Genomic DNA, 94,998 nt, shown 5'->3' with positions numbered 1-94,998 from the left:
GTGAAACGCCTTTGCGCCGATGATAGTGGACGGACGTCTGTGAAAGTAGGTCATCGTCAGGCTTTTATTCCGCAAAACCCCATAGGCTCTCGCCTGTGGGGTTTTGTCTTTGGTGCGCGCGGAAAACCCCAAAAAGAAACCCCCGCGCGGCTGGCGCCGCACGGGGGTTTTTGCTTGTTGGGCTGACCATCTATTGGTGTATTTGCAGCCGTCTGCAAGGTGGCCCGCTAACCAAAACACATGACAGCCCCAATGTGGATGCATTGGGAGGCCGGCTTCAGCTCAGCGATGCCGCCCCGGTGTAGTCCTGGCGGTCAATGCCGTGGCGCTGCAACTTGTCGTAGAAGGTCTTGCGTGGGATGCCCAGCGCTTCCAGTGTCGCGCGGACGTCGCCCTGGTGGGCGGCGAGCGCTTCGCGAATGAGCTGGGCCTCGAAACGCTCCATCTTTTCCGGCAGCGTACCCGGTGTGGATTCCTGCTCCGGCAAGGCCGCGGCGGGCGTGTTGAGCACGCCCAGGACGAAGCGTTCGGCGAAGTGTGCGAGTTCCCGCACATTGCCCGGCCAGTCGTGCGTCAGCAGGTGGCGCTTGATGTCGGCGGGCATGTCGGGAATGTCGCGCTGGAAGCGACGAGAGGCGTGTCCCAGGTAGTGGGCCAGCAGCAGCGGGATGTCTTCGCGACGTTCGCGCAGCGGCGGAATGCGGATGGTGACCACATTCAGGCGGTAGAACAGGTCTTCGCGGAATTTGGCGCGGATGGCCGGGCTGCCCAGGTCTTCCTTGGTGGCGGCGACGACGCGCAGGTCCAGACTGCGGACTTCGTTGCTGCCCAGGGGGGTAATCTGGCGCGATTCGAGCACGCGCAGCAGCTTGACCTGTACCGCCAGCGGCATGCTTTCGATTTCGTCCAGGAACAGGGTGCCGCCGCTGGCGTGCTCGATGCGGCCGATGCGCCGCTTCTGCGCGCCGGTGAAGGCGCCGGCCTCGTGGCCGAACAGCTCGCTTTCGATCACGCTTTCCGGCAGCGCGCCGCAATTGATCGCGACCAGTGCGTGATGGCGCCGGCGGCTCAGGCGATGCAGGGCGGTGGCGACCACTTCCTTGCCGGTGCCTGTTTCGCCTTCCACCAGCACGTCGACGTCGGCATCGGCGATGTGGCGCAGCGTCTGCTTGATGCGCTGCATCGCCGGCGCGGTGCCGATGAAGGGCACTTCGTCGGCTTCGACCGCGAACGCGGCTTCGCGCAGGCGGCGGTTCTCCAGCACCAGGTGACGTTTCTCGGCGGCGTGGGTGATCGCGGTGACCAGGCGATCGGGCGGATAGGGCTTGGCCAGGAAATCATAGGCGCCATCGCGCATGCATTGCACCGCCATGGCGATGTCGCCGTGGCCGGTGATGAGGATGACGGGAATTTCCGGGTCGATAGCCCGCAGGCGCTGGAACAGCTGCAGCCCGTCGATGTCGGGCATGCGGATATCGGTGACCACCACGCCGTCGAAATCACGATTGATCGTGGCCAGCGCGCCGCGCGCGCTGGCATGGGCGTCGACCGCGATGCCGTGCAGCTTGAGCGTCTGCACGTTGGCGCGGCGCAGTTCCTCGTCGTCGTCGATGAAGGCGACGCGGGGCACGGCCGGCTTGGCGCGGGGATCTTCCAGCAGGGAGGCCCCGGGCATGGCGCCTGGCGGCGCCGGTTGGGAATGGTCGGTGTCAGGGACGCGGGTCATGGATCGAAGGCGGCGACTTGCGCAGCGTCAGGGTGAACATTGCGCCGCGGCCGGGGCCGTGGGGCGCGGGAAAGATGGCGTCGCCGGGATGGGCGGCGCGGAGGTCGCCGCCGAATTCGGCGACGATGTCGCGTGAGATCACCAGGCCCAACCCCAGGCCTTCGGCCTTGGTGGTGTGGAATGGCGTGAAGAGGCGGGCGCTGGCTTCGGGCGACAGGCCCGGGCCGTTATCGTTGACGAACAATTGCACCGAGGCGCCCATGTCCTGCAGCGCGATGATGATGCGGCCGTCGGCCTGGCCCTCGAGCGCATCCATGCCGTTCTGCAGCAGGTTCACCAGTACCTGTTCGAGGCGTATGCGGTTGGCCTGCACTAGGTAGTCCTGTTCCACCGGCGGGCGTTGCAGCACCACGCGCTGGCGCCTGGCGCGCGGGCCGACCAGCAGCAGCGCGCCGTCCAAGGCTTCCTTCAGGCTGGTCGGGCCGACCGAAGCGCCAGCCTTGCGCGAGAAGGCCCGCAACTCGCCAGTGATATGGCCGATGCGGTCGGTGAGCGAGGCAATGGTGCCCAGGTTTTCCTCGACGGAGGCCGGGTCCTGGCGGCGCAGGAATTCGGCGGCGTTGTCGGCATAGGCGCGGATCGCGGCCACCGGCTGGTTGATCTCGTGCGCGACGCCGGCGGCGACCTGGCCCAGCAGCGCGAGCTTGCTGGCTTGCACCAGCTCGTCCTGCATGGTGTGCAGGCGCGCCTCGGTGCGCTGGCGTTCATCCATCTGCGCCAGCAGTTGCTGGTTGACCTCGCGCAGTTGCGCGGTGCGTTCTTCTACCTGGGCGGCCAGCTGCTGTCGCACGGCCATCTGCTGGGCGGCGCCTTCACGGCTGCGATGGCGACGGTAAAGCAGGATGCCGATGATGGCGGACAGCACGCCCTGGGCCAGCAGGGCGCCCAATTGCGCATTGGCGGTGGCGCGGTTCAGCGCGGATTGCACCGGCGACAGCAGGTGCAGCGTCCAGCCTGGCGATTCCACGATGGGCAGGGTGGTGTGCAGCAGCGGCGCGCCCGCAGGGATCTGCGGCAGGGCTTCGTCGGATCGCAACAGCTGGCCGCCGCTGACGGTTCTCGGGGTGGGCTGCAAGGGCAGCGGCTGGAACATGGCGTCGCCGAACTGCAGGCTGGTGCGCAGAGTCTGGGCCAGGTCGGGCGCCAGTGGCTTCAGCACGCGGAAACGCCAGTCGGGCACGCTGCCCAGCAGCACCACGCCATGTTCGTCGGTGACGAAGATGGGCGCGTTGGACTGGCGCCAGTCGGCTTCCAGGTCGCGGAAGTCGACCTTCAGCACCACGACGCCGAGCATCACGCCGTTAGTGTCATCGACCCGCCGCGACAGGTACAGGCCGGCTTCGTGGCTGATGGTGCCGAGCGCGAAATGCTCGGCCGAGCCATGCGCCACGGCGCCGCGGAAGTACGGCCGGAACTGGTAGTCGACGCCGACGAAGGTGGCGGGTTCGCGCCAGTTGCTGGCGGCGATGGCATAGCCGGTCTGGTCCAGTACGTAGATGGCCGAGGCGCCCACGCCGCGGCTCAGGGTGTCGAGTTTTTCGTCGAGCGATTCGATCTGCGCCGCCGTGGGATTCTGCAGCGTGGCGCGCAGATCGACATCGCGGGTCAGGACGAAGGGCAGCGCGCGGAATTTATCCAGGTTGTTGCGCAGCAGGGCGGCGTTGATCTGGCCCGCGCTGCGGGCCTGCAGATAGGCTTCCTTGAGGGCGCCGTCGCGCGCCCATTCGCTGGCGGCATGCAGGATGCCGAATACCACGGCCACGGCCGCCAGAATCAGCAGGGCCCAGGGCCACGCCGGACGGCGCCGGGGCGCGGCGCCATCCGCTTGGGCAGGCGCCGCCGCGGGCGCGGCCTGGGGGGAAGGGCGAGTGGACATGATGTTGTGCGGTTTTTCGCACATTCTAGCTGAGTTCTGTGTGATATTTCGCCATTCTTTTCTTCACCATCCTGGGCGCGTCTGAAAAATCGTAGCTGAATCAAGGGCTTGAATTCAGGGGACGATCTGTCCCGGGTTGGCACGGCATTTGCATATAGCTGGGCAAGCCCGGCGATATTGCTCATCGGGTGAAATCGGCCTGCGGAGATACGCACGGCTTTAAAAGAGATAACGCCCCGATACCCGCTGCGCATCGTCGCATGGAGCATGGGGCCCCTGGTGGGGACAAATCCCGATGATCGAAGTAGATCAAAGCGCGCCCGCGCGCAAGCTCAAGTTCTATCAAATCCTGTACGTGCAGGTGCTTTTCGCGATTGTGATCGGCATTCTGCTGGGCTATTTCAAGCCCGACCTCGGCCAGGCCATGCAACCCCTGGGTGATGGCTTCATCAAGCTGGTGAAGATGATCATCGCCCCGGTGATCTTCCTGACGGTGGCGACCGGTATCGCGGCCATGAGCGACCTGAAGAAGGTCGGGCGCGTGGCGGGCAAGGCCATGCTGTACTTCCTGGTGTTCTCGACCCTGGCCCTGATCGTGGGCATGGTGGTGAGCCACATCGTGCAGCCGGGCGCCGGCATGCACATCAATCCGGCCACGCTGGACCAGAAGGCGGTGTCGGGCTATGTCGCCAAGGCGCATGACTCGACCATCACCGGCTTCCTGCTGAACGTCATCCCCACCACGATCTTCAGTCCGTTCGTCGGCGGCGATATCCTGCAGGTGCTGTTCGTGGCCGTGCTGTTCGGCATCGCGCTGGCCCAGGTCGGCGAGCGCGGCAAGCCGGTGCTGGACTTCCTGACGGCGTTGGCCCAGCCCATCTTCAAGCTGGTTGCGATCCTGATGAAGGCCGCGCCCATCGGCGCCTTCGGCGCCATGGCGTTCACCATCGGCAAGTACGGCATCAAGTCGATCATCAACCTGGCGATGCTGGTGGGCACGTTCTACGCCACCTCGGTGCTGTTCGTGGTGGTCGTGCTGGGCCTGGTGGCGCGCTACAACGGCTTCTCGATCCTGAAGCTGGTGCGCTACATCCGAGAAGAACTGCTGCTGGTGCTGGGCACGAGCTCGTCGGAAGCCGCGCTGCCGACGTTGATGCAGAAGATGGAACGCGCCGGCTGCTCGAAGTCGGTGGTCGGCCTGGTGGTGCCCACCGGTTATTCGTTCAACCTGGATGGCACCAACATCTACATGACGATGGCGGCGCTGTTCATTGCCCAGGCCTGCGACATTCCGCTGTCGCTGGGCGACCAGATCCTGCTGCTGCTGGTGGCGATGCTGAGCTCCAAGGGCGCCGCGGGCGTGACGGGCGCCGGCTTCATCACGCTGGCCGCGACGCTGTCGGTGGTGCCGACGGTGCCGGTGGCCGGCATGGCGCTGATCCTGGGCGTGGACCGCTTCATGTCCGAATGCCGTGCGCTGACCAACCTGGTCGGCAACGCCACCGCCGCCGTCGTGGTGGCGCGTTGGGAAGGCGAACTGGACAAGGACCAGCTGCATGCCGCGCTGGAAGGCGAGGCGCCGGCCGCGCAGCCGCAGGCGATGGCGCGAGTGTCGACGTCGCAGAGCTGATCGCCACGGCTTGATCATGGCAAAAAGCCCCCGGACCTTGCGGCCCGGGGGCTTTTTAATGGGATCGCGCGCAATCAGGGAATCGCGATGCCGGCGGCCCGCAACAGGTTGGCGGTTTCGAACAGCGGCAGGCCCATGACGCCGGTGTAGCTGCCGTCGATGTTCGCGACGAAGGCGCCGGCCAGGCCCTGGATGCCGTAGGCGCCGGCCTTGCCGAACGGTTCGCCGCTGTCGCAATAGCGCGCGATTTCGTCGAGTTCGAGCGGACGCATCCGCACGTGGGTGATCGAGACCGCTTCCAGCAGGCGGTCGCCCGTCCACAGGGCGACAGCGGTATGCACCTGGTGCGTCTGGCCCGACAGCGCCCGCAGGATGCGGATGGCGTCGTCGCGGTCGGCGGGCTTGCCCAGCACCTGGCCGTCGAGGATGACGGTGGTGTCGGCGGCCAGCAGCGGCAGGACGGGCAGGGCTTGCGCGCGCAGCCAGTCGCGGCCGCGCTCGGCCTTGTCGCGCGCGGTGCGCTGGACATAGTCGGCGGCGCTTTCGCCGGGGTGCTGCGGTTCGTCTTCGCCGGGCGGCGCGGGGACGCGCAGCACCTCGTGCGCCAGGCCGATCTGCGTCAGCAGTTCGCGCCGGCGGGGGCTGGCGGAGGCGAGATAGAGGCGTGCGGGAGTGTTGGCGTCAGTCATGGGAGGCGGCGCGCGGCGGACGCGCCAGGCTGGCGCCAGGCGTCATGCCTCAGGCGCGGTGATAGGGATGGTTGGTCATGATGGCCCAGGCGCGATAGAGCTGTTCGGCCAGCACCACGCGCACCATGGGGTGCGGCAGCGTCAGCGACGACAACCGCAATTGGCCGCTGCACGAGGCCTTGAGGTCGGCATCCAGCCCGTCCGGGCCGCCGACCAGGAAGGCGACGTCCTGGCCGCCCGCGCGCCATTGCTCGAGCTTTTGCGACAGCGCCATGGTGGTGAGGTCGCGGCCGCGTTCGTCCAGCGCCAGGCGCAGCGCGCCGGCCGGCAGGGCGGCCTCGATGCGCTTGGCCTCGGCGGCCATCATCTGGGCCGGGGTCTTGCCGGTGGTGCGGGACTCGGGCTTGATCTCGCGAAGTTCGAGCGCGCAGTCGGGGGGCAGGCGCTTGGCGTAGTCGTCCCAGGCGGTCTGCACCCAGTCCGGCATGCGCGTGCCCACGGCGGCGACGATCAGCTTCACGACGTGCCTTAGTCGTCGGTGCTGTCGTAGGCGCTGTCGCTGGCGATCGGCGCGACCCGGGTGGATTCCGGCAGCAGCTTGACGCGCACCGGCTTGCCGCCCCAGATCTCTTCCAGGTTGTAGTACTGGCGGATGGCGGGTTGCATGATGTGGACCACGACGTCGCCCAGGTCGACGACGACCCATTCACCGGTGTCCTCGCCTTCGATGGTGATGCCGGAGAGGTCGAGCGCGCGCCCGCGGTCGGCCACGCTGGAGGCCAGCGCCCGCGTCTGGCGGTTGGAGGTGGCGCTTGCAATCACGACGCGATCGAACAGGCTGGTCAGATGCGTGGTGTTGAAGACCTTGATGTCTTGCGCCTTGACGTCTTCGAGGGCGTCGATGACGGCGCGTTGGAGTTTCTGAATATCCATAGCTGCAAATATAACCCGCTCACGGACGGCGGGTGCCGGTTCCGTGGCGCTGCGCGCCCGGGCGGGATGGGTTTATCGGTAAAGATGGTGCGCCGCAATATAGGCGGCGACGGAAGGGGCCAGCAGGCCGTCGGTGGATTCACCCCGGGCCAGGCGCTCGCGGATCTGCGAGGCCGACACCGGCATCGGGGCAAACGGCAATTCTTCCAGCTGGCGCCCCTGCTCGCGCAGGCAGTCGGCCAATTCGGCCGGCGGCGCCAGCGGCGTGCCGGGCCGCGTCGCGACGGCCAGGTCGACCAGGCCGACGATGTCGCGCCAGGACTGCCAGGTGCAGAAATTGGCCAGCTGGTCGGCGCCCAGCAGCCAGACGTAGCGGGCACCCGCGGGCAGGGCGCGCAGGGTGTCGATGGTGTAGGTGGCGCCGCCGCGCTCGAGTTCGATCGGGTTGACGACCAGGCCGTCGTGGCCGGCGATGGCCAGTTCCAGCATGGCGCGGCGCTGGTCTTCGGTGGCGTTCAGGGCCGCGCGCTGCCACGGGTTGGCCGCCGGGATCAACTGCACCTGGGCCAGGCCGAGCGCGCGCAGGGCGTTGTCGGCGAGCGCGACATGCGCGACGTGGACGGGGTCGAAGCTGCCGCCCAGGAGCCCGATACGCGTCACACCCAGTCCCGCGGCGTCAGGTAGGCGGCCAGCCCGGCTTCGGGCGTGCCGGCTTCCGGGTGCCAGTCGTAGCGCCATTGCGCCAGCGGCGGCATGGACAGCAGGATCGACTCGGTGCGGCCGCCGGATTGCAGGCCGAACAGCGTGCCGCGGTCGAACACCAGGTTGAATTCGACGTAGCGGCCGCGGCGATAGGCCTGGAAATCGCGCTCGCGCTCGCCGTAGGGCGTGCCGCGGCGGCGTTCGACGATCGGCAGGTAGCTGTCGAGGAAGGCGTCGCCGACCGAGCGCGTCAGGGCGAACGAGGCGTCGAAACCCGGGGCGTTCAGGTCGTCGAAGAAGATGCCGCCGATGCCGCGGGTTTCGTTGCGGTGCTTGAGGAAGAAGTATTCGTCGCACCAGCGCTTGTAGCGCGGGTAGTAGTCGGCGCCATGGCCGGCCAGCGCGTCGCGGCACACCGCGTGGAAGTGGCGCGCGTCTTCCTCGAAGGGGTAGTAGGGCGTGAGGTCGATGCCGCCGCCGAACCAGAACACGTCGGCTTCGTCATGGCCGGGGCGGGCCGCGGCGACGAACATGCGCACGTTCATGTGCGTGGTGGGCACGTACGGATTGCGCGGATGCAGCACCATCGACACGCCCATGGCTTCCCAGGAGCGGCCGGCCAGTTCGGGCCGGTGCGCGCTGGCCGACGGCGGCAGCTTCGAGCCGCGGACGTGGCTGAACAGCACGCCGGCGCGCTCGAACAGCTGGCCGCCCTCGAGCAGGCGCGAGACGCCGCCGCCGCCCTCGGGCCGGACCCATTCGTCGTTGCGGAAGGGGCCGCCCTCGGCGGCCTCCAGCGCGGCGACGATGCGGGACTGCAGGCCGGTGAGGTAGCCGCGGACGTCGGCGACGGGCAAGGCGTTCATCGGCGCTTCCGGTTACGCGTTGGACTTGGGCTTCTGCTGCGACGGCTTGAGCGCGCGCCAGCCGATATCGCTGCGGTACTGGCGGCCGTCGAAGTGGATGCCGTCGATCGCTTCGTACACGCGGTCGCGCGCCATCTTGACCGAGTCGCCCAGCGCCGTGACGCACAGCACGCGGCCGCCGGTGGTCTGGGTTTCCTCGCCTTCCAGGCGGGTGGCCGCGTGGAACACCATGCAGTCGTCGGCATCGGCCGGCAGGCCGCGGATGACGTCGCCGGTGCGCGGGGTGTTGGGGTAGTTGTGCGAAGCCAGCACCACGCCCAGGGCGGTGCGGCGGTCCCAGGTGATGTCGGCCTGGTCCAGCGTGCCTTCGACGGCGTGCTCGAGCGCGTCCAGCAGGTCGCTCTTGACGCGCATCATGATCGGCTGGGTTTCGGGGTCGCCCATGCGGCAGTTGAATTCCAGCGTCTTGATGTCGCGGTCGGGGTCGTCGCCGGGGGCGATCATCAGGCCGGCGTACAGAAAGCCGGTGTAGGGGATGCCGTCGCGCGTCATGCCCTGCACGGTCGGCAGGATGATTTCGCGCATGATGCGGTGGTGCAGCTCGGGCGTGACGATGGGGGCGGGCGAGTAGGCGCCCATGCCGCCCGTGTTCGGGCCCTGGTCGCCGTCCTGCAGGCGCTTGTGGTCCTGGCTGGTGGCCAGGGCCAGCACGTTGCGGCCGTCGCACATGACGATGAAGCTGGCTTCCTCGCCCACCAGGCATTCCTCGATGACGACGCGCGCGCCGGCTTCGCCCATGGAGCCGTCGCCCAGCATGGCGTCGACGGCGGCGTGGGCCTCTTCGAGCGTGGCGGCGACCACCACGCCCTTGCCCGCGGCCAGGCCGTCGGCCTTGATCACGATGGGGGCGCCTTCCTGGTCGATGTAGGCGTGGGCCTGGACCGGGTCGGTGAAGGTGGCGTAGCGCGCGGTCGGGATGTTGTGCCGGACCATGAAGGCCTTGGCGTAGTCCTTGGAGCTTTCCAGCTGCGCGGCGGCCTTGGTCGGCCCGAAGATCTTCAGGCCGCGGGCGCGGAAGACATCGACCACGCCGGCGGCCAGCGGCGCCTCGGGGCCGACGACCGTCAGGGCGATGCCTTCGCGCTGGACGAAGTCAGCCAGTTCCTCGGCATTGGTGAGCGGGATGTTTTCCATCTGCTCGGCCCGTTGCGTGCCGCCGTTGCCCGGCGCCACGTACACCTTGTGTACGCGCGGGGAGCGGGCCAGTCGCCAGGCGAGGGCATGTTCGCGGCCGCCCGAGCCAATTACCAGGAGTTTCATTGTTGCGTGATTCTTAAGGTTGCCAGTCGAGTGTCGCGAGACAACTTACTGCGCTTCGTCGAAAATGACGGTGGTATAGACTTCCTGCACGTCGTCCAGGCCTTCCAGGGCGTCGAGCAGTTTCTGCATCTTGATGGCGTCTTCGCCGGCCAGTTCGGTTTCGTTCAGGGCCTTCATGACGATGCCGTCGACTTCGGCCTTCAGGCCGGCGTCGTCGAACGCCTTGCGCACGGCGGCGTAGTCGGTCGGGGCGCAGATGACTTCGATCACGCCTTCCTCGTCGGTGGCGATGTCTTCGGCGCCAGCCTCGAGGGCGGCTTCCATGACCTTGTCTTCCGGCGTGCCGGGAGCGAACACGAATTGGCCGCAGTGCTTGAACATGAAGGCGACCGAGCCTTCCTGGCCCAGGTTGCCGCCGTTCTTGGCGAAGGCGTGGCGCACTTCGGCCACGGTGCGGGTGCGGTTGTCGGTCATGCAGTCGACGATGACCGCCGCGCCGCCGATGCCGTAGCCCTCGTAGCGCACTTCCTCGTACGCTTCGCCGTCCGCGCCGCCCGCGCCGCGCTGGATGGCGCGCTGGATGTTGTCCTTGGGCATGTTGGCGTCGGTGGCCTTGTCCCAGGCCATGCGCAAGCGCGGGTTGCTGTCCGGGTCGGGGCCGCCGGCGCGCGCCGCCACGGTGATTTCACGAATGATCTTGGTCCAGAGCTTTCCGCGTTTGGCGTCTTGGCGGCCTTTGCGGTGCTGAATATTGGCCCATTTGCTGTGTCCGGCCATGGCTTCCCAGGATAAATTGTCTGCAAAAACGGCATTTTACCGTGCCGGCGGCCTGCGCGCCCGGGAGTCGCCCGCCTGTGTCCATATTGCCACGCGCACAAGCGCCACCGCAGGCTCTACACTTGGGCATCTGAGTCATCCGGTCCGGAGAGTTGCCCATGCCCAACCCCATCGTCATCGCCAAGAATGCGCAGACCGAGTTGGCGCTGCTGCCAGCCCTGGCCAACCGCCACGGCTGCATCACCGGCGCCACCGGCACCGGCAAGACCGTCACCCTGCAGGTCCTGGCCGAATCCTTCTCGCGCCTGGGCACGCCGGTCTTCATGGCCGACGTCAAGGGCGACCTGACCGGCATTTCGCAGGCCGGGGTGGCCAGCCCCAAGCTGCAGGAGCGGCTCAAGAACCTCGGCCTGGACGAACCGGCCTGGGGCGCCAGCCCGGTGGCCCTGTGGGACGTGTTCGGCGAGCAGGGCACGCCGGTGCGCGCCACCATCACCGACATGGGGCCGCTGCTGCTGGCGCGCATCCTCGAACTCAACGACACCCAGGAAGGCGTGCTGACGCTGGTGTTCAAGGTGGCGGACGACGAGGGCCAGCTGCTGCTGGACCTGAAAGACCTGCGCGCCATGCTGCAGAACGTCGCCGACCGCGCCGCCGAGCTCAAGACGCGCTACGGCAATGTGTCCGCCGCCAGCGTCGGCGCGATCCAGCGCGGCCTGCTGGCGCTGGAGTCGCAGGGCGCGGAGAAATTCTTCGGCGAGCCGATGCTGGACGTGGCCGACCTGATGCGCACCGACGCCCAGGGCCGCGGCATCGTCAATGTGCTGGCCGCCGACAAGCTGATGCAGGCGCCGCGGCTGTATGCGATCTTCCTGCTCTGGCTGCTGGCCGACCTGTACGAGAAGCTGCCCGAAGTGGGCGACGTCGACCAGCCCAAGCTGGTGTTCTTCTTCGACGAGGCGCACCTGCTGTTCAACGACGCGCCGCCGGCCTTGCTGACCAAGATCGAACAGGTGGTGCGGCTGGTGCGTTCCAAGGGCGTGGGCGTGTATTTCGTGACGCAGAATCCGCTGGACATTCCCGACACCGTGCTGGGCCAGCTGGGCAACCGGGTGCAGCACGCGTTGCGTGCCTTCACGCCGCGCGACCAGAAGGCCGTCAAGACCGCGGCCCAGACCATGCGGCCCAATCCGGGGCTGGATATCGAGGCGGCCATCACCGAGCTGGGCGTGGGCGAGGCGCTGGTGTCGCTGCTGGACGCCAAGGGCCGGCCGATGCCGACCGAGCGCGCCTGGATCGTGCCGCCCGGCAGCCGCATCGGCCCGGCCACCGACGCCGAGCGCCAGGCCTTGCGCCAGGGCAGCCCGATGTCGGCCAAATATGACAAGGCCATCGACCGCGAGTCCGCCTACGAGGTGCTGGCTGGACGCGCGGCGGCGCCGGCCGATCAGGCGCCTGGCAAGGCCGCGCCGACGCCGACCGCGGGCGGCGCGCCCGCCGAGGCACAGGGCGGCGGCCTGATGGACAGCCTGAACGATGTGCTGTTCGGCTCCACCGGCCCGCGCGGCGGCAAGCGCGACGGTGTGGTGCAGACCTTCGCCAAGAGCACGGCGCGTTCGATCGCGACGCAACTGGCGCGCGGCATCCTGGGATCGCTGCTGGGGTCCAAGACGCGCCGTTGAATTCTGTATTCCATCTTCGGAACAAACCGAATCCGGCGCTGTAACGTCGGGTAGTACGTTGTTTGTAACTTGGGGTATTGCGTTACCGCCATTTATGCCTATGATTCTGGGCGATGTATTCCCGGAAGACAAAGGAAAAAGTGGTGGCAAAAAAACACAAGATTGCGGTGATCCCTGGGGACGGAATCGGCAAGGAAGTCGTTCCGGAAGGCCTGAAAGTGCTCGACGCCGTGGCGTCACGCTTCGGCATTGATTTCCAGTGGGACCACTTCGACTGGAGCTGCGATTATTACGCCAAGCACGGCAAAATGATGCCGGATGATTGGCAGCAGCAGATTGGCCAGCATGAGGCGATTTTCTTCGGCGCCATCGGCTGGCCGGCCACGGTGCCCGACCACGAGGCGTTGTGGGGCTCGCTGTTCAAGTTCCGCCGCGAATTCGACCAGTACATCAATCTGCGCCCGGTGCGCCTGATGCCCGGCGTGCCGTCGCCGCTGGCCGGCCGCCAGCCTGGCGAGATCGATTTCTTCATCGTGCGCGAAAACACCGAGGGTGAATATTCCAACAGCGGCGGCGTGCTGTTCGGCGGCACCCAGCGCGAAGTGGTCATCCAGGAAAGCGTATTTACCCGCATCGGCGCCGAGCGCGTGCTGAAATTCGCCTTCGAGCTGGCCCGCAAGCGCGGCAAGCACCTGACGGCGGCGACCAAGTCCAACGGCATTTCGATTTCGATGCCCTGGTGGGACCAGCGCGTGGCGGAAATGGCCGGGAACTATCCGGATGTCCGCTGGGACAAATATCACATCGATATTCTGTGCGCGCACTTCGTGCAACATCCTGATTGGTTCGACGTGGTCGTGGCTTCCAACCTTTTCGGCGATATCCTTTCCGATCTCGGCCCCGCCTGCACGGGGACGATCGGTATCGCGCCGTCGGCCAACCTGAACCCCGAACGCAAATTCCCGTCTCTGTTCGAACCCGTGCATGGTTCCGCACCCGATATTTATGGCAAAGGCATCGCCAACCCGATCGGCCAGATCTGGAGCGGCGCGCTGATGCTGGATTTCCTGGGGTATGACGACGCCTCGGCGGCCGTGGTTCGCGCTATCGAGACGGTGCTGGCCGACGGTCCGCGCACGCGCGACATGAAGGGCACCGCGTCCACCGCCGAAGTAGGCGACGCCATTGCGTCGCTGATCGCGGCGGTCTAGCGCGATGCGTTGCCAGGGGGCCCAGACCATGGTCGATTCCATCGCCTCCCCCTCCGCCCCCGTGGGCGGCAGTCGTGCCGACCGCTTTGCCCGCAAGCTGTTCCGGATGCTGCGGTCGCGCACGCAACGCCACAATCAGCACCTGTGGCCGTTCGTGCGCATCTGGCGCAATCCGGCCGGGGTGATCTGTGGCTTCCGCGCGTTTGGACGGTCTGTACCCATCACGCCGTTGGAGCAGGGGTACGACCCCGACGACGACGAGATGCACCTGATCCTGAGCGGGCCGTCGATCGCCGAGATTCCCTATGACCGCCTGGACATCCGGGTGGCCATGGGGGTGAACGGCTCCATCGCGCTGGCGCGCAAGTTCAATCTGCAGTTCAAGTACTACTGCATCATCGACCAGAATTTCGTGCGGGACCGCATTGATCTGGTGCGCGAGATCGTCGCTTGCGACCTGACGTTGTACGTGCTGCCCGACGTGCTGCGCTACATCATGCAGGGGATTCCGCAGGAAGATATCCGCTGCCGCATCTGCATCATCGAGTTCATTTCCGAGCGGGCCTACCAGCGCAGCGCCGCGCCCGCGGTGCTCAAGCGCATGGTGGCCGCGTCGCCCGACCTGCGGCTGCTGGACGCCAAGCAGGGCCTGGGCTACAGCTTCGACGCGTCGCTCGGCGTGTTCGACGCGGACACGGTGGCCTACGTGGCGCTGCAGGTGATGATCTCGGGCGGCGCGCGCAAGGTCTACCTGCACGGCCTGGACCTGACGCTGCAGCACGGCATGCGCTTCTACGACGAAGGCGAGACGCCGCAGACCAGTCGGCTGGCGCGCAACTTCGCCCGTCTCATCGAGCCGTCGTTCCGCTTCGCCGCGCAGCAGTGGCGCGGACGTGGCGTGTCGGTGATCAACCTGTCACCGGTGAGCGCGCTGCCGCCGGAAGTGATCGAAAGGCAGGACTGGCACACGCTGTTGAAACATTGAAAAAAGGCCCGGCATCCGCCGGGCCTTTTTTTGTGCGCGCCTTGCCAGAGACAAGGCGGGGCTGCTCTCAGTGGGCGCCGGCCGCGGCTTCCGCCGCGCCGCCGCCGCCGCCCGCCTTGGTCGAGCGTGGCCGGGCGAACCAGACCAGGCCGGTGAGCAGCAGGAAGATCACCGCCGAGGCGTAGAAGACATCCACCGCGGACATCGTGAATGCCTGCGCGTTGATCAGCCGGTCGACCGTGCTCAAGGCCTGTTGGTGCGACATGCCGACCGTATTCTGCAGGACGTCGAGCGTCTGATCGAACGCCTGCTGGCCGGGCCGCGCGGATTCGGTCAATTGCACATGGTGCAACGTGGCGCGGTTTTCCCACAGCGTGGTCGCGATCGAGGTGCCGAAGGCGCCCGCGGTCAGCCGCAGGAAGTTCGACAGGCCCGAGGCGGCCGGGATGCGCCAGGGTTCGATGCTCGACAGCGTGATCGAAGTCAGCGGCACGAAGAACGCCGCCATGGCCGCGCCCTGGATGATGGTCGGGATCATCAGCGTGCGCACGTCGGTCTGGGTGTTGAAACCCGAACGCATGAAGCACACCAGCGCGAAGATCAGGAACGCCACGGTCACGATCTGGCGCGGGTCGCGGGTGGCCAGCATCTTGCCCACCATCGGCGTGAGCAGGATGGCCAGCAGGCCCACCGGCGCCGTCACCAGGCCGGCGTAGGTGGCGGTGAAGCCCATGTAGCTCTGCAGCCAGAGCGGCAGCAGCACCACGTTGCCGAAGAACACGCCGTAGGCCACCGCCAGCGTCAGCGCGCCGACCGTGAAGTTGCGGATCTTGAACAGGCGCAAGTCGACCACCGGATGCGCGTCGGTCAGTTCCCAGATCAGGAAGAAGACGAAGGCAACGAAGGCAATGGCGGCCAGGGCGATGATGGTGGGGCTGGCGAACCAGTCCAGTTCCTTGCCCTTGTCGAGCATGATCTGCAGCGCGCCGACCCACACCACCAGCAGCACCAGGCCGAGCTTGTCGATCGGCAGCTTGCGCGTCAGCGATTCGCGGTTGCCGTAGATGCGCCAGCTGATCCACGCCGCCAGCAGGCCCACCGGCACGTTGATGTAGAAGATCCAGGGCCAGGTGTAGTTGTCGGAGATCCAGCCGCCGAGCAGCGGCCCGGCCACCGGCGCCACCAGTGTCGTCATCGACCAGACCGCCAGCGCCATGCCCGCCTTGGACTTGGGGAAGCTGGCCAGCATCAGGGTCTGCGACAGCGGGATCATCGGCCCGGCCACGGCGCCCTGCAGCACGCGGAACGCGATCAGGGCCTCGAGCGAGGGCGAGAAGCCGCACAGCCACGAGGCCAGCACGAACAGCAGGGTGGAGATCAGGAACAGCCGCACCTGGCCGAAGCGCTGCGTCAGCCAGCCGGTCAGCGGCACGGTGATGGCGTTGGCCACCGCGAACGAGGTGATGACCCAGGTGCCCTGGCTGGAGCTGACGCCCAGGTCGCCGGAGATGGTCGGGATGGACACGTTCGCGATCGAGGTGTCCAGCACGTTCATGAACACCGCCGTGGACAGCGCGATCGACCCGATGATGCGGGTGGCGCCTTCCAGCGGCGGGTAGGTCCCTGGCGGGAGTACGGTCGGCTCGGCGGGGGCGCCGCCGGCCGCGGGCTGAGCGGTCGTGCTCATGGGAAGGCCCCCTTACTTGGCGCCGCGCGCCAAGCCCTCTTTGGCCACGGGCGACTGCGCCGCCTGCGGGGTGAATTCGTCGGAGGCGAGGTTGGCCTGGATGATCTTGCCGATCAGGGCGTCGACCTCGTCATGGGCCGGTTCGAAGGCGCGCGTCGACCAGGCCGGTTCCTTGCGGGTGGTGGCGGTCAGCGCTTCGCCGTCCTGCTTGCCGACGTCGACTTCCACGTCCATCGACAGGCCCACGCGCAGCGGATGGGTCTTCAGGTCCGCGGGGTCGAGCGCGATGCGCACGGGCACGCGCTGCACCACCTTGATCCAGTTGCCGGTGGCGTTCTGGGCCGGCAGCAGGGCGAAGGCGCTGCCGGTGCCGGCGTCCAGCCCGGCGACGGTGCCGTGGTAGGTGATCGAGCTGCCATACAGGTCGGCGGTCATCTTGACCGGCTGGCCGATGCGCATCTTGCGCAGCTGGCCTTCCTTGAAGTTGGCTTCGACCCAGACCTGGTCCAGCGGCACCACCGTCATGAGCGCGGCGCCGGGGGCCACGCGCTGGCCGACCTGGACGGTGCGGCGGGCGATGACGCCGCCCACGGGGGCGGGCAGCACCGTGCGCGACTGGGCCAGCCAGGCATTGCGCAGGCCGGCGACGGCCTGGCGCACGTCAGGGTGGTCGGCCACGGTGGTGCCTTGGGTCAGCGCCTGGTTGGTCGCCAGCTTGGCGCGCGAGGCGGCCAGCGCGGCGCGGGCCTGCGCCAGGCCGGATTGCGCGGTCTTCAGCGCGGCCTCGGCGTGCAGGATCTCCTCGCCGCTGACGCCGCCCGACTTGGCCAGCTGCTGGCGGCGAGTGACGTCGCTCTGGGCGCGGGTCAGTTCGGCCTGGGCGCGCTGGATGTCGGCCTGGCGCAGGTCGACGTCAGCGGCCAGCGCGTCGTTCTGGACGTAGTAGGTGCGGACCTGGCGCACGGTCTGCGCCAGCTTGGCCTCGGCCTGCTGCAGGGCGACCTGCGTGTCGGCCGGGTCGATGCGCACCAGCGGCTGGCCGGCGGCGACGGTCTCGGTGTCGTCGGCCTCGATGGCCACCACGGTGCCGGGCACCTGCGGCGTGATCTGCACCAGGTTGCCGTGCACGTAGGCGTCGTCGGTGCTTTCGAAGTGGGCGCCGAACAGGGCCCACCAGATGCCGTAGGCGATCGCGATGAGGATGAAAACACCGGTCGCGGTCAGCAGCAGGCGTTTGCGGGCGGGGTTGGTCGTGGGAGTGGCTGCGTTCATGACGTCTGAATCCGGAGCGTTCAATGAGTGGAGTTCGTGGCGGGCGCGGGCTGCTGCGCCGGGGCGGGGACGTAGCCGCCGCCCAGCGCGTTGGCCAGGTTGGCGTCGAGCTGGTAGGCGCGAATGCGCAGGTCGGTGTCGAGCCGCGCCTGGGTCAGCACGCCGGTCTGCGCGATCAGCACGGTCAGGTAGTTGCCCATGCCAGCCTTGTAGCGGTTGACGGCCAGTTCATAGGCCGCCTCGATGGCTTCGCGCGCCTGGCGTTGCTGGGCCCGTTCCTGTTCCAGCAGGCGCAGGCCGTCGAGCGCGTCGGCGACCTGGTGCACGGCGTCGAGCACGGTCTGGTTGTAGTCGGACACGGCCAGGTCGGCGTCGGCGCGGCGGCCGGCCAGGTTGGCGTTCAACTCGCCGCCATGGAAGATCGGCAGGGTGATGGCCGGACCGAAACCGGCGGTGCGGGCGGCGGTGCCGAGCAGGTTGCCGGTGCCGATCGCCTGGAAGCCGGCAAAGGCCACGAGGTTGACGTTGGGGTAGAACTCGGCGCGGGCGCTGTCGATCTGGTGCCGGGCGGCCTCGGCGCGCCAGCGCGCGGCGACCACGTCGGGACGGTGGCCCAGCAGGTCCAGCGGCACGCTGGCGGGCACGCCGCCGGCGGGCGCGGTCAGGGAGGCTTCGACGAGCGACTGGCCGCGCTGCGGGCCGGCGCCGGCCAGCGCCGCGACCTGGTTGCGCAGTTGCGCCAGGGTGGTCTCGGTCTGGGTCAGCTCGACCTGGCCGGCGGCCAGCGACGATTCGGCCTGCTTCACCTCGACCTGGGTGTCCAGGCCGGCGGAATAGCGGCCGCGGGTCAGCGACAGCACTTCCTCGCGCTGGGTCAGCACGCGCTTGATGACGTCGCGCTGGGCGAAAGCGTCCTGCAGATTAAGGTAGGCGCGCACGGTGGCGCTGGCCAGCACGTTGCGCGCCGCCTGGGCGTCGGCCGCGGCGGCGGCCTGCTGCGAGACCGCGGCCTTCAGGTGCGAGCGGTTCTTGCCCCAGAAATCGAGCTCGTAGCTGAAGTCCAGCGCCAGGCGGTTGTCGCTGACGACGGATCCGCCCAGCGGCGCGGGGTAGATGTAGTCGCCGGACAGGTGCTCGCGGTTCAGCGTGTAGTTGGCGTCCACGCGCGGCATCAGGGGCGCGCGGGCGCTGCTGACGGCGGCGTTGGCCTTGGCCAGGCGCGCCTGGGCGGCGGTCATGGACGGGCTGTTGGCCAGCGCTTCGTCCATCAGCGCGTTGAGCTGGCTGTCGCCGTAGCGATGCCACCATTGCGTGTCGGGCCAGGCGACGTCCTGGGCGGTCAGGCCCAGCTTGGTTTCATTCAGGGCGGCCACCGGCTCGGGGCCGGGTTCCATCAGGGCGCAACCGCTCAAGGCCAGCACTAATGCGGTAGAAAGAAGGCGTTTCATCCTGACAATCTGCTGAAAGTAATTGATTAATCTGTATTTGCCTAGGCAAATATTACGTCAAATAAAGCCCCTTCTGCAGGGGCGGGTCGGCTTGGGCGGGCGCCGTCAGCGCTCGGGCGCGGAGGCGGAACCGTTGGCGATCATGCGGCGCAGGAAATGCATCAGCTGCGTCACTTCGTCGGTGGAGAAACCCCGCAGGTGGTGGTTCAGCACGCGGGCGATGTTGGGCGGGATTTCGCGCGCCTTGGTTTCGCCCAGCTCCGTCAGTTCGATCTTCACGACGCGCCGGTCCAACTGGTTGCGGGCCCGCCGCAGCAGGCCCTTGGCCTCGAGCCGGTCGAGCGTGCGGGTCATGGCGCCGGTGTCGACGCCGTTGAGCCGGGCCAGTTCGGCGGGCGTGTCGGCCCGTCCCAGGGCGACCATGGCGATCGGGCGCCACTGCATGGCGGTGAGGTCCAGCGGCGCCATTTCCTGGTCCAGCATGCGGTTCAGGGAGTTGGCGACCAGCTTGATCAGGTAGCCGGCGTTTTCTTCCATCATGCAGCGGGTGTCACCGCGATAATGAACCGGATTTTCGGGGGATTCAGGGCGTGACGAGGCATTCATGCAGCGAATTTTACTGCCTAGTCAGTAATTGTCAAGGCTGCTTTTGGGGGGCGCTTTCGGGGGCGACGGGAGCCTTGCGCAGCCCGGACCAGACGATGGCGGCCACGATCAGGGCCGCGCCGGCCATCATGCGCACGGTGGGCTGCTGGCTGAACAGCATCCAGGCAAAGGCGATGGCATAGACCGGTTCCAGCGCGATCACCAGGCCGGCGCTGCGGGCGTTCAGGCGGGTCAGGCTGGAGACGAACAGGAAGTGCGACAGGCCGGTGCAGAACACGCCCAGCAGCGCCAGCCAGAACCAGTCCATGGCGGGCAGGGCGGGCAACTGGCCGGCGGCGAATGGCAGCATCACCAGCGCCACCACCAGGTTCTGCCAGCAGGCCACCTGCATCGGGTCCATGCCCGAGGCCGAGCGGCGGTTGCTCAGGGCCAGCAGGGCGAAGGTCAGGCCCGACAGCAGGCCCCAGGCCAGGCCGATGGTGCCCTGGTCGGCCAGGTCGAACGAGGGCGTGACCAGCACCAGGCCGGCCGTGACCAGGCCCAGCAGCAGCCATTCGGCCAGCCGCACGCGTTCGCGGAAGATCAGGCCCTCGAACAGCGTGATGAAGGCCGGGAAGCTGGCGAAGCCCAGCGTGGCGATGGCGATGCCGCCGACCTTGACCGAGATGAAGAAGGTGACCCAGTGGGCCGCCAGCAGCGCGCCCGCGATCACCAGCACGAACAACTGGGCCGGGGTCAGGGCGCCGAGCAGCGGGCGGCGGCGCATGCGGGCGAACAGGCCGAGCGAGATCACCGCGAAGACCGCCCGCCCCAGCGTGATGACCGCCGCGCTGGCCTGGATCAGTTCGCCGAAGACGCCGGTCAGGCCGAACAGGACGGCGGCGATATGGATATAAGTCAGGGCGCGGTGTCGGGTCATTCGCAAGGGATGGCAGGGAACGGAAGGGGGCGGGGCCGGTTCGTGGCCGGGCCGCTGTAGGCTGAAAATGCGCGCCGGGCGTGCAAATCCCGCGGCGCTGAATCTAAAATCATCGCATGAATCGCATTGCCAAGCTTTTGCCGGTCTCTCGTCCCTCCAGCCGCGCGGCCGGTTTTTTCATTTCACACTGACTTCAGTACCGTAATTCGCTGGACTACGCCGAAGCCAGATACAGCAGGTTTATCAATAACTTAGGCGCGTTCATCATATGCCGGTGCTTTCTGAAACCTGATCCGGCTTCCTGCCTCGTGGCTCCCATGTGGCCCCTGGAAACCGGGTCTTTCCGAGGAGTCATCGTGGCAAAAATCAAGCTCACCAAGTCCGCAGTGGATGCGGCACAACCCCAGGCGCAGGCCGTCGAACTGCGGGACACGCTGGTGCCCGGCTTCCTGTGCAAGATTACACCAGCGGGCCGCAAGGTGTTCATGCTCCAGTACCGCACGAACGCCGGCGAGCGCCGCAAACCCGCTTTGGGCCTGTATGGCGAACTGACCGTCGAGCAGGCCCGCTCGCTGGCCCAGGAATGGCTGGCCCAGGTACGCCGGGGCGGCGACCCGGCCGCCGACAAGGCGGCGGCGCGCAAGGCGCCCACGGTCACGGAACTGTGCGTGAAGTTCATGGAGGATCACTCCAAGCAACGCAACAAGCCCAGCACCCGCCGGGGCTACCAGGGCGTCATCGACCGCTGCATCGTCCCCTTCCTGGGCCGCATCAAGGTTCAGGACGTGAAGCGCCCGGACGTGGCCGGGGCGATGAAGAAGATGGCGCACAAGCCCGCCGAGGCGAACCGCGCTTTCAGCGTCATGCGCAAGATGTTCAACCTGGCCGAGGTCTGGGGTTATCGGCCGGACGGCACCAACCCATGCCGCCACGTCCCGGTGTACCCCGACGGCAAGGCCACCCACCTCATCAGCGACGAGGACATGGGCAAGCTGTTCCGGCACCTTGACGGTATCGAGGCCGAAGGGCTGGAGAACTACGTCATCCCGCTGGCGATCCGCCTGCAATTCGAGTTTGCCGGGCGGCGCTCCGAGATCATCTCGCTGGAATGGGCATGGGTGGATCTGGACAACCGCCGCGTGGTCTGGCCCGATAGCAAGACAGGTGGCATGTCCAAGCCCTTGAGCGAGGAAGCCTACCGGCTGCTGTCCACCGCGCCGCGCCGGGACGGCTGCCCCTACGTGCTGCCGTCGCCGAACGACCCGGCCAAGCATCTCACCGAGGGCGAGTATTACGGTGCCTGGTGCCGCATCCTGAAGGCGGCGGGCGCTACGCACGTGGGCACGCATGGCATCCGCCACCGTTCGGCCACTGACATCGCCAACTCGGGGATTCCGGTGAAGGTGGGCATGGCGCTGACGGCGCACAAGACCGTGGCGATGTTCATGCGGTACGTCCACACGGAGGACGATCCGGTGCGGCAGGCCGCCGAGCTGGTGGCGAACCGGCGCAAGACGATCACCGGGGCGCAACGCACCGAGCAGGCGTCCGCATGAACGGCAAGATGCCGTCGGCTGCGGCAGGCGCGGCGTTGCCAGCCTTTCGTGTCGGAAATCAGGCCCGCCGAATTGTCGCGACGCTGTCGCGACAATTCGAGCGTGGGTCACCAAGCCTTGCAGCAAGGTTGTCACTTGACAACCTTGCGCATCATCCCCATACTGGAGGTCGCTGATGGCCCGTTCCTCTCACCCGAAGAAAGAGGTCGAGGATGCGCTGCGACACGCCGAAGGGCAAGGCTGGCGTGTCGAAGTCGGCGGTAGCCATGCCTGGGGGCGGATGTACTGCCCGTACAACGATGAGGAATGCCGTTGCGGCGAGTTCTGCATTACCAGTGTATGGAGCACGCCGAAGAACCCCGGCAACCATGCCCGCGCCTTACGGCGCGCCGTGGACAACTGCACCATGGACCGCCAGCAGCGCGAGGCGGATGACGATGGCACCCAGGAATAGCGCGATGGAATACACCTTTACCCTCAAATACCAGCTCACCGATGACGACCGCGATTCGCAGACACTGGTCGAGCGCCTGGGTGAAGCCGGCTGCGACGATGCCCTGGTCGGCATCGGGCAGCCGGGGCGGCTGGCGCTGGAATTTACCCGCGAGGCGGTGGATGCAGATGAGGCAGTGCGCAGCGCGCTGGCCGATGTGCGCCGTGCCGCACCCTCGGCCCGGCTGATCGAAGTGGCGCCTGATCTGGTTGGGCTGACCGATGTGGCCGACATCGTGGGCGTGTCGCGGCAGAATATGCGCAAGCTGATGCTGGCCCATCCGGGTAGCTTCCCGGCGCCGGTGCATGAGGGCAGCGCGTCGATCTGGCATCTGGCGGATGTGCTGGGCTGGATGCAGGCCAAGGGCGGTTATGCCCTGGCGCGGGAGGTGCTGGACGTGGCGCGGGCCGCCCTGCAGGTCAACGTGGCCAAGGAAGGCCGGCGCTTGCCGCGCCTGGCGTTCGAGGAACTGGAAGCGCTGGTGGGCTGATGAAAAGCAGACCCCATGACGAAGCGATGGCCGAGCTGTACCGCAGCGACCCGGCGCTCGCGCTCGAAGTCATCAACGGTGTTCTGGAGGACGGCGACCAGGCCGAACTGCCGACTGTGCTGCGCCAGATGGCGCGGACGTTCGGTGCTGACGCTCGATCTTCCGCAGCCGATGAATTCTCGTATCGCTGATACGAGAATTTCGGCTCGGAGGTGCCACCAGCTTCCCATCAGAAAAGGTCGTCCTCGCACGCTTGCGGCGCTGTCGGACGATCCATTGATGGCTTCTTGACCATGGCCTCCAGTGCGTCAAGGGCCGCTTCGCGGAGCTTTCGGACGCGGGGCAGCAAATCGAACAGGGACAGCCCGAGCTGTGGCGACAGCAGTTCGACGATCAGCCGGTAATGCTCGTCCTCCCGCAAAACTTTCGTCTGGAACAACAGCCAAAAGCAGGACTCGCCCAGTTCCTGCCTGGAGGGCAAGTCCTCTATGGACCGCGACTCAGCGGCCTCGATGTAGGTGTCCACGATGGCTTCTGCCTCAAGCCACAATTCCGAAGCCGTCTCGTCATCGACGGGTTCCTTTTCTGCGAGCTCCCTGATATGCGCAAACGCAGCGGCCTCATCGGCCTGCTTGTAGACCTTGCTGCTGGAAATTCCCATTCTGTTCTCCGATCCGTTTCTGTCGCTGCGATGGCGCATCAGATTAGCGTCACGACGGATTGGTGAGTGAAGTGCTTGTTTTTTAGGGGGAGTGTTCAGATAGCCGTCTGCTGGACGCGCCGGCTCAGTGCTTCCGCACTTTCCTTGCGCTCGCTGTAGCGGTCCACGAGGTACGGCGCCGCATCGCGCGTGAGCAGGGTGAACTTCATCAGCTCCTCCATCACGTCCGCGATGCGGTCATAGTAGGCCGAGGGCTTCATGCGCCCGGCCTCGTCGAACTCCTGGTACGCCTTGGCGACCGAGGACTGGTTGGGGATGGTCAGCATCCGCATCCAGCGGCCCAGCACGCGCATCTGGTTGACGGCGTTGAAGGACTGCGAGCCGCCCGAGACCTGCATCACCGCCAGCGTCTTGCCCTGCGTCGGGCGCACTGCGCCGGCCGACAGCGGAATCCAGTCGATCTGCGTCTTCATCAACCCCGTCATGGCCCCATGGCGCTCGGGCGAACTCCACACCATGCCTTCGGCCCACTGGGCCAGCTCGTGCAGTTCCTTGACCTTGGGATGGTCGGCGGGTGCATCGTCCACCAGTGGCAGGCCCGAGGGATTGAACATGCGCGTCTCACCGCCGAGCGCGCGCAGGATGCGAGCCGCTTCCTCAGCGGCCAAGCGACTGAACGAGCGCTCGCGTAGCGAGCCATAGAGCAATAGGAAGCGCGGCGCGTGCGTGGCGCGCTCGGGTGTCAGCAGCCGTTGGGTATCGGGCAGTTGGAATAGCGCGGTGTCGATATTGGGTAGGTCGATTCTGGATTCAGACACGGCGGCCTTCCGCGTCCACGACCGCTTCGCCGTCTTCCTTGTTGAACGCGCCGCGCTGTGATTGCGGCAGGATGTCCAGCACGGCCTCCGAAGGCCGGCACAGCCGCGTGCCCAGCGGCGTCACCACGATAGGGCGGTTGATCAGAATGGGATGCTGGAGCATGCAGTCGATCAACTGCGCATCGCTCCACTTCGGGTCATCGAGGCCGAGTTCCGCGTAGGGCGTGCCCTTCTCGCGCAATACCGCGCGCACCGGCACGCCCATGTCCGTGATCAGGCGTTGCAGGGTTTCGCGGTCGGGCGGTGTCTTCAGGTATTCGATGACCGTGGGTTCCTCGCCGCTGTTGCGGATCAGGGCCAGCACGTTGCGCGACGTGCCGCAGACGGGGTTGTGATATATCGTGATACTGCTCATGGGAAATGCCTTGCTTATCTGCGGGCAGGGTTCGGGCCGCACTCATACCAGCCCTTGCTTTGGTTGACGATCCGAACGACCAGCAGCATCACCGGCACCTCGATCAGCACGCCGACCACGGTGGCCAGCGCCGCGCCGGACTGGAAGCCGAACAGGCTGATGGCGGCCGCTACAGCCAGCTCGAAGAAGTTGGAGGCGCCGATCAACGCCGAGGGGCAAGCGATGCTGTGCTGCTCGCCGGCCTTGCGGCTGAGCCAATAGGCCAGGCCGGAGTTGAAGAACACCTGAATCAGGATCGGCACCGCCAGCATGGCGATGACCAGCGGCTGGCGGATGATGGCCTCGCCCTGGAAGGCGAACAGCAGCACCAGCGTGAGCAGCAGCGCCGCGATCGACAGCGGGCCGATGCGCTCCAGCGCCCGGTCGAAGGCGGCTTGGCCCTTGTTCAGCAGAGCACGGCGCCAGAGCTGGGCCAGGATGACCGGAATCACGATGTACAGGCCGACCGATACCAGCAGCGTGGCCCACGGCACCGTGATGGACGACAGGCCCAGCAGCAGGCCGACAATGGGCGCGAAGGCAAACACCATGATGGTGTCGTTCAGCGCCACCTGCGACAGCGTGAATACCGGATCGCCCCCGGTCAGCCGGCTCCAGACGAACACCATCGCCGTGCAGGGCGCGGCGGCCAGCAGGATGAGGCCGGCAACGTAGCTGTCGAGCTGGTCGGCCGGCAGCCACTGAGCGAAGACCTGGCGGACGAAGATCCAGGCCAGCAGCGCCATCGAGAACGGTTTGACCGCCCAGTTGACGAACAGCGTCACGCCGATGCCGCGCCAGTGCTGCTTGACCTGGCCCAGCGCACCGAAGTCCACCTTCAGCAGCATCGGCACGATCATGATCCAGATCAGCAGACCGACCGGCAGATTAACCTGGGCGATCTCCATGCGGCCAATGGCCTGAAATACGTTGGGTGCGAACTGGCCCAGCGCGATGCCGGCGACGATGCACAGCAGCACCCACACGCTCAGGTAGCGCTCGAAGACGCTCATGGTGGAGGTGGCCGGCACGCGGCCGGCCGTTTGGGTTCCAACACTCATCGCGCAGACCTCACTTCGTACCAATGCTGCGCAGCTCGTGCTGCAGCGACATGGCATCGAGCCGCTGCAATGGCAGCGACAGGAACAGCTCAATGCGCCGGCGCAAGGTCAGCGCCGCATCCGTGAACGCCTTGCGCTTCTGCTCGTCGGTGCCTTCAACGGCTGCAGGATCAGGCACACCCCAATGCGCTGACATCGGGCGCCCAGGCCATACGGGGCAGACCTCGCCGGCGGCGTTGTCGCACACCGTGAAGATGAAATCCAGCTCCGGTGCACCGGGCGCCGCGAACTCGTCCCAGTTCTTGCTGCGGTAGCCGACGATCGGCATATGCAGCCGTTCCAGCGTGGCAAGCGCCAGCGGGTGGACTTCGCCCTTGGGGTGGCTGCCCGCCGAGTAGGCGCGAAAGCGCCCCTGGCCCAATTCATTGAGGATGCCTTCGGCCAGGATGGAGCGGGCCGAGTTACCCGTGCAGATGAACAGGGCGTTGTAGGTCTTGTTGGTGGTCATGGATGTCTCACATCAGCAGCAGGACGAAGCCGGCTTCACCGCAACGCCCACCGGCTTGCCGCGCGCCGGGGCGCAGCAGGCTGCGGCAGAACCCGTTGCAGGCGCCGCTTCGTTGAAGACCGGGATGCTGCCCAGCGTATGAAAGTGTTCCCAGGCCACGCCCTGCGGATCGGTGATCCAGTGCTTCTCGCTGCGCGCGTAGCAGCAGGTGGTGGTGCCTTCGTCGAGCAGCGCCATGTCGGCCGCCTCGGCGCGTGCCTTCAGCACGGCCAATTCCTCCGCATCGTCGGTCTGGATGCCCAGATGGTCGATGCCTGGTTTGTTGCCCCGTGTGGAGATAGCGAAGTTGACCGGCGGGTCTTCGAGCATCCACTTGGCGTAGTCGCCCTCGACACGCGCGGGCTGCGCGGCGAACAGTTGGGAATAGAAGCCGATGCTGCGGTTCAGGTCATCGACGTGCAGGTGAACGTGAAAGCGCTTCATGGGGAGATCCTTTCAGCAGGAAGTACAGGCAGAGGAGGAATCACTGACCTCGCATGTGCTGCCTTGGCAGCAGTGCTCGGTCAGGTAGCCGAGCAGTCCGTTCATCTGGGTGAAGTCGGCGCGGTAGATCAGGTTGCGGCCCTGCTGCTCGATGGTGACCAGGCCGGCATGGGCCAGCTCCTTCAGGTGGAAGGACAGGGAATTGCGGGCCACGTCGAGCTGGTCGGCGAGGGCGCTGGGTGTCAGCCCTTCGGGGCCGGCGACCACCAGGGCGCGGAAAACCCGCAGGCGCTGGGTGTGGGCCAGGGCGCCGAGGGCGGAAACGGCTTGGGTCTCTTTCATATTTCGATAATACAACATTTATTGAATTAATGTGCAAAAGGGCACTATCGCGCCGAATTGTGGCCATCCGGTCTTGATCCCATCGCGCCTCCGGCTCAATACCTTAAATCTGGTTCGCGCGCCGCGCTTGCCTGTCCGCCCCTTCGCCGCGAGGTGAACGGCCGAACTTCTCCGCTCAACAGCAGTGCAATGCCGCGATCAGCGGGCAGGACACATTGCCATGGTGCGCGTCGCATTCACCCACCAATTTCGACAATGCCGCCTCAATCCGTGTGAGGTCCACCAGGCGGGCGCGCACATCGGCCAGCCGCAGCGAGGCCAGCTCCGCCGCCTCATTGCAATGGGTGCCGTCCTCAAGTTTCAGAAGCTGGCCGATTTCATCCAGGCTGAACCCCAGGCGCTGGGCTGACTTCACGAACTTCACCCGCGCCACATCTGCCGGCCCGTAGCGGCGGATGCGGCCGTAGGCCCGCTCCGGCTGGGGCAACAAGCCCTTGAGCTGATAGAACCGGATCGTCTCCACATTGACTGTGGCCGCCTTGGCAAAGGCGCCGATGGTCAGATTGTCCGAGGCGCTTTCCATGACGCTTGACTCCGTAGTTGACTACGGAAGTAACCTTACAGCATCAAGCGAAGTCCCGGAAGGAAAACCATATGTCGGAACCCAAGAGCGGGCGTGGCGCCCTGGCCGCTGGCGGCCTCGCCGCCATTCTTGCGTCGGCCTGTTGCCTCGGCCCCCTCATCTTGGTCTTGCTCGGTTTCTCGGGCGCCTGGATCGCCAACCTGGCCGTGTTGGAACCCTACCGGCCGATTTTCATCGGCGCGGCCCTGATGGCGCTGTTTTTCGCCTGGCGCAGCATCTTCCGGCCGGTTCACGCCTGCAAGCCGGATGAGGTCTGCGCCGTGCCCCGCGTGCGGACGGCCTACAAGATCATTTTCTGGATCGTGGTCGCGCTGGTCTTGATTGCCCTCGCTTTTCCGTACGTCCTGCCGTTGTTCTATTGAGAGGAATCCACCGTGAAGAAACTTGCCACCGCTATTGCCCTGGCCGTTACCCTGGGCGCTCCGGCGTGGGCCGCCACCAAGACCGTCACACTGTCGGTGCCCGATATGACCTGCGCGTCGTGTCCGATCACGGTCAAGATGGCCCTGTTCAAGGTGGCCGGGGTCCAGAAGACCGAGGTCAGCTATGAAAAGCGGGAAGCCGTCGTGACCTTCGACGATGCCAAGACCAACGCCGGGGCCTTGGCCAAGGCCACCGCAAACGCGGGCTACCCCGCCACCGTCAAGCAGTGAGGTTGCCCGCCATGGCCGAAGCGATCGCCTTGCACATCGACGGCATGACCTGCGCGTCGTGCGCCGAGCACGTCAGAGAGGCGCTGGAGAAGGTGCCCGGGGTGCGCTCGGCCTCGGTGTCCTATCCGCGGCGACGGGCCGAGGTCGAGGCGGATGCGGACATGAACCATGGTCCGCTGGTCGCGGCGATGGCCGCGCTCGGTTACCGCGCACGGGTGTCCGACACGCCGAACAAGGCTGCGGGCTTGTTGGGCAAGGCGCTGGGCTGGCTGGGCAGCGAACCGAGTCACGGTGGTGGCGAGCGGGCGCTGCATGTGGCCGTGATCGGCAGTGGCGGCGCGGCGATGGCGGCGGCACTCAAGGCGGTCGAGCGAGGCGCGCGCGTGACGCTAATCGAGCGGAGCACCATCGGCGGCACCTGCGTCAATGTCGGCTGCGTGCCGTCCAAAATCATGATCCGCGCCGCGCACATTGCGCATCTGCGCCGGGAAAGCCCGTTCGATGCCGGCCTGCCGCCCACGCCGCCGTCCATTCTGCGCGAGCGGCTGCTGGCCCAGCAACAAGGCCGCGTCGATGCGCTGCGCCATGCCAAGTACGAAGGCATCCTGCAGAGCACCCCGGCTATCACCGTGCTGCATGGCGAGGCCCGTTTCATGAATGAAAACTGCCTGACCGTGCAACTGGCGGAAGGCGGTGAGCGCACGGTGGCCTTCGACCGCTGTCTCATCGCCACTGGTGCGAGCCCCGCGCTCCCGCCGATTCCTGGCTTGAAGGGCACTCCCTACTGGACCTCCACCGAGGCGCTGGCGAGCGATGCCATTCCCTCGCGGCTGGCCGTGATCGGTTCGTCGGTGGTGGCAGTCGAATTGGCGCAAGCCTTTGCCCGGCTGGGCAGCCAGGTCACGATCCTCGCGCGCAGCACACTGCTCTTTCGCGAAGACCCCGCCGTCGCCGAAGCCGTCACGGCCGCGTTCCGTGCCGAGGGCATCGAGGTGCTGGAGCATGTCCAGGCCAGTCGAGTCGCCCATGCAGAGGAAGAGTTCATCTTGACGACGGATCGCGGCGAGCTGCGCGCCGACAAGCTGCTCATTGCCACGGGGCGCGCGCCGAACACCCGCACGCTGAACCTCGAAGCGGCGGGCATCGAGGTCAATCCCCAGGGGGCCATCCTCGTCAGCCACACCATGCGTACCAGCGCGCCGCACATCTACGCGGCCGGCGACTGCACCGACCAGCCGCAATTCGTCTACGTCGCGGCGGCGGCCGGCACGCGCGCCGCCATCAACATGACCGGCGGCGACGCGACGCTGGACCTGACGGCGATGCCGGCCGTGGTGTTCACCGATCCGCAGGTGGCGACGGTGGGCTACAGCGAGGCGCAAGCGCGCCACGACGGCGTCGAGACCGACAGCCGCACGCTCACGCTCGACAACGTGCCGAGGGCGCTGGCCAACTTCGACACGCGCGGCTTCATCAAGCTGGTTGCCGAGGCCGGCACCGGACGGCTGATCGGCGTGCAGGCGGTCGCGCCGGAAGCGGGCGAACTGATCCAGACGGCGGCGCTGGCGATCCGCAACCGGATGACCGTGCAGGAGCTGGCCGATCAGCTATTCCCCTACCTGACGATGGTCGAGGGCCTGAAGCTCGCGGCGCAGACCTTCAGCAAGGACGTGAAGCAGCTGTCCTGCTGTGCCGGATAGCGTCATCTCTTGCTGAGCGCGATTTTTTCCAGGAGTCACGCTCGGCAGTGACGCCGGCTTGTTTCACGCGGGCCGGGGATTTCGCGCCTTCACGGCGTTCATGGCAAAGCCTGCCAGAGCAACGGCAAGCACCACGGCTTGCGCAATGGCGGTTTCCGCTGACGGATAGATGCCAAGCACTTCGATGCGCGGCCAATGGATCGGGCTGGCGCTCAACCGGCCGGCCTCCTGGAGGCCGGCAACCCCCTTGCCGGCGAGCACGACCGCGAGCACCGCTACCAGGATCGAGCTGAGACTGAAGAATTTGCCGATCGGCATGCGGGCGCTGGTGCGCAGCATGAACCATGCGAGGACGGCCAGAACGGCCACTCCGCCCACCAATCCACCGAGCAGGGCTCCATTGTTGCCGTCGCCGGCCAGGGCCGAATAGAAAAGCACCGTCTCGAAAACTTCGCGGTAGACCGCAATGAACGACAAGGCGAACAATGCCCATGCCGAACGCCGCGTCATGGCTGCGGAGAGTTTTTCCTTCAGGTAGGCCTGCCACTTGCCCGCCGTGCTTTTCTGGTGCATCCAGAGCCCGACGCTCAGCAGCACAACGGCCGCAAACAGGGATGAAACCCCCTCGGTCACCTCACGGCTTGCGCCGCTGATGCTCACGAAGTAGGTGGCCACCGCCCAGGTCAGGCCACCGCAAGCCAGTGCGGCCATCCAGCCGCCATGCACATAGCCCAGCACATCGCGCCGTTCTGCCTTCTTCAGGAAGGCCAGCATGCCCACGACGATCAACAGCGCTTCAACCCCTTCGCGCAGCAGGATGGTGAGGGAGGCGATGAACGTGGTCAGCGGGTCTGCCTTGTCCGCGCCGAGTTCGGCGTCCACCTGGGCAAAGAGATAGTCCAGCTTCTGCGCCGTGGCATCGGCTTGTTCCAGTTTCCCGCCGGCGAGCGCGCCGCGATAGGCCAGCATGGCGTTTTCGACTTCCGTGAGAAGTGTCTGGTTGCGTGCGCGCAATGCCGGCTCCAGAGGCTCAAATCCATCCAGGTAGGCCGACAGGCCCAGGCGCGTTGCGCTGGCCCGGTCGCCCGCGCGCGCCGCGGCAAGGCTCTCCTGAAGGCGTGTGCGGGCCAAGGCCAGTCCGCCCGAGCCGCTCGCGGCAGCGGTGACTTCCGGGTGGCGGCGAACATAGGCGGTGAGGTCGCGGGCTGCGTCCGGGGGCATCCGCTCGGACAAGGCGGCTTCGGTCAAGGTGGCGGCAGCAGCCAGGTCGGGAAAGACAGCCTTGGCGCTGGCGTCTCGCCCCCAGGACTGTTCGCCGCGTGCGCGCATGGCATCGTCATGCGACAGTGTGCCGGCGAAAAATGCCAATGCCCACCGATCCTCGTCGGAGAGCGTGGCGAAGCTGGGCATCGACGTGCTGGTCACGCCTTGAGAAATGACCTGGTACAGCGCGAGCACGCTGCGCGAACGGGCACGATCACGATCGGTGAAGGCGATCGGCGGCGGTTCGAGCTTGGCGCCGAGCGGGCCGTCGCCTGCACCGGTTGCCCCGTGGCATGCCGCGCAGTTGGCTTCAAACAGCACCTTGGCGCGTGCGAGATCCGGCGGCTGGGTCGGCGAGAGCGGAAACGGATAGGCTTTGACCAGCGCTGCGGCCAGCGAATGGGCGCTGTCGGCCACGGCCTTGGCGTCCGCCTTTGCGGCGATGAGGTCTCCGAGCGCTTTGGCCTGCCGCTGCAACTCGGGCAGCGCCGCAGTGCTCGGCAGTGCGGCAAGCTGCTGTGCGGCGGTTGCCGCGAACTCCTTCATCTCCTCGTACTCGCTGGCACTTTGAATCTGGCCGTTGCTCACCGCGCCGCCGTAGTCAACCGCGAGGTAGTCCAGCAATTGCCAGGTCTGCTTGGCCTGGTCGCTGGCGGCAGGGGCGGCAGCCCAGGCGGGAGAAGCCGACCAGAGTGCGAACAACGCGGCTATTGCCAGGAATCGCCTGGCGCAAAGAGAAAGCATTTTCATGATGTATAAATGTTATTGATTCTCATTTTATCGATGACTCGGACCACTGGGCGTTGCACGATGCAGTGCGAGCGAAGGTTCTAAAACGAAGATTTGCCTGTTGCCGGCGAAAAATGATGGGGCTAACTACGCCGCGCACCTTTCGCTGCACGTATGGCCCTGCGCCACGGCCTGTTGTGCAGAAGGCCTTCAACAGCGTCCACATGGGTCGTCGTCATCGCCAGTGAAAGGTTACGTGGCGACCGCTACCAAGATTAGCGTTCCCAGTGCAATGCGATACCACGCAAAAACTCCAAATCCATGTCCGGTCAAATAACGCATCAGAAGGCGTATCGCAAGCAGCGCAAATGCGAAAGAAGCAATGAAACCCATTGCAAAAACGCCGATGTCGTCGCTCGACAATGCGCCCCAGTGCTTGAAGAGGTTGTATACCGAGGCGGCCCCCAAGATTGGAATGCCGAGGAAAAACGAAAACTCCGTCGCAGCCTGCCGCGAAGCCCCGAACCATAGCCCGCCGATAATCGTCGCGCCTGAGCGCGAAGTACCCGGCCAGAGCGCAAGGCACTGCACGAAACCAATCTTCAGTGCGTCGATTCGGCTGATCTGTTCGGCACGCTCAGCCTTCACTTGCACGGGGCGTCGCTCAGCCCACAGGATCGCGATGCCACCGACAACGAGTGCGACGGCCACCGGCCCCGGACTGAAAAGCAGCCTCTGCACATGAGATCCAATCAGCAGTCCGAGCACTGCCGCGGGCATAAATGCAATGGCAAGGTTCACTAAAAACCGGCGGGAGCCTTGGTCGGCATGCGCTGAGACAACAACGCTTGCCAGACGAGCCCTATATTCCCAGATGACCGCGAGCATCGCGCCGAACTGGATGAACACTTCAAAGACGTCGCGCTTCTCTTTCGCAAGGAATGAGAGCGCATTGCCCGCTAGGATCAAATGCCCCGTCGAGGAGACTGGCAAGAATTCCGTGATGCCTTCGACGACGCCCATCATTAGCGTCTTGAGAACGAGTTCAGCGTGCATTTGCAGGCGGCAGTGGTAGCGCCGAGTGGGACATCGGTTTCTCCGAAGCCGTGCTCACGGCTCCGCATGTGTCAATGAAAATCTGGATCATCGTGCTGGCGAATGGGAATCTGCGCCGTTTCGGCCGCGGCCGCGAAACGCGGCGATCAGCAGAAGCCCCGCTCCCAGGGTGATGCCAACGTCGGCTGCATTGAACGCAGGCCAGTGCCAATCGCCCCAATGAAAATCGAGCCAGTCCACCACGGCCCCATGCCGCACTCGATCAAGAACATTGCCGAGCGCGCCGCCGAGAATTGCTGCATAGCCCACGGCCTCAGGTGTTGCAGTCTTCTCGCGGGCAATGAGCCAGGTGAGAAAGGCAGAAGCAGCGACGCCAATAACAATAAAAAAGCCGCGTTGCCACCCACCCGCCTGCGCCAAGAAGCTGAAGGCCGCGCCTGGATTCAGCCAATGCCCGATGTTGAACCATGGCGTGATTTCATGGGAGCCATACAAGGGAATCCACGCGACGATGGCCGCCTTGGTCGCTACGTCGGCGGCAAGCACCGTCACGGCCAACAGGTACATCCGCAAGACAGCCCTATCAATGGCCATGTGGCTTGATGTCCTCAGACGACCGCAGCAAGCGCATCCCATTGAAAACGACCGCCAGACTGGCACCCATGTCGGCCAGAATCGCCAGCCACAGACTTGCATGTCCAGTAAAGGCCAAGGCCATGAACACCGCCTTTGTTCCAAGCGCAAAGACGATGTTGGCCGTCAGGATGCCGGCTACGCGCTGTGACAGCCGGATGAACTCTGGAAGCTTGCGCAGGTTGTCCTGCATCAATGCGACGTCGGCCGTTTCGATTGCCGTGTCGGTGCCAGCTGCGCCCATTGCGAAGCCTATGCTCGACTTGGCCAATGCCGGTGCGTCGTTGACGCCGTCGCCCACCATGCCGACTGGCCCGCGTGAGAGCAGTTCTTCGATTGCCTGCAGCTTGTCCTGCGGCAGCAACTCGCCCTTGGCGCTGGTGATGCCGACCTGGGCAGCCACGGCTTGCGCGGTTTTCGCGTTATCGCCAGTCAACATGACTGGTTCGATTCCCAGCGACTTGAGTTCGGCGATCGCTTGCCGGCTGGTGTCGCGCACTGTGTCGGCCACGGCCAGCAGGGCGAGTACTTGCTGGTCCGTGGCGAGGAGCACAACGGTCTTGGCCTGGTACTCCAACGCATCGAGCTGAGTCTCGACCTCAAGTGTTGAAAGTCCCAGCTCTTTGATCAGCCGGTGGTTGCCGACGTAATAGACATCTCCATCGACGTTGCCTTTGACGCCGCGTCCAGGGATCGCCTCGAACTTGTCCACCTGGGCATGCGGTTGGTTGTAGCCCGCCACGATGGCGGTGGCCACAGGATGCTCCGACAGAGCATCGATGCTCGCTGCAATGCGCAGAACTTCTTCCTTCGGCAGGCCGCGCAGCGATATGACATCGGTCAGTGCGGGGCGCCCATGGGTCAGGGTCCCGGTCTTGTCCAGGGCCACCGATTTCAGGTGCCGCCCTTGTTCGAGGTAAAGACCGCCCTTGACCAGGATGCCTCGGCGTGCGGCAGCTGCCAGGCCGCTGACCACGGTAACCGGCGTGGAGATCACCAATGCGCAGGGGCAGGCAATGACCAGCATCACCAGCGCCTTGTAGACCCATTCGAACCAGGGCTGCCCGAAAGCGAGCGGAGGAATGACCGCCACGGCAAGGGCAAGCGCAAACACCGCGGGTGTATAGATGCCGGCGAACTTGTCCACGAAGCGTTGCGTGGGCGCGCGTTGTCCCTGCGCTTCCTGGACCGATCGTGCAATGCGGTCGAGGGTGGTTTCGCCCTTGCGCGAGGTAACGCGGAACTCCAGCGTGCCGCGCTCGTTGATGGTGCCGGCGAAGACCGTGGCACCGGCGGTCTTCTCCACCGGCATGCTTTCGCCGGTGATCGGCGCCTGGTTCACCGACGACTGTCCCGCGACGACTTCGCCATCCAGTGCGATGCGTTCGCCCGGACGCACCCGCACAACACTTCCGAGTGGCACGGTATCCGCCTTGACCTCGCGCCATTGACCGTCGGGCTGGCGCACCAATGCGTTCTCTGGCGCCAGGTCCATCAGCTTGCGGATGGCATTGCGGGCCCGATCCAGGCTCAAGGCCTCGATCATCTCGGCGATGCCGAAGAGCCAGATGACCACCGCCGCCTCGGGCCACTGGCCGATCAGCGCCGCGCCGATGACGGCGACCGTCATCAACAGGTTCATGTTCAGCGAACGCGTCTTCAGCGCGATCCAGCCCTTCTTGAGGGTCTCGACCCCACCCAGGCCGATGGCCGCGAGGCAAGCAAGAATGATGGGCCAGGAGGCCTCGGGAGCACCCGCGAAGACCATGGCCTCCGCGCCGAGCGCCAGCACGCCGGAGACCGCCATCCGAATCCATTGCCCGCGCGAGATGCCGGTGCCGAACTCACGGGGAGCGGATGGCGCCGGGTCGGAGGCGCTTTGGAGCACTGGAGCCATGCCGAGCCGCTCGATCGCGCTGGTCACCGGAGCCAGATCGACAAGCTCGTGGCTCACGGTCAGCGTGCGGCCCATCAGGTTGAAATCCAGGGCCTTCACCCCAGGCATGCCTTCGAGCGCCTTGCGCAGCAGGCCCTCCTCGGTCGGGCAGTCCATTTTTTCGATCAGGTACACGGCCTGGCCCTGCGGCCCGGTGTCGTCAGCGTGCTCAATGCTGGCCTTCATGCCTACATCGTTCAGGGCCTTGAGGATCGGCGCGGGGTCGGGCAGACGGTGCTGGACATCGAGCCGTCGCCCCATCAGGTCGAAATCCAGCCGTTCGATGCCATCGACCGCACCAAGGCGCTTGCGGATCGTTGCCTCTTCGGTAGGGCAATCCATGTTCGGAATAAGGAAGCGTGTACCGTTCCCTGTCGCCGGTGCCGGGGTTTGCGACGCCGCCGTGCTGGGGATGAGGGCTTCGACAGCGATTGGCATGCTGCCCGCCGTCTTTTCCACCGGCTTCATTCCCAGGCCTTCGATGGTCCTGGCAATCGGGGCTGTATCGGTCAGCGAATGGGTCACCGTCAGCGTGTGGGCCTTCAGATCGAAGTCCACCGCCTGCACGCCCGCCAGTGGCTCCAGCATCGAGCGCAACTGGCGCTCTTCGCTGGGACAGTCCATCTCCTTGATGAAGTAGATGACCTGCTGCGGCGCGGGTTCCACGACCGCCCGCATGCCGATGTCGTGCAGCGCGCGCAGGATGGCGTTCTGTCCAGCTGGTTCGCGTGTGACCTCAAGGCGGCGACGGGTCAAGTCGAAAGCCATATCCCGGACGCCATCGACCTGCGCCAAGCGCTTGCGAATCTGAGCCTCCTCGCTGGGGCAATCCATGTTGGCTATCCCGAAGTGGGTCACGAGTGGCTCAACGGTCGCCGCTGCGCTCATGGCGCTCGCTGAACAGCACGCCGTGGTGCAGGAGGTTTCGGTGTCTGCTTTCATGGATCGATCCGTTCTTCTTCAAGAGTCAGGTGGTGAGACGGGCCAGCTTTGCCAGTCTCCGCGCAGGAGAGCCAAAGCGCAGACGCCGACAGCGTTGCGACAGGTGCCGTTCCCCTTGTGCTTTCATTTACAAGGGCTATTTCACACCTTGGAGTAGCTCCAAGGTCAAGCGGCTACGATGCATGTCCTGACAACATGTGAGTGTTCTGCGATGAAAATTGGCGAGTTGAGCCACGCCACCGGCGTGGACACCGACACGATCCGGTTCTACGAGAGGACGGGGGTGTTGCCGCCGCCAGCTCGGCAGACCAATGGATACCGGGTATACGGGACGGAACACATCGATGGACTGTCCTTTGTCCGCCACTGCCGGGCCTTGGACATTCCTCTGGCCGATGTCAGGCGGCTCCTGAACTTCACATCCCGTCCGGATGAGGATTGCGCGGACATCAACCGGCTGGTCGACGAGCAGATTGCGAGGGTGCGTGCCCGCCTGACCAGCTTGAAAGCACTGGAAAGGCAACTGACGACGCTGCGCGCCCGCTGCTCCGCAGGACATCAAGCGAAAGAGTGCGGCATCCTTGGCGAGCTGGTCTCTGCAGCGCAGCGGGAAGCGTAGTCAAACAGATCTATCGATGGCGCAGGGCAAGACGCCTGTGCGCAAGCACTGGCAGCAGGCGAAGGCTGTGTTGACATGCGCCGGCAAGACCGCCTAAACTACGTACCAAACAACAGACATAGAGTCTTTTCGTCGTTCGATCGCCTGAGCCATTCTTTTCCCCATGCCGACCCATGCATTCACCATACGCAAACTCGCCGACGCGGCAGGCGTTGGCGTGGAGGCGGTGCGCTATTACCAGCGCGGTGGATTGCTGGCTGCGCCGGATCGCGTGGACGGCGGCTTCCGGCAGTATTCGGAGGACGATGTCCGTCGTCTGCGCTTCATCAAGCGGGCTCAGGCATTGGGGTACTCGCTGGAGGACATCGCCGAACTGATGTCCTTGAGTACCAAGCGTGATCGGCTGCGCGTGCGGGAAATCACCCGCGAACGCATCGCGGAGATCCGGGAGCGCGTGGCCGACCTGCAGTCGATGGCCTCGGCGCTGGAAAATCTGGCCGATTGCTGCGCCAAAGCGCCAGAAGGTTCGGCCTGTTCGATCATCGCCGCGCTGACCGGGGAGCAGGACTTAGATCCGGCCATCGCCGATCCGAGCCTCGTTGCGCAGGCAAGCGTTGCCGGCCGACGCAGATCCGTGCGGCCGGGCGCTGAAGCCTATCACCGCACTGATGGGGTGGCCGCATGACGATGACGCGCATGTTCAGGCGATTCGTCTGCCGGCTGATGCTCGGTGTGCTGGTCTTCGGCCAGTTGGCCATCGCTGCCTACGCCTGCCCCGCACTGTCGGGCATGCCGCAGTCGCTTCCGACGATGGCCCTGAATGCGTCGGCCGCGGCGATGCCCGGTGATGAGGCCGGTGCTGCGATGGCCGTGTCGCCCGACATGGTCGCAACGTCAGACATGGCCGCCATGGCGAGCTGCGACCAAATCGACGACAACGCCGCCAACTTGTGCGTAGAGCACTGCCGTTTCGGCCAGCAAAGCGCCGACCATGCGTCGGCCCCGACCGTACCCGCGGCGCTGCTGACGACCCTCTACACCCTTCCGGTGCAACCCGAGCCTCTCGGGCATGGCTGGCCTTCGGCCGACGTGATATTCCGGCGCGTCGCGGCGTCTCCGCCGCACGCCATCCTGCACTGCTGTTTTCGCATTTGATCTCCTGACGCTGGTGCGGCCGGCCTGAGCCGGCTGAACCAGACCGATCGGTCGCGCTTGCGCGTGTCCGCGAGTTTCCGCTCGCCCCCGCCAAGCTCCATTCGACCTGATGGCATTCGTCAACTGGAGATCCCATGTTCATCGACTCTTTTTCTTTCCGCACGCCGGGCGGCGCTGTGCCATGGCGCAGGCTTGCTGCCGGCATCGTTGCGGCATTCGCCATGGGCGCCGGTGCAGCCCATGCCGCCGACGGCCTGACGCTGGATCAGGCGCTGCGCCTGGCACAAACCCGTTCTCGCGCGCTCGTGGCCCAGGATGCGACGGCATCGGCCGCACGGGACATGGCGGTCGCCGCCGGACAGCGGCCAGACCCCACCCTCAAGCTCGGCATCAACAACCTGCCCGTCAACGGCGCGGATCGGTTCAGCCCGACGCGCGACTTCATGACCATGCGCTCCATCGGCGTGATGCAGGAGTTCACACGCGAAGACAAACTCAAGGCCCGTGCCGGGCGCTACGAGCGCGAGGCCGAAGTCGCCGAGGCCGGGCGCAGCCTGGCGCTCGCCAACCTGCAGCGCGACACCGCCTTGGCCTGGCTGGACCGTCTCTTCCAGGAGCGTGTGCGCGACATGCTGGTGACCCAGCGCGACGAAGCGCGCCTGCAGATCGACGCCGCTGATGCCGCCTACCGGGGCGGGCGCGGCACGCAAGCCGATGTGTTCGCCGCCCGTTCGGCGGTCGCCCAGATCGACGACCGCATCGAGCAGGCCGAGCGCCAGGTCGCCACGGCCCGCACGCAACTGGCGCGCTGGATTGGCTCCGTCGCAAGCGATCCCCTGGGCTCGGTTCCGGCATTGGATATGGTTCGCCTGAGCCCGCAGGATTTGGAAGCCCAGTTGGCCCACCACCCTGAAATCGCCGTGATGCAAAAGCAGGAAGAGGTCGCGCAGGCCGAAGCCGACATCGCGCAAGCCAACAAGAAGACCGATGTGAGCGTCGAGCTGATGTACAGCCAGCGCGGCCCGGCCTACTCGAACATGGTCTCGCTCAATGTTTCGATCCCGCTGCAGTGGGACCAGAAAAACCGCCAGGACCGCGAGCTGGCCGCCAAGCTCGCCAGTGTCGAGCAAAAGCGCGCCGAGCGCGAGGAAGCCACGCGCGCCCATGTGGCCGAGGCACTGGCGATGCTGCAGGAATGGCGCAGCGACCGAGAGCGCCTGGCGCGCTACGACAGCTCGCTGCTGCCACTGGCCACCGAGCGCACGCGCGCCTCGATCGCCGCCTACCGCGGCAACGCGGGCACCTTGACCGCGGTGCTAGAGGCACGCCGCGCCGAGATTGACACGCGCGTCGAACGCTTGCGCCTGGAAATGGGCGCGGCGCGCCTGTGGGCACAACTGAACTACCTGGTGCCGGCTGGTCACGACACGGCCGCACCCCGCCCCTGAGCACAACCGAGAGACCTCCCATGAAAACCAAAAACCTCGTGATGGCCCTCGTCGCCGCCGGCGTGCTGGGCGCCGCCGGCTACGGCCTCTACACCCTCGGCATGCGCCACGGAGCCGACATGCCGGCCACGCCTTCGAATCCCAGTGGCATGGCATCGCCGCAAGCGGCGACTCCCGCTGTTGCTGCGCCTGCCAATGAGTCGGGCGAGGACGCCACGCGGCGGCATATCGCGGCCGGCCTCAAGGCCGGCGACGTCGATCCCGCCAATGGCAAGAAGATCCTGTACTACAACGATCCCATGGTACCGGCGAACAAGTTCGACAAGCCGGGCAAGTCACCCTTCATGGACATGATGATGTCGCCGGTCTACGCCGACGGCGATGCGGACCAGGGCAAGGTCACCGTCAGCTCGCGCATCCAGCAGAACCTCGGCGTGCGAACCGCTGAAGTGACCGAAGGCACGCTGTCGCCGCAGCTGTCCGCTGTTGGCAGCATCGCTTTCAACGAGCGCGACCAGGCGATCGTGCAGGCGCGTGCCACCGGCTATGTCGAGCGCCTGCACGTGCGCGCCACGCTGGACCCGGTTGCCAAAGGGCAGCCCTTGGTCAGCCTTTATGTCCCGGACTGGATTGCTGCGCAGGAAGAGTTCCTGTCGGTACGGCGCATGAAAGGCACGGACCTGGGTGGACTCGTGGACGGTGCGCGCCAGCGCATGCGTCAGGTTGGCATGGACGATGCCCAGATCGCGCTGGTCGAGCGCAGCGGCCAGACCCAGCCGCGCATCACGCTGAGCGCGCCCCTCGGCGGAGTGGCGGTCGAAGTGCTGGCGCGCGAAGGCATGACGGTGGCGCCGGGTGCGACGCTGTTCCGCATCAACAGCCTTTCCACCGTATGGGCCAACGCCGAGGTGCCGGAGAGCCAGGCCGCGCTGCTGCGACCGGGCGCCAAGGTGCAGGCCAGAAGCCCGGCCGCGCCCGGCAGCAGCTTCGATGGCAAGGTGCAGGCGATCCTGCCCGAGGTGAACCCGAGCACGCGCACGCTGAAGGCGCGCATGGAGCTTGCCAACCCGGGCGGCCGGCTGGTGCCGGGCATGTTCGTGACGATGAACTTCGTGGACATGCGCCCCGACAAGACGCTGCTCGTGCCTACCGAGGCGGTGATCCAGACCGGCAAACGCACGGTCGTGATCGTGGCCGAAGACAACGGGCGCTTCCGTCCCGCCGAAGTCGATGCCGGTATCGAGAGCGGTGGCCAGACCGAGATCAAGCACGGCCTCTCGGCCGGCCAGCGCGTGGTCGTGTCGTCGCAATTCCTGATCGATTCGGAGGCCAGCCTCAAGGGCGTCGAAGCCCGCCTGAACAGCGCGCCGTCGGCGGTGGCAGCAGCTTCACCGCCGGTCCCGATGGCCGCCAGCGCGCCGCGGCATTCCGGTGAGGCCAAGGTCGTCGGCATCGGCAAGGACGCGCTGACCCTGTCGCACGGTGCGATCCCCACGCTGAAATGGGGCCCGATGACGATGGATTTCAAGCTGCCGCCTGACGGCTCGGCACCCAAGGTGCAGGTCGGCGACCGCGTGAGCTTCGAGTTCTTCATGGGCGCGGACGACCTGCCGCAACTCACTCGCGTCACGCCGATGGCGGCCGGAGGCAAGCCATGATCGCCAAGCTGATCCGCTGGTCCATCGCCAACCGCTTCCTCGTGCTGCTGGCCACCGTGGCGCTCAGCGCCTGGGGCATCTATGCGGTGCAACGCACACCGCTGGATGCGCTGCCCGACCTGTCGGACGTGCAGGTCATCATCCGCACCACCTATCCGGGTCAGGCGCCGCGCATCGTCGAGAACCAGGTCACGTACCCGCTGACCACGACGATGCTTTCGGTGCCGGGGGCCAAGGCGGTGCGCGGCTACTCGTTCTTTGGCGACTCCTTTGTCTACGTGCTGTTCGAGGACGGAACCGACCCATACTGGGCGCGCTCCCGGGTGCTCGAATACCTGAACCAGGTGCAGTCGAGATTGCCCGCCCAGGCCAAAGCCTCATTGGGTCCAGACGCGACCGGCGTCGGTTGGATCTACGAGTATGCGTTGATCGACCGCAGCGGCAAGATGGACATCTCGCAACTGCGCGCGCTGCAGGACTGGTTTCTCAAGTACGAGCTGAAGACCGTGCCCGACGTGGCCGAGGTCGCTTCCGTGGGCGGCATGGTGCGCCAGTACCAGATCGTGCTCGATCCGGACAAGCTTGCGGCCTACGGCATCCCGCACACCAAGGTCGTGGAGGCGATCCAGCGCGCGAACCAGGAGACGGGCGGCTCGGTGCTCGAACTCGGCGAGGCCGAGTACATGGTGCGCGCCTCGGGCTACCTGGGGAGCCTGGAAGATTTTAGGAAGGTGCCGCTCATGACGACAGCCGCCGGCGTGTCGGTGCGTCTGGGCGACGTAGCGCGGGTGCAGATCGGTCCGGAAATGCGGCGCGGCATCGGCGAACTCAACGGCGAGGGAGAGGCCGTCGGCGGCGTGATCGTGATGCGCTCGGGAAAGAACGCGCTGCAGACCATTGCTGCGGTCAAGGGCAAGCTCCAGGGCCTGGCGTCCAGCCTGCCGCGAGGTGTGGAGATCGTGCCGGTCTACGACCGCTCGGGGCTGATCGAACGCGCAGTGGAGAACCTCACGCACAAGCTGATTGAGGAATTCATCGTCGTTGCGGTGGTCTGCTTCCTCTTCCTGTTCCACCTGCGCTCGGCGCTGGTCGCCATCATCTCGCTGCCCCTGGGCATCCTGGCGGCGTTCATCGTGATGCACTACCAGGGCGTCAACGCCAACATCATGTCGCTGGGGGGCATCGCGATCGCCATCGGTGCGATGGTCGACGCGGCGGTGGTGATGATCGAGAACGCCCATAAGCATCTGGAGCATTGGGGCCATGAACACCCTGGCGAGACGCTTGAAGGGACGGCCCGATGGCACGTCATCGGCGAATCGGCGGCGGAGGTGGGGCCGGCGCTGTTTTTCTCGCTGCTGATCATCACGCTGTCCTTCGTGCCTGTGTTCACACTGGAAGCGCAGGAAGGACGCCTGTTCTCCCCGCTGGCGTTCACCAAGACCTACGCCATGGCGGCTGCGGCAGGCCTGTCGGTGACCCTGATCCCGGTGCTCATGGGCTACCTGGTCCGTGGCCGCATCCCCGACGAGAAGAACAATCCGCTCAATCGCCTGCTGATCGCGGTCTACCGGCCGCTGCTCGACAGGGTGTTGCGCGCCCCGAAGCTCACGCTCGTGGTGGCGCTCGTGGTGCTGGCTACCAGCTTGTGGCCGCTGCGGCACATCGGCGGCGAGTTCATGCCGCGGCTGGACGAAGGCGACCTGCTGTACATGCCTTCGGCACTGCCAGGACTGTCGGCAGGGAAAGCGGCCGAGTTGCTGCAGCAGACCGATCGCCTGATCAAGACGGTGCCGGAGGTCGCGAGCGTCTACGGCAAGGCGGGCCGCGCAGAGAGCGCGACCGACCCCGCGCCGCTGGAGATGTTCGAGACGACGATCCAATTCAAGCCGCGCGACCAGTGGCGCGCCGGCATGACGACCGACAAGCTGGTTGAGGAACTCGACCGCATCGTCAAGGTGCCGGGCCTGTCCAACATCTGGGTGCCGCCGATCCGCAATCGCATCGACATGCTGGCCACGGGCATCAAGAGTCCGGTGGGTGTCAAGGTGGCGGGCACGGACCTGGCGACCATCGACCGCCTCACTGGCGAGATCGAGCGCACGCTCAAGGACGTGCCGGGCGTGAGCAGCGCCCTGGCCGAGCGGCTCACCGGCGGACGCTATGTGGATGTGAACATCCGGCGCGACGACGCGGCGCGCTATGGGTTGAACATCGCCGACGTGCAGTCGGTGGTTTCATCCGCCGTGGGCGGCGAGAACATCGGCGAGACGGTGGAAGGCCTGCAGCGCTTCCCGATCAACCTGCGCTATCCGCGCGAGATGCGCGATTCGCTGGAAAAGCTGCGCGTCCTGCCCGTGCTGACAGGAAGCGGCCAGCGGCTGGTGCTCTCCGATGTGGCCGACATCCGCGTCGCCGACGGGCCGCCGATGCTGCGCAGCGAGAACGCGCGCCTGTCGGGCTGGGTGTATGTCGATATCCGGGATCGGGATCTGCGCTCCGCCGTGCAGGACATGCAGCAGGCCGTCGAAAAGCAAGTGAAGCTGCCGCCGGGCTACTCGATCTCCTGGTCGGGCCAGTTCGAGTTCCTGGAGCGCGCCACCGCCAAGCTCAAGGTGGTGGTGCCATTCACGCTGCTCATCATCTTCGTGCTGCTGTACCTGACCTTCGGCGCGTTCGGTGAGGCGCTGCTGATCATGGCGGCGCTGCCGTTCGCTCTGGTGGGCGGCATCTGGCTGCTGTATCTGCTGGGCTACAACCTGTCGATCGCGGGCGCCGTGGGCTTCATCGCGCTGGCCGGCGTGTCCGCCGAATTCGGCGTGATCATGCTGCTGTACCTCAAGAACGCCTGGCAAGAGCGTGCCGACCAGGGTAAGACCAGCGAGGCCGATCTGCTGGATGCCATTCGCGAAGGCGCCGTGCTGCGCGTGCGCCCCAAGGCGATGACGGTGGCCGTCATCCTGGCCGGCCTGCTGCCGATCATGTGGGGCACGGGAACAGGCTCGGAGGTGATGCAACGCATCGCCGCGCCGATGGTGGGCGGGATGGTCACGGCGCCGTTGCTCTCGATGTTCGTCATTCCCGCGGCCTACCTGTTGATGCGCCGGTCGCGCGAACGTAAGGCATCGCCGTGGATGTTCTGGAGGCGTCATCGTGCGGCCGCTTGAATGCTCCTCCGGTGGCTACCGCGCGTGGGGTGCGGCGGCGCTTTGCCTGTGCCTGTCACTGCTGCTGGGCACGGTGGCGCATGCTGCCGTTTCCGTCGCGGAGATTCAGCATGCCGGCCCGGTGATGACGGCGGCGGTCTCGCGCCCGCTGTCCAGCAGCGCCGGCGATTGTCAGACCTGCGCGGCTTGTGTCATCGCACCGGCTCCTGTTGCCCATGCCTTCACCGGCGAGGGCGAAGCGCGAGAACAAGCGCCGGCGGCCTGGCTCGCGCACGCGACGGCGGCGCCGATTCCAACCTGGTTCTTCGATGCTGGAGACGCACGGCTGCGATGGCCTGTGCGCGTTGCGTTCTGCCGGTGGCTGGATTGATCCGATGAGGCCCTCTCGAACTTTTGAATCCAGCCAACCTGAGGAAACCATCATGAAAACATCGTATCTCCCCCTCATTGCTGCCCTGACGCTGGGTGTCTCTCTGCCCGCGCTGGCCGGCCCCGACTTCCAGGCCATCGAGAAAGCACGTGCCGCCCGGCAAGCGGCCGGGGCTGCGCAAGCGGTCACCACCAGAGTCGACAGCGCCTCCGGCCAGCGGGTGAAATGTCTGCCTGCCCCATTGGTGCTGCCGCTGGATCATGGGCCGCGTGCTCAAACGACGCCCGGAGAAAACCGGATGCGAAAGGCACGCTACGAAGCCCAGGTCAAGGCATGCGCGAATCCCGAGTCGTGAGCGCCAGCGCATGACTCTCCAACGCGGGCCATCCCAAGTGACCGCGTTCCATCCGGGGCCTGCCAGAAGGCCGGCCCATTTTTAAAGCTCAGAAAAGGAAACTCATCATGAAACTCGTCTCAACCGCAACGCTGATCGCAGCCTTGTCTTTCTCCGCCATCACCTTCGCTCAATCCGGTGACATGGGCGGCATGAAGATGGAGGGCAAGGGCATGCAGAACTGCATGGATATGAAGGGAATGAAGGGCATGGACATGAAGGACATGGATGCCAAGAAGTGCCAGGACATGATGAAAGGCATGGACGCCAAAGGCACCGCCAAGTCCGCGGCCCATGAGGCCGATGCCGTGGTGAAGGAATTTGACGCGGTCCAGGGCAAGGTCACCCTTGCGCATGGCCCCGTCAAGAGCCTGGGGTGGCCCGCGATGACCATGGCGTTTGGCGTCAAGGACAAGGCCCTGTACGACAAACTCGCCGTGGGCGCGAAAGTCCACGTCGGGTTCAAGAAAGAGGGTGACGGCTACGTCGTGACCTCGGTCAAATAACGCGCCGCAGACGATGTGAGCCTGCGACTACGGTGAACGCGCACGCGTTTCGTAGTCGCATCCTTCCTGCAAATTGATCAAGGTGATCAGCATCGTCACCCAAGGCGTTTTTCTGTTTCACCGCAGATGCAGGGCGATCCCGGCCACTGGAGCATGGCCGGCCACGCTGTCGTGCTGCGCATTGAACCCCTGCGGGTTTCGCCCCATGCGGGCTCTCATCGCTGACACCTCCGGCCCAACTTGCTGACCAGGGCCTGCGCGCTGCGCTTGCCAAGACCGGGTGTAGCTGGATGGTGGGGTGTGGCGGCTTGCTGTCTCCCCATGGTGCCACGGCGTTCGCGCCGTAAAGGGCGGCGCGCCATGGGCGCTTGCGGCCTGCGGCCGTCGTGCCCCTTGACGGCTTGCGCTGCGCCGTGACCCGCAGGGGCTGGGCAATTCCGCCCGGCATCCTTTCAGGAGTTCAGCATGAACTACGCATTCATCACCGACGAGCAGCGTGCGCTGCTGCTGGCCAACGGCCGCGCATCCTTGGAGAACCCGGACTTCGATCCGGCGCCCGTAGTCAAGCTGTTCACGCCCGATGCGGGCGCGACCTGGCTGCTGACCGAGATTGATCCCGACGACCACGACCACGTCTTTGGTCTTTGCGACCTGGGCCTGGGGATGCCGGAAATCGGCTGGGTCAGCCTGGGCGAGCTGGCAGCGGTGCGCGGGCGGCTGGGGTTGCCGATCGAGCGTGACCTGTCTTTCCGCGCCGAGAAGCGGTTGAGCGCCTATGCGCGCGATGCGCGCTTGGCCGGGCGGATCGCTGTCTGACCTGGCCTTGGGAGCGCCGCAAGGCGCTCCTTGTGCTTTCTCGACCATCGAAGGAGATCAATGCCATGAGCAGCCATCACGACTACATCATCGAAATCACGGCGCAGCACGATGCGCTCAAGCCGTTCGCGCCGGAGAACGGCCAGCCCTTGCGCTTCAAGATCGGCGACGCGGTGATCTACACCAACGAGTACGGCGCACAGTTCCGGCGCCGCGTCACCGGGTTCTACCAGCCCACCGGGCTGTCGGGTCTGTACGCGCGCGGTGCGCGATACCTGCTGGACTCGTCATCGCCGTGGATGCCGGTTGCGGAATCCAGCCTGCGTCCTGACGACTCGGCATGATGCCTACGCGCCCCTGACGGGGCGCTGCGCGCTTCGCTTGCCTCCAGGGGAAAGCCCTGCGGGCTATCCCCGCCGCGCGATGCTTGGCACCCCTCAAAGACCGCCGAACCGGCTGCGCCGGATCGGCCAGACAACATCAGCCGCAGATCGACGATGCCTCGCGTTTGCTCATCCTGATCCAGTTGTTCATTCCACTTTGAAGGCTGGGCGTCCCCGGCCACCTGGGAGATAGCCGGTCGCGCTGTCGTGCGCGTGGCGCATCGAGCCGCCTGCGGCGTCTCGCCCCTTCGGGCTTCCATCGTTCCCTCGCTCCGCTCGGCTGACGCCTCCGGCCCGGCTTCCAGCTTCGGGCCTGCGCGCTTCGCTTGCCGTGCGGTCGGTGTGTAGGGACGGCCGTTGCCATGTCCAGCCGTCTTCCCTGACTTCATCACCTTCACCGCGACTGTAGCCCGCGGCTGTGTGCCGTCAAGGCGCGCAGGGCCGTGTCCTCGGCTGCGCCTGCGGGCCGCACCAACCCTGCGCTTGTCTCCTTGACGGCCCCCGTCCGCGCGCTCCTGACCGTCGCGGGCGATGAACTCAGGAAGGACGGTGGCAACAGGGCCAACCGGGTTCCTCGTGCCGACCGCACCGAACAGCCGAAAGGCTGGGCTCCGAATCTAGGAATCCGGTGTGCGGTTTTCTTCAACAGCCTTTTTGTTCAGGAGAACGACATGCTTGCAACCCGTTTCGCTTCCCACTCCCCGGCGCTGCGCAGCGGCTACCCGCTGTCCGATGACCAGATTCGCAGGGTGGCCCCGTCCATCTTCGCGGATGCACCGCATGAGAGCCGTTCCGAGCGGTACGCCTATATCCCCACCGCCGCCGTGCTGACCGAACTGCGCAAAGAGGGGTTTCAACCCTTCATGGTGACGCAGACCCGCGTGCGCGATGAAGGCAAGCGCGAGCACACGAAACACATGCTGCGCCTGCGCCATGCCAGCCAGATCAACGGCGCGGAAGCTAACGAAATCGTGCTGCTGAACTCCCATGACGGCACGAGCAGCTACCAGATGCTGGCCGGAATGTTCCGCTTCGTGTGCAGCAATGGGCTGGTGTGCGGTGACACCGTGGCCGATGTGCGCGTACCCCACAAAGGCAACGTGGCCGGGCACGTCATCGAAGGCGCTTATGAGGTGTTGAGCGGCTTCGAGCGGGTGAAGGAATCGCGCGACCTGATGCGCGGCATCACCTTGGACGATGGCGAATCGGAGGTGTTCGCCCGTGCTGCGCTGGCGTTGAAGTACGACGACCCGGACAAGCCAGCGCCTGTCACCGAATCGCAAATTCTGATGCCGCGCCGCTTCGACGACCGCCGCCCGGACTTGTGGAGCGTGTTCAACCGCACTCAAGAAAACCTCACCAAAGGCGGCCTGTCCGGGCGCAGCACCAACGGACGCAGGCAGCAGACCCGCCCCGTGCAGGGCATTGATTCCGACATTCGGCTGAACCGTGCCCTGTGGCTGCTGGCCGATGGTATGCGCCAGCTCAAGGCTTGAACCGTTCCCCCGCCGGAGGGGCGGTTCCCCTCCATTTCCTTGTTTCACTTATTGGAGATTCACCATGAACGCCGTTACCACTACCGAAGCCCGCGCCGTCCACACCGCAGCCAGCAGCGCAGCGAACGTGCTGCAAGCCGCCGACCCGAGCAAGCACATGATTCTGGTTCCGCTGTCGCGGCTGGTGCTGCGCCCCACGGGCCGCAATGTGCGCAAGACCCCGCGCATGTCCATCCCCGAACTGGCCGCGAGCATCCAGGGCGTTGGCCTGCTGCAAAACCTGATCGTGATTCCCGCCGCTGATGGCGAGCATTACGAGGTGGTGGCCGGTGGCCGACGCCTTGCAGCCCTCAAGCTGCTGGCGAAGAAACACCGCATCGCCAAGGATTGGGAGGTGCCTTGCCTGCAGGTGGCCGATGGCACGGCCCGCACGGCCAGCCTCACCGAAAACGTGCAGCGCGAAGCCATGCACCCCGCAGATCAGTTTGAAGCGTTTGCGGCATTGGTGGCCGAGGGCCGGCCCATCGAGGACATTGCGGCGGATTTCTCCGTCACGCCGCTGGTGGTGCAGCGCCGCTTGAAGCTGGCGAATGTCTCGCCCCGCCTGATGGCCGACTATCGCGCCGATGCCGTGACGCTGGATCAGTTGATGGCGCTGTCCATCACCGACGACCACGCCGCGCAGGAGGCCGCGTTCTATGATGCGCCACAGTGGCAGCGCAACCCGTCCAACTTGCGCGAGCGGCTGACCGAGCGCGAGATTGGGGCATCGCATCCGCTGGTGCGCTTTGTCGGGTTGGACACCTACGAGCAGGCAGGCGGAGGCATCCGCCGCGACCTGTTCGCGGAAGGCGATGCGGGCGTGTACCTCAACGATGCCGCTCTGCTGGAAACGCTGGTGCGCCAGAAGCTGGCGAGCATTGCCGACACAATCCGCACCGAGGGCTGGGCATGGGTGGATGCCACGCCGGGCGTGACCCATGCCGACCTGCACGCCTTTCAGCGTGCGCCGAGGGAGCGCCGCGCACCGGGCAAGCGCGACGCACAGCGCATCGAGAAGTTGCAGGCCAAGATGCAGGAAGTGGCCGAAGCCATTGATGCCGCGATGGACGCCGACGACGAGGACAAGGCCGAAGCCTTGCAGGAAGAAGGCGAGCGCCTGGGCGAGCAGTTGCAGGCATTGGAGGATGGCTTGCTGGACTATGCCGCGAGCGTGAAGGCCGCAGCCGGTGCCATCGTCACCATCGACCGCAACGGCGAAGCCGTCATTCATCGCGGGTTGCTGCGCGAAGCCGAGGCCAAGGCGCTGCGCACGCTGGAGAAGCTGCGCCAAGGTTTTAGCGGCGCGGAAATCGAAGGCGACGACGACGGCGAAGATGCCGACGAAGCACCCAAGGCCGCAGCCATGTCCGACCGGCTGGCCCAACGCTTGAGCGCCCACCGCACCGCCGCGCTGCAAACCGAAGTCGCCCGGCATCCGCAGGTGGCGCTGGCGGCGCTGGTGCATGGCATGGTGCAAACCATCTTGCAGGGCAGTCACTACGGCCACGATCTGCCGCTGGGGGTTCGCCTCACGGTGCAGGACAGGCTGGAAGGCATGGCCCCGGACTGGCCGGAATCGCCTGCTGCTGTGGCTCTGCACGAGGCGCAGCAGGCATGGGGCGAGAAGCTGCCCGAGGACAGCGCCGAACTGTTCGCTGCGCTGCTGGCGATGGAGCAAGGCGAACTGGTCAAGCTGCTGGCCGTGTGCGTGGCTTCGACGGTGGACGTGGTGACGCCGCGTGCCACGGTGCAGCAGCCGGGCGCGGAACTAGCGCAGGCCGTGGGGCTGGACATGGCCGCGTGGTGGCAGCCGACTGCCGAGGGGTATTTCCGGCATGTTCCAAAGGCCGTGATTCTGCGAGCCGTGGGCGAGTACGCGCCCGAGCACGTCACCCGGTTGGCAAAGCTGAAGAAAGCCGACATTGCCAGCGAAGCCGAACGACTGGCCGATGGTACGGGCTGGATGCCCGCCATCTTCAAGGCCATAGGCTCGCAGGGAGCTGCGCAGGAGGAAGGCCCGGAACAGGACGCCCCGGAGGATGCCGAGGTAATGGCGGATGAACCCGCCGAGGCGCTGGCTGCTTGACCCGCGCCAATGGCAATCGCCCCGGCCTTGACCGGGGCGCTTCGCTGGAAGGAGAACCGCCCCATGACCCGCACCACGACCAGCCGCCCGCGCATGGCGGCGATCTACGCGCCCGGCACGGTGCGCGCCCGCCGCTGGCGCGGCGATGGCGACGTGTGCGGCTACCTCCCGCCCTCGGGCTGGACGACGCGCGCCGACCTCGCCGACATTCACCCCATCACGGGACGCGCCTTGCCGCGCGCCGTGTGGTGGCTCATCAAAACGAAGGAATAACCGCGATCAGCACCGCGCCCAGGCCGTTCCGTCCTGGGCGCGGTAAAAGCCCAATCCGGGCGCGGCGGTGGCCGCGCCCGGTGTTGAAGGCCCAACAGCTCCATCAGAACGCCGCCGCCTTCGCTGGCACTCAGGCGGCGGCGTTGAAATTGCCGGGCGTCACGCCCGGCAACGCGCTGTCGGGTTTTCCGGCTGCGCCTCATGCCGTCTTTGCTGTTGTTATAATATAGCCCCCTAGACTATATTAATTGTCGGCTGTCATGTCCCATACCTCTCGCCAGAAAGACAAGCTGGTCGCCCGTGTTCGCCGCATCAAAGGGCAGTTGGAAGGCATCGAGCGCGCTTTGGAATCAGACGCGGCGTGCGTGGAAGTGCTACGCCAGATCGCGTCAGTGCGCGGCGCGGTCAATGGCCTGACCGCCGAGGTGATGGAAGACCATTTGCGCGAGCACGTCCTGGAAGTTGAAACGGACAAGGAGCGCCGCCAGGGCGGCGAGGAAATGGTCGAGGTCATCCGAGCCTACATGAAATAAACCCGCCGCCCGCCGGCGACCTTTTCCAGATGACAGGGACTCCCCGATGACAATGACCTATACCCCCTCGGCCTCAGGCCACGACCATTTCTTTCTCGGCAGCGACCACCAGCGCAATGAGCGCAAGGTGTGGCTGGTGATCGCTCTCACGGCCAGCATGATGCTGGTGGAAATCGTGGCCGGTTCGATCTACGGCTCCATGGCGCTGGTGGCCGATGGATGGCATATGTCCACCCATGCGGGCGCGATGCTGATTACCGCGCTGGCCTACCGCTTTGCGCGCCAGCATGTGGGCAATCCGCGCTTTACCTTCGGCACGGGCAAGCTCGGCGATCTGGCCGGCTTCGCCAGCGCGATCGTCCTGGCCTTGATTGCCCTGCTGATCGCTTGGGAAAGTCTGGTACGGCTCACCCAACCCATCCATATCGACTTTAACCAGGCGATCGCCGTGGCTGTCGTGGGCCTGGGCGTCAACCTGGTCTGCGCTTGGCTGCTGAAGGACGACCATGCGCATCACGGTCACAATCATGGACATCACCACCACGATCACGACCATCATGTGCCAGGCAAGAGCCGCGACAACAATCTGCGCGCCGCGTACATCCATGTGTTGGCCGATGCGCTGACATCCGTATTCGCCATCGTCGCGCTGCTGCTCGGCCGCAGCTACGGCTGGCTGTGGGCTGATCCGGTCATGGGTGTGGTGGGCGCGCTGGTGATTGCCCGCTGGTCATGGGGGCTGATCCGGGACTCCGGCAGCGTGTTGCTCGATGCGGCAGTCGAGGGCGAGGAAGTGCGGCAGGAGATTCGGGAGGCCGTGGAGCCGACGGGAAGCGAGGTTACAGATCTGCATGTCTGGCAGGTGGGGCCAGGGCATTTCGCGGCCATCGTCTCACTGGTGGCTCGGGAGCCCCAGGAGCCCGCGCACTACAAGGCACTGCTCGCGCATATTCACGAACTGTCGCATGTCACGATCGAAGTGCAGCGCGGGGCCGCATGAGCATCGGCGTCACCTTGAAGGCTTGGGCCAGGCGGATCAAGCGTGATGGCGTGACGCTGTGGTTTGCCGGCAAGCATCCCGGCACGCCTTGGTATGCCAAGGCGCTGGGGCTGTTCGTGGTGGCCTATGCGCTCAGTCCCATTGACCTGATTCCAGACTTCATTCCGGTGCTGGGTTATGTGGACGATGTGATCTTGTTGCCCGTGCTGATCTGGTTGACTGTGAAGCTGCTGCCATCCGATGTGCTGGCGCAATGCCGTATTCAGGCCGATGAATGGATGCTGGCGGAAGGCGCCAAGCCGCGGAGCCGGTTCGGGGCAGTGATGATCGTGGCGCTGTGGCTGGTGATGGGGGTGGCATTGTGGTTCTGGCTCATGCCGCATCTTTAGTTTTTCCTGAGGGCATATTGAATGGCATGGGCGTGTCGGCGCGAAGCGCCGCCGGGCTTTCGAGCTGCGTCCCGTGCTTCGTGCCGAATTACGGCCATTCGGCTTCAATCCCTCACGCCTTCGCGCCTGCGCTTGCCTCCTGAGGATCGGCGCAAGGCTCATCCCTGCCGCGCGGTGCTTGACGCCCGTCGAATACCGCCGAACCGGCAACGCCGGATCGGCCAAGCCGGCGCCCCCGCCGCGATGGGCGGGGAACTGGCGAATACGCTGGAGCTTGCTGCGGCAGGTTGTACGGATGCGTGCCGTCCCCGACGCTGACGGTTCCTGCCCATCACGTTACGAAGGACGGTTCACGGGCATCCCGCCCGGCATCGCTATGGAGCTTCCATGCCACGCCTCAAGACTGGCGCCGCAAGGTGTGACCGGGGCGTTCTCGCCCGTCATTGGGGTGTTGACCTGGCCCGCGTCTGGGAGCGAGCCAGTGCAGCGTTCGTGCGGGGATGCCGAGTCAGCCCTGTCTCCTTTCGAAGCGGTTCGGCCCAAGGCGTCCTTGTCTTGTTGTGAATCCTGGCGGTGGCACGGCTGCGCCTCGGGCTTTATGGCTGCAACCGTCCGGCGAAAACAATTTCCCCCTGCGCTGCGCGCATTCCTCGCGGGACAAATTCTTTTCGCCTCCCGGTTCTCCACTGCGTTGCGACCGCAAGCGGTGCAGCCAGCCCGTCTCCCGCCGGTCGGATCACAACAAGGACGCGATGGGCGCGAACCTTGTTCAATCGTAAGGAGATTCATCATGGCAACCATCGGCACCTTCACCGCGGACAAAGACGGCTTCACCGGCACGCTGCGCACCCTGACCCTCAACGTCAAGGCCAAGCTGGTTCCCAACGACAAGGGGGACAACGAACACGCCCCCGACTTCCGCGTGCAGGCGGCGGGCTTCGACATCGGCGCGGCGTGGAAGAAAGTCAGCAAGGCCGAACGGCCCTACGTGTCCGTGACCCTCGACGATCCTTCGTTCCCAGCAACGGTCTATGCCCGGCTGATCGAGGAAGAGGACGGCACGCACACGCTGATCTGGTCGCGCAGCAAGCCCCAGGCGGCCTGATGGCCGCCAGCGCCCCGCCCACGCGGCGGGGCGCCGTGCCGCTTTCGCAGAGCTGCATGGAAGCCTGGTCATTGCAGGAGCGTGGCCCATGTTGGGCCGCTTCTGTTGAGGCATGGGGCGAGTCTGCGGCTGCAAGAACGGCCGGGCGTGTCGGTGCCTTGCACCGCCGGGCTTAGCTGGCTGCGCCCCGTGCCGTCTTTGTCGTCACGGCCATTCGGCGCCAATCCCTCACGCCTTCGCGCCTGCGGCGCTGCGCGCGTCGCTTGCTCCAGGGGATCGGCGCAAGGCCCATCCCCGCCGCGCTGCACTTGGCGCCCCTTGAACACCGCCGAACCGGCTTGCGCCGGATCGGCCGGGCCAGCGCCTACGGCGGGGCCGCCGCTGCGAGCTGGCTTTCAGCCTCGCTCATTAGCACTGCCGTGCTGCATTCGAGCGCGCCAGCGATCTTGAAAATGATCGCCAGCGTGGGCATGTGCTCGCCGCGCTCGATCTTCCCCATGTGGGAACGCTCGATGCCGGCCTGGTGTGCCAGCGATTCCTGCGCGATGCCGCGCTCCATCCGCAGAGCACGCACCGCCGCGCCGAAGGCGTGGGCCAGCTCGGCGTCATGGGTGGTGGAGCCGGCCGGTCGGCCGCGCTGGACGGTTCGCTTCTGCATAGACAGAAGCGTCAATTCGCAGCACAATTAAAACCACGTTATCTTTAACTCATTCATTCCGAATCAATCCTTTTTCGTGCTTCTACGTCTTTACAGAAATACGCATTTGCGGTTTTTCACGGAAGCACAAAACCGAATCCGTGCATTTCCTCAAATCCGCCGATACGGCTTTACGCTTTCACGCTTCGGTGGATTTGTTCCAAGAAAGGGCTGCCCATGAACCGACTCATCACCGAGGACGAGCGCAGGCAGTTGCTGGCCCACGGCCAGAATCGCGCCGCTGGCGGCTCCATCGACCCGTTGCCCGTGGTGCGGTTGTTCACGCCGGACGCGCATCTCACTTGGCTGCTGGCCGCGCTCGATCCGGCCGATGGCGATACGGCCTTTGGCCTGATCGACCTGGGGCTGGGAATGCCCGAGCTGGGCACCGTGAAGCTGTCCGATCTGGAATCCATCGTCGGGCCACGCAAGCAGCCCGTGATGCGGGATCGGTATTTTCAGGCGGCACGCCCGCTGTCGGAATATCTGCGGCTGGCCCAGGAGAATGGTTCCATCCTCGATTGAACCGTTCGCACTGCGGCCAAGCGGGGCGTATTGGGACTATTTCAGTCTTATTCCAGACCTGTCCGGTCTGAATCCGCACTCTTGCATTCAACCCGTGCTGGTGTGACCCAATCAGTCACGATCTTTTATGCGGGTACGGGCACGGTGTTTTGTGCCGCATGACGTTGTCGGGTCGGGCGGTCGTCGCATTCGGACGGGATTCGCAATACACCGGAGCCAATCAGTCTTGACACCGCATGTTACATGCTTGAATTGATGCAGATGATGGTTTTGATCTGGATGCGATAGCTTCGTTTTGATCGGCCCGTGGCGACGTTCCTGCTGTTCGACAGGAGCTTTCGTCATGGTCAGCCCTCACCATTTCCCGCACTGGTATCCCACCGCCGCCTACCTCTACGTTCTGCGGCTCGATGCACTCGCACTGGCCTGTGAGTACCTGCGGCGCCATCCCGACTACCGGCTCGACTGGCTGCACCGTCATCGCCGGCCGCAGGCGGCACAGCACGCGGCGCATCGCTGGGGCTTACGCCTGCTGGAAGACCCAGCCTTGGATGCGCGCGACGCGCATCCGGCCTGGCTCCCCGGCCATGCCGGCGTGGTGCAGCTCTACCCCGATGCCGACCCACCGCAGAATGCCACCGCCTTCGCGTTCTGGCGCATCCCTGGTCACAAGCAATTGATCCACGATGGCAAGCGGCTGGTGCTGATCGCGCGCAGCCCTGGCCATTGCCTGCGCTTCGCGCTGGCACCCGGCCTGGAGGACGGCATGGCTGTCGCCTATGCCCATCACGGCGGTGCTGCCGCACCTGCACGCGGCCATGCGCCCGGTGCGGCGCTGGCCAATGCTCGGCCCCGGCCATCGCATTCGGCCTTGCTGGAACTGCACACCTTGCAGGCGCTCGACGCAACCCTGGCGGGTGCGTCCTTGCGCGATGTGGCCGAAGGCTTGTTCGGCGTGGATGCCGCAGCCGGTTGGTACAGCGACGGCGGCCTGCGCTCCAAGGTGCGCCGCCTGACGCGGCGCGGCGATGCGCTGATGCGCGGCGGCTATCGCCGCCTAGCACAGCTTGCGCCGCTTGAGAAGGGTCGTTTTGAAGGCCACGCAAAACGACCCTGAGCAAGAGAGCTTCATTTTCTGAGACTGCCTCCATCCGGTTGCGCTGTGTGGCCGGAGCCCTGCAACCGATGGAGGTTCTCACCATGCGTCCTGCTCCCTTGCGGCCTGCCGCCGCTCCCGCAACCACCTCGGCCGCTGTCGCGCAACCGCAGCGTTATCTCACCAACGACGAAGCCGCCGACTACCTGCGACTGTCACCGCGCACGCTGGAAAAGCAGCGCGTGCTGGGCGGCGGCCCCAAGTTCCGCAAATTCGGCCGCCGCGTCATGTACGCCGTGGCCGATCTCGATGCCTGGGCTTCCGAGCGCAGCTTCGAGAGCACATCCGATCCCGAGTACGCCGAGCAGCATTCGGCGGACAGCCGTGCGCGCTGACCGCTGGCGCGCGGGTGGCTTTCGCCATGTCCAGCCCTGCGCTGCCGTCCCGGCAGCGGCTCGTGCCAGAGCGCGAACAGCTCGACCTGTTCCGTGCCCTGCCGGGCGACATGGCGCCGCGCGACAGCCAGGATTTGATGGCCTTTCCGTTCTTCTCGCTGGCGAAGTCGCGGCGCGTGGCGCCGATCGACTTCCGCGCCAGCGGCATCACGATCCGCGTGGAGGGAACGCAGGAGCATGGCATCGCCACGATTTGGGATGCAGATGTGCTCATTTGGGCGGCTTCGCAGATTGTGGAGGCGCGCGACGCGGGCTTGCGTCCATCGCGGCTCATGCAGGCCACGCCCTACGAGATCCAGCGATTCATTGGGCGCGGTACGTCGCTGCGCGACTACCAGCGCCTCAAGGCGGCCTTGGATCGCCTGCAATCCACGACGGTGGCCACGTCCATTCGGGAGACCACGGGAAGACGGCTGCACCGCTTCTCGTGGATCAACGAATGGAAGGAACTGGCCGATACCAAGGGCACGCCCTTAGGGCTGGAGCTGATCCTGCCGGACTGGTTTTACGCGGGCGTCATGGATGCCGCGCTGGTGCTGACCATCGACCCAGCGTATTTCCGGCTCACGGGCGGCATCGAGCGATGGCTGTACCGGCTGGTGCGCAAACACGGCGGGCGACAGCCGGGTGGTTGGCAATTCGATTTCCGACACCTGTATCGGAAATCGGGCAGTGCCACGCGCTTCTCAGACTTCGCCTACGACCTGCGCGCACTGGTCGCGCGGCAGTCGCTGCCCGGCTACGTCCTAGGCATCGAGCGGATGCCGGACAACAGCGCCGAGCTGCTGACCTTCCGGCCCGTGCCGTTCGCGGCACGGGGATAAACGGTGCGCAGCTTGTGGACGGGCTCGTGCTATCAGGAGTACGAGGTATCGTGCTATCGGGAGTACGACTCTCGTGCTATCAGGAGTACGGATCGGCCGCAAAGCCAATAACGGCGCGGGTTTCGGCCTCCCCTAACTTCCCTAACTTAAAACATCTAACTGGTAGTAGAAGCGCCGCACCTCGGTGGAAAACCGCCACGCGGCGCGAAGCACAGCGGCAACAACCGGGCTTTCCAACAGGGAGGGCCAGGCCATGATCGTCGCGCTGCTCAACCAGAAAGGCGGCGTCGGCAAAACCACGCTGGCTACCCACATCGCTGGCGAGCTGGCGATGCGCGGCCAACACGTCGTGTTGCTGGACGCCGACCCGCAAGGCTCCGCGCTGGACTGGACGCAGCGCCGCAGCCAGCAAGGTTTGCCAAGGCTGTTCAGCGCCGTGGGCCTCGCACGCGAAACGCTGCACCAGGAAGCGCCAGAACTCGCCAGGCGGGCCGATCACGTCGTCATCGACGGGCCGCCGCGCATCGCCGCCTTGGCGCGCTCCTCGCTGCTGGCGGCCGAGCGCGTGCTGATCCCGGTGCAGCCCAGCCCCTACGACCTGTGGGCCAGCGCCGAGATGGTGGCGCTGATCCGCGAGGCGCAGGTGTTTCGGCCTGCGCTGCGCGCGGCCTTCGTCATCAACCGGCGCGTGAGCACCACGGTGATCGGACGCGAAGCACGCGGCGCGCTGGCCGAGCAGCCGCTTCCTGCGCTGCGCGCGGAAGTGCATCAACGCATCGTGTTCGCCGACAGCGTGGCTGCTGGCCGGCTGGCACGCGAGACGGCGCCGGACAGCGTCGCCGCGCGCGAAATCACCGCACTGGTGGACGAACTGCTGCGGTGGCCGACATGAGCAGCCCCGCCAGCAAGCGCACGACAAAGCGCGTCGGCATCGGCGCGCGTCCGCCCGCGAATCCGCACGCCGAGGCGTGGATTCGCCAGGGCGACGCCGATGCGCTGGGCAAGGGCGACCTCTACACCGCACGCCTGACGCTCGACATCACGCCCGCAATGCGGGCGCGCATCAAGGTGTCGGCGTTCACGCAAGGCGTGACGGTGGCCGAACTGCTGCGCGGCCTGCTGGAGCGCGAGTTTCCAGAACAACGCAGGGAGAACACACCATGACCGCATCCGCTTCGTCTGCCCCCGCGCCTGTTGCCTTCGCGGCCACGGCTGCACCGTCGCCGCCACTCCTAGCACACGCGACGGGGCCAACATCAACGCCGCTAACGCGCGTTTCGCTGGCCTTCCTGGAGCACCGTTTCAAGCTCTACCTGCGCTTCGGCGAACCGGCGCGCACGCTGCGGCTCGACCGCTGGCGCAGTCTCGCCGTATTCATGCCGAATGCCATGTTCTGCCGCATTCGCTGGCAGTCCACCGACTACGGCACTGTTCGCTGGCAGCTCATGGTGATGCAGGCTTGCACGCCGCTGGACGCGGCGCAGCGCATCCCCGGTGTGCAGCCGGGCGCACGCCTGCTGCTGCACACCGAGGGCGAGAACCAGGTGCGCGCCGTGCTGGAGCGCATCGACGCCATCGAGGCGCTGGGGATCGCGCCATCCGCCGCTTCACCCGCGTACTGGCGCACGCTCGCCAACCGGCTCGCTGCGCGCCTGCCGCTGCCCGAATACACCGCCGAGCGGCACGCCGGATGGCTCATCGGGAGGGCGCTGCCATGACCGCCGTTTCGACTGTCGGCACCGCGCCGCGTCCTCGCTCACGCCTGCGCGCTCGCATCGTGCTCGCGTGCCTGTCTGCCTGCGGCCTCGCTGCGCTGGCCTGGGCGTCCTTCGTGCATCCGCTGCCGCGCATCATCTACAACCCGTCCGACAGCGTGGCGGTCGGCTGGTATCGCGTGGAACCGCTCCACCAGCGTACCGACTCGCTGCACCAGCCTTTGTCCGTTGGCAGCATCGTCTTGACCACGTTGCCGGCAGACACCGCCGCGCTGGCCGCGCAGCGCCGCTACCTGCCGGCGCGCGTGCCGCTGCTCAAGCGCGTGGGCGCCGTCGCGCCGCAAACGGTGTGCGTGTTTGATGCGCTGGTCTGGATCGACGGCGTGCCGGTGGCCGCCGTGCTGCCCGCCGACCGGCTGGGCCGTCCGCTGCCTTCCTGGCGGCAGTGCCGCCAGCTTCGGCCTGGCGAACTGTTCCTCTTGAGCGTGACCAACCCGGCGTCGTTCGACAGCCGGTATTTCGGGCCGGTCAGCGCATCCGCCGTGATCGGCGTCGCGCATCCGATCTGGCTGGAATCCCGCCCATGATGGCCGTCGATTCGCTGCACGTTGCCATGCATCTCATCGTGCCATCGGGCGTGTCGTCCTGCTGGTCGTCGCCGTGTCGTCGCGCGTGCAGTGCGGGTGCATTCGCACCGCACTTCGCGCTGTCTCCGGCGCAGCCGTCCAACGTGCAGGCGTCTTGCCTCGAACGCGCCCGGCCTGCGGCCGTATCCGCGTTCGCCGGCGCGCTGGCTGCTGGTGCAGCAGCGCCACCGGGCCGCGATTGCCGGGAGCGGATGCGGGAGGCAAATGCGGAAGGCAAGACAAAAGGACGCGGCACCGGGCCGCGTCGAAAGCCTGTCTGCACGTGGGGGTGGCGCGGCACGGAGCGGCTTTGCCGCCGTGCCGCTTGGGGCGCGAAGCCCGCGCCGATGCAGTCATGTCCACGTGCTTCGCACGCCCGGACACGCCAGAGCTTGCAGGGAGCCCAGCCATGACCAACCGCCGCGATGACGATTTCCGCATCCGCCCCAGCGCCCCGAAGAACCGGGGCCAGGGCTTCGTTTCCAAGGTGCTCAAGCAGGCAGGAAAGGCCAGCAGCGGCAAGTCGGCGGTGCGCCGTCCTGGCGGCAGTGGCAAGGGCGCCGGCATCGGCCAGCGGCCCGGCTCGCGGCTGGGACGCGGCCACACGGCGGCGCGCTTCGCGGGCGCGAAGCTCACGCCCATGTCGCGGCGCGTGACCATCAAGACGCTGCTGGTCAATCAGCAGCGGGCCAGTCCGCAGTCGCTCGCCAAGCACCTGCGCTACATCGAGCGCGACGGCGCCGGCCGCGACGGCGAGCCAGGCCAAGCCTATGGGCCGCAGACCGATGCTGCCGGCCTCGACGCCTTCAAGGAACGCTGCGCCGACGACCGGCACCATTTCCGCTTCATCCTCTTGCCGGAGGATGGCGCGGAACTGGACGACCTGCGCACCTACACGCGGCATCTCATGGGCCGCATGGAAGCCGACCTGGGCACACGGCTGGAATGGGTGGCGGTCGATCACTGGAACACCGACAACCCGCACACCCACTTGATCGTGCGCGGACGCGACGACACCGGCAAAGACCTCATCATCGCGGGCGACTACATCGCCGATGGCTTCCGGCATCGCGCGTCCGAGCTGGCGACCGAATGGCTGGGGCCACGCACCGAGCTGGAGATCCAGCAGACCTTGCAGCGTGAAGTGGATCAGGAGCGATGGACGAGCCTGGATCGCACGCTCAAACGCGAACTGGGCGACGATGGCTTGGTGCATGTCGAACGGTTCAACGAACCGCGGCTGCAACGCCAGCGCCTGCTGCTGATCGGCCGCCTGCAACGCTTGCAGCGCCTGGGCCTGGCCGACGAGATGCAGCCGGGCACCTGGGCCGTCCACGCCGATGCCGAAAAGACGCTGCGCGCCCTGGGCGAGCGTGGCGACATCATCCGCACCATGCAGCGGGCCATGCGCGGCGAGCCGCGCGAGCTGGCGGTGTTCGAGGCGGGCGACGATGGCCGAACCATCCTCGGCCGCGTGGCCGCGAAGGGGCTGGCCGACGAGCTGCGCGACCGGGGCTATCTGGTCATCGACGGCGTGGACGGCAAGGCCCACTACGTCGCGCTCAACACCCGCGACGAACTGGCGAACTATCCGGCCGGCGCGGTGGTGGAGGTGAAGGGATCGGCCGATGTGCGCGCGGCCGACAAGAACATCGCCGCGCTGGCGAGCGATGGCCTGTACCGCACCGACCACCACCTCGCCATCGCGCAGGGTCAGGCCATGCCCGGCCGCGATCCACAGGAAGTCGTCGCAGCCCATGTCCGTCGGCTGGAAGCCTTGCGCCGCGCCGGCATTGTGGAGCGCGTGGCCGAAGGTCTATGGAAGGTGCCGGACGATCTGCCCGAGCAGGGCCGCCGCTACGACGCGCAGCGCCTGGGCGGCGTGGCCGTGGAGCTGAAATCGCACCTGCCCATCGAGCGGCAGGCCCGAGTGATCGGGGCCACCTGGCTCGACCAGCAGTTGATCGGCGGCGGCTCGGGTCTGGGCGACCTGGGCTTTGGCGGCGAGGCCAAGCAGGCGATGCAGCAGCGCGCCGACTTCCTGGCCGAACAGGGACTGGCCGAGCGGCGCGGGCAGCGCGTGATCCTGGCGCGCAACCTGCTGGGCACGCTGCGCAACCGGGAACTGGCACAGGCCGCGAAGGACATTGCCGGCGAAACCGGCCTGGAGCATCGCCCGGTGGCCGATGGGCAGCGCGTGGCCGGCATCTACCGGCGCAGCGTCATGCTCGCCAGCGGGCGCTACGCGATGCTCGATGACGGCATGGGATTCAGCCTAGTGCCGTGGAAACCAGTGATCGAGCAACGGCTAGGTCAGCAACTTGCTGCCACTGTACGCGGCGGTGGCGTGTCATGGGAGATTGGACGGCAGAAAGGCATGTCCATCATCTGACGAGCAACCTGCTTCCGACGAGTCGAAACTGCGCCCATCCACGATCTGCATTCTCCCGCAATGGCGAGAGGCCAACTTAAGCGATGCGAGGCAGCGTTAGATCAAATTTAGTCGCTGTATCGCTGGACGTTGCCTGCACATGTCCACCATGAGCTTCGGCAATTGATTTGACGATGGCCAGCCCTAGCCCTGCACCTGCGTTCTTTCGTTGGCGGGCAGGATCTACTCGGAAAAAGCGATCGAATAACTTCGGCAGATCAGCCTCCGAAATTCGCTCGCCCGGATTTTCGACACTTATCGTTGTCCATCGCTCATCTTGCGCCAAAGCGACTGTAATACGCGACCCATAGGGAGTATGACGGATTGCGTTGGAAAGAAGATTGTTGAGCGCCCGCAGCAACATCTCACGATCCGCTCGTATTGGTTCGGCAGCACCCTTTGCGTAAAGTGTGATGTTGCGGTCTTCAGCTAATGCCTCGAAGTAGTCAAACAAACCTCGGATCAACTCAGCCAAGTCGATTTCGCCGAGGCGGAGATTTCGAGGGTCATTTTCCGTTTGAGCTAGAAACAACATGTCGCCGATCATGCGACTCATGCGATCAAACTCCTCCAAGTTGGAGTAGAGGATCTCCCGATATTCCTCTGCACTGCGGGGTTGCCCGAGCGCCACATGGGACTGCGTAATCAGGTTGGTAACGGGTGTACGCAACTCGTGCGCAATGTCGGCGGAAAAGTGCGACAGGCGGACAAACCCTTCCTCGATTCTGGCCAGCATGTCGTTGAAGGCGACCACAAGTTCAGCCAGTTCTATAGGTACGTCCAGAGGATCAAGTCTCACATCTAGCTTTGAAGAGCGGATCGTGCGAATCTCCTCGTTGACCTTGCGGATTGGAAGGTGGCCCCATTGCACGGCCAGCCAAGCCACCCCGAGCGCAATGCAGAGAACAAGGCAGGTCGCCCACCAGAGCATGCGCTTGAACTCTGCCAAGAAATCGAGATGAAAGCCGATGTCCATGGCAGCGACGATGCGGTAGCCAGGTGCCGCCGAATCGTCGGCAGGCAGTTGTAGCGCCACACCTCGATAAGACCTCTGATTCTCTTGCCACACCGTCAAATCGTCGGCGGTGATGCGGTTGACCAACTTTTTGCTGCTGGCAAGTTTCGACAGGTCAGGACCCGGCGTGGCATAGATGGTATTGCCCGGCCGATCATAGACACCATAGGTCATCCCATGATGTCCTGCCACTGCATTGGCTAAATGCTGCCGCAACTCATCTTTGTCCATGTCATTAGCGATCTGTCGCAACGGCTCTGCCAAGGCCGTGACCACTGCGTCCAGTTCATGGGCGTCCTGTTGGGCAAAGTGGTGCTCCAGGGATCTAACGACAACCCAGTTGAACGCTAGAAATACCAAGGTAGTGGCAATGCCAACCAGGGCCGTGACCCTCAATGCAAGCGACGCGGGACGGCTTCGCCGTGGCTTATGGCGCGAGGTCATCATCAGGCGCATCGAGCGTGTATCCCATGCCACGTACAGTGTGGATGAGCTTTGGATTGAACGCATCGTCGATCTTTGCGCGCAGACGACGGATGGCCACATCAATGACGTTGCTGTCGCTGTCGAAATTCATGTCCCATACCTGAGACGCAATCAACGAACGCGGCAGAACTTCACCCTGTCGGCGTGCCAGCAGTTCGAGCAACGCGAACTCCTTGCTGGTGAGATTGATGCGCTGACCAGCGCGCGTTGCACGTCGGCGCGGCAAGTCCAGCACCAAATCGGCAACTTGGATGCGATCAGGCTGGCTCGGAGCGCTTCCGCGTCGCAGCAGCGTCCGCACCCGCGCCAGCAATTCCGAGAACGCGAACGGCTTGACGAGATAGTCGTCTGCCCCCAGTTCCAACCCCTTGACGCGGTCATCTACGCTGCCACGTGCGGTTAGAAATAGCACAGGGACTTGTTTGCCAGCATCTCGCAGCGAACGCACGATGCGCCAGCCATCGACATCCGGCAGCATGACATCCAAGACCACCAAATCGTAGGTCTCGCTCATGGCCAAGTGGTGTCCGTCCAATCCGTTACGCGCCAGATCCACGACGAACCCTGCCTCCATGAGACCTTGGCGGACGTAATCCGCCGTCTTGTTCTCGTCTTCAACGACCAACAGCTTCATCGCATGCCCCATGAAATCGCTGCGGCGTAAGGAATTTTGCCGCCCACGATGCCCCATTCATCTGCTTCTTAGGGGCAATGTAATAGTCGCTTCCTGCCACGAAGATGACGCGACCATTACATGAATGTAATCCAAGGGTCATTCATCCGAAAGTGGTCACTCCATAGCATGACCTCCATGCGTCGAACCGTGCCGCCCAAGACCAAAGGCGGCTCTAAAGACGACTTTCAAGTTATCTATGGAGGATTTCAGGCCATGCCGCCTCGTTCGCCCTTTGTAATCGCGCCCCCACTGGGCCTGTCTCGTCGGCGTTTTGTTCAGGGGCTGGCCGCTGGCGGCGTCCTGGCCGGGCTGTCCACCCCGGCGCTCAGGGCATTTGCCCAACAAGGCTCCGCGACGCGCGGTGCCGCCCCTGTGCTGAAGGGCACCGAGTTCGACTTGGTGATCGCCGAATCGCCCGTGAACTTCACGGGCAAGCCAGGCGTGGCTACGACCATCAACGGCTCGCTGCCGGCACCGACATTGCGTTGGCGTGAGGGTGACACCGTCACAATCCGTGTGACCAACAAGCTGCGTGAAGCCACATCCATCCACTGGCACGGGATCATCCTGCCGTATCAGATGGATGGCGTGCCGGGCATCAGCTTCAATGGCATCGCTCCCGGCGAGACCTTCACGTACCGCTTCAAGGTTCAGCAAAGCGGCTCCTACTGGTACCACTCGCACTCCGGCTTCCAGGAACTCACGGGCATGTACGGGGCGATCATCATCGACCCCGCTGGTGCCGAGACCATCCGCGCCGACCGTGACCACGTGCTGCTGTTCTCGGATTGGACCGACGAAGACCCGATGCGGGTGTTCACCAAGCTCAAGTCCCAAAGCGGCTACTACAACTACAACCAACCTACCGTCTTCGACTTCTTCCGGGACGCCTCGCGCGACGGCATGGCCGCTGCGATCGACAAGCGCAAGATGTGGAACGAGATGCGGATGAATCCGACGGATCTCGCCGATCTGTCTGCCGCCACGCTGACCTATCTGGCCAACGGCGTCACCCCCGCCGGCAATTGGACGGCGCTGTTCCGACCGGGTGAGCGCGTGCGGCTGCGCATGGTCAACGGTGCGGGCAACACCTTCTACGACGTACGCATTCCCGGACTGAAACTCACGGTGGTGCACGTCGATGGTGTTGACATGGAGCCGGTGACGGTCGATGAGTTCCGATTCGGTCCGGGCGAAACCGTCGATGTGATCGTCCAGCCACGGGATGACGCTTACACGATCTTCGCCCAGGCGATGGACCGGACAGGCTACGCGCGGGCCACGCTGGCCGTGCGTGAAGGTCTTCAAGCTCCCGTGCCTGCCCTCGATCCGGTCGAATGGCTGACCATGAACGACATGATGGGCAGCATGATGGGGGGCATGGACCACGGCGGGTCCGGCCAAGCCATGGAGATGACGGGCATGACGGGCATGACGGGCATGACCGGGATGACCGGGATGGGCTCGGGTTCGATGTCCGGGATGGATCATGGGGCGATGGCTGGCATGAATCACGGCGCCATGAACCACGGTGGCATGGCGATGGATCACAGCCAACACGCCGCGGCGGCGGGGGGACTGGCCGTGCCCAGCACTACTGCTCGCCACGCTCGCACCGAGTATGGTGCCAGCACGGACATGCGCGTTGACATGGCGCGCACCAACCTCGATGACCCCGGCATCGGACTGCGCAACAACGGTCGGCGAGTGTTGACCCTCGCGGATCTGCATACCCCGTCGGGGCCGCTGGACAAGAGAGGCCCTGGCCGGGAGGTCGAACTGCACCTCACGGGCAACATGGAACGCTACGCATGGTCCCTGGACGGGCTGGAGTTCGGAAAGTCCACGCCGGTGCACTTCAAACACGGCGAGCGGCTGCGGGTCATTCTGCACAACGACACCATGATGACCCATCCCATGCACCTGCACGGCATGTGGAGCGAGCTGGAAAGCCCCGACGGTCGCTTCCTTGCGCGCCGCCACACCCTGCCGGTGCAGCCGGCACAACGCATCAGCTTCCTGGTGACAGCCGACGCGCTCGGCCGCTGGGCGTGGCACTGCCACCTGATGTTCCACATGGATGCCGGCATGTTCCGCGAAGTCGTGGTGTCTTGAACCCAGCGCACAAGGAAGACCAAGAATGTCCAAAGCACTCCCCACTCGCGCACTGGCCACGACGCTTCTGGCCCTGGTAAGCGTCGCCGCCCAGGCACAAGCACAGAACGACCATGCAGCGCACGGCCAGGCCGACGCTCAAACGGCCGCGCCATCCACTCAGACCGTGGCTCCTGCCGCCGACCCGCACGCGGGTCACGCGACGTCGGCGAGCGGCTCGACCGCGGCCCCGGCCATGGATCACGGCAACATGCAGATGCAGGGCGGGTCGGCGCCTCCTGACGCCCGCGATCCGCATGGCTACTCCAATGGCCTGACATTGGGATCGGGCGACTACGCCGTACCCGGTGTGCCGCGGCTGATGCTGGCCGACGAACACAGGTTCTTCTCGTTGCGCGGCGAAACCCTGGAACGCCGCTTCACGCGCAAAGGGGACGATTCCACGGCCTACAACCTCCAGGCTTGGTATGGGACGACCTACAACAAGGCCGTCGTGAAGGCCGAAGGCGATATCGCCAAAGGAAAGCTCGAAAAATCGCGTACCGAGCTTCTCTGGGGGCACGCCGTCGCACCGTACTGGGACACCCAGCTCGGCGTTCGGGTGGATAACGGAAAAGGCCCGAGCCGTCAATGGTTGGCTTTCGGCATCCAGGGCCTCGCCCCCTACTGGTTCGAGCTGAAGGCGACGGGCTACGTGGGAAGTGGCGGACGTACGGCGCTGCGTGTCGAAGGCAGCTACGAGCTGCTGCTGACCCAGCGACTGATTCTGGAGCCTCGTGCCGAATTGCAGTTCTATGGCAAGGACGACCCGGAACGCGGTATCGGCAAGGGCTTGGCCGAAGCGTCTGCTGGCTTGCGCCTGCGCTATGAATTCAGTCGCCAGTTCGCCCCCTACATCGGCGTGGAACGGGCGGGCAGCTTCGGACGCACCGCGGACTATGTGCGCGCCGAAGGTGGCCGCGCGCAGCAGACGCGCTGGGTGGCTGGCGTGCGATTCTGGTTCTAGAACCTTGTGGGTTTGATCATCTGATGAGAGGCAATCTATGAACATGCACTACGACAGAAGCCAGGGCAAAGTGCCGAGACGCCAAGCATTGATCGCTGGCTTGTTGGTGATGGCACTCGCAGGACCGAGCCTGGCGCAGAGCCGACCGATCGCCAAGGTGTGGAAGGACCCGAGCTGCGGTTGCTGCAAGGACTGGGTCTCACACCTGCAAGGCGCAGGCTTCGATGTGCAGGTTCTTGACACCGGGAACACGGCAGCGCGCACGCGGCTGGGCATCCCGCAGAAGTACGGTTCGTGCCACACGGCGCAGATCGGCGGCTATGCCATCGAGGGTCATGTGCCTGCCTCGGACATTCAACGCTTGCTGCGCGAAGCCCCGCAGGCCATCGGCCTCGCGGCGCCGGGCATGCCGGTCGGTTCGCCCGGCATGGATGGTCCGGCCTATGGTGGACGCAAGGACGCCTACGACGTGCTGCTGATCGGGAAAAACGGTAGTAGCACGGTCTATCAGTCGCATCGCTGACCATCCATCAACCCTTTTCCGTGGAGATATGCCATGCAGCATCAGCACACACAGACCCCCAGCGATCGTCCCCGGTTCTGGCGATCGCGCTACGGCGTGGCGTTCCTCATCATCGCCGCTGTCGCCGCGTATTTCCTGCTCAAGGAGCACACGGCACATGTTGCCGGCTATCTCCCCTTCCTGCTGCTGGCGGCTTGTCCGCTGATGCACCTGTTCATGCACCGTGGTCACGGCCACGGCGGACACGATCATGCCGCGCGTCAGGGTGAGGAAGGTGCCGCACCCGCCAAGGAGCAGAAGCAATGAGTCGCGTGCTCGCACCGTGCGAGCACGCGACGCCGCGCTTGTCTCCTTGCGCGCCTGCGGCCTGCTGCGATCACCAGACACCAACGGTTAACGGCGGAGGGCACTTGTCACTATGAATTCACCCAGCAAGTCTTCAGGACATGAGCACGCAGGCATGGCGGCGGGTGCCACAACGTCCGGCCCGCATACGCACCACCATCACGCCAGCCATGCCGGCAGTGACGACGCGGGCGGGTCCTCAAGCCACTCGCAGCCCGATGCCGCGACGCGCGATCCGGTGTGTGGCATGGCGGTCACGGCGGCGTCGGAGCACCGCTCCACGCACTTGGGGAACACGTACTTGTTTTGCAGCACCGGATGCAAGGCCAAATTCGACACCGATCCGGCGCGATATGCCAGCGGTGGCGCGGGCATAGGCACAGGCAGCGGCCATGCGCCGCATCACCATGCCAGCACCGCAGTTTCACCGGCCCCGGCGGCATCGCCAACCGCACCCGGAACGATCTACACCTGCCCGATGCACCCGGAGATCCGCCAGGATCATCCGGGAACCTGCCCCAAGTGCGGGATGACGCTGGAGCCCCTGCTGCCCGACCTCGACGACGACAACCCGGAGTTGCGTGACTTCTCGCGTCGCTTCTGGTGGACCTTGCCGTTGACGCTCGTGGTCCTGGCGCTGGCGATGCTGGGCGAGCGGCTGCACCTGATGGACATGGCTACGCAGAGCTGGGTCGAGTTGGTGCTGTCGTTGCCGATCGTGCTGTGGGCCGGCTGGCCCTTCTTCTCCCGCGGCTGGCTGTCCGTGGTCAACCGCAGCCCGAACATGTGGACACTGATCGGCCTGGGAACGGGTGCGGCATTCATCTACAGCGTCGTGGCAACCGTTGCGCCGGAAGTGTTTCCAGCCTCCTTCATGTCCATGGGACGGGTCGGCGTGTATTTCGAGGCCGCCGCCGTCATCATCTCGCTGACACTGCTCGGCCAGGTGCTGGAACTCAAGGCCCGCTCCCAGACTTCGGCGGCTATCAAGTCGCTGCTGGGGCTGGCGCCCAAGACCGCGCGGCGCATCAATGCGGACGGCAGCGAGGAAGACGTGCCGCTCAGCCATGTGCACGTCGGCGACCTGCTGCGCATCCGACCCGGCGAGAAGGTGCCGGTGGATGGCATCGTGCACGAGGGCAGCAGCTCGATTGACGAATCCATGCTGACCGGCGAACCGCTGCCCGTCAGCAAGCGCGCGGGCGACAAGGTCATCGGGGCCACACTCAACACCAACGGCGCGCTGGTCATGCGTTCGGAGCGGATCGGCTCGGACACCGTTCTATCGCAGATCGTCCAGATGGTCGCCCAGGCGCAGCGTTCCAAGGCACCGATGCAACGCATGGCCGATGTCGTTGCCGGCTACTTCGTGATGGCCGTCGTCGCCATTGCGGTCACGACGCTCTTTGTATGGGGATTCTTCGGGCCACAGCCCACCTGGGTCTATGGACTGATCAATGCGGTGGCCGTCCTGATCATCGCCTGCCCGTGCGCGCTGGGTCTGGCCACGCCGATGTCGATCATGGTCGCAACGGGCCGTGGCGCCACGCAGGGCGTGTTGTTCCGCGATGCCGCGGCGATCGAGAATCTTCGCAAGGTCGATACCCTCGTCATCGACAAGACAGGAACCCTGACCGAAGGCCGACCTGCTTTCGATCAGGTCGTCGCAGCACGCGGCTTTACGAACGATGAGGTGCTGCGTCTTGCGGCCAGCCTGGACCAGGGCAGTGAACACCCCCTGGCCGACGCCATCGTGCAGGCCGCGCGTGCCCAGGGCCTCCAACTCGTGAAGCCTCAGAGCTTTGAATCGGGAACCGGCATCGGCGTGCGCGGAAAGGTTGAGCACCGGCAACTGGCGTTGGGCAACACAGTGCTGATGGAACAGTCTGGCGTATCGGTGGAACCGCTCGTACCCCAGGCCGAAACTCTGCGCGGCGAAGGGGCCAGCGTCATGTACTTGGCTGTGGACGGGCAACTCGCGGGTTTGCTCGCCGTATCCGACCCGGTCAAGGGCAGCACCCCCGAGGCCCTGGCCGCGTTGAAGGCTGCGGGCCTGCGGGTCATCATGGCCACCGGGGACGGGCAGACCACCGCCAAAGCCGTCGGTGCACGCCTAGGCATCGACGAGGTGCATGGTGAGGTCAAGCCGGCGGACAAGCTCATGTTGATCGAGCGGCTGCAGAAAGAAGGCCGCATCGTCGCCATGGCCGGAGACGGCATCAACGACGCGCCGGCCTTGGCGAAGGCAGACGTGGGCATCGCCATGGGAACGGGAACCGACGTGGCGATGAACAGCGCTCAGGTCACGCTGGTCAAGGGCGACCTGCGTGGCATTGCTGTCGCTCGCACGCTCTCGGTGAGTACCGTGGGCAACATGAAGCAGAACCTCATGTTCGCCTTCCTCTACAACGCGCTGGGCATCCCCATCGCCGCCGGGGTTCTCTATCCCCTCACGGGCTGGTTGCTGTCGCCCCTGATCGCAGCATTGGCGATGAGCCTGAGTTCGGCATCGGTCGTGGGCAACGCCTTGCGGCTGAGAGCGAGCCGACTGTGACCGAAACATCTTTCAGAACCAACAGGAGTCTGCTATCGCCCAGCGAACCGTTTCTTTCGTTCCACGCCGTTGCGAAGGTGCAAGCCTTATCTCGGCATTTCGTTCTTAAACCACACCTCACACATCCAGGTAGAAACTTCTATGACCCGTTCACATTTCATCGCCAAGCTCGTCGCGCCGATCGCTGCTGGCCTGTTCGCCACCGCCGCATTCGCGCATCCTTCGCTGGTGTCTTCAACGCCGGCCGACAAGTCGCAGGTTTCCGCGCCAGCCACCATCGAGCTGAAGTTCTCCGAAACGCTGGTGCCGCAGTTCTCCGCCGCAAGCCTTGTCATGACGGGCATGCCGGGAATGGCGAGCCATGGCCCGATGAAGATCAACGCCAGCGTCGCGGGTGCCGGCGACGGCAAGACCATGGTCATCACGCCGGCACAGGCGCTCCAGCCGGGCGACTATCGCGTCGAATGGCGTGCCGTCTCCTCGGACACGCATCCGATCACGGGTAACGTCACCTTCAAGGTGAAGTAAGCCCATGGCCGGGGATTGGTTGACCATCGTCCTGCGCCTGGCGCTTTATCTGGACCTGGCGGCGGCGTTTGGCGTCGCCATGTTCGGACTCTATGCTTTGGGCAACGACGAGCGATCCTCGACGATCTCGCGCCGCTATCGCGTACTCATTGGCGCATCCGCCGCCATCGGCATTGTCCTGTCGATGTGGGGCATGACGGTCATGGCCAAGGCCATGTCCGGCGCCCAAAGCTACGCGGAGCTGTCAACGCACGTTTTCGACATGCTCATTACGGGCACGCACATGGGCATCGCCTGGTGCATTCGCATCCTGGCGTTAGTGACGTGTGTGCTCATCGCAGTGTTGCGCATGAATTCAACACTGCGTTTTGCAGCGATGGCCGCTTCCAGTGGTGTGGCGTTGGCGACCCTTGCATGGGCGGGACATGGCGCCATGGATGACGGCGTGCGCGGATACATTCATCTCGCTTCGGACATCACGCACCTCTGGGCGGCCGGTGCCTGGGTAGGCGCATTGATCGCGTTCTTGGTGCTTGCGGCGAACAAACCAAATACCGGGCAAGGCTCAGTAGAGATCCTGAGCCGAACATCCAATGGTTTCGCTCGGATAGGTACTGTGATCGTGGCGGCACTCGTCGTGACCGGAGCCCTGAATTACCTGTTGATCGCTGGGCCATCGCTTGATCCGCTCTTCTCAACGCTCTATGGCCGCCTGCTCGTAGGAAAACTCCTGTTGTTCGGAGGAATGCTCGCGCTGGCGGCAGCCAATCGGTTTCGACTGAGCCCAAGTCTGGAGGCGGCATTGAGAACAGGCAACCACGCACACGCGGTCGTCAAGCTACGGCAGAGTCTGTTCACGGAGGCGACATTAGCCGTTCTGGTTTTGGCGAGCGTTGCGTGGCTTGGCATCCTTTCTCCCAACGGCACCTAATCCTTGACTGGCACCAAATGACAGCACATGAATTGAATGTAATGCACGGGTAAGCGATCTGTAGATCGCGCGCTTCTACATTTAACGGCGCGGCGCAAGTTGTCGTCGTTTTCACAAAGGAGTCGATCATGAAATCGCAAATTGTCATTGCCGCCCTGTTGAGCGCCCTCTCCGTGCCTGCCTTCGCCGGTCATGCAGCAGCCCAGGCAGCCAAGGAGATGGTTCCGCTGGCTGACGGGGGAACGCTGTACGTCTTCAAGGATGGAAAGATGGCACAGGAAAGTCGCTTCGGACGCGCCGTGTATCAATCCATCGGCGCCTCAGTGGCGACGAAGGACGGGCGGAACATTGCCATTACCAGCAATGAAGTTGCTCGCCTCAGCTCGCTGCTTGAACAGGAGCACGGCGGGTAATTCGCGCGATCTGCTGATGCCTCCCAATGGCGTCAGAAAGAAGTCCCAGCGCCTGTCCGATTCGGATAGGCGCATGGCCTTCGGTGACTACCCCGGACAGAAGATTCAATGTGTAGGTTCAAATAACACTTAATAGGAGATTGATTTGTGGAGCTTCGTCATCTACGGTGTTTCCTCGCTGTAGCAGAGGAGCTTCACTTTGCCCGCGCTGCCGAGCGGTTGCACATCGACCAATCTCCGTTATCTCGCACCATCAAGGAGTTGGAGGAAGAACTCGGCGCACGCCTGTTTGTCCGCACCACTCGCAGCACACAACTGACCCGCGCTGGACGGCTGTTTCTGGAGCACGTTCAGCGAGTCTTTACAGTGCTGGAGCAGGCCCGCGATAGTGTCAAGTCCGCCGCCAACGGCTTTTGCGGCCAGTTGCGTATTGCCTTGTCCGATGGCGTCACGCCTTCGCGCCTGCCGGCATTGCTGGCGCGCAGCCGCGAAGAGGACCCCGAGGTGGAAATCCGATTGTTCGAGGTGCCTTTGGATCAGCAGATCAAGGGGCTTCATAGCGACCTGTATGACGCGGGCTTCTCGATGGCAGAGGATGCAGGTGATGGCATCATCGTCACTCCTGCATGGGAAGACGAATTGATGGTGGCGGTACCAGCCCGCCATCCGGTGCTTGCCTTCAAACAGATCCCGCTGAAGGAGGTGTTGCGCCATCCGCTGGCGCTGGGCGACCCAGCAGTGTGCGAAGGCCACGCGCGCCAGGTCGATCGGTTCCTACGCACATGCGGACAAGAGCCGCTGATCGCGCAGCGCGTGGCGACCTTCGACGTGATGATGACTTTAGTCTCCGCCGGCTTAGCATTGGGCTTGGCGGGCGAGGCGCACATTGCTTCCAGCCGCGAGCCGGGAGTCGTGGCCCGGCGCTTGGCGGGCAAGCCGACTATGCTCATGACCTATCTGCTGCGCCGCGATACGGAGCCGTCCGAAATGCTGGCTCGATTTATCGAACGAGTAGATTTTATTGATTCGGCTGATGAACTCGGCATCCCCGAAGACCTTCCACGCGACCGATAGTAGGAATAAGGCTATGAACAAAGTGATATTGCTGATATTGGTCACTGCACTGCCTGCATGCGGTCCTTCTCAACCTTCGGAAACCGTGGATGCGCTCGTAGCCAATCCCGAACGCATCAAAGAGATTCAACGTCAATGCAAGGAAGACCGCGCGAAGGTTGGCGACGAACTATGTCTGCGTGCTGCCGAAGCCGCCAAACGGCGATTTTTCGGTGATCGGCCCGAGCAAAAATCCAAGTAGGTTATCTCTCGGTCGCTTCGCTGCGACGAAGTTCTCGCTGTTACCTCACTACGCCGCAATGCGCTCGCGCTTGCGGCGTTTTTATTGCTTTCGCCACTAAAGGAAATCTGACTTTTTGGGCCTAAATTGCCGCCACATCGGCCTTTGACCGACCTGCGCGAACGCCTTGATCCTCAGTGCTGCGGCACCTCTGTGTGCCGTGATCGGAGGCGAGGTTATGCAAGGGACGAACGTGCTGTTCGGTCAGATCGCCGTGGTATTCGGCATCGTGATCGCTGGCGTATGGAGCGCCACGCAATGGACAGCAGCAGCCCTTGGCTACCAGCTACGCCTTGGCTCGCCCTGGTTCGATCTTCTCGGCACACCGATCTACCACCCGTGGAAACTGTTCGAGTGGTGGTTCTTCTTCGATGCCTACGCGCCGCGCGTGTTCGATACCGGCGGCGCCATCGCGGGCGGCAGTGGCCTGCTGGCGGTGGTGGTCGCCATCGGTATGTCGATCTGGCGCTCGCGCCAATCGCGGCTGGTTACGACCTACGGCTCGGCACGCTGGGCGAACGCGGATGACATTCGCAAGGCTGGCCTCACGCAGCCGGCCGGCGTGTTCCTCGGCCAGCACGACCGCCAGTACCTGCGGCATGAAGGCCCGGAACACGTCCTGACCTTCGCGCCCACGCGCTCGGGCAAAGGTGTGGGCCTGGTGGTGCCGACGCTGCTTTCCTGGCCAGCCTCGGCCGTCATCCACGACATCAAGGGCGAGAACTGGCAGATCACCGCCGGTTGGCGCTCGCGCTTCTCGCATTGCCTGCTGTTCAACCCGACCGATGCGAAGTCAGCGGCCTACAACCCGCTGCTGGAGGTACGGCGCGGCGCGCATGAGGTGCGCGACGTGCAGAACATCGCGGACATTCTGGTTGATCCCGAAGGTGCGCTGGAGAAGCGCAACCATTGGGAAAAGACCTCGCACGCGCTACTGGTTGGGGCCATCCTGCATGTGCTCTACGCAGGCGAAGACAAGACTCTGCGCGGCGTCGCCAACTTCCTCTCCGACCCGGCCAGTCCGTTCGAGCTGACCTTGCATCGGATGATGACTACGCCGCACCTCGTGAACGAGGAAGGTGGTGGCCCACATCCCGTGGTGGCATCCGCTGCGCGCGAAGTCCTCAACAAGAGCGATAACGAACGCTCGGGCGTGCTGTCCACGGCCATGTCGTTCCTCGGCCTGTACCGCGATCCCACGGTGGCCGAAGTCACCTCGCGTTGCGATTGGCGCATCGCTGACCTGATCGCTGCCGAGCATCCGGTATCGCTGTACCTCGTGGTGCCGCCTTCGGACATTTCGCGGACGAAGCCGCTCATTCGCCTGATCCTCAACCAGATCGGCCGGCGCCTCACCGAATCGCTCGACGGCTCCGACGGCATTCAGCGCCGCCACAAGCTGCTGCTGATGCTCGATGAGTTCCCGGCGCTGGGGCGGCTCGACTTCTTCGAGACGGCCCTGGCCTTCATGGCGGGCTACGGCATCCGCAGCTTCCTCATCGCGCAGTCGCTCAACCAGATCGACAAAGCCTATGGCCAGAACCATTCGATTCTGGACAACTGCCATGTGCGCGTGACGTTCGCCACGAACGACGAGCGCACGGCCAAGCGCATTTCCGAAACGCTCGGCACCGCTACCGAGCTGCGCGCGCAGCGCAACTACGCGGGCCATCGGCTCGCGCCGTGGCTGGGCCACCTGATGGTGTCGCGCCAGGAAACCGCGCGCCCGCTGCTGACGCCGGGCGAAGTCATGCAGCTTCCGCCTGACGAGGCCGTGGTGATGGTGTCCAGCGTGGCGCCGATCAAGGCGAAGAAGCTGCGCTACTACGCGGACGCCAATTTCAAGCGTCGCGTGCTGCCACCGCCCGCGCTGGCGGATGGGCAGTACGCCGACGCGCCGCCATTGCGGCCCGACGACTGGAGCGGGTTGGCGATTCCGTCCGTGCCCGCTGCACTGGCCGCCGCGTCCGCTGATGGCCTGGAGAACTTGGGTTCGGCCGACGACGGCGGCCCGCGCCGTCAGCCCGAACTCTCCGAAACCGTCGCCTACGACTCCGAGCTGGCCGCTCCCACGGCCGACCTCGCGCTGCTCGATGACGACGACGACCTGCCGCTTCCCCTTCCTCGCCAGCTTGATCCGGCCATGCAGCGCAGCGCCCGGCTGGCTTCCCTCGACCCCAACGACGGAATCGAGCTATGAGCCACTATCGCCTCAACCTGTTCATCCAGCCGGAGCACGCCAAGCGGCTCGATGAGCTGGCCGCCAAGAAAGGCGTGTCCAAGTCGTCCATCGTCGCGGCGGCGCTCGCATCATGGCTGTCGCCCGATGCCGCCGACCAGCGCGAGGCGGCCATTGCCAAGCGGCTGGATCGCCTCTCGCGCCAGGCCGATCGCATGGAGCGCGACCAGAACATCGCCATCGAAACGCTGGCGCTGTTCATCCGCTACTACCTGACCGTGAGCACTCCGGTTCCCGAGGCGCACCAAGACGCGGCACGCGCGCAAGGCAAGGCGCGCTTCGAGCAGTTCACCGAGCAGCTTGGCCGCCACCTGCTGCGGGGCCGCAGCCTGGTGCGCGACGTGGTGGAGGAACTGCATCCCGACCCAATGCGGATGGAAGACGCGGCGGCAGCCGCGCAAGCGCAGGAGCGTGCCTCATGAGCGCCGCGCCTTCATCCCTCACCACCTCGCTCGACCGCCGCATCCAGATGCTGCGCACGGCGATGGGGCCGCTGATCGCCGCCGCGCTCGAAGACCCGGACGTGGTGGAGGTGATGCTGAACCCCGATCGCACCCTTTGGGTGGATCGGCTTTCCAGTGGGCGCGCGCCGATGGGCGCGGAGTTGCCGGAGACGGACGGCGAGCGAATCATCCGCTTGGTCGCGGCCCACGTTGGCGCAGAAGTCCATCGCGGGCAACCGCTGCTGTCCGCCGAGTTGCCCGAAACCGGCGAACGCTTCGAGGGCATCTTGCCGCCCGCTGCGCCGGGGCCGGCCTTCGCGCTGCGCAAGCGCGCCATCGGCGTCATCCCTCTGTCGCGCTACATCGAGGACGGAATGATGACCGCCGAGCAGGCGGGCTTTCTCGTTCGCGCCGTGCGCGAGCGCCAGAACGTCCTGATCGCAGGAGCCACGAGCAGCGGCAAGACCACGCTCGCCAATGCGCTGCTGGCCGAGATCGCCGCCACGGGCGACCGCGTACTGGTGCTCGAAGACACCATCGAGTTGCAATGCGCGGCCCGCGACCATGTGCCGCTGCGCACGCGCGCCGGCGTCGTGTCCATGACCGAACTGGTGCGGTCGTCCATGCGCCTGCGGCCTGATCGCGTCGTCGTCGGCGAGGTGCGCGGCGCCGAGGCGCTGGATCTCATCAAGGTGTGGGGCACCGGCCATCCGGGCGGTATCGCCACGATCCACGCCGGCTCCGCGCTCGGCGCGCTGCTGCGCCTGGAGCAACTGATTCTCGAAGTGGCGGTGAACCCGCCGCGTGCGCTGATCGCCGAGGCGGTCAACGTGGTGATCCATATCGCCGGGCGCGGGCGCAAGCGCCGCATCGAGAGCATCGCCCGCGTCGTCGGCTTTGACGGCGTGGGCTACCGATTGGCGGATTGGGAGGCGGACGCGCTGGACACGCCGTTTCCCGAGTTGTCGCCAAACCCCGATGCCGTACCCGCTGCGGCGACTTCCTCATCCCTTGACTCACTTGGAGAACTGCCATGACGCAGATGACCATTCCTGCTTTCCGTTTTTCTGCAAATCCGGCTTTGCGTCTTGCGCGGCTGCGCTGCCTGGCCCGTCCTGCGGGGCAAGGGCTGCTGCTGGCCGCGTTGCTGTTGTTCCTGGCCGGAGCCGCGCAGGCCGCCGGTTCCTCGATGCCGTGGGAAGGCCCGCTGCAATCCATCCTCGAATCCATCCAGGGGCCGGTGGCGCGCATCGTCGCGGTCATCATCATCATCGCCACGGGCCTCGCGCTCGCGTTCGGCGACACGTCCGGCGGGTTCCGCAAGCTGATCCAGATCGTATTCGGTCTGTCCATCGCGTTCGCCGCTTCGAGCTTCTTCCTGTCGTTCTTCAGCTTCTCCGGCGGGGCGGTCGTATGAGTGCCCCTGACACCTTCGCGGACGGCTTCGAGGTGCCGCTGCATCGCTCGCTGACCGAGCCGATTCTGCTGGGCGGTGCGCCGCGCACCGTAGCGATCGCTAACGGCACGCTGGCCGCCGCTGTCGGCCTGGGCCTGCAACTGTGGATTCCGGGCGTCGTGCTCTGGATCGTCGGCCATTCGCTGGCGGTGTGGGGTGCGCGCGTCGATCCGCAGTTCATGCAGGTCTTCGCCCGGCACATCAAGCACCGCCCGCTGCTGGACGTGTGAGGGGAGGACGCCGCGATGCTGAACCTCGCCGAATACCGCCAGCGCCCGGCCTTGCTTGCCGACTGGCTGCCCTGGGCCGGGCTGGTCGCACCGGGCGTCGTCTTGAACAAGGACGGCAGTTTCCAGCGCACGGCCCGGTTTCGCGGGCCTGACCTCGACAGCGCGACGCAAGGCGAGCTGATCGCCACGTCGGCGCGGTTGAACAACGCGCTGCGCCGCATGGGATCGGGCTGGGCGCTGTTCATCGAAGCCGAGCGCCGGCCTGCGGCCGACTATCCGCACTCGGAGTTTCCCGAGCCGCTTTCGTGGGTGGTGGAGGAAGAACGCCGGGCCGCCTTCGAGGAATCGGGCCATCACTTCGAGAGCGGCTATCACCTGACGTTGCTTTACCTGCCGCCGGAAGAATCCCGCGCCCGTGCAGCCAAGATGCTCTACGAGAACACACCGACGAATGGCGTGGACTGGCGCGAGCGGCTGCAAGCCTTCGTCGCGGAAACGGATCGCGTCTTTGACCTGCTCGACGGCGTGATGCCGGAAATCGTCTGGCTGGATGACAGCCAGACGCTGACCTACCTGCACACGACCATCTCGACGCGGCGCTACCGCGTCGGTGTGCCCGAAGTGCCGTTCCACATCGACGCCCTGCTGACCGACTCGCCGCTGGTCGGTGGCCTGGCGCCCATGCTGGGCGACCAGCACCTGCGCGTGGTGTCGGTGCGCGGTTTTCCGACCTCGACCTGGCCGGGGATTCTGGACGACCTCAACCGCTTGGGCTTTGCATATCGTTGGAGTACGCGCTTTCTCTGTCTCGACAAATCCGAGGCGGAAAAGGAACTCACCCGCCTGCGCCGCCAGTGGTTTGCAAAAAGGAAGAACGTCATCGCGCTGCTGCGCGAAACGATCTTCCAGCAGGAAAGCCCGTTGGTCGATACTGACGCCAGCAACAAGGCGACCGACGCCGATGCCGCCTTACAGGAGCTGGGCAGCGATCAGGTCGCCTTCGGCTATCTCACCGCCACGGTGACGGTGCTCGATGCCGACCCGGCCGTAGCCGACGAGAAGCTGCGCATGGTGGAGCGGGTCATCCAGGGGCGCGGCTTCGTCACCATCCCGGAAACGCTCAACGCCGTGGATGCGTGGCTGTCATCCATTCCGGGCAACGCTTACGCCAACGTGCGCCAGCCCATCGTCTCGACGCTGAACCTAGCACACATGATGCCGGTGTCCGCAGTATGGGCGGGGCCGGAAAAGAACGACCACCTCGACGGCCCGCCGCTGATCGTCACGCGCACCGATGGCGCGACGCCGTTCCGGCTGGTGACGCACATCGGCGACGTGGGCCACACGCTGGTCGCAGGCCCGACCGGCATGGGCAAGTCGGTCTTGCTCGCCACGCTGGCGATGCAGTTCCGTCGCTATCGCGGTTCGCGCATCTTCGCCTTCGACATGGGCCGCTCGATGCGGGCCACGATCCTGGGCTTGGGCGGCGAACACTACGACCTGGGCACGGATGGCGAAATCGCCTTCCAGCCCTTGGCACGCATCGACCGCGAGGGCTACCGCACCTGGGCCGCAGAATGGGTCGAAGGCCGCTTGCTGCACGAAGGCGTGGCGGTCGGCCCCGACGAGAAGGCGGCTATCTGGTCGGCGCTTGGAAGCCTCGCCGGTGCGCCGGTGGAGCAGCGCACGATGACCGGCCTGTCGGTGCTGCTGCAATCGAACGCGCTGCGCCAGGCGCTCGCGCCCTACGTGCTCGGTGGTGCGCACGGCAAGCTGCTGGACGCTGACCACGACCGGCTCGGCATGGCCGACGTGCAGTGCTTCGAGATGGAGGAGCTGATGCACAGCAAGGCCGCCGTCATGGCCGTGCTGCATTACCTCTTTGCGCGCTTCGATGAACGCTTCGACGGATCGCCCACGCTGCTGATCCTCGATGAAGCGTGGTTGTTCCTCGATGACCCGGTGTTTGCCGCGCGTATCCGCCAGTGGCTCAAGACGCTACGCAAGAAAAACGTGTCGGTGATCTTCGCCACGCAGTCGCTCGCGGACATCAAGGATTCGAGCATCGCCCCCGCGATTATCGAAAGCTGCGCCAGCCGCATCTTCCTGCCGAACCCGCAGGCGACTGAGCCGCAGATTCGCACGATCTACGAAGGCTTCGGCCTCAACAGCCGGCAGATCGAGATCGTCGCCACCGCGCAGCCCAAGCGCGACTACTACTACCAATCCCGCCTCGGCAACCGCCTGTTCGACCTCGACCTGGGGCCGGCCGCGCTGGCGTTTGCGGGCGCTTCCACGCCGCAAGACCAGCGCGACATAGACCGCGTGCTGCTGGACGCCGGCGTACCCGGCTTCGCGGGCGCCTGGCTGCGCCATCGCGGCCTCGATTGGGCGGCCGACCTGCTGCCCTCGTTCCCCGGCCTTGCGCCGGGTTCCCTCGCTGATCAACCCCTGGAGAACCTGTCATGAAAAAGCGTCTTGTCGCCGCCGCAATCGCGGCCATGCTTTGCACCGCCACCGCCCATGCGCAATGGGTCGTGGTCGATCCCACCAACCTCGTGCAGAACACGCTGACCGCGATCCGCACGCTGGAGCAGATCAACAACCAGATCCAGCAGCTTCAGAACGAAGCGCAGATGCTGATGAACCAGGCGCGCAATCTCGCCAGCCTGCCATCCAGCGTGGTCGGCCAGTTGCGCGCCAATCTGGCGACCACGCAGCGGCTGATCGACCAGGCGCGCGGCCTGGCCTACGACGTGACGAATCTGGATCGGGAGTTTCAGCGCCTGTATCCCGAGCAGTACGCCGCCACGGTGAGCGGCGACCAGATGTACCGCGACACGCAGGAGCGATGGAAGAACACGCTCAACGGCTTGCAGACCACGATGCGGATGCAGGCCCAGGTTTCGCAGAACCTGGGCGAAGACGAAAGCGTGCTCGCCGACCTCGTGGGCAAGAGCCAGTCAGCCGAAGGTGCGTTGCAGGCGATGCAGGCCATGAACCAGTTGCTGGCCTTGCAGGCCAAGCAGTCGATCCAGTCGCAGCGGCTCCAGATCACGCAGGATCGCGCTGCCGCGCTGGAACTGGCGCGGCAGGCGGCGGCCACGGAGCGCGGACGTGAGATGACGCGCCGCTTCCTGGGCAGTGGCACGCCGTACACGCCGCAAGCCGTCGATTTCTACAACCACTGACGAGGTGCGGCCATGAAGTACGCGCCTGTCGTGTTCGCTCTCGCGTTCCTGCTGTCCGGCTGCGATCAGCCGCTGTCGGTGGCTTCACTGGCCGCCGATCCATCCCGGTTGCACACGCTGCGCGCGCAGTGCCGCACGGGCGCGCACGACGGCGCGTTTTGCGCGCAGGTGGCCCAGGCCGACCTGCGGCGCTTTCTCTCCGGCCAGACCGGGCCGAGCGAGTATCAGACGCTAGCCGACCTGCCGCCGATTCCGCCCAGCTTCGATGAACCCGCCGATGCCGATGCGCCTGGGCAGGAGGACTCACCATGAACGACGTAACGATCATCGACCGCTTCCTCGATACCTTCTCGCGCTACATCGACTCGGGCTTTGGACTGCTGCATGGCGAGGTGGCGTTTCTGACCGCCACGCTGATCGTCATCGACATGACGATCGCCGGGCTGTTCTGGGCGATGGGCCATGCCGTCGGCCAGGGCGAGGACGTGATCGCCAAGCTGATCCGCAAGGTGCTGTACGTCGGTGCCTTCGCCTACATCATCGGCAACTTCAACACGCTGGCCGGCATCCTGTTCCGCTCCTTCGCCGGGCTGGGCCTAACGGCCAGCGGCTCGACCTTGAGCATGGAGAACTTCCTACACCCTGGGCGGCTGGCCAAGGTCGGCATCGACGCCGGTGCGCCGATCCTTGAGCAGATCGGCAACATGGCGGGCTTCCCCGAGGTGTTCGTGAACATCACGCCCATCGTCGTGATGTTCCTCGCGTGGTTGATCGTCATCCTGTGCTTCTTCGTGCTGGCGATCCAGCTTTTCATCACGCTGATCGAGTTCAAGCTGACCACGCTCGCCGGCTTCGTGCTGGTGCCGTTCGCGCTGTGGAACAAGACCGCGTTCCTCGCCGAAAAGGTGCTGGGCAACGTGGTGTCGTCCGGCATCAAGGTGCTGGTGCTCGCCGTCATTGTGGGCATCGGCTCGGGGCTGTTCGCCGAGTTTCAGGTACATCCCGCCGAGCCATCCATCGACCACTCCGTGGTCGTGATGCTGGCCTCGCTGACCCTGCTGGCCTTGGGCATCTTCGGGCCAGGCATTGCAACCGGGCTGGTGTCTGGCGGGCCGCAGCTTGGCGCGGGTGCGATGGCCGGTGCTGCGCTGGGCGCTGCGGGCGCTGCCGTTGCCGTCGGCGCCGCAGCCACGGGCGTCGGCGGCGCGGTAGCTGCTGGAGCGCGCATGGCGCCCGCTGCCGCCAAGCTGGCCGGCAGCGGCGCGCGGGCTGCCGCTGGGGCTGCCAGCAGTGCACGGTCGGCGTTCCAGGCCGGTTCCGCTTCGGCCGGCGGCGGCCTCAAGGGTGCCGCTGCGGGCTTCGGCAATGTCGCCAAGACAGGCGCTCAGGCAGCCGGGCAGAAGGTGGCCGATGGCGCGCGTTCGATGAAGGAACGTGCCGCCGCAGCTTTCCGCCAGGAAGGCACGACTTCGGCGGGAGGCGGTACAGCCGCCGCATCGGGCGGCCCAGCGTCTGGTGGTGATACGCCCTCCACCGCGCCGCAGGAGCAACCCGCCTGGGCCAAACGCCTGCATCGCCGCCAGCAACTCACCCATGCCGCAACCACCGCCGCCCACACGCTGCGCGGGGGCGACGGCGGCAGTTCCAGCCAGGGGCCGAGTCTGCGCGATTCCGATTCCTGATCTTCAAGGAGAACACCCATGCGATTCAAACGACCGCAGGTGCGCTATGCCGACACGCCGCAGCCTGCTACTCCGTACCAATCCGCCGCACAGGTGTGGGACGAGCGCATCGGCTCGGCCCGCGTGCAGGCGAAGAACTGGCGTTTCATGGCCTTCGGCTGTCTCACGCTGGCCGTGCTGATGGCCGGGGGCCTGGTCTGGCGCTCGGCGCAATCCATCGTGACACCCTATGTCATCGAGGTGGACAACGCGGGCCAAGTGCGCGCCGTGGGCGAGGCCGCTACGCCGTACCGGCCCAGCGATGCGCAGATCGCCTACCACCTGGGCCGCTTCATCGGCCTGGTGCGCTCGCTGTCCATCGACCCGATCGTGGTGCGGCAGAACTGGCTGGACGCCTACGACTACACCACCGACAAGGGCGCCGTGGTGCTCAACGAGTACGCCCGCGTGAACGATCCGTTCGCGCGCATCGGCAAGGAGTCGGTGACGGTGCAGATCACCAGCGTGACCCGCGCCAGCGACGCCTCTTTCAACGTGCGCTGGACGGAACAACGCTTCGTCAACGGCGCTCCTGCTGGCACCGAACGCTGGAACGCGGTGATTTCCATCGTGCAGCAGACCCCGCGCACCGAACAGCGCCTGCGCAAGAACCCGTTGGGCATCTACGTCAACGGCCTGTCGTGGAGCCGCGAACTGGATTCTTCCGAAGGAGCCAAGCCATGAACCCGTCTTTCCGTACTTACGTTTCCGTGCTGGCGCTCGCGGCCCTGGCGGGCTGCGCCACCCAGGGCAAGCCGCCGCCGACCATCTCGCTCGATGAGCCGGTGCAGGCGCAGCCGCTGCCGGAGCCGCCTGCACCTGTGGAGGCGGTCGCTGTGCCCGAGGTGCTGCCGATGCCGGCACAGTTGAAGCCAGCGCCCGAGGGCGAAGAAGCCAAGCCGGCGCCGGAGCCGGTCGACGAGAAGGTGCGCGTCTCACGGGCCAATACCGAGGCGCGCGTCGCGCCCACGCGCGAGGGCTACGTCAACGCGATTCAGGTGTGGCCTTTCACGGACGGCGCGCTGTATCAGGTCTATGCGGCCGTGGGCCGCGTGACCGTGATCGCGCTCCAGCCCGGTGAGGAACTGGTGACGGTGGCCGCTGGCGACACGGTGCGCTGGATCGTGGGCGACACATCGAGCGGCAGCGGGGATGCGCTGCGCGTGAACGTGATGGTCAAGCCCATCCGCTCGGGCCTCAAGACGAATCTCGTTGTAACCACCAGCCGACGCACCTATCTGCTGGAACTGACCTCGACAGAGAAGACATGGATGGCGTCGATATCCTGGGAGTACCCCAAGGACAAGATGCTCGCCTTGCAGCGCCAGGCGCAGGCGGCCAGCGCCGCCGCGCCGGTCGAGACCGGGCTGTCGCTGGAGAAGATCCGTTTCCGCTATGCCATCAGTGGCAGCAATCCGCCGTGGAAGCCGCTGCGCGCCTTCGATGACGGCGAGAAGGTATATATCCAGTTTCCCGCCGGCATCGCCCAGGGCGAGTTGCCGCCGCTGTTCGTGATCGGTGCGCAGGGCGACGGGCAATTGGTGAACTACCGCTTCCGCTCGCCGTATTTCATCGTTGATCGCTTGTTCGGCGCTGCCGAGTTGCGCTTGGGCGGGGACAAGGGCGACGTGGTGCGGATCGAGCGCACCGACGGCACGCGGGGGAACTGACCATGAGCCAGGACGACACCCCCGACCTCACCACGCCGCAGGCGGGCAAGGTCGCGCCCGAGGCGGTGGCGCTACGCGCCCAGCCGTGTCCGGTCACGCGCCTGAACCGGCGCACGCTGGCCGTCCTCGTCGGCGGCCTGTCGGTCGCCGTGCTCGGGGCCACGATCTGGTCATTGCAGCCGCATCGGCGCGGCACTGGCGAACAGACCGAGCTTTACAACGTGGATCGCGTATCGAAGTCCGAGGGGCTGGATGGCCTGCCTTCCGACTACTCGAAGCTGCGGAAGGTGCCCGAGTTGGGGCCGCCGCTGCCGGGCGATCTTGGCCCCGCCATCGTCGCTTCGCAGCAGCCGGCCGTAGCCGCTTACGCGGCCCCCGGCCACGATCCGAATGACGCTTTGCGCAAAGAGGCGGAAGCCGCTGCGGCTTCGTCGGTGTTCTTCCGCTCCGGCGGCCAGGGCCAAGGCCAGGCCGCAACGGTGGCGCAGGCGGCGCCGGGTGCGCCGGGTGCTGCAAGCGCGCTCGCAGCCTTCGACCCGCTCGCCGCCGGGCCGGCCTCGACGGCGGCCCAGCCCGCCGACCCGACCGCCACGCAGAACCGGCAAGACCAGAAGGAGGCGTTCCTGAAAGGCGGCTCTACGGAAACCCGCAATTCCGGCAACCTGGCGCTGCCGGCGTCGCCGTATCAGGTGATGGCCGGTACGGTGATCGCCGGGGCGCTGGTCACAGGCATCAAGTCCGATCTTCCGGGCGATGTGATCGCCACCGTCACGGAGCCCGTCTATGACACGGCCACGGGCAAGTTCCTGCTGATCCCGCAGGGATCGCGCATCCTCGGGCGCTACAACAGCCAGGTCAGCTACGGGCAGAGCCGCGTACAGGTGGTATGGAACCGGGTCATCCTGCCCGACACGTCATCGCTGACGCTCGACAACCTCGTGGGCACCGACCCGGCCGGCTACGCCGGCCTGGAAGACGACGTGGACTGGCACTGGAACCGCGTCTTCGCCGGCGCCGTGTTGACGACGCTGCTGGGCGTGGGCGCCGAGCTGGCCGCGCCGGAGAACCGCCAGGACGGCAACCGCATCGTCATCGCCGGGCGCGACAGCGCACAGGACAGCATCAATCAGGTCGGCCAGGAGATCACTCGGCGCAACATGAACATCCAGCCGACGCTGACAGCACGACCGGGCTTGCCGGTTCGGGTGATCGTGGCGCGCGACCTCGTGTTGCGTCCTTACCAACCCATGTTCTATCAGCTTGGAGGTGCGCGATGAGTACCGCCCGAAAACTCCGCCTCGGCCCGTTGCCGTCCAGCGGTAGCACGAAGCTGACGTTCACCTGCCCGGCCAGCCTGAAAGCCGACCTGGACGCCTACGCCGCACTGCACGCGCAGACGTATGGCGAGGCCGTCGATGCAACGACGTTGATCCCGCACATGCTGGAGACGTTCATGGCGGGGGATCGGGGATTCAGAAAGGGAAGCAGGGGCAAGGCCGCACCGCCGAAGTCGGGTTGACGATGTGGACGCATCCACCACCCACTCACGATGAAAGCGCAGCCCTCGGGTTGCGCTTTCGCTTTCTGGGGATGGATTGCGACAGGCCGGGGCATAAGATGGCTATGCGATCTTGCCCGCTGCGGCGCCCCTGCGTTTGCCACCGCAAAGCGCCCATGTGGCACCTAGCCAGAAATGCAGCAAGCGCGCGCCGCAGCCCGAATCTAGGCTAACCTATTGCCCCATAAGACCTTTTGCGCCGCTGCATGACCTCACAAAAGACTTGACAGCGGACATTTTTCATGGCCGCGCTTGGCGCGATCCTGTTTTCCGCCAAGGCCATCGTCGTCAAGTTCACCTACCGCTACGGCATCGACGCGGTCACCCTGATCGCCTTCCGCATGCTGTTCGCCATGCCGTTCTTCGCGGCGGTGGCATGGCATCAGTCGCGCCTGGCGGCCCGCGGCGAGATCGTCGTCATGACCTGGAAGGAACGCATCCAGGTCTGCCTGCTGGGCCTGTTGGGCTACTACCTGTCCAGCTTCCTGGATTTCCTCGGCCTGCGCTACATCACCGCCAGCCTGGAGCGGCTGATCCTGTTCCTGTCGCCGTCGCTGGTGGTGCTGATCTCGGCGTTCTGGTTCAAGCGGCCGGTCGAGCGCCGGCAATGGCTGGCGATGACGCTGTCGTACGCCGGCGTGGTGCTGGTTTTCGCCCACGATCTGAGCTTCGGCGGCTCCTCCGAGGTGCTGTTAGGGTCTTTGTTCGTTTTCGGTTCGGCGCTCAGCTATTCTGTGTACCTGATCTGCTCCGGAGAACTGATCAAGCGCATCGGGCCCACCCGGCTGGTGGCGTATGCCATGCTGGTGTCGTGCGTGGCCTGCATCGTGCAGTTCTTCGTGATCCATCCGGCCTCCGTGCTGATCCAGCCGATGGGCGTGTACGGCTACTCGATCATCCATGCCACCCTGAACACGGTGGTGCCCGTCTTCATGCTGATGTGGGCGGTGGCGCTGATCGGCGCGCCGACCGCGTCGCTGCTGGGCATGCTGGGGCCGGTGTCGGTGCTGTTCCTGGCGTCGTGGTTCCTGCACGAACCCGTGACGGTCTGGCAGATGGCCGGCACCGCGCTGGTCCTGGCCGGGGTATTCGTATTGATGGGGGGCGGGGCCGCCAAGCCGCCGCCCGCCGCGCCGGGCGGCAGCGCGTCCGCGCGCTGAAGTCCGGATTGCATAGTTGATTCTCAAGCTTGCGTCGCAACATTTCAAAGAAAGGAGGCCAGTATGGCCAGCAATCTCGTCAAGGCAATTCGTATCGAGCAGCATGGCGGTCCCGAAGTTCTGAAACTGGTCGAAGTCGAAGTGCCGCCGCCGGCCGCCAATGAGGTCACCATCGACCAGCACGCGGCCGGGCTGAACTTCATCGATATTTATTTCCGCACGGGCTTGTATCCCCACCCGCTGCCGCATGGCCTGGGCTTCGAGGGCGCGGGCGTGGTCACGGCCGTGGGCGCCGACGTCAAGCACCTGAAGAAGGGCGACCGCGTGGCCTATGGCCAGAGCCCGATCGGCGCCTACGCCAAGGCCCGCAACGTGCCGGCCAACCAGGTCGTGAAGGTGCCCAAGGGCATCGGCTTCGACGAAGCCGCCGCGCTCATGCTCAAGGGCCTGACGGTGCAGTACCTGTTCCGCCAGACCTACCGCCTGCAAGGCGGCGAAACCATCCTGTTCCACGCGGCCGCCGGCGGCGTGGGCCTGATTGCCTGCCAATGGGCGCGCGCGCTCGGCGTGAAGCTGATCGGCACCGTCTCCAGCCCCGAGAAGGCCGAACTGGCCCGCGCCAACGGCGCCTGGGAAACCATCGACTACTCGCGCGAGAACGTGGCCGAGCGCGTGCTCGAACTGACCGGCGGCAAGAAGGTGCCGGTGGTGTATGACGGCGTCGGCAAGGACACCTGGGAAACCTCGCTGGACAGCCTGGAGCCGCGCGGCCTGATGGTCAGCTTCGGCAACGCCTCCGGTCCGGTGGCGGGCGTGAACCTGGGCATCCTGAACCAGAAGGGCAGCCTGTACGTGACGCGGCCGTCGCTGGGCGTGCACGTCAATACGCTGGCAAAGCTGCAGGCCGCCTCGGAAGAGCTGTTCGACCTGGTGCTGAAGAAGAGGATCAAGGTCCGCATCGACCAGCGCTACAGCCTGGAACAGGCCGGCGAAGCGCAGACCGCGCTGGCCTCGCGCAAGACCACCGGCGCCACGGTGCTGATGCTGGACTGATCCGGCGCGCCCCTGGCGCCGCGGGCAAGGCGGGACGCATGGCGCGTCCCGCTTTTTTTTTGCCGTGCGCACCGGGACAAATCGCCATGCACGGGCGGACAAGCCAGCACGGTGGGCCGTTGCTATCCTGGCCTCACCCTATCCGTTGGAGCCTCACGCATGCCGTCCGCCCCTTCCTCCGCCTCCGGCCGTCCGGAACTGGCCGCCATCCGGGAATACATGATCGTCGACGGCAAGCCGCTGCGCCAGGGGCAGGGCGAACCCATCCCCGTGCACGATCCGGCCACCGGCGAGGTCATCGCCACCCAGCTCGATGCCGGTCCGGCGCAGATCGACCTGGCGGTGCAGGCCGCGCGCCGGGCATTCGCCAGCGGCCCGTGGCGCGACATGCTGCCGGCCGGGCGCGAGCGCCTGCTGCTGAACCTGGCGGATCTGGTGGAACGCCATGGCGAGGAACTGGCGCGGCTCGAGACCCTGAACAACGGCAAGCTGCTGGGCGTGGCCCAGGGGCTGGAGGTTGGTTCCGGCGCGCAATGGCTGCGCTACATGGCCGGCTGGGCCACCAAGCTGACCGGCGACACGCTGGCGCTGTCGATCCCGTTCCCGCCCGGCGTCAAGTACAGCGCCTACACGCTGCCGCAGCCGGTGGGCGTGGTGGCGGCGATCATCCCGTGGAATTTCCCGCTGCTGATGGCGATCTGGAAGATCGCCCCGGCGCTGGCCGCCGGCTGCACGGTGGTGCTCAAGCCCGCCGAGGAAACCCCGCTGACCGCCTTGCGGCTGGCCGAACTGGTGTTGGAGGCCGGTTTTCCGCCGGGCGTGGTCAACGTGGTGACCGGTCGCGGCGAGACGGCCGGCGCGGCGCTGGTGGCGCATCCGGGCGTGGACAAGATCGCCTTCACCGGCTCCACCGAGGTCGGCAAGCTCATCGGCCGCGCCGCCATGGACGACATGAAGCGCGTCTCGCTGGAACTGGGCGGCAAGTCGCCCGTGATCGTGCTCGATGACTGCGACGCCGACGTGGCGGCGCAAGGCGCGGCCGCCGCCATCTTCTTCAACCAGGGCCAGGTCTGCACCGCGGGTTCGCGGCTTTACGTGCAGAAGGGCCTGTACGCCAAGGTGGTGGAACGGCTGGCCGACCTGGCCGCCGGCATGAGGCTGGGTTCCGGCTTCGCGCCCGATACGCAGGTGGGGCCGCTGGTGTCGGCGCGTCACCAGCAGCGCGTGATGGACTACATCGGCATCGGCCGCGCCGAGGGCGGCAAGGTGCTGGCGGGCGGCGCCGCCGGCGAGGGCGCCGGGTATTTCGTGCGGCCCACGGTATTCACGGATCTGCCGCAGGATGCCCGCATGGCCCGCGAGGAGATCTTCGGGCCGGTGGTGGTGGCGCAGCCGTTCGACACGCTCGACGACGCCGTGCGGCTGGCCAACGACAGCGCCTTCGGCCTGGGCGCCAGCCTCTGGAGCAACGACCTGACCCGGGTCCAGCGCCTGATCCCGCGCATCGATGCGGGCACGCTCTGGATCAACACCCACAACATGCTGGACCCGAACATGCCGTTCGGGGGTTTCAAGCAGTCCGGCATCGGCCGTGAGCACGGCCGCGCCGTACTGGACATGTATCTGGAGAAGAAGTCCGTTTGTATCGCTTACTAGACTGACGGCCGCGCGAGACAAGCCGGGAGATACCGGCGCGTGCGAGGCCGCGCAACCAAGGGGAAGTGCATGGCAGGCAAGACCAATTGCCGGGCCCGGGCGCGCGCAGCATTGCTGCTGGCGGGCCTGGCCACGGCGCAGGCGGCATGGGCCGGAGACCCCAGCGCGCGCGACTGGATACCCGCGCCGGTGGGCACCAACATCATCGCTGGCTACCTGGCCGGGCTGCGCTCGTCGGGGCTGTATTCGGCCGGCAAGCGCATCGACGGCGCCTCGGTGGACGTGGATGCGCTGATCTACCGCCAGATGCATTACCGGGAGCTGTTCGGCAAGACCGTGCAGCTCGAATTCATCGTGCCGATGTCGCGCACCACGATGGAACTGCCGGGCGCCCCGCGCGACCGCCAGACCGGCATCGGCGACGTGACGCTGGGTTCCGCGATCTGGCTCTACAACAACGAGCAGACCAAGACCTGGTTCGCCTGGGAGCCGTTCGTGGTGGTGCCGTTGGGGCGCTACGATGGCTCGCGCCCGGACACTTCGCCGGGCAAGAACCGCTGGTCCACCATCCAGGATTTCTCGTTCGTGAAGGGGGTGGGCGAATCCACCTTCCTGGAGGCCATCGGCGAAGTGGAAATCTACGGCCGCAACAGCGACTGGATGAGCCAGACGCTGAAGAAGGACCCGTCCTTCCGCTTCTTCGCGCTGGCCTCCACCAATATCACGGACAACACCTACACCGGCATCCGCTACCGCTACGAGACCGGCGGCCGCGAGCGCGCCGCGGGCGAGACGGTGACCAGCCGCGCCCGCAATCACCAGCTGGCGCTGGAACTGACGCACCAGATCAACGACGCCAACCAGATCCAGATGCAGTACATCCACGACCTGAGGGTCGAGAACGGCCCGCGCATGCGGGGCGTGCAGATGCGCTACGTCTACGCCTTCTAAGAGCAACAGACATGACACCAGGAGAGATCCAATGATTGCGCTTTGTGCCAACAGACGCGCCGCGCGGGCCGGCAAATGGGCGCTGTGCGCGGCCCTGGCCGCGGCCGCCGGGCTTGCCCGCGCCGACCTGCCGGTCGAGGAGCTCAAGGGCGGCACCCGCCTGCCGCCGGCCACGCCGCACCGGCTGTACGTGATGGACGCGGTGTTCAATCACCTGGTCGACAGCCGCGTCAACATTTACGACGGCGACACGATGAAATTCCTGGGACTGGTGCCCTCGTCGTTCAACGGCCACATGACGGTGTCGGCGGACGGCAAGGACATCTACATCATGACCACCTACTACGAGCGCCTGAACCGCGGCAAGCGCACCGACGTGGTCGAGGCCTGGGATGCCGAGACGTTGACGCCGAAGTACGAGGTGCCGATTCCGGAGAAGCGCGCGCAGGCGCTGAACTACCGCAACTACCTGCAGCAGAGCGCCGACGGCGGCCTGCTGTTCGTGCAGAACGCCACGCCGGCCTCGTCGGTTACGGTGGTCGACCTGAAGACGCGCAAGTTCGCCGACGAAGTGACCGCGTCCGCCGGCTGCTGGAGCATCATCGTGCCGCCGTCGCGGCCGCGCAGCTTCGCCAGCATCTGCGGCGACGGCTCGTTCGTCACGGTCGACCTGGACGCCGCCGGCAAGCCGTCGGGCCAGCAGCGCAGCAAGCCCATGTTCGAGGTCGAGAAGGATCCGATCTTCACCCATACCGACCGCCTGGGCGACACCTTCTATTTCGTCTCGTACAACGGCAACGTCTACAGCGCCGATTTCAGCGGCGCCGAGGCGCGCTTCGGCGAGCCGTGGTCGCTGCTGGACAAATCCGGCAAGGACCGCGGCTGGCGCCCGGGCGGCTACAACCTGCTGGCGGTCAACCGCGCCAGCAAGCGGCTGTACGTGGGCATGCATCCGAATGGCGCGGAAGGCTCGCACAAGACACCCGCCGCCGAGATCTGGGTGTATGACCTGGCCACGCACAAGCGGCTGGCGCGCATTCCGGGCAAGAACGCGTTGTCGATGTCGGTGTCGCAGGACGACAAGCCGCGCCTGTTCACCATCGACGGCGGCAACGTCAACATCTATGACGCGGCGCCGGCCGCGCCGGTGCTCAAGGGCACGATCCAGGGCGCCGGCGAGACGGCGCTGCAGGTCGAGCCGCAGCCGGGAGGCGCGCAATGACCGATCCCGTGCTGTTCTATGCCGCCAGCGCCGCGCTCGCCTGCGTGCTGCTGCTGGGCGCGCTCGACAAGCTCAAGGACATGGCGGCCTTCAGCGGCGCCGTGACGGCCTACGAGATCGTGCCCGCCGGCCTGGCCGGCGCCTTCGCCTGGGGCTATGTGCTGGCCGAAGCGCTGGCTGGCGCCTTGCTGCTGACGCCGGGCGCGCAGGCCATGGGCGCCGCGCTGGCGCTGCTGGTGCTGGCCCTGGCGACGGCGGGCGTGGCGCTCAACCTGGCGCGCGGCCGCCGCGATATCGATTGCGGCTGCGGCGGTCCCGCCTTCCGGGGTGCGGCGGCGCGCGGCGCCGGGCTGTCCTGGTGGATGGTGCTGCGCAATGCCTTGCTGGCGTCGTGGACGCTGCCGGTGTTCGCCGCGGCGCAAGGCGCCTCGCGCAGCCTGCAATGGGCCGACGCGGCCTCGGTTTTCGGCCTGGCGATGTGCGCCGTGGCCTTGTATTTCACCGTCAATCACCTGCTGGCCTCGCACCTGAAGCTGCGGCAGCTGCATACCTAGAAACAACGGAGCGACACGATATGGAAGCCTTGATCATTTCCAATTTTCTGCTGTGGGGCGTGGTGCTCTGCCTGATGCTGGTCATCCTGGCGCTGTCGCGCCAGATCGGCGTGCTGTACGAGCGCGTGGCGCCGATGGGGGCGCTGACCATGGACAAGGGGCCGGCGGTGGGCGAGGCCGCGCCCCGTTTCGAACTGGCCGACCTGCTGGGCCGGCGCCTGACCATCGGCGAACGCGGCCAGCACAGCCAGCTGCTGTTCTTCCTGTCGCCGACCTGCCCGGTGTGCAAGAAGCTGCTGCCGATCCTCAAGTCGGTGGCCGGCACCGAGAGCGCCTGGCTGCGCATCGTGCTGGCCAGCGACGGCGAGATGCCCGAGCACCTGGCGTTCTACCGCCAGGCGGGGCTGGAGCGCTTTCCCTACCTGCTGTCGACCGAGCTGGGCATGAAGTTCCAGATCAGCAAGTTGCCGTATGCGGTGCTGATCGACGAATCCGGCGTGATCCGTGCCAAGGGCCTGATCAATTCGCGCGAACAGCTGGAAAGCCTGTTCACGGCCAAGGAGCTGGGCGTGGCGTCGGTGCAGGAATTCCTGGCCGGCGGCGCGCTGGAAGAGACCCGCATTTCACGCAAGGAGAACGGCAATGCGCTGGTTGGATAAGCTTGGAGAGCGCGCCACGCGCTCCGTCGCCCACGCCACGTCGCGTCGCAGCGTGCTCAACCGCATCGGCCGCGTTCTGGTCGGCACCGCCTTCCTGGTGCCGGTGCTGCCGGTGGCCCGGTCCGCGCCCGCGGCGGCCAAGAAGCCGCAGACCGACGAGACCGCCTGCGACTACTGGCGCTATTGCGCGGTGGACGGCTTCCTGTGCTCGTGCTGCGGCGGCAGCACGACCTCATGCCCGCCGGGCACCTCGCCGTCGGCGGTGTCGTGGGTCGGCACCTGCCACAACCCGCTGGACGGCAAGGACTACCTCATCAGTTACAACGACTGCTGCGGCAAGACGGCCTGCGGCAAGTGCATGTGCGCCTCGGCCGAGCGCGAGCGGCCGGGCTACCAGATGTTCCTGCACAACGACGTCAACTGGTGCATGTCCAACGAGTCGTCGATCTTCCACTGCACCACCTCCGTGATCGTGGGGTTGGCCAAGAAGAAGCCATGACGGACCCGGCGGAAAGGGGCGGCGGCGGGCGAGGGCGGTGGCGTGGAGCGGCCGCCGGGCTGGCCTGTGCGGCGGCGGCTGTCGCCATATCCAGCGTCATCTCCAGCGTGATGGCAGGCGCGGTCGCCGGCGAGGCGCCGGCGGCCGCGCCGCCTGCCGCCGGACCTGCCG

98 protein-coding genes and 1 pseudogene are annotated in these 94,998 nt (G+C 65.7%); 70 read left to right on the top strand and 29 right to left on the bottom strand.

Annotated elements, in window-relative coordinates; all coding sequences use genetic code 11:
- A partial coding sequence (locus H0523_RS32130; RefSeq protein WP_218950878.1) for a hypothetical protein occupies window positions 1–186 on the top strand: 186 nt, incomplete at its 5' end.
- Between the two features lie 91 nt (window positions 187–277).
- Here H0523_RS32130 and H0523_RS11645 read toward each other — a convergent pair.
- On the bottom strand, window positions 278–1,675 hold the full coding sequence (locus H0523_RS11645) for a sigma-54-dependent transcriptional regulator (RefSeq protein ID WP_054434186.1): 1,398 nt from the start codon (window positions 1,673–1,675) through the stop codon (window positions 278–280).
- Window positions 1,676–1,709: 34 nt separating this feature from the next.
- Entirely contained in the window at window positions 1,710–3,662 is a 1,953-nt protein-coding gene (locus H0523_RS11640) for a sensor histidine kinase (protein ID WP_231690000.1), read from the bottom strand.
- 295 nt (window positions 3,663–3,957) lie between these two features.
- Between H0523_RS11640 and H0523_RS11635 the strand changes: the two genes are divergently transcribed.
- Window positions 3,958–5,292 (top strand): dicarboxylate/amino acid:cation symporter, encoded by a 1,335-nt coding sequence (locus H0523_RS11635; RefSeq protein WP_054434188.1) that lies wholly within the window; start codon window positions 3,958–3,960, stop codon window positions 5,290–5,292.
- Window positions 5,293–5,366: 74 nt separating this feature from the next.
- Here H0523_RS11635 and H0523_RS11630 read toward each other — a convergent pair whose 3' ends face one another.
- The 7 genes from H0523_RS11630 to H0523_RS11600 form a co-directional block, all read right to left on the bottom strand.
- Complete coding sequence (locus tag H0523_RS11630; protein ID WP_054434190.1) at window positions 5,367–5,981, bottom strand: Maf family protein; 615 nt, start codon at window positions 5,979–5,981, stop codon at window positions 5,367–5,369.
- 49 nt (window positions 5,982–6,030) lie between these two features.
- A complete protein-coding gene (gene rlmH / locus H0523_RS11625) occupies window positions 6,031–6,501 on the bottom strand; it encodes a 23S rRNA (pseudouridine(1915)-N(3))-methyltransferase RlmH (protein ID WP_054434192.1) in 471 nt (156 codons plus the stop codon).
- Window positions 6,502–6,509: 8 nt separating this feature from the next.
- Entirely contained in the window at window positions 6,510–6,914 is a 405-nt protein-coding gene (gene rsfS / locus H0523_RS11620) for a ribosome silencing factor (RefSeq protein WP_049075289.1), read from the bottom strand.
- 72 nt (window positions 6,915–6,986) lie between these two features.
- Window positions 6,987–7,574, bottom strand: coding sequence for a nicotinate (nicotinamide) nucleotide adenylyltransferase (gene nadD / locus H0523_RS11615; RefSeq protein WP_054434194.1), 588 nt, complete (start codon window positions 7,572–7,574; stop codon window positions 6,987–6,989).
- Window positions 7,571–8,482 (bottom strand): oxygen-dependent coproporphyrinogen oxidase, encoded by a 912-nt coding sequence (gene hemF, locus H0523_RS11610; protein WP_054434196.1) that lies wholly within the window; start codon window positions 8,480–8,482, stop codon window positions 7,571–7,573. The genes nadD and hemF overlap by 4 nt, the downstream gene beginning before the upstream one ends.
- 12 nt (window positions 8,483–8,494) lie before the next feature.
- Window positions 8,495–9,802, bottom strand: a complete 1,308-nt coding sequence (gene purD, locus H0523_RS11605) for a phosphoribosylamine--glycine ligase (RefSeq protein ID WP_054434198.1) — start codon at window positions 9,800–9,802, stop codon at window positions 8,495–8,497.
- Window positions 9,803–9,847: 45 nt separating this feature from the next.
- On the bottom strand, window positions 9,848–10,579 hold the full coding sequence (locus H0523_RS11600; protein WP_054434200.1) for a YebC/PmpR family DNA-binding transcriptional regulator: 732 nt from the start codon (window positions 10,577–10,579) through the stop codon (window positions 9,848–9,850).
- A gap of 158 nt (window positions 10,580–10,737) precedes the next feature.
- Between H0523_RS11600 and H0523_RS11595 the strand changes: the two genes are divergently transcribed.
- The 3 genes from H0523_RS11595 (at window position 10,738) to H0523_RS11585 (ending at window position 14,457) form a co-directional block, all read left to right on the top strand.
- Window positions 10,738–12,261 (top strand): helicase HerA-like C-terminal domain-containing protein, encoded by a 1,524-nt coding sequence (locus H0523_RS11595; protein WP_054434202.1) that lies wholly within the window; start codon window positions 10,738–10,740, stop codon window positions 12,259–12,261.
- A gap of 143 nt (window positions 12,262–12,404) precedes the next feature.
- Window positions 12,405–13,472, top strand: a complete 1,068-nt coding sequence (locus H0523_RS11590; protein ID WP_054461310.1) for a tartrate dehydrogenase — start codon at window positions 12,405–12,407, stop codon at window positions 13,470–13,472.
- Window positions 13,473–13,500: 28 nt separating this feature from the next.
- Complete coding sequence (locus H0523_RS11585; protein WP_054434203.1) at window positions 13,501–14,457, top strand: WaaZ-like lipopolysaccharide core biosynthesis protein; 957 nt, start codon at window positions 13,501–13,503, stop codon at window positions 14,455–14,457.
- Window positions 14,458–14,524: 67 nt separating this feature from the next.
- Here the strand turns inward: H0523_RS11585 and H0523_RS11580 are convergent, their stop codons facing one another.
- The 5 genes from H0523_RS11580 to H0523_RS11560 all read right to left on the bottom strand — a co-directional run bounded on the left by H0523_RS11580 (window position 14,525) and on the right by H0523_RS11560 (window position 20,389).
- Window positions 14,525–16,144 carry a DHA2 family efflux MFS transporter permease subunit gene (locus tag H0523_RS11580; protein ID WP_054434205.1) on the bottom strand — a complete coding sequence of 540 codons (1,620 nt, stop codon included), beginning with the start codon at window positions 16,142–16,144 and terminating at the stop codon, window positions 14,525–14,527.
- A gap of 12 nt (window positions 16,145–16,156) precedes the next feature.
- A complete protein-coding gene (locus H0523_RS11575; RefSeq protein WP_054434207.1) occupies window positions 16,157–17,416 on the bottom strand; it encodes an HlyD family secretion protein in 1,260 nt (419 codons plus the stop codon).
- A 20-nt stretch (window positions 17,417–17,436) separates the two neighbouring features.
- Window positions 17,437–18,864 (bottom strand): efflux transporter outer membrane subunit, encoded by a 1,428-nt coding sequence (locus tag H0523_RS11570; protein WP_054434209.1) that lies wholly within the window; start codon window positions 18,862–18,864, stop codon window positions 17,437–17,439.
- Window positions 18,865–18,969: 105 nt separating this feature from the next.
- Window positions 18,970–19,470, bottom strand: a complete 501-nt coding sequence (locus H0523_RS11565) for a MarR family winged helix-turn-helix transcriptional regulator (protein ID WP_054434211.1) — start codon at window positions 19,468–19,470, stop codon at window positions 18,970–18,972.
- A gap of 31 nt (window positions 19,471–19,501) precedes the next feature.
- Window positions 19,502–20,389 (bottom strand): DMT family transporter, encoded by an 888-nt coding sequence (locus H0523_RS11560; RefSeq protein ID WP_054434213.1) that lies wholly within the window; start codon window positions 20,387–20,389, stop codon window positions 19,502–19,504.
- A 356-nt stretch (window positions 20,390–20,745) separates the two neighbouring features.
- On the opposite strand from H0523_RS11560, the gene H0523_RS11555 reads away from it, so the two are divergent.
- From H0523_RS11555 to H0523_RS11540, 4 genes and pseudogenes are all read left to right on the top strand, one after another.
- The gene (locus tag H0523_RS11555) at window positions 20,746–21,945 is read left to right on the top strand and encodes a tyrosine-type recombinase/integrase (protein ID WP_016451583.1); all 1,200 of its coding nucleotides are present in this window, start codon (window positions 20,746–20,748) and stop codon (window positions 21,943–21,945) included.
- Window positions 21,946–22,120: 175 nt separating this feature from the next.
- Window positions 22,121–22,399: a hypothetical protein gene (locus H0523_RS11550; protein WP_012202428.1), complete on the top strand. Its 279-nt coding sequence runs from the start codon at window positions 22,121–22,123 to the stop codon at window positions 22,397–22,399.
- Window positions 22,400–22,403: 4 nt separating this feature from the next.
- Window positions 22,404–22,928 carry a helix-turn-helix transcriptional regulator gene (locus H0523_RS11545; protein ID WP_012202427.1) on the top strand — a complete coding sequence of 175 codons (525 nt, stop codon included), beginning with the start codon at window positions 22,404–22,406 and terminating at the stop codon, window positions 22,926–22,928.
- A pseudogene (locus H0523_RS11540) lies at window positions 22,928–23,074 on the top strand (addiction module antidote protein); the annotation flags it as partial. The gene H0523_RS11545 and the pseudogene H0523_RS11540, both read left to right, overlap by 1 nt.
- A gap of 83 nt (window positions 23,075–23,157) precedes the next feature.
- Here the strand turns inward: H0523_RS11540 and H0523_RS11535 are convergent.
- The 8 genes from H0523_RS11535 to merR form a co-directional block, all read right to left on the bottom strand.
- A complete protein-coding gene (locus H0523_RS11535; RefSeq protein WP_012202425.1) occupies window positions 23,158–23,589 on the bottom strand; it encodes a hypothetical protein in 432 nt (143 codons plus the stop codon).
- Window positions 23,590–23,684: 95 nt separating this feature from the next.
- Window positions 23,685–24,407, bottom strand: a complete 723-nt coding sequence (gene arsH / locus H0523_RS11530) for an arsenical resistance protein ArsH (protein ID WP_012202424.1) — start codon at window positions 24,405–24,407, stop codon at window positions 23,685–23,687.
- Complete coding sequence (arsC, locus tag H0523_RS11525; protein WP_012202423.1) at window positions 24,400–24,822, bottom strand: arsenate reductase (glutaredoxin); 423 nt, start codon at window positions 24,820–24,822, stop codon at window positions 24,400–24,402. The genes arsH and arsC overlap by 8 nt, the downstream gene beginning before the upstream one ends.
- 14 nt (window positions 24,823–24,836) lie before the next feature.
- The gene (arsB, locus tag H0523_RS11520) at window positions 24,837–25,922 is read right to left on the bottom strand and encodes an ACR3 family arsenite efflux transporter (RefSeq protein WP_012202422.1); all 1,086 of its coding nucleotides are present in this window, start codon (window positions 25,920–25,922) and stop codon (window positions 24,837–24,839) included.
- 10 nt (window positions 25,923–25,932) lie between these two features.
- A complete protein-coding gene (locus tag H0523_RS11515) occupies window positions 25,933–26,430 on the bottom strand; it encodes an arsenate reductase ArsC (RefSeq protein ID WP_012202421.1) in 498 nt (165 codons plus the stop codon).
- Window positions 26,431–26,442: 12 nt separating this feature from the next.
- Window positions 26,443–26,913: an ArsI/CadI family heavy metal resistance metalloenzyme gene (locus tag H0523_RS11510; protein ID WP_012202420.1), complete on the bottom strand. Its 471-nt coding sequence runs from the start codon at window positions 26,911–26,913 to the stop codon at window positions 26,443–26,445.
- Between the two features lie 12 nt (window positions 26,914–26,925).
- Complete coding sequence (locus tag H0523_RS11505) at window positions 26,926–27,255, bottom strand: ArsR/SmtB family transcription factor (RefSeq protein ID WP_016451582.1); 330 nt, start codon at window positions 27,253–27,255, stop codon at window positions 26,926–26,928.
- Between the two features lie 175 nt (window positions 27,256–27,430).
- The gene (gene merR, locus H0523_RS11500; protein ID WP_012202418.1) at window positions 27,431–27,838 is read right to left on the bottom strand and encodes a mercury resistance transcriptional regulator MerR; all 408 of its coding nucleotides are present in this window, start codon (window positions 27,836–27,838) and stop codon (window positions 27,431–27,433) included.
- Between the two features lie 71 nt (window positions 27,839–27,909).
- On the opposite strand from merR, the gene merT reads away from it, so the two are divergent.
- From merT to merA, 3 genes are read left to right on the top strand one after another with little or no spacing between them, the layout of a single operon-like run.
- A complete protein-coding gene (merT, locus tag H0523_RS11495; protein WP_012202417.1) occupies window positions 27,910–28,260 on the top strand; it encodes a mercuric ion transporter MerT in 351 nt (116 codons plus the stop codon).
- A gap of 12 nt (window positions 28,261–28,272) precedes the next feature.
- Complete coding sequence (merP, locus tag H0523_RS11490; RefSeq protein ID WP_012202416.1) at window positions 28,273–28,551, top strand: mercury resistance system periplasmic binding protein MerP; 279 nt, start codon at window positions 28,273–28,275, stop codon at window positions 28,549–28,551.
- An 11-nt stretch (window positions 28,552–28,562) separates the two neighbouring features.
- Window positions 28,563–30,251, top strand: coding sequence for a mercury(II) reductase (gene merA, locus H0523_RS11485; protein ID WP_012202415.1), 1,689 nt, complete (start codon window positions 28,563–28,565; stop codon window positions 30,249–30,251).
- A 63-nt stretch (window positions 30,252–30,314) separates the two neighbouring features.
- Here the strand turns inward: merA and H0523_RS11480 are convergent, their stop codons facing one another.
- The 4 genes from H0523_RS11480 to H0523_RS11465 all read right to left on the bottom strand — a co-directional run bounded on the left by H0523_RS11480 (window position 30,315) and on the right by H0523_RS11465 (window position 36,756).
- Entirely contained in the window at window positions 30,315–32,264 is a 1,950-nt protein-coding gene (locus tag H0523_RS11480) for a cytochrome c/FTR1 family iron permease (RefSeq protein ID WP_012202414.1), read from the bottom strand.
- Window positions 32,265–32,495: 231 nt separating this feature from the next.
- Window positions 32,496–33,299: an undecaprenyl-diphosphate phosphatase gene (locus tag H0523_RS11475; RefSeq protein ID WP_012202413.1), complete on the bottom strand. Its 804-nt coding sequence runs from the start codon at window positions 33,297–33,299 to the stop codon at window positions 32,496–32,498.
- An 87-nt stretch (window positions 33,300–33,386) separates the two neighbouring features.
- Window positions 33,387–33,893, bottom strand: a complete 507-nt coding sequence (lspA, locus tag H0523_RS11470) for a signal peptidase II (protein WP_016451581.1) — start codon at window positions 33,891–33,893, stop codon at window positions 33,387–33,389.
- The gene (locus H0523_RS11465; protein ID WP_175866204.1) at window positions 33,883–36,756 is read right to left on the bottom strand and encodes a heavy metal translocating P-type ATPase; all 2,874 of its coding nucleotides are present in this window, start codon (window positions 36,754–36,756) and stop codon (window positions 33,883–33,885) included. Before H0523_RS11465 ends, lspA begins: the two co-directional genes overlap by 11 nt.
- A gap of 265 nt (window positions 36,757–37,021) precedes the next feature.
- Here H0523_RS11465 and cadR point away from each other — a divergent pair, with 265 nt between their 5' ends.
- From cadR to H0523_RS11375, 18 genes are all read left to right on the top strand, one after another.
- Entirely contained in the window at window positions 37,022–37,429 is a 408-nt protein-coding gene (cadR, locus tag H0523_RS11460) for a Cd(II)/Pb(II)-responsive transcriptional regulator (protein WP_016451579.1), read from the top strand.
- 163 nt (window positions 37,430–37,592) lie between these two features.
- Window positions 37,593–38,114, top strand: coding sequence for a MerR family transcriptional regulator (locus tag H0523_RS11455; RefSeq protein ID WP_012202409.1), 522 nt, complete (start codon window positions 37,593–37,595; stop codon window positions 38,112–38,114).
- On the top strand, window positions 38,111–38,584 hold the full coding sequence (locus H0523_RS11450; RefSeq protein ID WP_012202408.1) for a hypothetical protein: 474 nt from the start codon (window positions 38,111–38,113) through the stop codon (window positions 38,582–38,584). Before H0523_RS11455 ends, H0523_RS11450 begins: the two co-directional genes overlap by 4 nt.
- A 134-nt stretch (window positions 38,585–38,718) precedes the next feature.
- The gene (locus H0523_RS11445; RefSeq protein ID WP_012202407.1) at window positions 38,719–40,032 is read left to right on the top strand and encodes a TolC family protein; all 1,314 of its coding nucleotides are present in this window, start codon (window positions 38,719–38,721) and stop codon (window positions 40,030–40,032) included.
- Window positions 40,033–40,052: 20 nt separating this feature from the next.
- Window positions 40,053–41,690, top strand: coding sequence for an efflux RND transporter periplasmic adaptor subunit (locus H0523_RS11440; RefSeq protein ID WP_012202406.1), 1,638 nt, complete (start codon window positions 40,053–40,055; stop codon window positions 41,688–41,690).
- Window positions 41,687–44,857 (top strand): efflux RND transporter permease subunit, encoded by a 3,171-nt coding sequence (locus H0523_RS11435; protein WP_012202405.1) that lies wholly within the window; start codon window positions 41,687–41,689, stop codon window positions 44,855–44,857. The genes H0523_RS11440 and H0523_RS11435 overlap by 4 nt, the downstream gene beginning before the upstream one ends.
- A complete protein-coding gene (locus H0523_RS11430) occupies window positions 44,844–45,227 on the top strand; it encodes a hypothetical protein (RefSeq protein WP_059038862.1) in 384 nt (127 codons plus the stop codon). Before H0523_RS11435 ends, H0523_RS11430 begins: the two co-directional genes overlap by 14 nt.
- Window positions 45,228–45,279: 52 nt before the next feature.
- On the top strand, window positions 45,280–45,582 hold the full coding sequence (locus tag H0523_RS11425) for a hypothetical protein (protein WP_033945460.1): 303 nt from the start codon (window positions 45,280–45,282) through the stop codon (window positions 45,580–45,582).
- A gap of 107 nt (window positions 45,583–45,689) precedes the next feature.
- The gene (locus H0523_RS11420) at window positions 45,690–46,127 is read left to right on the top strand and encodes a copper-binding protein (protein ID WP_012202403.1); all 438 of its coding nucleotides are present in this window, start codon (window positions 45,690–45,692) and stop codon (window positions 46,125–46,127) included.
- Between the two features lie 465 nt (window positions 46,128–46,592).
- Entirely contained in the window at window positions 46,593–46,943 is a 351-nt protein-coding gene (locus H0523_RS11415) for a DUF2958 domain-containing protein (RefSeq protein WP_012202402.1), read from the top strand.
- A 65-nt stretch (window positions 46,944–47,008) separates the two neighbouring features.
- A complete protein-coding gene (locus H0523_RS11410) occupies window positions 47,009–47,287 on the top strand; it encodes a hypothetical protein (RefSeq protein WP_012202401.1) in 279 nt (92 codons plus the stop codon).
- 710 nt (window positions 47,288–47,997) lie between these two features.
- Entirely contained in the window at window positions 47,998–48,822 is an 825-nt protein-coding gene (locus tag H0523_RS11405; RefSeq protein WP_012202400.1) for a DUF932 domain-containing protein, read from the top strand.
- Between the two features lie 64 nt (window positions 48,823–48,886).
- Window positions 48,887–50,950, top strand: coding sequence for a ParB/RepB/Spo0J family partition protein (locus H0523_RS11400; protein WP_012202399.1), 2,064 nt, complete (start codon window positions 48,887–48,889; stop codon window positions 50,948–50,950).
- A 63-nt stretch (window positions 50,951–51,013) separates the two neighbouring features.
- The gene (locus H0523_RS11395; RefSeq protein WP_012202398.1) at window positions 51,014–51,223 is read left to right on the top strand and encodes a hypothetical protein; all 210 of its coding nucleotides are present in this window, start codon (window positions 51,014–51,016) and stop codon (window positions 51,221–51,223) included.
- A gap of 260 nt (window positions 51,224–51,483) precedes the next feature.
- On the top strand, window positions 51,484–51,756 hold the full coding sequence (locus H0523_RS11390) for a metal/formaldehyde-sensitive transcriptional repressor (protein WP_012202397.1): 273 nt from the start codon (window positions 51,484–51,486) through the stop codon (window positions 51,754–51,756).
- 46 nt (window positions 51,757–51,802) lie between these two features.
- Window positions 51,803–52,756 carry a CDF family Co(II)/Ni(II) efflux transporter DmeF gene (gene dmeF / locus H0523_RS11385; RefSeq protein ID WP_012202396.1) on the top strand — a complete coding sequence of 318 codons (954 nt, stop codon included), beginning with the start codon at window positions 51,803–51,805 and terminating at the stop codon, window positions 52,754–52,756.
- Entirely contained in the window at window positions 52,753–53,145 is a 393-nt protein-coding gene (locus H0523_RS11380; RefSeq protein WP_012202395.1) for a YkvA family protein, read from the top strand. Before dmeF ends, H0523_RS11380 begins: the two co-directional genes overlap by 4 nt.
- 790 nt (window positions 53,146–53,935) lie before the next feature.
- Window positions 53,936–54,250 (top strand): DUF736 domain-containing protein, encoded by a 315-nt coding sequence (locus tag H0523_RS11375; protein ID WP_016451571.1) that lies wholly within the window; start codon window positions 53,936–53,938, stop codon window positions 54,248–54,250.
- A gap of 364 nt (window positions 54,251–54,614) precedes the next feature.
- Here the strand turns inward: H0523_RS11375 and H0523_RS11370 are convergent, their stop codons facing one another.
- A complete protein-coding gene (locus tag H0523_RS11370) occupies window positions 54,615–54,908 on the bottom strand; it encodes a helix-turn-helix domain-containing protein (protein ID WP_012202393.1) in 294 nt (97 codons plus the stop codon).
- A gap of 216 nt (window positions 54,909–55,124) precedes the next feature.
- Between H0523_RS11370 and H0523_RS11365 the strand changes: the two genes are divergently transcribed.
- The 9 genes from H0523_RS11365 to H0523_RS11325 all read left to right on the top strand — a co-directional run bounded on the left by H0523_RS11365 (window position 55,125) and on the right by H0523_RS11325 (window position 62,580).
- Window positions 55,125–55,472, top strand: coding sequence for a DUF2958 domain-containing protein (locus H0523_RS11365; RefSeq protein WP_012202392.1), 348 nt, complete (start codon window positions 55,125–55,127; stop codon window positions 55,470–55,472).
- 343 nt (window positions 55,473–55,815) lie between these two features.
- Window positions 55,816–56,589: a DUF2285 domain-containing protein gene (locus H0523_RS11360; protein WP_012202391.1), complete on the top strand. Its 774-nt coding sequence runs from the start codon at window positions 55,816–55,818 to the stop codon at window positions 56,587–56,589.
- Between the two features lie 83 nt (window positions 56,590–56,672).
- Window positions 56,673–56,963, top strand: coding sequence for a helix-turn-helix transcriptional regulator (locus H0523_RS11355; RefSeq protein ID WP_016451569.1), 291 nt, complete (start codon window positions 56,673–56,675; stop codon window positions 56,961–56,963).
- A gap of 26 nt (window positions 56,964–56,989) precedes the next feature.
- A complete protein-coding gene (locus H0523_RS11350; RefSeq protein ID WP_012202390.1) occupies window positions 56,990–57,847 on the top strand; it encodes a replication initiator protein A in 858 nt (285 codons plus the stop codon).
- A gap of 253 nt (window positions 57,848–58,100) precedes the next feature.
- Window positions 58,101–58,739 carry a ParA family partition ATPase gene (parA, locus tag H0523_RS11345; protein WP_012202389.1) on the top strand — a complete coding sequence of 213 codons (639 nt, stop codon included), beginning with the start codon at window positions 58,101–58,103 and terminating at the stop codon, window positions 58,737–58,739.
- Window positions 58,736–59,011, top strand: a complete 276-nt coding sequence (locus H0523_RS11340) for a hypothetical protein (protein WP_012202388.1) — start codon at window positions 58,736–58,738, stop codon at window positions 59,009–59,011. The genes parA and H0523_RS11340 overlap by 4 nt, the downstream gene beginning before the upstream one ends.
- A complete protein-coding gene (locus H0523_RS11335) occupies window positions 59,008–59,565 on the top strand; it encodes a DUF2840 domain-containing protein (RefSeq protein ID WP_012202387.1) in 558 nt (185 codons plus the stop codon). The genes H0523_RS11340 and H0523_RS11335 overlap by 4 nt, the downstream gene beginning before the upstream one ends.
- Window positions 59,562–60,149: a S26 family signal peptidase gene (locus H0523_RS11330; RefSeq protein WP_012202386.1), complete on the top strand. Its 588-nt coding sequence runs from the start codon at window positions 59,562–59,564 to the stop codon at window positions 60,147–60,149. The genes H0523_RS11335 and H0523_RS11330 overlap by 4 nt, the downstream gene beginning before the upstream one ends.
- A gap of 448 nt (window positions 60,150–60,597) precedes the next feature.
- Window positions 60,598–62,580, top strand: coding sequence for a relaxase/mobilization nuclease domain-containing protein (locus H0523_RS11325; RefSeq protein WP_033945451.1), 1,983 nt, complete (start codon window positions 60,598–60,600; stop codon window positions 62,578–62,580).
- 76 nt (window positions 62,581–62,656) lie between these two features.
- On the opposite strand, the gene H0523_RS11320 is transcribed toward H0523_RS11325, so the two are convergent.
- Both H0523_RS11320 and H0523_RS11315 read right to left on the bottom strand, forming a co-directional pair.
- Complete coding sequence (locus H0523_RS11320) at window positions 62,657–64,078, bottom strand: heavy metal sensor histidine kinase (protein WP_428148544.1); 1,422 nt, start codon at window positions 64,076–64,078, stop codon at window positions 62,657–62,659.
- Complete coding sequence (locus H0523_RS11315) at window positions 64,062–64,754, bottom strand: heavy metal response regulator transcription factor (protein WP_012202383.1); 693 nt, start codon at window positions 64,752–64,754, stop codon at window positions 64,062–64,064. Before H0523_RS11315 ends, H0523_RS11320 begins: the two co-directional genes overlap by 17 nt.
- Before the next feature lie 255 nt (window positions 64,755–65,009).
- Here H0523_RS11315 and H0523_RS11310 point away from each other — a divergent pair, with 255 nt between their 5' ends.
- The 31 genes from H0523_RS11310 (at window position 65,010) to H0523_RS11160 (ending at window position 94,827) form a co-directional block, all read left to right on the top strand.
- Window positions 65,010–66,911: a copper resistance system multicopper oxidase gene (locus H0523_RS11310; protein ID WP_012202382.1), complete on the top strand. Its 1,902-nt coding sequence runs from the start codon at window positions 65,010–65,012 to the stop codon at window positions 66,909–66,911.
- A 25-nt stretch (window positions 66,912–66,936) separates the two neighbouring features.
- Complete coding sequence (locus H0523_RS11305) at window positions 66,937–67,917, top strand: copper resistance protein B (protein ID WP_012202381.1); 981 nt, start codon at window positions 66,937–66,939, stop codon at window positions 67,915–67,917.
- A gap of 37 nt (window positions 67,918–67,954) precedes the next feature.
- The gene (locus H0523_RS11300) at window positions 67,955–68,440 is read left to right on the top strand and encodes a DUF411 domain-containing protein (protein ID WP_003090303.1); all 486 of its coding nucleotides are present in this window, start codon (window positions 67,955–67,957) and stop codon (window positions 68,438–68,440) included.
- A gap of 33 nt (window positions 68,441–68,473) precedes the next feature.
- A complete protein-coding gene (locus H0523_RS11295) occupies window positions 68,474–68,746 on the top strand; it encodes a DUF2933 domain-containing protein (RefSeq protein WP_008063316.1) in 273 nt (90 codons plus the stop codon).
- 154 nt (window positions 68,747–68,900) lie between these two features.
- Window positions 68,901–71,339 carry a heavy metal translocating P-type ATPase gene (locus H0523_RS11290; protein ID WP_079383069.1) on the top strand — a complete coding sequence of 813 codons (2,439 nt, stop codon included), beginning with the start codon at window positions 68,901–68,903 and terminating at the stop codon, window positions 71,337–71,339.
- Between the two features lie 141 nt (window positions 71,340–71,480).
- Window positions 71,481–71,867, top strand: coding sequence for a copper homeostasis periplasmic binding protein CopC (gene copC / locus H0523_RS11285; protein WP_008063308.1), 387 nt, complete (start codon window positions 71,481–71,483; stop codon window positions 71,865–71,867).
- Window positions 71,868–71,871: 4 nt separating this feature from the next.
- The gene (gene copD, locus H0523_RS11280) at window positions 71,872–72,798 is read left to right on the top strand and encodes a copper homeostasis membrane protein CopD (RefSeq protein ID WP_008063304.1); all 927 of its coding nucleotides are present in this window, start codon (window positions 71,872–71,874) and stop codon (window positions 72,796–72,798) included.
- 128 nt (window positions 72,799–72,926) lie between these two features.
- Complete coding sequence (locus H0523_RS11275; RefSeq protein WP_016451563.1) at window positions 72,927–73,211, top strand: CopK family periplasmic copper-binding protein; 285 nt, start codon at window positions 72,927–72,929, stop codon at window positions 73,209–73,211.
- 147 nt (window positions 73,212–73,358) lie between these two features.
- Window positions 73,359–74,285 carry a LysR family transcriptional regulator gene (locus H0523_RS11270; protein ID WP_012202378.1) on the top strand — a complete coding sequence of 309 codons (927 nt, stop codon included), beginning with the start codon at window positions 73,359–73,361 and terminating at the stop codon, window positions 74,283–74,285.
- Between the two features lie 13 nt (window positions 74,286–74,298).
- Window positions 74,299–74,526, top strand: coding sequence for an EexN family lipoprotein (locus H0523_RS11265; RefSeq protein WP_016451559.1), 228 nt, complete (start codon window positions 74,299–74,301; stop codon window positions 74,524–74,526).
- Between the two features lie 217 nt (window positions 74,527–74,743).
- Window positions 74,744–76,765: a conjugal transfer protein TraG gene (locus H0523_RS11260; RefSeq protein ID WP_012202376.1), complete on the top strand. Its 2,022-nt coding sequence runs from the start codon at window positions 74,744–74,746 to the stop codon at window positions 76,763–76,765.
- Entirely contained in the window at window positions 76,762–77,226 is a 465-nt protein-coding gene (locus tag H0523_RS11255) for a ribbon-helix-helix protein, CopG family (protein ID WP_012202375.1), read from the top strand. Before H0523_RS11260 ends, H0523_RS11255 begins: the two co-directional genes overlap by 4 nt.
- Window positions 77,223–78,284, top strand: coding sequence for a P-type conjugative transfer ATPase TrbB (gene trbB / locus H0523_RS11250; protein ID WP_012202374.1), 1,062 nt, complete (start codon window positions 77,223–77,225; stop codon window positions 78,282–78,284). Before H0523_RS11255 ends, trbB begins: the two co-directional genes overlap by 4 nt.
- Window positions 78,281–78,664 (top strand): TrbC/VirB2 family type IV secretion system protein, encoded by a 384-nt coding sequence (locus H0523_RS11245; RefSeq protein ID WP_012202373.1) that lies wholly within the window; start codon window positions 78,281–78,283, stop codon window positions 78,662–78,664. The genes trbB and H0523_RS11245 overlap by 4 nt, the downstream gene beginning before the upstream one ends.
- A complete protein-coding gene (locus H0523_RS11240) occupies window positions 78,661–78,933 on the top strand; it encodes a VirB3 family type IV secretion system protein (RefSeq protein ID WP_003103993.1) in 273 nt (90 codons plus the stop codon). The genes H0523_RS11245 and H0523_RS11240 overlap by 4 nt, the downstream gene beginning before the upstream one ends.
- A 15-nt stretch (window positions 78,934–78,948) precedes the next feature.
- Complete coding sequence (gene trbE / locus H0523_RS11235) at window positions 78,949–81,402, top strand: conjugal transfer protein TrbE (RefSeq protein WP_012202372.1); 2,454 nt, start codon at window positions 78,949–78,951, stop codon at window positions 81,400–81,402.
- Window positions 81,399–82,124, top strand: a complete 726-nt coding sequence (trbJ, locus tag H0523_RS11230; protein ID WP_012202371.1) for a P-type conjugative transfer protein TrbJ — start codon at window positions 81,399–81,401, stop codon at window positions 82,122–82,124. The genes trbE and trbJ overlap by 4 nt, the downstream gene beginning before the upstream one ends.
- Window positions 82,125–82,136: 12 nt before the next feature.
- Window positions 82,137–82,436 carry an EexN family lipoprotein gene (locus H0523_RS11225; RefSeq protein WP_012202370.1) on the top strand — a complete coding sequence of 100 codons (300 nt, stop codon included), beginning with the start codon at window positions 82,137–82,139 and terminating at the stop codon, window positions 82,434–82,436.
- Entirely contained in the window at window positions 82,433–83,806 is a 1,374-nt protein-coding gene (gene trbL / locus H0523_RS11220) for a P-type conjugative transfer protein TrbL (protein ID WP_012202369.1), read from the top strand. Before H0523_RS11225 ends, trbL begins: the two co-directional genes overlap by 4 nt.
- An 18-nt stretch (window positions 83,807–83,824) precedes the next feature.
- On the top strand, window positions 83,825–84,529 hold the full coding sequence (gene trbF, locus H0523_RS11215; RefSeq protein WP_012202368.1) for a conjugal transfer protein TrbF: 705 nt from the start codon (window positions 83,825–83,827) through the stop codon (window positions 84,527–84,529).
- Window positions 84,526–85,515, top strand: a complete 990-nt coding sequence (trbG, locus tag H0523_RS11210; RefSeq protein WP_012202367.1) for a P-type conjugative transfer protein TrbG — start codon at window positions 84,526–84,528, stop codon at window positions 85,513–85,515. The genes trbF and trbG overlap by 4 nt, the downstream gene beginning before the upstream one ends.
- Window positions 85,516–85,517: 2 nt before the next feature.
- The gene (locus H0523_RS11205; RefSeq protein WP_012202366.1) at window positions 85,518–86,792 is read left to right on the top strand and encodes a TraB/TrbI/VirB10 family type IV secretion system protein; all 1,275 of its coding nucleotides are present in this window, start codon (window positions 85,518–85,520) and stop codon (window positions 86,790–86,792) included.
- Window positions 86,789–87,034 (top strand): DUF2274 domain-containing protein, encoded by a 246-nt coding sequence (locus H0523_RS11200; RefSeq protein ID WP_012202365.1) that lies wholly within the window; start codon window positions 86,789–86,791, stop codon window positions 87,032–87,034. The genes H0523_RS11205 and H0523_RS11200 overlap by 4 nt, the downstream gene beginning before the upstream one ends.
- 281 nt (window positions 87,035–87,315) lie before the next feature.
- Window positions 87,316–88,233 carry a DMT family transporter gene (locus tag H0523_RS11195; RefSeq protein ID WP_257225099.1) on the top strand — a complete coding sequence of 306 codons (918 nt, stop codon included), beginning with the start codon at window positions 87,316–87,318 and terminating at the stop codon, window positions 88,231–88,233.
- Between the two features lie 63 nt (window positions 88,234–88,296).
- Window positions 88,297–89,286 carry a quinone oxidoreductase family protein gene (locus H0523_RS11190; RefSeq protein ID WP_054434217.1) on the top strand — a complete coding sequence of 330 codons (990 nt, stop codon included), beginning with the start codon at window positions 88,297–88,299 and terminating at the stop codon, window positions 89,284–89,286.
- Window positions 89,287–89,445: 159 nt separating this feature from the next.
- A complete protein-coding gene (gene styD / locus H0523_RS11185) occupies window positions 89,446–90,942 on the top strand; it encodes a phenylacetaldehyde dehydrogenase StyD (protein ID WP_054434220.1) in 1,497 nt (498 codons plus the stop codon).
- 69 nt (window positions 90,943–91,011) lie between these two features.
- Entirely contained in the window at window positions 91,012–91,893 is an 882-nt protein-coding gene (locus H0523_RS11180; RefSeq protein ID WP_054434222.1) for a transporter, read from the top strand.
- A gap of 31 nt (window positions 91,894–91,924) precedes the next feature.
- Window positions 91,925–93,115 carry an amine dehydrogenase large subunit gene (locus H0523_RS11175; protein ID WP_054434224.1) on the top strand — a complete coding sequence of 397 codons (1,191 nt, stop codon included), beginning with the start codon at window positions 91,925–91,927 and terminating at the stop codon, window positions 93,113–93,115.
- Window positions 93,112–93,669 (top strand): MauE/DoxX family redox-associated membrane protein, encoded by a 558-nt coding sequence (locus tag H0523_RS11170; protein WP_054434227.1) that lies wholly within the window; start codon window positions 93,112–93,114, stop codon window positions 93,667–93,669. Before H0523_RS11175 ends, H0523_RS11170 begins: the two co-directional genes overlap by 4 nt.
- Before the next feature lie 20 nt (window positions 93,670–93,689).
- Entirely contained in the window at window positions 93,690–94,328 is a 639-nt protein-coding gene (gene mauD, locus H0523_RS11165) for a methylamine dehydrogenase accessory protein MauD (protein ID WP_006393932.1), read from the top strand.
- Entirely contained in the window at window positions 94,312–94,827 is a 516-nt protein-coding gene (locus H0523_RS11160; RefSeq protein ID WP_006393933.1) for a methylamine dehydrogenase light chain, read from the top strand. The genes mauD and H0523_RS11160 overlap by 17 nt, the downstream gene beginning before the upstream one ends.
- Window positions 94,828–94,998 lie beyond the last annotated feature (171 nt).

This window comes from Achromobacter insuavis (assembly GCF_902859645.1).
GTDB classification, from domain to species: domain Bacteria; phylum Pseudomonadota; class Gammaproteobacteria; order Burkholderiales; family Burkholderiaceae_B; genus Achromobacter; species Achromobacter insuavis.
Note: the sequence above shows the minus strand (reverse complement) of the source record. Positions and strands in the feature narration are given on the sequence as shown.

What these genes read in the sequence shown, in the direction of transcription:
- H0523_RS11645 (WP_054434186.1), bottom strand. Translation starts at nt 1,675, where the DNA reads ATGCCCGGGGCCTCCCTGCTGGAAGATCCCCGCGCCAAGCCGGCCGTG.
- H0523_RS11640 (WP_231690000.1), bottom strand. Translation starts at nt 3,662, where the DNA reads ATGTCCACTCGCCCTTCCCCCCAGGCCGCGCCCGCGGCGGCGCCTGCC.
- H0523_RS11635 (WP_054434188.1), top strand. Translation starts at nt 3,958, where the DNA reads ATGATCGAAGTAGATCAAAGCGCGCCCGCGCGCAAGCTCAAGTTCTAT.
- H0523_RS11630 (WP_054434190.1), bottom strand. Translation starts at nt 5,981, where the DNA reads ATGACTGACGCCAACACTCCCGCACGCCTCTATCTCGCCTCCGCCAGC.
- rsfS (WP_049075289.1), bottom strand. Translation starts at nt 6,914, where the DNA reads ATGGATATTCAGAAACTCCAACGCGCCGTCATCGACGCCCTCGAAGAC.
- hemF (WP_054434196.1), bottom strand. Translation starts at nt 8,482, where the DNA reads ATGAACGCCTTGCCCGTCGCCGACGTCCGCGGCTACCTCACCGGCCTG.
- purD (WP_054434198.1), bottom strand. Translation starts at nt 9,802, where the DNA reads ATGAAACTCCTGGTAATTGGCTCGGGCGGCCGCGAACATGCCCTCGCC.
- H0523_RS11600 (WP_054434200.1), bottom strand. Translation starts at nt 10,579, where the DNA reads ATGGCCGGACACAGCAAATGGGCCAATATTCAGCACCGCAAAGGCCGC.
- H0523_RS11595 (WP_054434202.1), top strand. Translation starts at nt 10,738, where the DNA reads ATGCCCAACCCCATCGTCATCGCCAAGAATGCGCAGACCGAGTTGGCG.
- H0523_RS11585 (WP_054434203.1), top strand. Translation starts at nt 13,501, where the DNA reads ATGGTCGATTCCATCGCCTCCCCCTCCGCCCCCGTGGGCGGCAGTCGT.
- H0523_RS11580 (WP_054434205.1), bottom strand. Translation starts at nt 16,144, where the DNA reads ATGAGCACGACCGCTCAGCCCGCGGCCGGCGGCGCCCCCGCCGAGCCG.
- H0523_RS11575 (WP_054434207.1), bottom strand. Translation starts at nt 17,416, where the DNA reads ATGAACGCAGCCACTCCCACGACCAACCCCGCCCGCAAACGCCTGCTG.
- H0523_RS11570 (WP_054434209.1), bottom strand. Translation starts at nt 18,864, where the DNA reads ATGAAACGCCTTCTTTCTACCGCATTAGTGCTGGCCTTGAGCGGTTGC.
- H0523_RS11565 (WP_054434211.1), bottom strand. Translation starts at nt 19,470, where the DNA reads ATGAATGCCTCGTCACGCCCTGAATCCCCCGAAAATCCGGTTCATTAT.
- H0523_RS11560 (WP_054434213.1), bottom strand. Translation starts at nt 20,389, where the DNA reads ATGACCCGACACCGCGCCCTGACTTATATCCATATCGCCGCCGTCCTG.
- H0523_RS11550 (WP_012202428.1), top strand. Translation starts at nt 22,121, where the DNA reads ATGGCCCGTTCCTCTCACCCGAAGAAAGAGGTCGAGGATGCGCTGCGA.
- H0523_RS11545 (WP_012202427.1), top strand. Translation starts at nt 22,404, where the DNA reads ATGGAATACACCTTTACCCTCAAATACCAGCTCACCGATGACGACCGC.
- H0523_RS11535 (WP_012202425.1), bottom strand. Translation starts at nt 23,589, where the DNA reads ATGGGAATTTCCAGCAGCAAGGTCTACAAGCAGGCCGATGAGGCCGCT.
- arsC (WP_012202423.1), bottom strand. Translation starts at nt 24,822, where the DNA reads ATGAGCAGTATCACGATATATCACAACCCCGTCTGCGGCACGTCGCGC.
- arsB (WP_012202422.1), bottom strand. Translation starts at nt 25,922, where the DNA reads ATGAGTGTTGGAACCCAAACGGCCGGCCGCGTGCCGGCCACCTCCACC.
- H0523_RS11515 (WP_012202421.1), bottom strand. Translation starts at nt 26,430, where the DNA reads ATGACCACCAACAAGACCTACAACGCCCTGTTCATCTGCACGGGTAAC.
- H0523_RS11510 (WP_012202420.1), bottom strand. Translation starts at nt 26,913, where the DNA reads ATGAAGCGCTTTCACGTTCACCTGCACGTCGATGACCTGAACCGCAGC.
- H0523_RS11505 (WP_016451582.1), bottom strand. Translation starts at nt 27,255, where the DNA reads ATGAAAGAGACCCAAGCCGTTTCCGCCCTCGGCGCCCTGGCCCACACC.
- merR (WP_012202418.1), bottom strand. Translation starts at nt 27,838, where the DNA reads ATGGAAAGCGCCTCGGACAATCTGACCATCGGCGCCTTTGCCAAGGCG.
- merT (WP_012202417.1), top strand. Translation starts at nt 27,910, where the DNA reads ATGTCGGAACCCAAGAGCGGGCGTGGCGCCCTGGCCGCTGGCGGCCTC.
- merA (WP_012202415.1), top strand. Translation starts at nt 28,563, where the DNA reads ATGGCCGAAGCGATCGCCTTGCACATCGACGGCATGACCTGCGCGTCG.
- H0523_RS11480 (WP_012202414.1), bottom strand. Translation starts at nt 32,264, where the DNA reads ATGAAAATGCTTTCTCTTTGCGCCAGGCGATTCCTGGCAATAGCCGCG.
- H0523_RS11475 (WP_012202413.1), bottom strand. Translation starts at nt 33,299, where the DNA reads ATGCACGCTGAACTCGTTCTCAAGACGCTAATGATGGGCGTCGTCGAA.
- lspA (WP_016451581.1), bottom strand. Translation starts at nt 33,893, where the DNA reads ATGGCCATTGATAGGGCTGTCTTGCGGATGTACCTGTTGGCCGTGACG.
- H0523_RS11465 (WP_175866204.1), bottom strand. Translation starts at nt 36,756, where the DNA reads ATGAGCGCAGCGGCGACCGTTGAGCCACTCGTGACCCACTTCGGGATA.
- cadR (WP_016451579.1), top strand. Translation starts at nt 37,022, where the DNA reads ATGAAAATTGGCGAGTTGAGCCACGCCACCGGCGTGGACACCGACACG.
- H0523_RS11455 (WP_012202409.1), top strand. Translation starts at nt 37,593, where the DNA reads ATGCCGACCCATGCATTCACCATACGCAAACTCGCCGACGCGGCAGGC.
- H0523_RS11450 (WP_012202408.1), top strand. Translation starts at nt 38,111, where the DNA reads ATGACGATGACGCGCATGTTCAGGCGATTCGTCTGCCGGCTGATGCTC.
- H0523_RS11445 (WP_012202407.1), top strand. Translation starts at nt 38,719, where the DNA reads ATGTTCATCGACTCTTTTTCTTTCCGCACGCCGGGCGGCGCTGTGCCA.
- H0523_RS11440 (WP_012202406.1), top strand. Translation starts at nt 40,053, where the DNA reads ATGAAAACCAAAAACCTCGTGATGGCCCTCGTCGCCGCCGGCGTGCTG.
- H0523_RS11435 (WP_012202405.1), top strand. Translation starts at nt 41,687, where the DNA reads ATGATCGCCAAGCTGATCCGCTGGTCCATCGCCAACCGCTTCCTCGTG.
- H0523_RS11425 (WP_033945460.1), top strand. Translation starts at nt 45,280, where the DNA reads ATGAAAACATCGTATCTCCCCCTCATTGCTGCCCTGACGCTGGGTGTC.
- H0523_RS11420 (WP_012202403.1), top strand. Translation starts at nt 45,690, where the DNA reads ATGAAACTCGTCTCAACCGCAACGCTGATCGCAGCCTTGTCTTTCTCC.
- H0523_RS11415 (WP_012202402.1), top strand. Translation starts at nt 46,593, where the DNA reads ATGAACTACGCATTCATCACCGACGAGCAGCGTGCGCTGCTGCTGGCC.
- H0523_RS11410 (WP_012202401.1), top strand. Translation starts at nt 47,009, where the DNA reads ATGAGCAGCCATCACGACTACATCATCGAAATCACGGCGCAGCACGAT.
- H0523_RS11405 (WP_012202400.1), top strand. Translation starts at nt 47,998, where the DNA reads ATGCTTGCAACCCGTTTCGCTTCCCACTCCCCGGCGCTGCGCAGCGGC.
- H0523_RS11400 (WP_012202399.1), top strand. Translation starts at nt 48,887, where the DNA reads ATGAACGCCGTTACCACTACCGAAGCCCGCGCCGTCCACACCGCAGCC.
- H0523_RS11395 (WP_012202398.1), top strand. Translation starts at nt 51,014, where the DNA reads ATGACCCGCACCACGACCAGCCGCCCGCGCATGGCGGCGATCTACGCG.
- H0523_RS11390 (WP_012202397.1), top strand. Translation starts at nt 51,484, where the DNA reads ATGTCCCATACCTCTCGCCAGAAAGACAAGCTGGTCGCCCGTGTTCGC.
- dmeF (WP_012202396.1), top strand. Translation starts at nt 51,803, where the DNA reads ATGACAATGACCTATACCCCCTCGGCCTCAGGCCACGACCATTTCTTT.
- H0523_RS11380 (WP_012202395.1), top strand. Translation starts at nt 52,753, where the DNA reads ATGAGCATCGGCGTCACCTTGAAGGCTTGGGCCAGGCGGATCAAGCGT.
- H0523_RS11375 (WP_016451571.1), top strand. Translation starts at nt 53,936, where the DNA reads ATGGCAACCATCGGCACCTTCACCGCGGACAAAGACGGCTTCACCGGC.
- H0523_RS11370 (WP_012202393.1), bottom strand. Translation starts at nt 54,908, where the DNA reads ATGCAGAAGCGAACCGTCCAGCGCGGCCGACCGGCCGGCTCCACCACC.
- H0523_RS11365 (WP_012202392.1), top strand. Translation starts at nt 55,125, where the DNA reads ATGAACCGACTCATCACCGAGGACGAGCGCAGGCAGTTGCTGGCCCAC.
- H0523_RS11360 (WP_012202391.1), top strand. Translation starts at nt 55,816, where the DNA reads ATGGTCAGCCCTCACCATTTCCCGCACTGGTATCCCACCGCCGCCTAC.
- H0523_RS11355 (WP_016451569.1), top strand. Translation starts at nt 56,673, where the DNA reads ATGCGTCCTGCTCCCTTGCGGCCTGCCGCCGCTCCCGCAACCACCTCG.
- H0523_RS11350 (WP_012202390.1), top strand. Translation starts at nt 56,990, where the DNA reads ATGTCCAGCCCTGCGCTGCCGTCCCGGCAGCGGCTCGTGCCAGAGCGC.
- parA (WP_012202389.1), top strand. Translation starts at nt 58,101, where the DNA reads ATGATCGTCGCGCTGCTCAACCAGAAAGGCGGCGTCGGCAAAACCACG.
- H0523_RS11340 (WP_012202388.1), top strand. Translation starts at nt 58,736, where the DNA reads ATGAGCAGCCCCGCCAGCAAGCGCACGACAAAGCGCGTCGGCATCGGC.
- H0523_RS11335 (WP_012202387.1), top strand. Translation starts at nt 59,008, where the DNA reads ATGACCGCATCCGCTTCGTCTGCCCCCGCGCCTGTTGCCTTCGCGGCC.
- H0523_RS11330 (WP_012202386.1), top strand. Translation starts at nt 59,562, where the DNA reads ATGACCGCCGTTTCGACTGTCGGCACCGCGCCGCGTCCTCGCTCACGC.
- H0523_RS11325 (WP_033945451.1), top strand. Translation starts at nt 60,598, where the DNA reads ATGACCAACCGCCGCGATGACGATTTCCGCATCCGCCCCAGCGCCCCG.
- H0523_RS11320 (WP_428148544.1), bottom strand. Translation starts at nt 64,078, where the DNA reads ATGACCTCGCGCCATAAGCCACGGCGAAGCCGTCCCGCGTCGCTTGCA.
- H0523_RS11315 (WP_012202383.1), bottom strand. Translation starts at nt 64,754, where the DNA reads ATGAAGCTGTTGGTCGTTGAAGACGAGAACAAGACGGCGGATTACGTC.
- H0523_RS11310 (WP_012202382.1), top strand. Translation starts at nt 65,010, where the DNA reads ATGCCGCCTCGTTCGCCCTTTGTAATCGCGCCCCCACTGGGCCTGTCT.
- H0523_RS11305 (WP_012202381.1), top strand. Translation starts at nt 66,937, where the DNA reads ATGTCCAAAGCACTCCCCACTCGCGCACTGGCCACGACGCTTCTGGCC.
- H0523_RS11300 (WP_003090303.1), top strand. Translation starts at nt 67,955, where the DNA reads ATGAACATGCACTACGACAGAAGCCAGGGCAAAGTGCCGAGACGCCAA.
- H0523_RS11295 (WP_008063316.1), top strand. Translation starts at nt 68,474, where the DNA reads ATGCAGCATCAGCACACACAGACCCCCAGCGATCGTCCCCGGTTCTGG.
- H0523_RS11290 (WP_079383069.1), top strand. Translation starts at nt 68,901, where the DNA reads ATGGCGGCGGGTGCCACAACGTCCGGCCCGCATACGCACCACCATCAC.
- copC (WP_008063308.1), top strand. Translation starts at nt 71,481, where the DNA reads ATGACCCGTTCACATTTCATCGCCAAGCTCGTCGCGCCGATCGCTGCT.
- copD (WP_008063304.1), top strand. Translation starts at nt 71,872, where the DNA reads ATGGCCGGGGATTGGTTGACCATCGTCCTGCGCCTGGCGCTTTATCTG.
- H0523_RS11275 (WP_016451563.1), top strand. Translation starts at nt 72,927, where the DNA reads ATGAAATCGCAAATTGTCATTGCCGCCCTGTTGAGCGCCCTCTCCGTG.
- H0523_RS11265 (WP_016451559.1), top strand. Translation starts at nt 74,299, where the DNA reads ATGAACAAAGTGATATTGCTGATATTGGTCACTGCACTGCCTGCATGC.
- H0523_RS11260 (WP_012202376.1), top strand. Translation starts at nt 74,744, where the DNA reads ATGCAAGGGACGAACGTGCTGTTCGGTCAGATCGCCGTGGTATTCGGC.
- H0523_RS11255 (WP_012202375.1), top strand. Translation starts at nt 76,762, where the DNA reads ATGAGCCACTATCGCCTCAACCTGTTCATCCAGCCGGAGCACGCCAAG.
- trbB (WP_012202374.1), top strand. Translation starts at nt 77,223, where the DNA reads ATGAGCGCCGCGCCTTCATCCCTCACCACCTCGCTCGACCGCCGCATC.
- H0523_RS11245 (WP_012202373.1), top strand. Translation starts at nt 78,281, where the DNA reads ATGACGCAGATGACCATTCCTGCTTTCCGTTTTTCTGCAAATCCGGCT.
- H0523_RS11240 (WP_003103993.1), top strand. Translation starts at nt 78,661, where the DNA reads ATGAGTGCCCCTGACACCTTCGCGGACGGCTTCGAGGTGCCGCTGCAT.
- trbE (WP_012202372.1), top strand. Translation starts at nt 78,949, where the DNA reads ATGCTGAACCTCGCCGAATACCGCCAGCGCCCGGCCTTGCTTGCCGAC.
- trbJ (WP_012202371.1), top strand. Translation starts at nt 81,399, where the DNA reads ATGAAAAAGCGTCTTGTCGCCGCCGCAATCGCGGCCATGCTTTGCACC.
- H0523_RS11225 (WP_012202370.1), top strand. Translation starts at nt 82,137, where the DNA reads ATGAAGTACGCGCCTGTCGTGTTCGCTCTCGCGTTCCTGCTGTCCGGC.
- trbL (WP_012202369.1), top strand. Translation starts at nt 82,433, where the DNA reads ATGAACGACGTAACGATCATCGACCGCTTCCTCGATACCTTCTCGCGC.
- trbF (WP_012202368.1), top strand. Translation starts at nt 83,825, where the DNA reads ATGCGATTCAAACGACCGCAGGTGCGCTATGCCGACACGCCGCAGCCT.
- trbG (WP_012202367.1), top strand. Translation starts at nt 84,526, where the DNA reads ATGAACCCGTCTTTCCGTACTTACGTTTCCGTGCTGGCGCTCGCGGCC.
- H0523_RS11205 (WP_012202366.1), top strand. Translation starts at nt 85,518, where the DNA reads ATGAGCCAGGACGACACCCCCGACCTCACCACGCCGCAGGCGGGCAAG.
- H0523_RS11200 (WP_012202365.1), top strand. Translation starts at nt 86,789, where the DNA reads ATGAGTACCGCCCGAAAACTCCGCCTCGGCCCGTTGCCGTCCAGCGGT.
- H0523_RS11195 (WP_257225099.1), top strand. Translation starts at nt 87,316, where the DNA reads ATGGCCGCGCTTGGCGCGATCCTGTTTTCCGCCAAGGCCATCGTCGTC.
- H0523_RS11190 (WP_054434217.1), top strand. Translation starts at nt 88,297, where the DNA reads ATGGCCAGCAATCTCGTCAAGGCAATTCGTATCGAGCAGCATGGCGGT.
- styD (WP_054434220.1), top strand. Translation starts at nt 89,446, where the DNA reads ATGCCGTCCGCCCCTTCCTCCGCCTCCGGCCGTCCGGAACTGGCCGCC.
- H0523_RS11180 (WP_054434222.1), top strand. Translation starts at nt 91,012, where the DNA reads ATGGCAGGCAAGACCAATTGCCGGGCCCGGGCGCGCGCAGCATTGCTG.
- H0523_RS11175 (WP_054434224.1), top strand. Translation starts at nt 91,925, where the DNA reads ATGATTGCGCTTTGTGCCAACAGACGCGCCGCGCGGGCCGGCAAATGG.
- H0523_RS11170 (WP_054434227.1), top strand. Translation starts at nt 93,112, where the DNA reads ATGACCGATCCCGTGCTGTTCTATGCCGCCAGCGCCGCGCTCGCCTGC.
- mauD (WP_006393932.1), top strand. Translation starts at nt 93,690, where the DNA reads ATGGAAGCCTTGATCATTTCCAATTTTCTGCTGTGGGGCGTGGTGCTC.
- H0523_RS11160 (WP_006393933.1), top strand. Translation starts at nt 94,312, where the DNA reads ATGCGCTGGTTGGATAAGCTTGGAGAGCGCGCCACGCGCTCCGTCGCC.